The organism is Paraburkholderia sp. BR10954 (genome assembly GCF_040965775.1).
In the GTDB taxonomy this organism is placed as follows: Bacteria; Pseudomonadota; Gammaproteobacteria; order Burkholderiales; family Burkholderiaceae; genus Paraburkholderia; species Paraburkholderia youngii.
In genome coordinates this window covers 57,672-162,433 of record NZ_JBFRCK010000017.1, presented here as the reverse complement: position 1 = coordinate 162,433, position 104,762 = coordinate 57,672, and the positions used below count along the sequence as shown (strand labels likewise).

Below are 104,762 nucleotides of genomic sequence, written 5' to 3'. Positions count from 1 at the left end.
TGCATGCGTGCGCATGCCCCGCGCGGATCGCGCGGCAAACCGGTAATTCAGCGGGAAATTGCACGCGCAAGTCTCCTGAACGTAGCTTCGGTCGTCATGACGGGGCGCTTTTCAACAGCCTGCTAGAGCATGAATGAGCGTGGTCATCAGTTTGGTGCCCGTTGCGCCGAGAGGATGCCCCAGTGAGATCGCCCCGCCGTTGACGTTCAGGCGAGCCGGATCGGCATCGAGTTCCTTTAGCCAGGCGAGCGGTATCGGCGCAAAGGCCTCGTTGACTTCATACAGATCGATATCGGCGATACTCAATCCAGCTTTATCGAGAGCGCGCCGCGTAGCCGGAATTGGCGCTTCCAGCATGATCACCGGATCGTCCCCGAGGACGGAGATATGATGGACGCGCGCCAGCGGTTTCACTCCCAGCAGCTTCAGGCCGCGCTCGCTCACGACCATTACACCCGAGGCTCCGTCGCACACCTGGCTTGCCGACGCCGCTGTAATTCGCCCCCCATCCTGCAGCGCTTTCACGCTGCCAATGCCTTCGAGCGAAGCGTCGAACCGCACGCCTTCGTCGAGCGTATGCATCTCTTCGCCGGCCGCAACTTCCACTCCCGATACCATCACCGGTACAGGAACGATCTCTTCGGAAAAGCGGCCTGCACGTGTTGCTTCTATCGCCCGCTGATGACTCTGCAGAGCAAACAGGTCAAGCTGATCGCGCGACAGGTCATACTTCCTGGCAATCATTTCAGCCCCTTCAAACTGGCTGAATTCTCGATGATCGTACCGCTCACGCACACGCGGGCTGATATAGCTGCCCATGTCGTTTTTTATCGCTACCAGATTCGCCGCGCCAATCGGCACGCGTGACATGACCTCAACGCCGGCCGCAATCACAACATCCATCGTGCCGGACATCACAGCCTGAGCGGCAAAGTGCAAGGCCTGCTGGGATGAACCGCACTGCCGGTCGACCGTCGTTCCAGGCACCGAAATCGGCAACTTCGATGCGAGGATCGCGGTACGCGCGATATTCGTCGACTGTTCGCCGATCTGGCTCACGCAGCCCATGATTACATCGTCGACCAACACCGGATCAGTTCCAGAGCGTTCGATCAACGCGTCAATGACCTGAGCGGCGAGATCCGCGGGGTGCCAACCCGATAGACGACCGTTGCGGCGACCACCCGCGGTACGCACCGCACCAACTATGTAAGCCTCAGCCATGCTGGCCCCTTGAATATGTAGGTAATTCAGAGTATAGGAATGCTGACCGGTCGGTAATCGTCCGATACGACGATCTTAAAACCGTATAGATCACGCCCGCGCTCAGGCCGGGGCCTGCTTCACCGGAGTTAAAGGGTCGATCATTCCAGACTCGATAATCTTCGCCATTGCGTATTCAATAAATGCGCTCACCGCACGCGGCAATTGCCGTCTTTCAAGAAAAACAAAGTAGAGTCCGACTCGACGAATCCCATAGTCGGGCAGAATCCGCATCAATCGGCCGGCCTGCAAATCTTCGCGCACGGCCGATATCGGCAGCAATGCGATGCCAAGACCGCCGAGTGCGGCGCGGATTTGCGACTGAACGCTGTTGACGTGAAACCGGCCTCTCACGCCGATCTCGCGCACGCCTCCCGGTCCATCGAGACGCCAGGTCGTGTAACCCGCCATATTGGTTGGCGCGGCAATGCAGTCGTGCTCCGATAGATCGGCGAGCGACTCGGGTTTTCCATGTGCCTCGATATAGTCCGGGCTCGCCACCAGCCCGACGTCAACCCAGCCGATCTGGCGGGCATGCAGATTTGGTTCGATCTGCTTGCCGATTCGGAACGCCACGTCGATCCCTTCGCCCAGCAGGTCGGCCCGCGCATCGCTCAAGATGAATTCCAGCCGGACTCTTGGATTGGCGAGCAGGAATTCATTCACCAGCTCGACTGACAGCATCTGAAAGAAGTCCGCCGGCGCAGCGACACGGACTTTTCCACTAGGAGTCGCGTTGCCCTCGGCAACCTCCAGGGCCGACTGCGTCACCGCTTCGAGCTGCTCGGAACACTGCGAGAAGAGCCGTTGGCCGGCGTCGGTTAGCACGAGCCGGCGTGTCGACCGCTGCATCAGACGCGCGCCAAGCTCCCCCTCCAGCGCTTGCACGCGCCGGCTCGCGGTATTTGCCGGCAAGCCAAGGCGCCGCCCCGCTTCGGCGAAGCTGCCTGCCTTCACTACATTGATGAAGAGCGCAACGTCGTTCAGGTCCACCATCGGTTGTCTCCATTCTTTGTGGAAGTGAGACGTGGCCCCTTTTCGTTTGGATGGATGCGTCGCGATTTCGAGCAGGCACGAGCCTGCGATGGTTATGCTGATACGGCGGGCTACGTTGGGGGCACGACCCGCCTTGAATGATAATTCACACGTGGTGAATAGGTCCAACTCACTGGTGTGCTCCGAGATTGGCGCTGCCGGCATCGTCAAAGTAGCGGTCATTGCGCTTGGCCATTGTCCGCAATCCCGAACTCGGCTCATAGAGCGGCCCGAGGGGCGCCAGCCGCTCGCATGCAGCGACGATCTGCCTCGCGCCCAGAATATCGGCGTATCGCAATGGTCCGCCCAGATGACGCGGAAATCCGACCGCGAGTACAAGGCTCATATCGATGTCGCCGGCGGACTCGGCGATTCCCTCCTCGAGACAGCGCGCGGCTTCGATGACCATTGGCAACATCATGCGCATCACGATGTCTTCCGGCGAAAGCTCACATGCTCCGTGCGGTTGTACCGAGGCAAGCAAGCGAGGCGTGTCGTCGGCAATCTGCTTCTGGAGGCGCCCTTTCTCGTCCCGCACGTACCGGTAAAACCCTGATCCGCTCTTTTGCCCGAAGCGCCCCGCCGCAGCCATCAGCGCAACCGCATGCTGCCCGTCGAAATCCATTCGCGGTCTATACCCGGCGCTCAGAACTTCGATGACGTGCGAAGCCGTATCCATGCCGACGACATCCTGCAAATAGGCCGGTCCCATGGGCCAGCCGAATGCCTCCATCGCCTCGTCGATCGCGATGAAGCTCACGCCATCGCGCACCAGCATCAGGAACGCCACGATATAGGCGGTCAAAATCCGATTGACAAGGAAGCCCGGACAATCGGCCACGACGACGGGCGTCTTGCCCATCGATCGTGCAAAGTTGACAACGGTGGCAATGGTTTGCGCGGACGTTTTCGGCCCCTTGATGACTTCGACCAGCGTCATCAGCGGCACCGGATTGAAGAAATGCATTCCGGCGAAGTTCTCCGGGCGAGCCAATGCCGTGGACAGTTCCGCGATTGACAGCGACGAGGTGTTCGAAGCCAGCACAGCAGTGTCAGGGACCCGCTGTTCTACGTCGGCAAGCACGCTGCGCTTCGTGCCAATATGCTCCACCACCGCTTCAATCACGAGATCCACGCTCCCGAAACCTTCGAAGCCGAGCGTTGGCGCAATGCTTTGCTCCACCCGCTGCGCTTCGTCGGCCGACATCTTGCCGTTTCCCACCTGCTTGCCCAGCAGCTTCACCGCTTCGCGAATGCCCAGATCCAGCGATGTCTGCGCAATGTCCTTCATGATGACCGGCGTACCATGCAACGCGCTCTGGTATGCGATACCACCGCCCATAATGCCTGCTCCGAGCACCGCGGCCCGATGCACCGGACGCGCGATGTCCAACGTTTCTTCTTCCCGCGACATGCGATATCCCCTGATCAGTTAATCCGGCGCGCCAAGCTGGATTGCCGCGCTCATGCGAACGCCGGCATTCAGTCTTCCAACCGCGCCAATACCTGCTGCAACCTGGTGCGGCATTCCGCGACCATCCGCTCGATGAGGGCTTCGCATGTGGGAATGTCATGGATGAGCCCGATGACCTGGCCAGCCGTGATGATGCCGCCGTCAACATCGCCTCGCGCGAGCGCTACCTTGCCTCGCGCACCCGCCACCAGCGGGTGAATGTCCTTGAACTCACAACCGCCCGGCCGGCGTTCTATAGCCACGACTTCATCGGAAATCGCGTTCTTGAACACGCGTGCGGTATTTTTCAGCGTGCGGAAAATCAGTTGCGTGTCCCGTTCCGTTGCACGGACGAGCGCATCCTTGATGCGAGGATGAATGGGCGCCTCGACCGTCGCGCAAAAGCGCGTGCCCATGTTGACGCCCTGCGCACCCAAAGCCAGTGCTGCCGCCATGCCCCGTCCATCTCCAATGCCGCCCGATGCGACGACGGGAATCTCTAGCGCCTGCACGGCGCGCGGAATCAGAATCAGACCCGGGACGTCGTCTTCGCCCGGATGACCCGCACATTCGAAGCCGTCAATGCTCACGATGTCGACGCCGTTGCGTTGCGCCGATAGTGCGTGCCTCACGGTCGTACACTTATGGACAATAGTGCCGCCTGCCGCCTTGATCTTTTCGATGAATTCCCGCGGGCTGTTACCCGCGGTTTCGATGATCCGCACTCCTGACTGCAACGCGGCGTCCAGATACGCCTCATAGGGCGGCGGGCTCGCTGCCGGAAGAATCGTCAGATTCACCGCGAAGGGCTGCGAGGTCATCGCGCGACAACGTTCGATTTCAGCGGCAAGGGCGTCAGGTGTAGGCTGCGTAAGCGCCGTAAGCGTGCCAAGGCCACCGGCGTTGGAAACCGCCGCGGCCATTTCCGCCGTGCCAACCCACATCATGCCGCCCTGAATGATGGGATAACGAATACCCAGAATTTCGGCAACACGTGTCTTCATGTCCTGGCTTTCCTTTCGTCCAGTCCCAAGCCGCGGCCAATGATCTCCTTCATGATTTCACTGGTGCCCGCAAAAATTCGCGAGACGCGCGCGTCCGAAAACATTCGCGCGATGCGATACTCTTCCATGTAGCCCGCGCCGCCGTGCAATTGCACGCATGCGTCCATTACCTCGTTCTCGAGTTCCGTAGCGAGCAGCTTCGCCTCCGACGCCACAACGGCGGTTAGCTGCCCGGCATTCGCTTCCATCACACAGTGATCGACCATCGCCTGGACGGCATCGATCTGTGCGCGCATGGCGGCCATCTCGAACCGGACATGCTGGAAAGACCCGACCGGTCTGCCGAACGCCATCCGCTCCTTGATGAATTCGAGCGTGATATCGAACGCCACCTGCGCATGGGCAATCGATCCCATGGCAACCTGCAGACGCTCCTCGGCAAGCAGTTCCGACAAGTAGAAAAAGCCCTTGGCCGGATCGCCCAGCACGTGACTCCTTGGCACCTTCACGTCGTCAAAGAACAGCTCCGACGTGTCTTGCGCATGCAGACCGATCTTGCGCAGCTTGTTGCCCCGCTTGAAGCCAGGCATGCCTGCCTCGACGATGAAGAGTCCGATTCCGTGACGGCTTTCCGGTGCGGTCCGCGCAGCCACGATAATCACGTCGGCGAGGCTGCCGTTCGAGATGTAAGTCTTCGTTCCATTGAGCAGCCAATGGTCGCCCATGTCCTGCGCGCGTGCCGTCATTCCCGCGAGGTCGCTTCCCGCCCCGGGTTCCGTCATTGCAATCGCGAGAATTTTTTCGCCACGAATGGCGGGGGGCAGAAAACGGGCCTTCTGCTCTTCGGTTCCGAATGCGCCGAGATAAGGTGCGACGACACGCGAATGGAGGTTCATGTAAAAGCTTAGGTCTCCATGACGAACGTTTTCCTCAAGCAGAATCTGTTCGAAGCGCAGATCGGTCAACCCAAGTCCACCGTAAGCTTCCGGCGCCCACATGAGCAGATAGCCCTGTTCGCCGGTCTTCAGATACGCTTCGCGGTCCACAAAGCCCTGATGGCGCCAACGTTCGGAGTGCGGACCGATTTCCGCCTGAAAAAAACGGCTGACCGTGTCCCGAAACGCGAGGTGATCTGCGTCGAAGTGCGTGCGTCGCATGTTCAATTGCCCCCGTTCTCAACCATCACGCCGGACGCGCGAAAAAGGACTCGTGGTTGCTTGCACGTGTGCGCAGCCACTCCGACGGACGGAAGCGCTCACCGAATTGCGACGCGAGCCTGTCGCACCCGGCCACAAACTCGCCGAGACCTATCGTTTCGATCAGCGAAAGCGTGCCGCCCGTCCAGCTCGGAAAACCAAGTCCCAGCACTGCGCCAATATCCGCATCGGCCGCGGCTGTCAGAACGCCGTCCTCGACGCAGCGGGCGGCTTCAAGCGCCTGAATATAAAGCAAGCGCTGCCTGACTTCATCGACGGAAGGCTGTCGCTCCATGGGTGGGTAGAGTTCACTCAGACCGCTCCACAAATGCTTTTTCCCATCCGGCGGATAACTGTAGAACCCCATTCCCGCCTTGCGGCCTGAACGGCCGAGCGAGATGAGTTTCTCGACGACCGGGGCGGCATGCGCTCGCAAACAGCGCTCCGGCAGACCGTCCGCGATCGCCTGGTCAATGACGCTTTTCTGCAGATCGAGTGAGACCTCGTCAGTCACCGCAAGTGGCCCGATGGCCATGCCGGCCTGTTTCGCGGCGTTTTCTATCAGGGCGGGCGCCACACCTTGCGCAAGCATCGCCATTCCCTCATCGACATACGCGCAGAAGATCCGGCTGGTGTAGAAACCCGGGCTGTCGTTGACGATAATCGGTGTCTTGCGCAACTGCCTCACAAATCCGAGCGCACGCGCAAGTGTCGACTCCGACGTGTCGCGCCCCACGATGACCTCGACGAGTTGCATGCGCTCGACAGGCGAGAAGAAATGAATGCCGATGAATTGATCCCGGCGCACGCTTTGTTGGGCAAGCCCCGTGATTGGCAAAGTCGAGGTGTTGCTGGCGATTACGGCTGTTGTCGGCAAAACCGCCTCCGCTTTCCTGATCACGTCCGCCTTGATGTCGCGATTCTCGAATACGGCTTCGACAACCAGGTCACACTCTGCGAGCGAGGAGAACGCATCCGTCGGCAGGATGTGCGCGAGCACGTCAGCCGCAGCCTGCTCACTACGGCGCGCCTTCGCGACCTCCTTCGCGAGCGCGGCGGCGCAACGTGCCTTGCCTTGCTCGGCGGCTGCCAGATTCATGTCCAGCAGCACTACTTCGATGTCTGCTGCAGCGGCCGCGTAGGCGATACCGCTACCCATCATGCCCGCGCCCAGCACACCGAGTTTCGCGACCTTGGTGTCTGGAAGACCGGGTCGTGCGACGCCTTTGTCGGCCGCCAGTTTGTTGACGAAAAGCGTGCGCATCAGATTGCGCGCGACCGGCCCGGCAAGGAGGGTGCCGAAGTAGCTCGCTTCCACCCGCAGCGCCGCGTCCAGCGGCAGCTGCGTTCCTTCATACACGCAGGACAGAATGGCCGCGGGCGCCGGGTAATTGTCCCGCGTTGCTTCACGCATCGCAGCCGCACCCAATCCGAAGATTTTCGTTGCGTGCGGGGCCAGTCCGCCCGCCCCGCCCGGCACGCGAAATCGCTTCACGTCCCACAGTTGACATGCCTCGGGATGTTGCAATACCCAATCGCGTGCGGTCGAATACACGAGATCCCGGGCAACCACACTGTCGACCAACCCCAGTTCCAGCGCTTCACGGGGCTTGACATGCCGCCCTTCGAGCAGCAAAGGCATGGCGCGCTCGATCCCGATCAACCGTGGCAAACGCTGGGTTCCGCCGGCTCCGGGCAGGAGTCCTACCGTCACCTCGGGCAGACCCACCACTGCCTTGGGATCGTCAACGAGGACGCGGTAATGACACGCGAGGCACAGTTCATAGCCGCCGCCGAGCGCAAGTCCGTTGATCGCTGCCGCGACCGGTTTGCCGCACGTTTCGAGGCGCCGGAACAGCAGCGACGCGTGTAGCGTCAGGTCGCGCGCAGCCTGTGCGGAAATACCACGATCAAATGCAGTCGCGAAGTCCTTCAGATCCGCGCCTGCGATGAACCCATTTGGGTTGTCCGAGGTCACGACCGCGCCGCGAATGTCGTCGCGTGCGTAGATCCATTCCACGACCTGCGCGAGATCCGTCAATAATTCCGGCACGAAAACGTTTATCGGGCGATCCGGTACGTTAATGCCAACCCGCGCGATGCCGTCCGCGTCGATCCTGAAGTCGATGGTATTCATGATGGTCGCTCAGATGCGTTCGATGATCGTGGCCGTCGCCTGCCCCGCCGCTGCGCACAGCGTAACGAGGCCGGTGTTGAGGTCGCGCCGTTCGAGTTCGTCGAGCAGCGTACCGAGCAGCATGGCGCCCGTTGCACCAAGCGGATGACCGAGTGCGATCGCGCCGCCATTGACGTTGACCCGGTCGGGCGAGATGTCGAACGCTTGCATATAGAACATCGGCACCACCGCAAACGCTTCGTTGATTTCGAACAGATCGATGTCGTCTATCTGCATGCCTAAGCGTGACAGCAGTTTCTCCGTCACGGGAACCGGCCCGCCGAGGCTCAGCAGCGGCTCCGAGGCGAGCGCCGCATGACCGCGAATTCGTGCACGCGGCTTGAGTCCGTTGCGCTCGCCGAACGCCTTGTTGCCGAGCAGGACAACGCTGGCTCCGTCGACGATTCCGCTCGAATTGCCGCTCGTATGGATGTGGTCGATCTTCTCGAGATGCGGATAACGCTGCAGCGCGATCGCGTCATAACCGGCTTCGCCCAACGTGGCGAACGACGGTTCGAGCTTCGCGAGGTCGAGCGCGGTAGTGCCCGGCCGAATGGCTTCGTCGCGTGCGAGAACAGGCTCTCCGAGCAAATCGCGCACGACGATGAGCGACTTGTCGAAACAACCGGCGGTGCGCGCCTGATCTGCGCGCCGCTGACTCTGCGCCGCATAGCTGTCGAGGTCGCCGCGCGAAAATCCATTACGCGACGCCATCAGGTCTGCCGCCACGCCATTGGGCATATATGGAAACCGCAATGCGAGGCGCGGATCCACGTAACAGGCGCCGCCGTCCGATCCGATCGGAACGCGCGACATCGACTCCACGCCGCCGCCAATCGCGGCGTCGGCCTGTGCGCTGCGAATCAGGCTGGCGGCCTGGTTGACCGCATCGAGCGCGGAAGTGCAGAAACGGTTGATCTGATAGCCTGGGATGTGCTCTCCGTAACCGGCGTTAAGCAATGCAAAACGAGTCAGATCTGCACCTTGTTCACCGACCGGCATGACGACCCCGAGACCCACGTCCTCGATCTGACGTGTGTCGAGGCGATTTCGATCTTTCAAGGCGGTCAAGGCCTGACTCGCCAGTTCAACCGGCGTGATCGGATGCAAGGCGCCACCAGGACGCCCGCGACCGCGCGGTGTGCGAACATGGTCGTAAATCAAGGCTTCGGTCATATATTGGTTCTCGTTAGTGCGATTAATTTCGCGTCGTATCGATCGATGCGCGTCGTCAACTGCCGTTGAATGTGGGGGCCCGCTTATCGATGAATGCCCGAACACCTTCCGAGAAATCATCGCTTCGCACCAGCGCTGATTGCGTGTCCGCCTCCCATGCCAGCATCGTGTCAAGCTGCAGCGGAAAACGGGCGAGCGAGGCTTTCGTCGTAGCGATCGTTCCCGGCGAAGCAGCGGCAAGCCGCCCGGCCAGTTCCAGCGCGGTGTCCAGCACGGCCGATTGCGCGCACAGCCTGTCCACTATTCCGAGCTCTCTGGCTTTGGCTCCGGCAACGGGCTCGCCGAGCATCAGGATCTCCCGTGCGGCACCGATACCGACGCGCTGCGGCAGCGTCCACATCAGGCCAAAGTCCGGTGTGAGCCCGACGCGCCCGAACGCGGCACAAAAGCTCGAATTCCCATCCGCGACCACGAGATCGCAGGCAAGAGCGAGCGAGAAGCCGGCGCCGTAGGCATTCCCCTCGACCGCGGCGACGACCGGCCAGGGTCCACCGGTCAGGCCACGGACGATCCGATGCCCGTGGGTCATTCCCCGCCGCATATCCAGGGTCGACACATCGAGGCCGCCCAGGTCGCCGCCGGCGCAAAAGTGGCGCCCGCCATATAGCACGATTGCGCGGACGCTCCTGTCGTCGCGCAGACGCTCCAACTCGGCGGCGAGGGCGGTGTATAGCGGGACCGTCAGCGCATTGCGCTTTTGCGGCACGTTCAGCGTAAGCTGCACGACGTTCCCGTGACGGGTCATGGATAGCGCTTCGCTCACGGTCTGTCCTGAACTAGATCGCAGCGTAGACGGCTTCAGTGAGCCGCCGGCGACGCGGATTGTTATCCATCTGGTCGCTCATCAGGTTCATCACGTAGGCGACCGTGACATCGGCAACAGGATCGGCAAATGCGAAGGAACCGCCCCAGCCGCCATGACCGAACGCCTCCGGGTTGGGGCCCCAGCACTTCGCCTCGTCGTTACGCATGAAGCCGGCTGCCCAGGGGCGGCGGATGCCGCGCACCATGTCGACGCCGTCATAGCGGATCTTCGTTGCATCCGCCAGCGTGGCAGCGCTCGCGAGCCGGCGGCCGTCCTTCCCCGGACGCAGCAGCAGGTCGTACATCGCGGCGAGCGCGCTTGCGTTCGAAAACACGTTCATGGCAAGAAAATCGGCGTCCTGAAAGCCGGGCTCGCCGCTCACGTCGCTCGTCACGGGCGGATTGTTCATCGCGCGCTGCGCGGGATTTCCCATCGGGACCGTATTGACCGACTCCAGCTTGTCTTCATTCAGCATGGGCGCCACGCGCGCGCGGTCCTTCTGCTCCACCCCGACTGAAATATCCAGGCCAAGCGAGGAGTCCCTCAGTTCTTCGGCAACGAACTGCTTGATGGAGCGGCCTTCGATCCGCTTGAACAGCGCCGTAGCCAGAATTCCGACCGCGTTGCTGTAGCCTGCCGCCGTGCCCATCGGCCACAGCGGCGCCTGAGCGGCAAGGCGCTGCGCGGCGGCTTCTCCAGCGAACAGATCCTCCTGCGTCGCCGGCGTATCGAAGCCGGTAATGCCGGTCTGGTGAGACAGCAGCATGCCGATCGTCACGTCGCCCTTTCCCTGCGCCGCAAACTCAGGCCAGTACTTGCTCACCTTGTCTTCGTAGGAGATGATGCCCCGATCGACCAGCATCGCGAAGCAGACGCCGCCAATCGCTTTCGAGACCGACCAGACGCACGCAATCGATTCGCGCTCCCAGGCAACCGTCGCTGCCTTGTCCTTCCAGCCGCCCCACAGATCGGCCACGACCTCGCCGCCGACCATCACGGCGTAGCTGCCGCCGATCTCGCCATATTCGAGGAAATTCCCGAGAAAGGTCTCGCGCAGGTGTTCGTATTTCGGCGCGCAGTATCCGTGCAGCACGATATCGCTGGATTTCACGGTTTGTGTGGACATTGTGTCGTTCTCCTTCTCAGCGCGCACAATTGGCGCGACTCGTTGAAATTGATGGGCTGGCGCACCAGTGCGTGACTCAGGCTGGACTGCGAATCGTCCAAGTCGAATTCGAGGAAGTCAGAACCGCCTGTCTTCCCGCGTTGATGCATTGTTTATCAGGCCGCTCGCACAGTCTTCGTCCGAAACGACGAATTGAGAGAGGTGACCGGCGTCCTTCGTCATTACGGCTCACACGTTGACCAACGCTTCATTCGTCGCTTCCGACGACGCACATTCGCGGTTTCATTGCGAAGATCCCCTTTCATCCGCCAGCCGCCGCGAGCAGCTGCCGGCATGTTTCGCAAAGCACACCGCGACGCTCTGCACCACAGCAGCGTTGTTCTTCTCTCGGACTCACGCACGATGACCAACATGCCCAAACTTCGGCTTCAATCAAAGGTCGCTCTGATTACAGGCGGCACCAAAGGTATTGGCAAAGCCATTGTTCTTGCTTTCCTGCGGGAAGGAGCCAAGGTTGTCTTTACCGGCTCGACTGCCGAAGACGGCCCGCCTCTGGAGCGCGAACTCCGCAGGCAGGGATACGAGGCCACTTTCATGCAATGCGACAGCAGGAATGAACAGGCAATCGCGAGCGTGGTTGAAGGTGTCGTCAAGACATACGACCGCCTCGATGTCGCAGTGAACAATGTCGGCAACATCGCGCCTTCGGATTCTCCGGCTGGCACGCTGCACGAGACCTCGCGCGAGGCGTTCATGGAGACCGTCGATCGCAATCTCGTTACCACGTTCCTCAGCATGAAGCACGAGCTTCCGGTCATGCTTCGGCAGGGCGGCGGAGTCATCTGCAACACGTCCTCGATGTCGGGCGTTCGTGTCTCCGGCGCCACGTCGGCGGCCTACCATGCCGCCAAAGCCGGCGTCATTCATCTCACCCGCAAGGCCGCGATCCAGTATGCCCCCAGCAACATTCGCATCAACGTGATCTCGCCGGGCGCCACCTTCACCGAACAGGCGAAGAAAAAATTCACCCGAGAAGAATTCGATCAGTTAGCCAAATCGGTTCACCCCCTTGGGAGGGCATTCACACCTGAAGAATGCGCTGAAGTGTTCCTGTTTCTCTGCACGGATGAGTCGGCGCCGATCACCGGCCATATGATCCCGGTGGACGGTGGATGGACAGCGACCTGAAGACCTGAAGGTGCCCGGACGTACCCGCTGCCGCGTCCGTCGGACGCGGCACCGTGGGGCGTGCTAGTCCACGCGGTATTTCTGTACGACGTTCTCCAGCAGAGTGAGGCCGTGACCGGGACGCTCACTGAGGTGCAGCGCGCCGTCAGCCAGAGTCGGCAACCCGTCAAACAGAATCGTCGACCAATCCATCCATTCAGCCATCAACCCGTTAGGCACAGCGGCAATGCAATGCGCGAAGATCTCCGGCAGCAAATGACTGGCCACCGGAACACCGAACGACTCCGCCAATGCCGCCGCTTTGCGGAATTGGGTAATCCCGCCCATCCTGCACATATCCACCATCAGGTAGTCCACTGCCCGGGCCTTCAGCAGCGGCAGCAAAGACACCGGGTTGTAGTGATACTCGCCGGAACAGATCGGTACGTCGAGAGCCTGGGCGACGGCAGCCTGCCCCTCGATGTCGTGCATCGCGGTCGGGTCTTCGAGCCAGAAGAGTTCGAACTCCTCCAGCGCGCGACCCGCTCTGATCGCACGAGAAGGGGTCCAGTTCTGATTGACGTCGTACATGAGGTCGACGTCGTATCCGATGGCCTCGCGGATCGCCCGCACCCGTTCGACGACTTTCTCGACTCGCGCGTCGCGCTCTGCGTGTGGCCTGATCTTGAGCGCCCTATGCCCTTGCGCGACAAGATCGGCCGCCTGGCGCTGCAGGACGTCCGGCCTGCTGCCCATGGCGGCGCTGCTCTGGTAGGTTCTCACCGAGTCCGAGAATCCCCCCAGCAAGCGCCACAAGGGCTGGCCGGCATCCTTGCCCAGAATGTCCCACAATGCGATATCGAGCGCGGTTGCGGCGATGTTCAGCAGACCGCCCGGGCCGACGAAGTTCGCGGGGTAGACCATCCGCGAAAAGAGATGCTCGATGCGCCTCGGATCCTCTCCCACGATCAGCTCGCCAAGTTCGCGCACCATCGCGCTCAGCGAGCGCTGAAACTCCGTGGTCAGCGTGAACGTATGACCGACGCCGTCTATTCCAGCGTCGGTCATGATTCGGGCGATCACGACCGGCATCTGGCCTTGCAAACGGCCGAAGATCTGCGGAACCACCGTGGTAATGACCTCTACGCGGGTGACCTTCACTGCGAATCTCCTGATTCTTCTGGTTCGACTTGTCAAAGGCGCCGCCAATACAGGGGGCAAATGCGAATTCGTCAGGCAGTTTGCAGACCCAGGATTCGCGTCATTGCCATTTCCAGGGCCTCACGTGGTTCGGCGGACAACGTCGCGCTACGCCAGCCGACGTGCAGGTCGGGCCGAACGAGAATGCAGCCGTCCTCCTCGACCTCCGACAGCGAGCGCCAGCGGCCATACAAATCTTCATAGTCGAGGGACGGCCCGATCGAGACAACTGCGATCTCGACTCCGGTACGCTCCGACACGGCCCGGGCTGCGTCGCGCCACGGCTCTCCGCCGTGCCCCGTCAACAGCGTAAACCTCTGCTTGCCCGCGACGTCCAGAGTCGAGACGCGCGCCCCCGGCTTGCGAGTGCCGAGCCACGCATGGGGCAGTGATGATCCTGGTCGCGTACTCGGTTGATAGTAGAGTTCCGCATCCCGCTCATAACCGGGATCGGGCGAGCCGTCAGCGATCACTGCGTCAGACACATAACGGCGATTCAACTCGACACCGTGAGCATGTTGCTCATACTTCATCATGTCGAGCGCGCGATTGAGCGCGGCACGCCCCTCGCGCGTACTGAAGGCCGCGCCGTGCCCGTGCGTCCTGTTGACGATGCCGCCCCCGAGCAGGTCATAGACTTCGGCGTTGAGCCACATGCTCTTGTTGGCGCGCGTGACGATCTGGCGACCGACGGGTTGCCGCTCCGCGTTGAAGCTATCGAGCAGTCGCGCGTGAGCTTTGCCTTGAAGCACGAACGCCAGTTTCCAGGCCAGATTGAAAGCATCCTGGATGCAGGTGTTGGACCCCAGCCCATTGGCCGGCGGATGACGGTGAACCGCATCGCCCATGCACAGGACGCGCCCCACGGAATAGTATTCGGCCACGACGTCGTTGATCGTCCACATGGACGACGAAACGATCTTCATCGGCAGATCAGGATCACCAACGAGCTCTCGAATGCGTTTCTCGAAGTCTTCGGTCGTAGGTGTCGGCGCGTCGACGGCGCTCGGAACGATGAAGATCGCGATCCATTGATCCCACGGCCGCACCATGCGGAATACGCCAACGGGCCCCCACGAGGACGAATCCGGCTGGATGACCTGATAGAAGATTCCTCGCCGATGGTTCACATAATCGCTCAGGTCGACATCCACCAGAACGTTGAACACATTACCGAGGCCGTGTTGGCCCACAAGGGGGATGCCAAGCTGCTCGACAACCCGACTGCGGCCGCCGTCCGCACCGATCATGTATTTGGCGCGGACCTGCACATCCTTCCCCGCCACGAGGTCGCGAATGGTTGCGGTGACGCCTGCCTCGTCCTGCTCGAACGAGATCAGTTCCGTGTCGAATCGAATCTGCGAGCCGAGTCGTGCAGCCTCCGCCAGCAGAATCGGCTCCATATGGGTTTGCGGCAGATCGCACATCGAACAGGGACTCGCCGTCTCGTAGTCGCTTTTGCGGCTCGGGTCGTTACCCCAAGCGTAGGTGCGCCCCAGCTCTTCGCCGCCCAGACCGGTCAACCAGAAATGGTGCTCCATGTAGCTAGCCGGACTGGAAAGCGCCATGCATTGCTGCTCCAGCCCAACGTCACGCAGCGCCTCCATCGTGCGCTGATTGGTGATATGGGCTCGCGGTGTCCTCGCGGTGCTTCGGCTGCGCGAAATTGCCATATTCGAAACGCCGTGCTTCGAGAGAAACAGCGACGACGCCGCTCCGGCCGGCCCCGCTCCCACTACCAGGACGTCGGTTTCAATCATCTCCTATCCTCCGTTTTCAGTTCACCGATCTAAATGCGCCGATTGCACGCTTCGAGGAATACGGCAGGCCATGGCCCGCCGCCCTCTGCGTAAATGAACGCACGTTTGCCGGTCTTAATTGACTCTTCGCTCGCGACCCGCCCAGTAGGGCTCCTGAAGTTGGCGTCTGAGAACTTTGCCCGCGGCGTTGCGCGGCAGAGCGTCCACAAAATCGACGCTCTTTGGCACTTTGAATGCGGCGATCCGGGACCGCGCGAATGACAGGATGTCTGAAACGTCCGCTGAGGCACCTTGTTTCAACACGACCACTGCCTTCACCGCCTCGCCCCACTTCTCATCGGGCACCCCGATCACCGCCACCTCTGCCACACCCGGATGACCGTAAATCGCGTTTTCGACTTCGGCGGGATAGATGTTTTCCGCGCCCGAGATGATCATGTCCTTCACGCGATCGTGAATGTAGAGGTAGCCGTCTTCGTCCAGATAGCCGGCGTCGCCGGTCCGAAGCCATCCTTCCGAATCCACGGTAGCTGCCGTCGCTTCAGGACGGTCCCAGTAGCCGGCCATGTTGCCGCTCGAGCGCGTCATGACTTCGCCGACCGCGTGCGGCGGCAGCGTAGCGCCCTGCGCGTCGACAATCTTGAGCTCGACACCCGGCATCGGCAGGCCGGCTGAACGCATCCTGGCATTGCCGTTCGGGTCGTGATCCTCCGGCGGCAGATAAACGATGGTGCCCGAGGTTTCCGTCATTCCGTACTGCTGACAGAAGCCGCAGCCGAACACTTCCATGCACTCCCGCAGGAGGTCGACGGGAATGGGCGAAGCGCCGTAGAGAATGTGCTTCAGCCGTCCAAAGTCGACTTCCCGGCAGCGCGGATGGCGCACGACAATCTGCAGTGCAGAAGGGACCATGAACACCTTCGAGACCCGATCACGTTCGATAAAATCGAGCACCGCGAGCGGATCAAACTCTCGCGCAATGACGTCTTTGGCACCGTAGAGAAGCCCCATGATGCCCCAGATGCTGCCGCCGACATGTGCCACCGGCATCGCTACCAGACTGACGTCGTCCGGCGTCCAGCGCCGCCAGTCCATTCGCGACGCGTCCGCATCGCGCTGCTTGGTCAGCAGGTTCGCGTGCGTCAACATCACACCCTTGGGCAGTCCGGTGGTGCCCGCGGTGTAGGCCTGCAACGCAACGTCGTCAGGATGACTTTCGATAGCAGGAGCTTCGGCGCTCGCGGCCTCGCGCCAGACGTCGAACGGCGTCGCGTCATTGACCGTTGCGTCATCTATCGCGATCACCATCGGTCGATCAGGCAGCCGGGCGAGCGTTTCCTCGGCCTGGAGCGACGCGTCTGGCCCAACGAACACCAGCCTCGCGCCGCAATCTTCAAGAATGCCTGCCACTTCGGCAGGCGCAAGACGCCAGCCGATCGGCACGGTCACGGCCCCTGCCTTTGTCGCCCCAAACAGGATCTCGAAGAAACGATCGCAGTTCTTGCCAAGATAAGCCACCCGCTCCCCCGGAGAAATTCCGGCCTCGACAAGCGCATTGGCTACGCGATTCGAATTCAGTTCGAACTGTGCAAACGATGTTTCGCGCCCCTCGAAAGAGAGGGCGATTGCGTCGGGTCGAGCAAGTGCGTGGCAGCGCGAAATTTCGGCAAACGTAGTTATTCGACTGATGTCAACGGGATGTTGCTCTGAAGTCATGTCTATATCCATGGATCCGGGAAGCACTAATCACTATGCATTACCATTGATCGTTCAATCGGCCGGGCCACACGAAGCCTTCCTTGTGCTTGCCTGTACGGTCGGGATCGAGGTACACATGCATGCGTTCGATCAACCCATCTCGCCCGAAAACGAAGATGCTGCAGAATCGGCCGCCCCGTGTGCGCCCGCCATGCCATTCAACGTCTTCCAGGTCTGCTCCCTCGGTCGTGCCTTCCACTGCGACGTAGTTGCCTTGCTCGATAAAGAGCAGGTCGTCGATATGATGTGCGGCGCGCTTCACCATGGCATTCATCACGCCAACTGCCAACTCCATGAACGCAGCCGCGCCGTCGCCGACGCCGTATTTCGGAAAATAAAACTGGAAGTCCTGCGCAAACAGTTCGGCGGGAAATTCACCCGCGTCGCCGCGGCGGAAGTATTCCTGGACGGTTTGGATCTGCTGGCTCATTTGCGTCAATTTCGTGCTCATCGTCGCGCCTCTTCACGCATACGAATTGGCGATCAACTGGTGGCCCCAGATGTCGCCAACAACGTTGTATTCCGACTGGTGATTGGGCCGGGTTACGCCATATCCATACTCGCAGAACCAGCCCGACGGGGTTTGCATGTAAAAGGAGAAAGCGTTGTCGTTCGCGTGGCGGCCAGGTTCGAAGAGAATCGGTACGTTGTGCCTGCGTGCCTGATCGTAGGCAAGGCCGACATCGTCGATATTGTCGACTTCAACCATCATGTGGTGGATACGCTTGGGTAGCGGCCCTGCGCCAAACGCCACGGTGTGATCGCGTTCATTGCAGTGCATGAAGATGGGTTCGCGTCGCCCTGCGCCAAAATCGAAGCGGACTTCGATATTGCCGCGCATGCCGAATACCTTGCTGTAGAAGCGGTAGGAGTCCTCCACGCCGGCATCCCGGACAATCATGTGTCCAAGACCATTGGACCCCGTTACGAACTTGCCGTGCATGCCCCTGCCCGGCCGAAATGGTTTGTGCCGATCGACCAGCGGCCCATGAAAGATTTCGAGCGGCAGCCCTGCGGGGTCTTTGAGCCGCAAGAACTCCAACACACAGCGCTTTTCCGCATCAGCGGGAGAGGCTACCTCGAAGGGTATGCCGCATTCCTTGAGGTGCTGCTGCATCTCAAGGAATTCTTCGGGACCGGCAACGCGAAAACCGGCGAAAAGAACGTCGTCATCCGCATCCGGCTGAATGAGGATGCGATGATGCCAATAATCCATGCGCAGACTCAGTTCACCGCCATCCTCGACCCACTCCATCCCCAGGATTTCATTGGCGTAAAAGCGCCATGCGTCGACATCGCGAATGCCGATGCCGAGGTAGCCTAGCTCTGTAACCCTTGAATTGATCATTGTGTTCTCTCGCTTCATCAACCAGAATCATGGTCTCTGTTGTGCCAGATAATGTCGGTAAGTAACGCTAACTGCATCGTCGAAAGCGACGAAATCGGACTTCAATTCGGGGGAGCTTGAACGCAACACGCGAAGGCTATGCAGGCGTGACTAGTTGCACCGCATCACGGGATTCGACAGCACACATTCGCTTCCAAGCTGTATGGTTACGTCCTGAGTGGTCTCGGCCAGATCGTGACCCACATCGCCATGCTTTCCATCAAGACTGAACGCTACGACGTCAGCGGGCTCCAGCGACCCAACCAGTTCGGCCACTGACGAAAGCATGACCGGCAGCTGTCCCATGAATCCCGCGAGCGGCCAGTCGAGGATTTTTTTGTTGCCGATCCAGCAGGAAATCACGGCGTTTGAAATCAGATGCTCGTCGTCGCGTGTCACGACCATTGGCCCGATCGGGCTGAACGTCTCGAACGTGCCCGCGAGGCCGGAAAGATCGGCATCGTTGAAGAACTTCGGCGGGGAAGAAAACGACCGGCAGCCATTTTGTACGCGACTCACCCCTGATGCGAACAGATCGTTCATTACCGAGTAGCCGAATATGGGAATCTTGTGCCGCCTTCCGCCCTCGCCGGCCGCTCCGACAATCACCGCCAGCGCCGGACGTGGGTAGACTGCACCGTAGCCAAGCCTTACGCGCACCGGGTGACGGTGTCCGGCCAACGACGCACGCATTTTGGGCGCGATGGTCGCCCTTCCGTGATCGCCTGGCTCGCCGTCGAATCTCACTGAGATTATCTTGCCTGGGTCGCTGATTGGCGGCAGACAATGCAAGGACTCGGCATTCACTCTAGGTGCGGCCTCCAGCGCGGCGTTAAAGCGTGCAAGGGCGTGTGGCCAGGCATGGATAACCTGATTGATGGTTGTGGAACATCCATCTCCGCTACGCCCTACTATCGCGACCTCCCCCTCGGCAACCGCAACAGCGATCCGGGACGCTCCCTCATAGTGCACACTGCCGATTTTCATTGGACCCTCCGTCATGATCTGAGAAAACCAAGGTTGCGCCGGAATCGAACGACGTTCATAAGGATACGAATTGTTAGTTCTTCGACTGATCCTTCAATCACAACACGCTACTCTGCCGCTCGGGCATCCATGCTGTACTTGCCCGCGCCGTTGGCAGCCAGCATAAGAAACGCGCCCATGATCGACAGGTTCTTGAGGAACATCGTCATCTGGATCTGGTCGGCGAAGTTCTTGTGGAACAGGAGCGCGGTCAACAACGTGAACCCGGCGAGAAGAACCGAGACGATGCGGGTCTTCCACCCGGCAATGATCGCAATAGAGCCGAGAATTTCGGTGGCGATCACCAGCGGCAGCAGCGCACCGGGAACGCCGACGGCCGCCATGTAGCCGGCCGTAGCAGCGTATGCTGTGAGCTTGCCGATTCCTGACAGCAGGAAAAGAGCGCTGAGGAGGACGCGGCCGAGCAGTTCCGCTGCATTGGAAAGCGCGGTGGAGTTGCGCTGGGATGATGCAGCGATGCTCGATTTGCCGAGCTGGGCTTGAGGCGTAGTGGACATGAGGAGATCCTTTCAGTGAGAACGTAAAGTGAAAACCGATCGCGCGGCCAAAGCGCTTCCGATTGGACTACTTGCGAATAGCCTTGATATAAATCTAGTGGCAGACAGTCGCCGGCACTAGCCGGTGCACCTGGATTTCATTCATCCACTAATGAACGCAATCCAGCGTGAACCGCGCTACCGATTGGGGAATCGTCGCTATCGACGAGGCCCGTCGTTTGTCCACTCGTTACGATGGGTGGCGCGACGGTGGCACGCATCCAGGGGGATGCCTGCTTCTCCCGCGAGGCAGCAAGCACTACCAATCAATGGAGCGACGATGAATAACGCAATACCTGCCTTGCGCTGGCAGCTCAACCGCCGTCCCAAGGGAGCGGTTAACCCCGAGGATCTGGAGCTGATCGAATTCAAACCTGACCCGCTCAAGGCCGAACACATCAGAATCCGCAATATCCACTTGTCGCTCGATCCCACTCAGCGAATCTGGATGAGCGACCGGGAGCAATATCTCGCCCCCATTCAGGTCGGCAGTGTGATGCGCGGCACGACGGTGGGCGAAGTCACGGAGTCCCGCTCCGAGCGATTCAAGCCCGGCGATCTGGTGATCGCCGGCATGGGCGGTTGGGAAACCCAGACCGACATCGAGGCCAAGTCCGCCAGTCGTATCCGGCGGCTGGCCGGCGTGCCGCTGACCGCCTCCTTGAGCGTGCTGGGCAATACCGGCTTGACGGCGTGGTTCGGCATGACCCGGATCGGGCAAGTCAAGGCCGGAGACACCGTCGTGGTCTCGGCCGCAGCCGGCGCGGTCGGCTCCATCGCCGGCCAGATCGCGAAACTGCGCGGGGCACGGGTGGTCGGCATCGCCGGCGGCCAGGCGAAATGCGAGTGGCTCACCGGACAACTGGGTTTCGACGCGGCGATAGACTACAAGAGCGAAGACGTCGGCGAAGAGCTCGACCGCCACTATCCCGACGGCATCGACCTCAACTTTGAGAACGTCGGGGGCGCCATCATGGAAGCCGTGTTCAACCGTCTGAACACATTTGGCCGGATGGCCCTGTGCGGGATGATCTCCGGCTACGAAAAGGATGGACCGGTCGCGGGGCCAGAAGATTTCTCGCGCATCCTGATGCGGCGGTTACGCATTGAAGGATTCGTCGTGCTCGACCATCTACCGCACGCAAAAGAGGCGCTGGACGAACTCGCGCCGTGGGTCGTGAACGGCCAACTCCGATGGAAGGACCACGTAGAGCCTGGTCTCGAAAACGCGCTGCACGCAATGCAGTTGCTTTTCAGCGGCCGCAACGACGGCAAGATGATCCTCGGCATCTCGCCCGAGCCGGCATTTTCCAGTGGGGCCGCAGCATGACCAAAATCATTTTTTGCCTGAAACGCCTGCCGACGATGACCCGAGCCGAGTTCCAGGAGTACTGGCGCAACGTGCATGCCCCACCGGTGGCGCAGCGAGCCCGCCTCCTCGGCATCCGGCGCTACGTCCAATCGCACACAATGGACGACGCCACTTTCGCCGGGTTCTCACAGAGCCGCGGTGGCCACCCGCCTTTCGACGGTATCGTTGAACTATGGTTTACCGAGTCGGAAGAAGGCACACCCGACGAGCGTCGCCGGGCGATGCAGGAATTGCTGGACGATGAGGCGCGCTTTATAGACTTGCCAGCCTCGCCGATCTTTTTCACGCATGAGAACGAGGTCATTCGTGATTTCGTTCAGGCACACGATGCTTCCCGCGACACCGCTGGCAATACAGAGTGACCAGCGGTTGTGCGGGCGGGACAACCTCGCAGCAGCTTCTACATCGCCAGATAGCCGCCATCAACGGCCATTGCCGATCCGTTGACGAAGGAGGCTGCATCCGACAGCAACCAGCGGGCTGCTTCGCCAATCTCGTTCGGTTCTCCGAATCGTCCGACCGAGTGCCGCTCCCTGATCTTTTCGAACAACGTGGCGAAATAAGGCTCTGCGGAAAGCTTCGTAACAACCGGCGTCTTAACGACCCCTGGGAGTACGGCATTGACGCGTATCCCTTTGCCGCCATAGTCAGCTGCCGCCGCACGGGTAAGACCGACAACGCCATGCTTGGCGGCGACATACTCGGCGGCATTCGGCGTTGCAATCTGACCGACTGACGACGCAGTATTGACGATTGCACCGCCACCGCTCGCCTTCATTGCAATCACTTCGTACTTGATACACCAGAATACGCCGGTCAAGTCGATCCGAAGCGCCCTCTCCCACTCCTCAGTCGAGAGCTCGTGCAGCGGCTTCCCAACCTGGACGATGCCCGCGTTATTGAACGCGCCGTCGAGACGACCGTACCTGTCGACCGCAGACCGCACCAGGGCTTGAACGTCCGCTTCCACGGCCATGTCTGCCAGCACTTGCGTAGCGACACCTCCACGGGACCGAATGATATCCGCTGTCGCGTTTGCTCCTTCAGCCGAGATGTCACTCAACACCACGTTCGCACCGGCGTCCGCAAATACGATGGCTGACGCCTGGCCGATGCCGCTGCCGGCGCCAGTGACGATAATCGTCTTTCCTTCGAGGTTCCGCGCAGCAGTTGCGGAATCCGCACGGTTCGCGACTTGTTGCATCACAGTCCCTCCTGCGAGCCGCCGAACTCGTTCGCCTGATAACTCACGAGGTGCCGGTAATCCTCGCGGATGGTAGGAAATACATCCATGTTCTGCACGATCTCGTCGCCCAGCACTTCAACATGGTGCTTCGTATGCGGCGGAACGCGTACCATCGAACCCGGCGTCATTTCGAACACCTGATCGCCGACGAAGTAGTTCATGTGTCCTTTTACGCAGATCACGATCTGCTCAAAGTCATGCTCGTGTGACGGAACCTTCAACCCCGGAGAAATGAAGTTCATCACGAACATCATATTCTCGCCGCGAAATCCGACGCGCTCTCCGCCCTTGGCCACCACATCACGCGGTAACGTGTTCCAGTTGTACATGCTCGGTTTCGATTCCATTTTCAGACTCACCTTTCTTGATCAGGGGTTACATGCGATCGCTGGATGGCGACACGACTCCGGCGGTCGTCGGCATACCGTAGACCGCACCGGCAGTGCGTGCGGCAAGATCGAGCGCAAACGCCCGATTAGTGATTTCAAGCTGGCTGGGATGGAGCACCGTCTTTCCGTCGAAGCCGAGAGCAACGCCCTGAGAGCATTGAATGGCGAGACCTTCCGGATCCGAAATATCAGTGAACACGCCGTCGAGAATCGCAAGTCCGAAGGCGCGTGCCGCCATCACGCTCATAGACAGAGCGGTTAGCAGCCCCGGGCGTTCAACCGTATGGGCGCAGCGCATTTCCTTGGCGAGGTCGCTGGTGCCAATGACCCAGACGTCCACGCCCGAATCTACGCTCGCCGCGCCGATGTCATTCAACTGAAGCACGGCTTCGCAGGTCTCGATCATCGCCCAGATCGGCACTGCGTCGCCCAACGCCACGCGGGCAGCCGCCAGTTCGCTTGAACTGGAAATCTTGGAAACGAGCACGGCGTCAGGCCGCGCTTGCGCCGCCTCTGCCATATCGTCTAGGCCCCACGGCGTATCCAGGCCATTGACCCGGATCACCACTTCCCGATGCTCAAAACGCCCATCGCGAACGGCCTCCACGGCGGCGCTGCGCGCTTGAAGCTTCACCTCGGGCCTGATCGTGTCCTCGAGGTCGAGGATTACGGCATCGCATGGCAGGGAACGCGCTTTTTCGACGGCGCGCACGTTGTTGGCCGGCAGATAGAGTGCACTGCGACGCGGCCGGATCGACGGCGTTATGGTCATTTGACTAAACCTCTGTTTGAGCGCGGATCAACGGCTCCGCTGGAACACCCCTAAACCTCGTTCTCGAACACAGCTTCGATCGCGCCCAGCTCATCGATTTCGCAGCGCACGCGATCACCGGCCTTGAGGAACACGGGTGGCTTCATCGCCGCGCCGACGCCTCCGGGCGTGCCCGTGAAGACAATGTCGCCGGGTTCAATAGTCATCACCTGAGACAGACAGTTCACCTGATCGAACACATCAAAGATGAGTTCGCGAGTATTCGATTGCTGCCGGATTTCGCCATTCACAAGCGACCGGATCCCAAGGTGGTGCGGGTCGCCCACCTCATTGGCCGTTGTGATCCAAGGGCCGAATGGCCCGTGCGTGTCGAAGGATTTGCTTAGCACCCACTGCGACGTCAGCTTCTGCCAATCGCGAGCGGTCACATCGTTGCCGACGCAGTAGCCGAAGATATGGCCGGCCGCATCCTCCCTGGAGATATTGCGGCCCCGCTTGCCTATGACGACGACCAGTTCCGCCTCGTAATCGACGGACGTGGACGCCTTTGGAATCTGGACAGGCTCGTAAGGCGGATGGACCGTGTTGGCCTGTTTGCAGAACCACACCTGATGTTTCGGCACTTCAAGACCGGCTTCGGCGACGTGATCGGCGTAGTTCAGGCCCATCGCCATGATCTTGTTCGGTCGTTCGATGGGCGGAAGCAGACGGACCTCGTCAAGCGGGATGACCTCCGTAGCTTGCCGTGCTACTCGGCGCACGTCTTCCGCGGCAACATCCCAACTCGCGATCAGGTCGATCATCGTCGCCGCGAGCCGAGGGAGCGCGCGCTGAATACGCACAATGCGCCCGCCATCGACCACGCCAATCTCTGGCGGTCCGCCGTTGACACTTAGTGTTGCAAGTTTCATATGCAAAACCCCTTGTTATGCCTGCTGTTCATGAAAATTCGGGGCCGACTGGATGAGGATTGCACCTTCATAAGGTCTCCCCAGCAGTTGGCGACGAAGTGTGTGCATTACCCGCTTCGATTTTGCGCTCACCGACCCGTCGCAACAGGAAGTGCGACAGCGATGGAATGAGAACGAGAGCACCAACCATGTTCCAGACGAACATGAACGTCAAAAGAATGCCCATGTCCGCCTGAAACTTGATCGGCGACCAGATCCATGTGATCACTCCGGCTGACATCGTCAGGCCGACCAGCGCTACTACCCGTCCGGTGAAATGCAACGAGCGCAGGTACGCTTCACGTAACGGCACCCCGTCGCGTTGAAATGCCAATTGCACGCTCAACAGGTACAGCGCATAGTCGACGCCGGCTCCCACGCCAAGCGCGATGACGGGCAATGTGGCCACTTTTGCGCCGATCCCCAGGCACACCATCAATGCCTCGCACAGTACCGAGGTGATGAGAAGCGGCACCAAGGCCACGACGACTGCGCGCCAACTACGGAAGGTAATGAAGCACAGGATCACGACCGCTGCGTAGAGCAGCACCAGCATACGGTGATGGGCTTGCTTGACGACAATGTTCGTGGCCGCCTCGATACCAGCCGAGCCGGCCGCCAGCTCGAACGTGCGACCCGGCGCATTGTGCTCACTGCCGAATGCTTCCGCGGCATGCACCACACGGGTCAGCGTATCCGCCTTGTGATCGCCGAGGTAGGCGATCAACGGCATTACTGAGCAGCGCTGATCAACGAGTTCTGGCCGATCGCTCATCACGTCCGCAAGCGCCGTGTTGATGACCGATGCGTCACGCGGTATTGCAAACCACTTGGGGTTGCCTTCAAACTGCCCGGCCGTGCCGAGGCGCACCATGTCGGCCGCCGAGGCGGTGGCCTTGACGCCGTCGACCTGCCTCATGCTGGCGCCGAACCGATCGAGCTCCACCAAGGTCGAGTAGTCGTTGCATTTCCCGGGAGGCGTGACGAGCATCACGACAAACTGATCGCCGGATAGCCCGTAATGCGCTTTGACGTAGGCATCGTCGAGGTTGTAACGCGAGTGGGCGCGGAGCTCCGGAGCACCCGGGTCGAGATCGCCGGTCTTGAGTTGCTGGCTAATGCCGAGTGCCAGGAGTCCCAGTACGAGAGATACGGCTATTGCACCCTGCGCCCAGTGCCGCGAAGTGAAGTGCAGCAGCCACGCCCACACACGGGTCGCCCAATCGCGCCGGGCGGCCGATCTGGCCTCCATTCTGCGTGCGGCGGCTTTTTCGCTCACGCCCACATACGACAGCAGCACCGGAATCAGAATCAGCTTGGTGAAGATCAACACGGTCACCCCGATGCTGGTTGTCAGCGCCAGATCGCGAATCACCGGGATATCGATCACCATCAGCACGGCGAAGCCGACGACGTTGGTCAAAAGCGCGGTGACCCCCGCGAGAAAGAGACGCCGAAACGTATAGCGCGCCGCGATATACCGGTGCGTGCCCAGCGCCACGTCCTGCATGATCCCGTTCATCTTCTGCGCGCCGTGCGACAGGCCGATCGCGAAAATAAGAAACGGTACGAGGATGGAATACGGATCGAGTACGTACCCGAGCAACTGCATGAGCCCTAGCAGCCATATCACGGCCAACGTCGACACGGCTATCAGCAAAAGCGTGCTGCGCAGATCCCGGGTAAAGGCGAAGACAAACAGCCCGGCGATGACGGCGGAAATGCCGAAGAACATCATCACCTGGCTCAAGCCATCGATCAGATCTCCGACCAGTTCGGCAAAACCCACAATGTGTATTTTGACCGTGGGACTTTCCAGCGCCAGGACTTTGTGTTTCAACTCATGCGAAAACGCTGCGTAATCAAGCGGCAGACGCGTTTCCGGATTGAAATCGAGCAGCGGCACAACGATCATGGTCGAGCGCCGGTCGTCGGCGACATAACTGCCGACAATGCCCGCACGCGCGATGTTGATCTTGAGTTGACTCAGGCTCGCTGGCGAGCCGTCGAAATCATCCGGCATCACAGGCCCCCCGCGGTAGCCCTCCTCGGTCACTTCGGTCCAGCGCAGGCTGCTCGTCCATAAACCGCGCATGGCGGAGCGGTCCACGCCGGGAATCAGGTAAACCGTGTCGTTGATCTTCTGCAGCGACGCCAGGTAGTTCCTATTGAAAATGTCGCCGTTGCGATTCTGCACAACAATACGGACAACGTTGCCGAGGCTGCGCAACGCGTCCTTATGCTCCAGGTAGTGCTGAATATACGGATGTCCGCTCGGCAGCATCTTCTCGAAGCTCGCGTTCACCCGTAGAAACAGTGCGTGCCATCCGAGGAACAGCGTGACGATCAACGACACCAGCAGCACCGCGACGCGATTGTTGAAGATGAAGCGTTCGAGCCAGGTCCCGCTGTGACGATCGAACTCGTTGATGTCGCGCACGACGGGGCTGGCCATACGACTGTTGATATCGACCTTCACGATGATTGACTCACTGGAGGTTGACGGTTTGCATGCCGCCGAGGCCCGTCAGCGCGACCCGGTCGTGTCCGGCGGCCGCGACATCGGTGATGAGGCCCAGCCGCGCGGAAGGGAGGACCTGGAACGTATCGCCCTCGTCGCGGCTTACGATCAAATGACCATCCTGAGACACGAACAGCAGTCGGCCGTCGTCGAGAACGCATGCGGCGGTGAGGCTGCCGTGCACGCCGGTGGAAAGGCGTTGCCAACTCGCACCATCATCGCGCGAGCGATAAGCAGAGCCGCCGATGCCATACGCGATAACGTAGCCGCGAGAACCTATGACGCCGAGGAAGCTGCCGTTGTAGCCGGTCGAGATAGCGGTGAAGCGCTGCCTTGGCCGGTCGAGCCTGAACAATGTGCCCTGCTCGGACGCCAGGTAGACATCGCTGCCCACCTCGCTGATGGCGTTGTAGTGAAGCATCTTGTCGTTGTCGACCTTTTCGATCCACGACATCCAGCTCTTTCCGCCATCACTCGTCCCGAGGATGGTTCCGAACGAGCCTACGGCCCAGCCGTCCCGCTCATTTTCGAACAGGATGCCCAGCATCGGTACGGCAGGGCCGCTCTGGTAATTGAGCGCGGTTTCCTTCAGCAGTCGCACGGCATTCGTATTGCCGCTTGCCGCCAACTCGCCGAAATGAGCCTTGAGCAGACCGGCTGCCATACGACCGTCGAGCTGCTTGGTCCAATGTTCTCCGCCATCTAGAGTGGCGAGGACCACTCCGTCGTGCCCCGATGCCCACCCCTGCCTGGCAGTGACAAAACGCACGGCGACCAGATCCGAGCTGACAGGACTCCCAACCTGGCGCCAGGTCTCGCCGTTGTCATCGGAAAGCACGATCAGGCCTCGCATGCCCACGGCCACCAGTCTGGAACCTGCGCGAGCGATCGCGCCCAGATGGGTCGTAGTCACGAACCGCGTAGCTTGCGCCGGCGCATCCAGAGGATCCTGAAACTTACCGCCGGCGATTAGCGGAGCCCCAAGGGAAGCGCCGGCGATCAATCCGAGCGACATCAGCAAACACGCGCGTTTGCTGCGGAGTTGGCGTCCGGCTCCACAGCGCCAACCCGCGTGATTGGGCTCGCCGAACACTATTGCACCCCTCTGCTGGACATGCCGTCCGCGGTGAAGTAGTTGGCCGGCAGCGGAGCCGACTTGTGAAACCCTCCACCAACGCCGATTTCCAATGCCCAGGTCTGCTTGACGAAGTCGTAGATCAACTCGTTGATGTTCGCTGGAGCGGGTACGTCATACGCTTGCACGAGCGGGAACCATTGTGCGCGTACCAGCTTGCCCGCCTGGTCGTATGCTTCATAGCCGACAATGCTCCAGCTGTCTTCATCGAGGTAAAACACCTTCTTGCTTTCGACGTGACGAGCGCCCGGCTTGAGCGTGGCCTCAACGACCCAGACACGATGCAATTCATAACGCAGGACATCTGGATTGACGTGAGTCTTGCGGAACAACTCGTCGGGAGGCGTATTCAGGTATTTGTAGACGTTATAGGGAATAAACGTCTCTTTCTTGCCGACCAGCTTGAAGTCGAACCGATCCATCTTGCCGTCGAAACCATTGGTTTCGTCCCACAAGAATATGCCGCTGTTCGACGTCACGACCGTATCGTACTTAAACTCCGGGGCGAGCCGGACCCGGCGCTGGCCAGGCGTATAGAACCACGCCGTGGGGTCTCTCTGGTCCATGCGCTTCCACTGGATACGCATGTCCATTTCCCCCGCCTGAGACGGCGGCCCCAGGTGGATGTTATTGAGTGCGGACATCTGGTCAGATTTGGTTCTGCTGTTGTCCCAGTAGTCGACGCGGTACTGCAAAGTGGCATTTGTGCTGAGCGACCGGTTTCCCGAAGAATCGGTTAGCCATGTCTTGTATTCGCCGCTGTAGTACACAGGCATATATCGGGCGAAGAAGTTGTAGATCACTTCCTGCCCTGTGGACGGAATGGGGAATGGAAACTGCGCGTGCGCATCTTCCAGACCCGGCCCGTCTCCGACGAGTTTGGGCGACATCACGTTCTTGATCGTGTTGTCGTAAACCCAGTCGGGAAAGCAGGCCGTCCGATGCGTCGGATAAACATCGATCCGGTAGGTCTGCGGATTGCGCTTGAACAGCTCTTTCTGGCCATCGTCCAGCTTGTCGGCATACTTGTCGAGATTCGACGCCGAGATGGAAAACAGCGGCTTCTCGTTAGCGAAGGGGTCGACGTAAGGCGCGCCGCCCTCTTGATTCGTGGGTTTATATCCGGCGGGAGCCTTGCACAGCCCACCGGTCCACTCGGGAATCGTACCGTCCTTGTTGCCGGCCCGTTCGGCACCCACCGGCGTAAGTTCTTTCCCGAGGCGTGCCGCGTCCGCCGCGGAAGGAGCTGCGATCGCCTGCACGCCAATGCCTGCCAGGACGCCTGCGGCCGCCAGAGTCAACAGATGTTTCATATATCTCCTCCAATTCACTGCACTGATGTAGCGCGCCGACTTCACCGTCTTGAACGCCGGTACGTGCCCGCTTTCTTTTATCGTCGTCAGGGCACGATTCAGGATCAACCAGATCCTCAATTCATTGCCGCTTCGAAATCATTGTCTGTTCGGCAATCGCTGCGCACATCGTCGAAATCGACGAAATTAATCAGGTACGGTCAGCTACAGGAAAATTGGAGAAAGATGATCTGGTTATTGCAACCGCCCCTGTTCGCGCAAGCGCACGCCGATTTCCCGAATACGCGCTTCGCCTTCCTGCAAAGCGGCCGCGCTGGTATGGACCGAGTAATGCCCGAGGACCAGATCGTAAGGATGCTTAACCGCTGAACCCATGACAAACTCGGTGTCGGTCTCTGCATGGAATTCCATCGCGGCCTCGGACTCCTCGAACACCCCAAGATCGCCTGCGCGCAATTCACCCGGCACGAGAACTCTTCCCACGCTGACCGCCGCCCAGCCCACCGTGTGCCCCGCGGGTGGTTCGTAGCGCCATCGTTCCCCGGCTTTCAGGCTGACCGACAGATAGTTGATCGAGGTGGGAGCAGGCAGCACACTCTTTGCCCGCCCATAGCGGCCCAACACGACCCTCGCCGGGCCATCGCGCTCGATGTCGTTCGGTTCCAGATAAATGCTTTCCGCTTTCCCAAGTTCCGCGTCAGGAGGCAATGCAATCCAGAGCTGAAACCCGCGAAGACGGTCAGCATTGCCGAAATCACCGCCATGCCACGCGCCGCCACCAGCCTGCAGCCACTCCACGCCACCCTGCGGAATCGTTCCGCTGCGACCCACCGTATCCTCGAAGCCGACGTTTCCCTCGAGGATGCAGGTGATAGTCGCGATACCCGAATGCGGATGTAAATGCACGCCATGCGGAGTCGTGCCGGTGAGATCGATTAGATCGAGAAATACGAACGGCCGTAGCGCCTGGCCCAGGTCAGACGGGCTCATCAATCGAGTGATAGGCCCTTGCCTGTGACCGCGAGTGCGAGTGACGATGCGGCGCGTGGATACGACCGGGTCGTTCAGCGTGGAGAGGGACATTGACTGCTCCTTCGAATCAAAGATGGACGAATACAGACGGAATCGATGTTATGCAGTCGCGTTTCAAGCGACTAGATTCCGTATCTGGATTTCACTCGTCCAGGATCGAAAGCAATCGATGCGACGAACACGCCACGGCGACCGGGCGGTCGTCGTGGCGCGGGCTCCATATCGAGACTAGAAGGTGGTTTGCAGCGTGAGGGAGATCCACGGTTTGTCGTTCCACATGAATGGCCCATTCCCACCGGCATAATACGAAGGCCCGCCCGGCGCAAAGCGGGTCATCCCGCTCGTATGGCTGTGGTAGCCGTTGTACTGCAGCGTGATGTTGTACTTGTTCTGCACGAGTGCGTGCAGCCCGATCGTGTAAGTGAGCGCACCCTGATTGGCTATGGCCGTGGACAAGGACGGCGTATTGCCATAGATCCCGTACATGACAAACATCGGCATGTCGATGTCGACACCGGAAAACACCTGGAACCATTGCGGGTCGAACTGCAGTGCGGCAACGATTGAAGTATCCGTCGAACAGCCATCCCATTTGCTGCCCGTTGGGCACGCGATCCGATTGCTCGTACCGTTATAGAGCGCCGCATTCTTGATTGAGCCGACCCTTTGTGTCATGGCCACTTCCGCCGTGAACGTACCGGCCTCGTAGAGTGGTGTTTTGCTCAACGGCATCAATGCATTGGCGATCAGGTTGATCGTATCGCCGCGCGCACCGGAATTGCCTGAGGGATCGCTCGGTTGCTGACTCGCGATCGAACTCAGCGCCGTGTTATGCCGGTACGAGAGTTCAAATCCTGTGCTCAGAATGCCCAGACCGAGTTCTGCGCTGACGCCAAAAAGCTGTGCGCCCTGGTTGTACGCCAAATGGTAATTCGACGCCCCTGTGTTCGGATCGTTACCAAAGCGTACCCATGGTTGTGCCTCATCGAGGCGACGATAGTAAAAGCCGAAGGTCGCGCCCGCGAGCGCCGCCGGAGTCCATGTTGCCCGAATACCGAAGTTGTTATTGACATTCTTTGGCTTGAAATCGTCGCCGCGCGGAACGGCGCCCCCTAGAAACTGATTTGGCCCATAGAACAGGAAATCCGAGAGTCCGAGATAGGTGCCGCCTTCGGGCAGCAGGTTATGCTCGAACTCGAAAAAGTACTGCGCCGCGATGGACCACTCCGGTGTGATGTCAGTCTGCACATAGAACTGTGCTCTGGGAAGGGCCAGTTCCTTCAGTGTGGAACCGGGCGCCGCCGAACCCTTGATGCCGTCTACGGGATTCTGGGCGTAGCTGATGCTCTGATCACCGAAGAAAATGGCCGTTCCCCAGATCTGGGTCAACCGCCCGAGCTTGACCGATGCAGTATGTCCAGCCCAATCAAAACTTCCGTAAGCAAACGCATCGAGCAACTGGGCGCCGTTTACGTAGTAACTCCGCGTGTATGAAGAAAATCGGTTTCCGGCATACGAGCCTAGTGCCGAATAGGGCAAGCCCGGCGCTGCATATCCGGGATTGAATTTCACCGAGTCGTTGTAAGCGAAATCCTTGAAAAGCGACGCACTTACACGAAAACCGTATTTCTCCCGATAGGAGAGCGAAAACTCCGTGAGATTGGATACGCGGTTGGTCACGATACTGCCGGCGTGAGCGAATTTGTAATTCGATTCATCGAAAACGGGATTATTTCCAATGCCCGAATCGATACCGCCCACGCGCATGCCGCCGATATATTGAATCGTGTTGTCCCACCGTCCGGAGAAGTCCGGCCCCAGATTGAACTGAAATGCGTGTGCCGGCATGGAAGCGGCGAGCGCCAGGCCTCCGCATACCATCACACCGATGCCGCTACGTAGTCGAGCGGCAAACTCTCTGCTTTTCCGTCTCACATCGATCTCCTCATGTCTGTTTTAAATTTGAAACTCCTTCGCGCACTCTTCCGGCAGCCCCGTCTTTCATACCGCCACGACCGCGGGACTCACGGAACCAGGCGGAAGGACACGCCGGAAAAGACTTCCGGACGGACGCAACTTCCACCGTAGTAAGCACACGAGCGCTCAGCGGCTTCCTGGCTGGACGATCCTTGTTCAGCCCACCAAAATATCAGACCTGCAAAGACCAGGACGCCCAGTACCGCGGCTGCACGCTTATGCCGTTTCATTGCCATCCCCTATTCGACTCCCCAGTTCGTGCGTTTTTATTTATTCATCACATAGCATTCCTGAGTTATTACTAAAATATTTTTCGTGTGATGACGTAAAACCATGACTTCATTCTCTAACGCTGGCTCGCGGGAAAATCGTCATACTTTAGACGCCATGGGGAGAAAATGAGTCATAGCGCATGAGTCTTCATTATGAAAGGCGGCATTCCTTCGTCATCGTCGGAACGGACGAATTCCTGACGGGGGCCCGTTAACTCATTCGATGGACAGGTCCCGATCTGCGCCTACTCCACCGCCTTCACCATCTCCTCGATCACTTTCTTCGCGTCGCCGAACACCATCATGGTCTTGTCCATGTAGAACAGGTCGTTGTCGAGGCCCGCATAGCCGGCCGCCATCGAGCGCTTGTTCACGATGATCGTGCGCGCCTTGTAGGCCTCGATGATCGGCATGCCCGCGATCGGCGACTTCGGATCGTTCTTCGCCGCCGGATTCACCACGTCGTTCGCGCCCAGCACCAGCACCACGTCGACCTGTCCAAACTCGCCGTTGATATCGTCCATCTCGTAGACCATGTCGTACGGCACTTCAGCTTCGGCGAGCAGCACGTTCATGTGACCCGGCATGCGGCCGGCCACCGGGTGAATCGCATACTTCACCTCGATGCCCTTCTCGACCAGCTTGTCGGTCAGCTCCTTCAGCGCATGCTGCGCGCGCGCCACGGCCAGCCCGTAGCCCGGCACGATCACCACCGTTTCGGCGTTGCCGAGCATGAACGACGCGTCGTCAGCCGAACCCGATTTCACCGGGCGCTGCTCGGTCCCTCCGGCCACCGCCGCGCCCGCGTCATTGCCGAAGCCGCCCAGCAGCACGTTGAAGAACGACCGGTTCATCGCCTTGCACATGATGTACGACAGGATCGCGCCCGATGAGCCGACCAGCGAGCCCGCGATGATGAGCATCGGATTGTTCAGCGAGAAGCCGATGCCCGCCGCCGCCCAGCCCGAGTACGAGTTCAGCATCGACACCACCACCGGCATGTCCGCGCCGCCGATCGGAATGATGATCAGCACGCCGAGCACGAACGCGATGATCGTCATGATGATGAACGGCAGCCACGACTGCGTGAGGAAGAACAGCACGCCGAAGCCGAGCATCGCGAGCGCGAGCATCAGGTTCACCAGATGCTGGCCGGGATACACCACGGGCGCGCCCTGGAACAGGCGGAACTTGTACTTGCCCGAGAGCTTGCCGAAGGCGATCACCGAGCCGCTGAACGTGATCGCACCGACGAAGGTGCCGATGAATAGTTCGATGCGGTTGCCGTATGGCAGGAAGCCCTCGATCGGCACCTCGGGATCGACGAGGCCGAACGCGGCCGGCTCCGACACGACCCCGTACGCAATGCACACGGCCGCGAGACCGATCAGCGAGTGCATCGCCGCGACCAGCTCGGGCATCTTGGTCATCTCGACGCGCGCCGCGACGAACGCGCCGACCGCGCCGCCCACCACGAGCCCGATCAGCAGCAGGCCGAGTCCGAGGCCGAGACTGGAGCCGAGCACGGCGGCCTGCTTCACGATCAGCGCGATGGTCGTGAGAATCGCGAGCGCCATGCCGACCATGCCGAAGGTGTTGCCCACCCGCGCGGTCTTCGGATTCGAGAGCCCCTTGAGCGCCTGGATGAAGCAGACCGACGCGACGAGATATAGCAGTGTGACGACGTTCAGGCTCATTTACGCACCCTCCCTGCCGCCAGCCAGCTTCTTCGGTTCCTTCTTCTTGAACATCTCGAGCATGCGCCTCGTGACGAGAAACCCGCCGAACACGTTGACCGCGGCGAGCGCGACCGCGATCGTGCCGTAAAATTTGCCCGCGCCGCCCGTCAGGCCCGCCGCGAGCATCGCCCCGACGATCACGATCGCCGAAATCGCGTTGGTCACCGCCATCAGCGGCGTATGCAGCGCGGGTGTGACGTTCCAGACCACGTGATAGCCGACGTAGACCGCCAGCATGAAGATGATCAGATTGATCACCGTGTGATTGATGACTTCCATCGCCGCTCCCTCTTGTCGACCCGGCCCTGTGCTCTGACACGTCCCCGGGTCTCACGCAACATCGTTACCGTCGATCCGGGCTCGCGCGCTCGCGCCGGCGCGGGTCCTATGTGCTGCCCTGCTATGCCTTACGCGTCACCTGGCCGTCGCGGGTCAGCAGCGTGGCCGCGACGATGTCGTCCGCTAGATCAATGTTCAGTACACCTTCCTTTGTGATGATCAGCTTCAGGAAGTCGAGCAGGTTGCGCGCGTACAGCGATGACGCGTCGGCTGGCACCATTGCGGGCAGATTCGTATAGCCGACGAGCTGCACGCCATGGCGCACCACCACCTGGTCTGCCTCAGTCAGCGGACAGTTGCCGCCGCGCCGACCTTCATATTCGGCTCCACGGCCGGCCGCGAGATCGACCAGAACCGAGCCCAGCTTCATCGCCTGCACGGTTTCCACCGAAATCAGCGTCGGCGCGGCGCGGCCCGGAATCAGCGCGGTCGAGATCACCACGTCGGCCTGTTTGGCTCGCTCGTGCACGAGCGCTGCCTGGCGCGCGAGCCATGACAGCGGCATCGGCCGCGCGTAGCCGCCAACACCTTCGGCCGCCTCACGCTCTTCCTGCGTCTCGTAGGGCACGTCGAGAAATTTCGCGCCGAGCGATTCGATCTGCTCTTTCACGGCCGGCCGCACGTCCGACGCCTCGATCACTGCGCCGAGGCGCTTCGCGGTCGCGATCGCCTGCAGACCCGCGACGCCCGCGCCGAGAATCAGCACGCGAGCGGCTTTCACGGTGCCGGCGGCGGTCATCAGCATCGGCATGAAGCGCGGATAGAGCGTCGCGGCGAGCAGCACCGCCTTGTAGCCGGCGATGTTGGCCTGCGAGCTCAGCACGTCGAGGCTCTGCGCGCGCGTGGTGCGCGGCGCGGCTTCGAGCGCGAACGCGGTGACGCCGGTGGCAGCGAGCTTGGCGGCATTGTCAGCGTTGAACGGATCGAGCATGCCGATGAGCGTCGCGCCGCGCTTGAGCAGCGGCAGTTCAGTATCGGTGGGGGGCTGGACCTTGAGGACGAGATCGGCGCCTAATGCAGTCTCGGCATCGACGATTTCCGCGCCCGCAACCGCGTAGGCCTCGTCGGGAAAGCTCGCGCCGACCACAGTGAATACGTCGTCTGTATAGCTGGCCATCGTCCCCGCACCGCGCTGAACTGTGACCCTGCTCCCTTGGGACACGTACTTCCTGACTGTCTCGGGCGTCGCGGCGACGCGGGTTTCAAACGTGCGCGTCTCGGCTGGCACTCCGATGTGCATGTCTTGTCTCTTTGTATTGGATAAAGGAACCATCCCCGAGGGTGGAGACGGGTAAGCTCCATTCTTGGTGCGTGATATGTGACACCGCGCGGTTACCCGATTTCCTCGGTGAATTGCGGTACCACACTGAAAAGATCTCCCACTAGACCATAGTCGGCCACGCTGAAGATCGGCGCTTCTTCGTCCTTGTTGATCGCCACGATCACCTTCGAGTCCTTCATGCCCGCGAGGTGTTGAATCGCGCCCGAGATGCCCACCGCAATGTAGAGCTGCGGCGCGACGATCTTGCCTGTCTGACCGACCTGGTAATCGTTCGGCACATAGCCCGCGTCCACGGCCGCGCGCGAAGCGCCAAGCGCTGCGTTCAGCTTGTCCGCGAGCGGCTCCAGAACCTTCGTGTAGTTCTCGCCGCTGCCCAGGCCCCGGCCACCCGAGACGATGATCTTCGCGCTCGTGAGCTCCGGACGGTCGAGCTTCGTGACCTCACGGCCAACGAACTGCGAGAGGCCGCTGTCGGCTGCCGCTTCGAGCTTTTCCACCGCTGCGCTGCCGCCTTCGGCTGCAACTGCGTCGAACGCCGTGGTACGGACTGTGATCACCTTGACCGGATCAGCCGACTGCACCGTTGCAATCGCGTTGCCCGCGTAGATCGGGCGCTCGAACGTGTCCGTCGAGTCCACTGCCGTGATGTCGCTGATCTGCGCGACATCGAGCTTCGCGGCGATGCGCGGCGTGACGTTCTTGCCCGCTGCCGTTGCCGGCGCGAGGATGTGCGTGTAGTTCTTCGCAATGCCCAGAACCGTCGCTTCGACGTTCTCGGCAAGACCCACTTCGAGTTGCGGCGCGTCGGACAGCAGCACCTTCGCCACGCCGGCGATCTTCGCTGCTGCATCGGCAGCCGCTTGAGCATTGTGGCCGGCGATCAGCACGTGCACGTCGCCGCCGATCTTCTGCGCGGCAGCCACGGTGTTCAGCGTCGCAGCCTTGATGGTTGCGTTGTCGTGTTCAGCAATAACCAGACTCGTCATTTTCGTCTCGCTCCCTTACAGCACCTTGGCTTCGGTCTTCAGCTTCTCGACCAGCGTCTTCACGTCGGCGACCTTCACGCCTGCGCTGCGCTTGGGCGGCTCGGCAACCTTCAGGGTCTTCAGACGCGGCGTGACGTCCACACCGAGGTCTTCCGGCTTGACCGTTTCCAGCGGCTTCTTCTTGGCCTTCATGATGTTCGGCAGCGTGACGTAGCGCGGCTCGTTCAGGCGCAGGTCCGTCGTCACGACGGCGGGCAGCTTTAGCGACAGCGTTTCCGCGCCGCCATCGACTTCACGCGCGACCGTGGCCTTGCCATCGGCAACCGTAATATTCGAACCGAACGTCGCTTGCGGCAGGTTCGCTAGCGCGGCGAGCATCTGGCCGGTCTGGTTCGAATCGTCGTCGATAGCCTGCTTGCCGAGGATCACCAGTTGCGGCTGCTCCTTGTCGACCAGCACCTTGAGCAGCTTCGCCACGGCGAGCGGCTGAACGTCTTCATTCGACTCGATGAGGATCGCGCGGTCCGCGCCGATCGCGAGCGCCGTGCGCAGCGTTTCCTGCGCTTGCGTGACACCTGCGGACACGGCGATGACTTCCGTCGCCACACCGGCTTCCTTCAGACGAACCGCCTCTTCCACGGCGATTTCGTCGAACGGGTTCATCGACATTTTCACGTTGGCAATGTCGACGCCCGTGCCATCCGACTTCACGCGGACCTTCACGTTGTAATCGACTACCCGTTTCACTGCGACCAAAACCTTCATCCATTTCTCCGTAATTCATCTATGCCTTCGCGCAAACGCCGCAATCGTCTACTTACGCGTCGACAATGCTCGGCAAAAATGAGTGGCAAATCACCTCCGCCACAGATGTATCGTCATTCGGCTAACGTATCGATACGCAAGGTACCCGTGACCGTCTCGCCAGCACATTGCACAGTCTGGACACGAAAACGCTTGCAATCGGCCGAAGCCTTTCGGGGGCATCGAACTCGATCGCCACCATTTCTTGCCCACGCTAATCGAGCGCGTCCAACGTACTCACGGTCGCAATTCGATCGGAAGCACGCTCATTAGAATCAGATTGGTTCGATGTTCGTTAGCATGGCAAAGCATCCGGGAAGTGCTGCGCCTCGCGGCACCAATTGCGCGCTACCGGCGCCTGCACCGTAACGTCGATCGTCAAAGATCACACTCGGCATCCCGTCGTCGAGGTTCTCCCGCGCTCCCTTTACCCGACTGCGTAGGACCCCATCCCACGCAGAGTGTCATCGGCTCGCGTTTGAGCCTGTCACCATGCTCCGGTACAGCGCACCGAAGATTCGACTCGATCGCGGCGCATTGAATCGATGCGATGGGCTATGTGCAAAATGAATGTTAGATAGCTTCTACCCGATAGTAATCGTCGGTTGCGACGATTCGATGCCAATATTCCGTCGCGCGACTATGATTCCGTATGAGATATGGCCTGCGTTTCGTCGCTACATTGCGTTCGTGCTGTCTAGCACGAGGGCACTGCCCCGGTGAATGGCGGTAAGCGACGAGAACGGCGGCTCATCGACGCCTAAGGATTCCATCAATCCTTCCGCATGCGAACAACCAACGCGAGCAAGCGGGCGCGCATTTCATCGGCCGGCAAGTGCGTGGGCCAGCCGTGACCAGGAAGCAACCAGTCGAAGCGATACGCGGCTAGCTTGCCAAGCGATTCGGTGAGCTCAGACCATGAATACCAGCACGCGTCCCTAAACGCGACGAGGTCCCCCGCGCGCGGGCTCCACGCAAGCGAATCACCCGAGAACAATACGCTGTCGTCGAGCAGGTACACGACGCTGCCGCGCGTGTGCCCGGGCACAGGGATCGCGCTTACGCCGACCGCAATGTCCGTTGCCGATCCATTGTCGAGCAGGTCCGTTGCATAAGGCGCGGCCGACATGTCTTCCCGGTGAACCCAGACGCGCGCGCCGAAATGACGGGCGTATTTATCTGCGTCCGCGACGTCGTCACGATGCGATAGAAGGATGTGCGTGATGCCACCGTTCTCATCAAACCATTTCACGAGTTCCGCCGCGTAGCGCGGTGAGTCGATCATCAGATTGCCGTCCGGACGCCTCGCAAAGTAAGAGTGCGCGCCAAACGACGACCGCGAGTTAAATCCACAGCGCCACACAGCCGACGTGATCGGCTGTGGAAAGATCGCGGCACCCGGACGAGGCTGCTTCGTTTCACTCCGTACCGACGCCGTGGGACAAACGAGCACCGCACGCCATGCGTCGACGTGCTCTTCGGGCGTAACGGGCTGCCGCAAGAAGACACTCTTGTCGTTTCGTTCGACAATCAGCCCCGGCGCGACGTGACGCGATGCACCGCAGTTGATGCACGCTGTGTCGATGTACCACTCGCCTGGGACGGAATCGGCGTTGCGTGTCGGCTTCATTCGATGCTCCTGTCGTCCGGTCGGCAAATCAGGATCCACATACGTTTTCGCCCTGGCGCCCGCGTACGAGAGAAAGGGCGGCTCCATCACCGGTTGTGAGCAAGTTTGCTCCCACAAGCCTTTCCTTGCACACCGCCATCGCCAGGCTCCGCCCTCGATTCTGCATAAGCCATCGGATAGGCCACACCCGCGCGGTCTGATCCGCGGACGCGGTCACCACCCGCTCGCCGTCCGGGCTGAAGGCGGCGGAGCTCACGGCTCCTAGGTGCCCGGTGAGTTGCGCGATCACCAGGCCGGTCGCCGCGTCCCATACTCGCGCGGTCTGATCCGCGGACGCGGTCACTACCCGCTGGCCGTCCGGGCTGAAGGCGGCGGAGTCCACTGCCCCCTGATGCCCGCTGAACTGGCCGATCTGTTTGCCCGTCGCCGCGTCCCAAACCCGCGCTGTCCCATCCGCGGACGCGGTCACCACGCGCCGTCCGTCCGGGCTGAACGCGGCGGAAAAGACGGTGCCGCGATGGCCACTGAGCACCAGGATCTGTTTGCCCGTGGCCGCGTTCCACACCCGCGCGGTCCCATCCCAGGACGCAGTCACCACCCGCTGGCCGTCCGGACTATAGGCGACGGAATCAACCGGCTCCTGATGCCCGCTGAGCACCAGAATCTGTTTGCCCGTGGCCGCGTCCCACACCCGCGCGGTCCCATCCGCGGACGCCGTCGCCACCCGCTGGCCGTCCGGGCTGAAGGCGGCGGAAAAAACTGCCCCGTGATGCCCGCTGAGCTGCGCGATCTGTTTGCCCGCGGCCGCGTCCCACAGCCACGCGGTCTGATCCGCGGACGCGGTCACTATCCGCTGGCCGTCAGGGCTGAACGCAGCGGAGTCAACCCACCCCTGATGCCCGCTGAGCAGCGCAATCTGCTTGCCGGTGGCGACGTCCCACACCCGCGCGGTCCTATCACGGGACGCCGTCACCACCCACTGACCGTCCGGGCTGAAGGCGGCGAAAACAACTGGCTCCTGATGTCTGCTGAGCAGCAAGATCCCCTTCCCCGCGTCCCACGCGCGCGCTGTCCTGTCACGCGATGCAGTCAACACCCGCTGACCGTCCAGGCTGAAGACGGCGACGTTCACCGGCCCCTGATGTCCGATGAGCTGCACGATCGTCTGTCCGGTCGCCGCATCCCACACCCGCGCAGTCTTGTCATCGGAGGCGGTCACCACACGCAGGCCGTCCGGGCTGAAGGCGGCGGAGCTGACCGGTCCCTGATGTCCGGTGAGCTGCGTGATCACGTGGCCGGTCGCCGCATCCCACACCCGCGCGGTTTTGTCATCGGACGCGGTTACCACGCGCCGGCCGTCCGGGCTGAAGGCCGCGGAGAAAACCGGTCCCTGATGCCCGGCGAGCTGCGCGATCACGTGGCCGGTCGCCGCATCCCACACCCGCGCGGTTTTGTCATCGGACGCGGTCACCACGCGCCGGCCATCCGCGCTGAAGGCTGCGGAACTCACCAGTTCCCGATGCCCGCTGAGCTGCGCGATCACCTGGCCGGTCGCCGCATCCCACACCCGCGCAGTCCTGTCCGCGGACGCGGTCACCACCCGCTGGCCGTCAGGGCTGAACGCCGCGGAGAAAACCGGCCCCTGATGCCCGCTGAGCTGCACGATCTGTTTGCCGGGAGCAGCGTCCCACACCCGTGCGGTCCTGTCCGCGGACGCGGTCACCACGCGCCGGCCGTCCGGGCCGAAGGCGGCGGAATAAACCAGATCCCGATGCCCGCTGAGCTGCACGATCTGTCTGCCCGTAGCAGCGTCCCACACTCGCGCGGTCATGTCCGCCGAGGCGGTCACCACGCGCCGGCCGTCCGGGCCGAAGGCGGCGGAATAAATCAGCCCCTGATGTCCGCTGAGCTGCACGATCTGTTTGCCGGTAGCCGCGTCCCACACCCGCGCGGTCCCGTCCCAGGACGCGGTCACCACCCGCTTACCGTCGGGGCTGAATACGGCGGAATCGACCGCACCCTGATGCCCGCCGAGCAACGCAATTTGCATAGATGCCTGCGCGCCGCGCATGAGCTCCAGCTCTGCGTCAACCGATCCCGGCGAGAGCCAACTCTTGCGCATTGCCAGTATCGCGAAGCGCATTGCGCGATCGTAGATTCCCGCGTCGTTCGCCAACGTCGCCGCCGACGACAGCACAACAGAAGTCTGGCGTGCGACCGTCCGGGTCTGATGAATGATCCACCCCCCTGTCGCAATCAGAATGAACGCGACTACGCCCATCAGTACCTGGATGAGTCGCTGCGTGGCCGCTGTCCGTGTCTGAGCGATTCGCTGCAACTGCGACTCGCGCTCCGCGCGCCCGCGGCAAGCCCGCAAATAGGAAAGGTCATCCCTGCCCAGCATTCGTTCGAAGTCCGAACGCTGCAGGATTGCTTCCGCGCTCGTCAGCCGCTCGCCGGCGTGGGCCAGCCAGCCCGTCCCCTGCCCGTGCTTTTGCCACTCCTGCGCCGCTCGCTGCACGGTTGCGACTGTCTTGAGCGCATCCGCGTCCGCGTCGAGCCAGGCGGCAAGGACAGGCCACTGCCGTAACAACGCCTCGTGCGCGATTTCAACGATGTTGGTTTCCTCATTGCCAGCTTCGGCCTTGCGCCGGTCTTGCAATAGCAGTCGATACCGGATGAGACGCTTCAGGACGGCATGGGCGGATTCGGGAAGCTCATCCCAGCGTGCCCCGCGGCGCTTGCGCTGTTGCGTCAGCGGTTCGACGTGCGCGAGCCATGGGATCAAGCCCTCGCGCAGCAGGCGCTCGCGCTCGGCCTTATTTGCTGGAACGGCGGGCTCCCGTCCGGGATCGGCAAATGCAAATTCGACCGCGGCCTCAATGGAACCGCGCATACCCCCGATCGCCTGATAGTCGGCTACGCTGAAGTTTCCGGTGGCGCCATAGTCGGTAAATAGCCGCTCGAGCGTAAAGGCCAGCAAGGGCAATGCGTCTGCCTCTTCAGTATCCCGAAGAAGCTGCTCGGTCAGCGCTGGCTCGATCGTCAGCTTACGCCCGGCGGCGGTAGCCCGCGCGGCAGGACCCTCGATCACCGCCTTGAATTCCGCGCGCTCCAATGGAGGGAGACCGAAGACACGCGGTGGCACGCCGCGCAGCGTTGGCGCGCTCTGCAATTGCTCGTAAGCGTCTGTGCGGATCGCCACGACCGCAAGCGCACGCTGCCGGTTGCCGATCGTCTGCATCCCCTCGTGTTCCGCCGTGGCGAGCGTCCTCGCAAGCAGGGACAGGAAGTGCGAAGACTCCTGTTCGCCTTCCGCGCTGAATAATTCCTCGCCCTGGTCGACGCAGACCAGAACGGTCGGCGCAACGGCATCTGACGCGAGCCGCGAGCAGTGCAGCGTTTGAAGCTGGCCAAGCAATTGCTCAAATCCTTCAGGAGTCTGAACTGCCTGGCGGATCTCGGCGCGCGTCCTGACTACCGCGAGTTCCTGAAAGGCCAGCTCGATACTGACGACGAGTCCGGTGGCGCCAGTAACAACAGCCCGCTCCGGACGGATCACTGGAAGCGGCAAAAAGTTTCGGTCATCGCGCTTCAGGCGCGGCCACAGGCCGGCCCGCACAAAGGACGACTTGCCCGCTCCGGATGCGCCGAGGATGACCAACATCCGCTCGATCCCCTGCTCGCGGACGCTGCGTAGCGTATCGAGCCCGCGCAAGACCGCCGTGTCCCGGCCAAAGAACACGGCCGCATCCGCGGCCTCCAGCGCTCTCAGTCCCGGATAAGGGGGGCGCTCGGCATCGTTAGCCGGCGGCCACGGAAAGCCCGACGGAGCGGAGCCGGCCCGTCGCAGCCCAAGCTCGAGCCGGGCAAGCCCCGCTTTGGCGAACGAGACTTCAGTTGCCGAAACGAGCGGGTCATGCGAGACCCGGAAGCTCTGGCGTTGAGTCCCGGCGGTGAGGTCACAGACCTGCCATTGCGCCGTCAATTCTTTCGGCAAGGCGTCGATCGGCGTCGCCTCGACGAGCACACCGAAGATTGTCTTGCCCAGGAATCTGGCAAAGGTTAACTGAGCCAGGCACGAGCGAGAGTCGCACCATGCGGGCGAAATCAGAAACAGCACGGCCTCGCAGCGGTCGGCCGCAGACTTGAGCGCTTCCTGCCAGCGTTCCCCAGCAGCCACCCCCTCGACCGGCTCGAGGTCCAGGAAGTAATCATCCCAGCCGTTATCGGCAAGCCAGTGTCCGATCGCGAGCGCGAGAGCGTTATTCGGGCTGGCGTGGCTAATGAAGATTCTGGGCATCGCGCTGCGAACTTCAGTCCCGCAGTTGACTGCACTCGCAAAGGACACCATCCACCTCATGTGTTTGAGTCTGGCATCCCGCGCGCAGAATTGAATGTCTCAATGCTTTATAGCTCGCGCCTGGCGGACACGATGAGAGCGTCCAGCTTGTCCGCGGTCCTGCATTCGTCAAGCGGCGTGTAGACGGTGAGCTTGCGATCGGAGCCGTCCAGCAGCGCGAAACTGGTGTATTCGAAGACCATCAGGCCTTTTCGCGGATGCCTGATGCGCTTGATATTCGATAGCGGATTGAGCACCTCGTGCCTGCGCCACCACGCATTGAATTCGTCGCTCCTGTGTCGCAGCGTCGATATCAGCCGTTCAAAATCAGGATCGCCCACATAGCGGGCACTGTCGTTACGGAACATCGCAAGGGACGCACGCGCCACTTCCTCCCAGTCAACGAGCAAACGGCGGTGCCGCGCATTCGCGAAAACCATGAACATCAGATTGCGCTCATCCACCGAAAGCTGCCCGTAGTCACCGAATACCAAGGTGGCGGCCCGATTCCAGCCCAGGATATCCCAGCGACGGCCAGTGACGTAGGCGGGCTGGCCTGACAGGCTGGCAAGCATCCGTTGCACCGGCTCCTCGAGTTTTTCCGGATTCGTCGAGCGGAGTTCCGGCGACGGACGATCGCTCAATACGAACAGATGCCGCCGCTCAACGGCGTCCAGTCGCAACGCATCCGCGATTGCGATCAGCACCTCTTCGGACGCGCGGACGTCGCGCCCCTGTTCGAGCCAGGTGTACCACGTGATACCGACGTCCGCGAGCATCGCGACTTCCTCGCGGCGCAGCCCCGGCGTGCGTCGTCGAAAACCGTCCGGCAATCCGACCGCGGCCGGACTCAGATGCTCGCGCCGCGACCTCAGGAATGCTCCTAGCTCACCACGGCGCCGTTCGGCGGCGAGGGTTCTGACGTTCATCGTCATCGTGGTAGCTCCCTATACCAGTATCGATCCAGCACTGTTTGTCGCGCGGCAAAGCGCACAGGATGAAGACGAAACCAACTTCCAGTCTATTCAATCATGAACATGACGAACAAGCTTGTGCTGGTTACCGGCTCCACCGACGGACTCGGACGCTGCGTCGCGAAGCGACTGGCAGCCGAGGGCGCGCATGTGCTCATTCACGGGCGAAACATGGAACGGGGCGAATCCGTCGTTCGCGAAATAGCGGGTGCGGGAGGCAAAGCGACTTTTTATCCGGCTGATCTGTCTACGTTCGCGGAAGTTCAATCGCTGGCAAGCGCGATCGGATGCGCGCACGACCGACTCGACCTGCTTATCAACAACGCCGGCATCGGGACCGGTCCGCGTGGCTCGATCAGGCAAGTCACGGCGGATGGAATCGAATTGCGGTTCGCGGTGAACTACCTCGCGGGCTTCGCCCTGACGAGGCTTCTGCTGCCTCTTTTGCTGACGGGCTCGAGATCGCGGATTGTCAATGTTGCTTCCGTGGGACAACGCCCGATCGATTTCGACGACCTGATGTTGAGCCACGGCTATAGCGGTACCGCGGCCTATTGCCAGAGCAAGCTCGCGCAAATCATGTTCACGTTCGATCTGGCCGACGAACTGGCGCAGACCGGCGTGACGGCGAATTGTCTGCATCCGGCCACATACATGGATACGACCATGGTGAGGAATGGGGGAATCACGCCTCTGAGCACGGTCGAGGAAGGTGCTGACGCGGTTCTTCATCTTGCGGCCAGCACCGCAATGGAAGGCCGTACCGGCCTCTATTTCGACGGCATGAGGCTCGCCAGAGCTCATCCCGACGCCTACAACCCTGCGCTTCGCAAGCGACTGCGTCAGCTCAGCTTTCAGTTGACGGACCCGTCGCTGGCACATTGACACATCGAACTTCGATGTCGGTCCGCCCGGGTTCCGGATACCCGGCATTTTTCAAAGAGCGGAAACTTCAACCATGTCACATCATGTCTTCATTGTCGGCGGTTCTTCCGGAATTGGCTTCGCCACAGCGAGCCGGCTACTGGACCGGAGATACGCGGTTACGATTGCCGGGCGAGATTCGGCGAAACTGGCCAAAGCGAAGGCCGCGTTGCGCGGCGCTGCAAATACGGTGAGATTCGATGCATCCGATGCATCGACCATCGCCGGCACGTTTGCCGAGATTGGCGCAATCGATCACCTGGTTCTCGCGCTCGGCAGTGGCAAGGGTGGCGGCCCGTTTTCAGCCGTCAGTCTCGATGCGGTGCGTATGGGATTCGATGAGAAAGTGTTTCCTCATTTCGCGTGTGCCCAGGCGGCCCTTGCGTCGATTGCGAAAACCGGAAGTATCACTTTTCTCTCTGCCGTGTCGGCACACTCGGCCATGCCCGGAACAGCGGGCCTCGGCGCAGCGAACGCGGCGATTGCTGCGATCGTGCCGATCCTCGCGGCAGAGCTACGCCCATTGCGGATTAACGCAGTTTCGCCTGGCGTCATTGATACGCCGTGGTGGGACTTTCTCTCGGAGCAAGACAAGGAGTCCGCTTTTGCCGGTTATGCGGCGAGAACGCCGGTAGGACGAATTGGCCAGCCTGACGACATTGCCATGGCGATTGAGTTTCTGATTTCGAACTCCTTCATGTCTGGGCAAACCATCATATGCGACGGCGGAATTGGTCTGGATTCGACTGGCCAGACCGTCCCGCTGACCGAGCCTCGCTGACGATCTGCATCAGGTGTCACCGGTGGGAACGATTCCCGCCGCCTCGACCATCAGGATCACCGTTTTCTCAGGCGCTCGAGGGCGATGCAGCAGGCCTTTATGCACGACAAACGCTTGTCCCGGGCCCAGATCGACGACCTGGTCCTCGAGGTCAATCAGGAAGCGTCCGCTAACCACATAAAAGAATTCGTCCTGCGCGTCATGTTTGTGCCAATGATATTCGCCCTGCACGACACCCAGCCGAACTACCGACTGGTCCACCTGACACAGCGTCTGGTTGTACCAGGGATGGCCGTTTGCCGCCACGAGGGCGGGCACGTCGATGACTTCGCCGAAGGGGTAGAGGACGTTAAGGTGGGTCGAGTACGGAAAGGAATCGGTGCTCACATCAGTCTCCGTGAACGTTAGTTCGTGTCGAAGATGCGAGCCACTGTAGGCGTTGCCAGTTCTGTTGGTCTTGTACCGGACCGTCAATCTTTGGTACGGGAGCGACCTTCGAGCAACTGCGCGCGGTACGCGCCTGGTGTCAGCCCCATCCTGCGCCGAAACACGCGTGTAAAGTGGCTTTGGTCGGCGAAACCGGCGGCCTGAGCAATCGCTTTGAGCGAATGGCGTCCACCGGTCAATTGAGCGCATGCAAAATCGAGTCGAAGCTGGCGCACGTAATCTCCGACAGTACAGCCATAGTGCTTGCGGAATTCCCGCGCGAGGTGGTCGGCGCAAACATGACTGTCCGAAGCGATTTCGTCCAACGTCAACGTCTCACGAAAACGATCGTGCAGCAATGCTTCCACGCGAGCGAGCCATCGACGTGAACCGCCAACCGTCGCCGCGCGCGGGACGGCCCGCTCGCATGCCGCAAGAAGTTCGAGTACCAGCCCTTCGACTGCTAGCGATGTAGCCGAATCCTGCTCACTGCACTCGCGGACGAGACGGCGCATGAACGACAACGGAGCTCCACTGGCGAAGTCATCCGGGCGATCGAGGACTTGGGTCCGACCGCCCATCCGCTCCAGCCACGAAGACGAAAATTCGACATGGAGCGCCTTGCCGCCGGCCCCGTACCAGCAATTTGCGTGCGGTACGGCTGCGGGGAAAAGCGTCAGTGACATGGGCCCATCTTCGCCACCGCGTGACGGCCAGGATCGTGTACCGCGGCCGTCCAGCACGAAACAGAAAAACGGATTCACATGTTCGTGCTGCGGAATGATGAGATCCGTTGCGAATTGGGTCTCCACGACCGAGATGCCATCATCCCTGTATTGCAGGGTGGTAGCGCCGAAGTAGTCGCCCGGCTCAAGTACCCGTAGCATGGGATTGCTCCCAAAGAAACGTTGCATTCGATATTACACACTTGTTGGCCCCTGCGAGTCAGCTCCTGCCACGATGTCAACGGCATCGAACCTGCGGGCAACGAGCACAAAGTCCTGGGGCTGGTCAATCCAGCCAGCCGCGCAGCCGCGCGTGATCGAGAAAACGGTAGACGTCGGGCGCAAGTTCGGACGTGCCGAAAAGCCGTTCGAGTTCGCCGATGATGTCGTCGAGCTCGTGTTCTCCGTCGCAACGCGCGAGGATCGCGCCGGCGCTAGCGTTGAGCTTCACCATCCCTTCGGCATAGAGCAGCACGTAGGCGTCCTGCGCCGCTTCCCACTGCAGGCGGAAGACGCTTCGCAGGCGGGGGCGCAGCGGCACGCCGCTATCCGAGTCACGCGTGTTCATTGCGTTCCCAGTGTGTTCATGGTCGTTCGTTGCGCCGCCCGCGGCGCCCTACGTGCAGCCCGGGCGGCACGCCGCAGCCCGCTCAGCGATTGGCGATATACATCGTGATTTCAAAGCCGAAACGCACTTCGGCATACGACGGGGTAATCCATTGCATGGCATGTCTCCTTGTTTGCGATTGGATGAAAAACCGCACTCGATGCGCGGCCGCTCCCTTCAAAGCAAAGGATATGCCGATGTCGTAGTGCGAGGCGCGGGCATTCGGGAGATGGGCGGTGTTGATTTTTGGAGCACCACTGCTGCGGGATGCAACAGCGGTGCGACAGCACGTGAGCGAAACAGAAGCGCCGATGAAAATGGCGCGATGGGCTCAAAAGTCGTCCACGGTACGTCCCGGTTCGACCGCGGGCATCTTCCGGTAGATCATGTTGCGCGACACGCCGAGCTCGCGCGCCGCCGCCGAAACGTTGCCGCCATGCCGCGCGAGCGCCGCGGCAATCGCAGATACGGTCACGTCCTGCAGGCGCGCGCACTCCGTCACGGACGCATTGCCCGCGCCTCGCGTATCCGCCGCGCCGCTCGACGCAACGCCATAGCGCAGGTCATCGAAGAAGTCATCGGGCAAATGCTCGCGCCGGATCTCGCCGTCCGCGTCGACCATGGCCGCCGCGGTGCGCAGCAGATTGCCGAGCTGCCTGAAGTTGCCCGGCCACGGACAGCGCTCGAACATCGCCATCACGTCGGGCGCGACGTGAAGCGGCTGCCCGCTCGCGCTCGCGAGCGATTCGCGCAGCAACATCTTCTGGATCACGACCGCGAGATCGGTCCGCTCGCGCAGACGCGGCAGACGCACCACGAGGCCATTGAGCCGGTAGTAGAGATCCTCGCGGAAGCGGTTTTGCGCGATCATCACGCGCAGGTCACGGTGCGTCGCGCAGATGATCGCGACGTCCACCGCTATGCTCCGCGTCGAGCCGAGCGGATTGACGACGCGTTCCTGCAGCACGCGCAGCAGCCGCACTTGCAGCGAATACGGCATGTCGCCGATCTCATCGAGAAACAGCGTGCCGCCGTTCGCTTGCAGCAGCTTGCCGATTGCGCCTTTGCGCCGCGCTCCGGTGAATGCGCCTTCCTCGTAGCCGAACAGTTCGGATTCGATCAGCGTCTCGGGAATCGAAGCACAGTTGACCGCGACGAACGGCCCGGCGTGACGCGGCGAATCGTTGTGGATCGCCTGCGCGAGCAGTTCCTTGCCCGTGCCGGTCTCGCCATTGATCAGGATCGGAATGTCCTTGCCGATCACTCTTTTGACCTTCGCAATGACCGCGGCGATCTGCGGGTCGCCCGTGTCGAGATAGCTCAGACGTGAAAGCCCGGCAACGGTCTGCGGCGGCTCCTCGCGCGCCGCCGCCCGCGCGCCCTCGTGCACGGCGACCGGGCGGCTGCCTTCGGCCAGCGACGCCCGCCTGAACTGCACGCGCGCGCAAACCACCGCGCCGCTGCTCAGATTGAGCATCAGGTGCGGGTCGAGGCTCGCGCGCGCACGATCGATCAGTTGCGCGCTGGTGGTCTGGAACAACGACGACAGCGTATGCGCCCGCAGCCCGGCGAGCGGCATGCCGAGCTGAAACTGCGCACTGCGGTTGGCCGACAGAAAACGTCCGTCGCTCGTGAACGCGACGATGCCTTCCATCAGCGTGCCGAGAAACTCCGGACGACTATGGAAGGACACTTGCAGCGTTTCGTGAAAGGTGGTCGTGAACAGATGATTCTCGATCATCTGCACCGACATTTTGGCGAGCGCCATCGTGTGCTGATGATAGCTGCGGTAGTCGCCCGTCACGTCGAGCACGCCGATCGCGTCACCATACGGATCGAGAATCGGCACGCTCGAGCAGGTCAGGAAGCGGTTTGCCGCGAGGTAATGCTGGTCGCCGTGCACGACCATCGCGCAGCGCTCGGCCAACGCCGTACCGATCGCATTGGTGCCCTGGCGGTCCTCGGCCCAGTTCGCACCGGGCCGCAGCGCGACTTTCTCCGCGCGCGCGAGAAAATCGTCGTCACCGATCGAATGCAGGATCAGCCCTTCCGCATTGGTCAGCACGATCATGCTTTGCGTGTTGGCGATCTGCTCGCGCAGCGTCTCCATCACCGGCATCGCGTGCGCGCACAGCACCCGGTTCTGCTCGCGTTTGAGCACGAGTCCCGCGTTCGAAAGAACCTCGTACTCCGGCCGCGCCGATGCGCACAGGCCAAACGTTTCGGACCGTTCGTGCGCTTTCTGAATCGCCGGCGCGGGAAAGTCATTGGACCGGACGGCCGTCTGAGCCACGGCCGGATGAACGTCATCGCGCATTGTCTCCCTCCAGAGCCTGGTACCTTGCCAGACTTTTCTCCGTTCTCTTAAGCAAGCTCCGGGCCATTCATTTCATCGACGGTGGCGAAGCGAAGAGGCTGTATTACCGCAAATCGATGCGCGTTGAGATATGCGGAGTCACCCCGAGTGGCGCTCGACCCGCGCTGCTGGCGTCGCCCTCGCCCCGAGCGATGTGCGCGAGCGCCGCAATTGTGCTGTTTCTCAACACTCCATCGCGCGGCGTTGTACCGGGATGCAACAGATGGAACGCCACGCAAGCGATATATGCCGCAGCACGTTCAGGCGCGCCGCCCTTTCGGACTCGCTCACAAAAATGGCATGCGACTTGCGGTAACGGCATCGCATCCGGATCGACGACACGGAACGAGGGGCGACGCCTCTCCCGGCACTGCATCGACAAACACTCAGGAGACGACCATGAAGAACCGTTCGCCCGCCGCTGGCCGGCTGGCTGTCCTTGGAGCGAGCATCGCGATCGCGATGGCACTGAACGTGACTCCGGTAGGCGCCGCCCCGGACTATCCCGCCGTGACCTACGAGCGCCTCGCTCAAGCGCAAAGCGACCCGGGCTGGCTCACCTATTACCGCAGCTATAGCGGCCAGTCGCATTCCCCTCTGAAGCAGATCGATGCATCGAACGTCGCCGGTCTCAAGCAGGCCTGGAGCTATCGTTTCCCCGCGGAACTCAAGCAGGGATTCGAAGCAACTCCGATCGTCAACGGCGGGTTCCTTTTCGTCAGTACACCCAAGGACAACGTCTATGCGTTCGATGTCAAAACCGGCACGCAACTGTGGAAATACGAGCCGAAGCTCGGCGCGGAATCGTTCAAGACCGCCTGTTGCGATGTCGTGAATCGCGGCGTCGCGCTGTATGGCAAGAACGTCTACGTGGCGATGCTGAGCGGCGAGGTGGCCGCGATCGACGCGCAGCGCGGCAACCTCGTGTGGAAGAAGCAGATGTTCGAGCCGGGTCTCGGCTACGCGTTCTCGCTTGCACCGCTCGCGCTCGATGGCGCGATCGTCGTCGGCACGTCGGGCGGCGAGTATGGGATTCGCGGTTATATCGCCGCGCTCAATCCCGACGACGGCTCGATCATCTGGAAGCGCTACACGATCCCGAGTGCCGGTGAGAAAGGTAGCGACACATGGCCCGACGGCATGCAGGAACATGGCGGCGGCGCGGCGTGGCTGACCGGCACTTACGACGCGGCCTCGCAGACGCTGTACTGGGGCGTCGGCAATCCGGGGCCGTGGCTCGCCGCGCTGCGTCCGGGCGACAACCTGTACTCCGATTCACTGCTCGCGCTCAACCCGAAAAACGGCGAGCTGAAGTGGCACTACCAGTACACGAACAACGACACGTGGGACTACGACGGCGTCAACACGCCGGTGCTTGCCAACATCAGCTACAAGGGCAAGCCGTATGACGCGATCATCCATGCCGACCGCAACGGCTTCTTCCACGCGATCGACCGCAAGACCGGCAAGCTGATCTACGCGGAGCCGTTCGTCAAGGCACTGTCGGTGACCGGCTACAGCGCCGACGGCAAACCGGTTCAGGACGCCAGCCGGTTTCCGAAGGCCGGCACGACGATCAACACCTGCCCAAGCTTTCTCGGCGGCAAGAACTGGTGGTCGACCTCCTACGATCCGGAGCGGCACATCGCGGTGGTGCCATCGCTGCATGCGTGCATGAGCCTGTCCGGCAAGTCGGTCAGCTACATGGAGGGCCTGCCCTACCTCGGCGAAGGCTTCGAGATTCAGCCCGAACCGGGCAGCCAGGGCTATGGCGAGCTTCAGGCCATCGACGTCAATACCGGCAAGAAGCTGTGGGGTCACTGGACCAAAATGCCGTGGAACGGCGGCGTCGCCACGACCGCGAGCGGGCTCGCCTTCAGCGGCTCGCTCGACGGCCATCTGTACGCGTTCGACGTGACGACGGGCAAGGTGCTGTGGGAGAGCCCGCAACTCGCGAGCGGCATCGTCGCGCAACCTTCCGTGTTCGAAGTCGACGGCAAGGAATACGTGGCCGTGCTCGCGGGCTACGGCGGCGCGAACCCGATCTGGGGCGGCCCGATGGCCGACGTCGCGAAGGACGTTCCGCGCGGCGGCACGTTGTATGTGTTCGCGCTCGATCGCGGCTGAGCATAGCAGCCACCGCACGCGCATCGTTCTGCACCTCCGACTCTCGCAGCTGCGTCTCTCCGCGCCCGCACGCAGTTCAGGCGGGCGCGGTGTTCCCGCCATCACAGGAACGCACCATCATGAACATTCGACTCACTCAGATTGCCCTCGCCAGCGCGCTCGTCGCCGGCGCCGCGCAGGTTGCCGTCCATGCGGCGGCGCAGACGCCATCCAGCGTCCGCGTATGCACGATGCCCGGCAGCCCTTCGGCCGAGCTGGACAAGTCCGTTGCTCGCGCGGTGTTGAGCACCGCGGGCATCGCCGCGACGTTCGCGTCGCGCGGCATCGACGACAACGGCGGCGACGACGGCATCTCCGCTCGCGAGCTGTCGAAATCGCTCCAGCGCGACTGCGATGTGATCGCGGGCTTTCCGCGTTCGAGCGTGGCCGACGGCTCCGACTCCCAGCTACTCTTTTCCCAGGGCTATCTGCATTCCGGCTATGTCAGCGTCACGCTGCGCGACACCCATGCGGCCAACACTAACGTCGCGGCACCGGACGGCAAGATCACGATTGCTGCCACCTGGTCGAGCCCGTCGCAACTGATCGCGGTCGAGCAGAAGAACGCGCGCTTCGATCTGGAAACCACCTCCAGGCTGACCGTCGACGCCGTCGCGAAAGGACGCGCCCAGCGCGCGATCGTCTGGTACCCGGCCGTGGTGGCATATCGGCGTGCGCATCCGCAGCAGCACTTCGACGTCGCCCTCGCCGAATCGCCCTATGCCGACTGGAATCTCGTGTTCGCGTCGGGACCCGGCACGCAGCAGTTGCAAAAGCGCATCGACGGCGCGCTCGCGCGCTTGCGCAGCGATGGCCGGCTCGCGGCGCTGACGCGCAACTGGGCGTTACCAGCCACCATCGCGACCGTTTCGGCGACCACTCGCGCGAGCCTCGTGCGCAGTCCCGCACGCTATCTCGACGGCCCGACGCAGCCGTCGCCGCGTGCGAATGTATGGCGTGTGAGCGGCATGCCGGCCGCCGGCGGCTTCATCAAGGTTGCGGCGACGACCGAGGCACCATCGTTCGATCACGATCAGGTCGCCCACGGTGAACATCTATATGCCGATTCGTGCGCGAAATGCCACGGCGAAAAGCTCGAAGGCAACACGGCGCCCTCGTTGATCGGACCGGCTTTCGCGCCAGCGGCGAACTCGCATCTGACGATCGGCGGCATCTATCAGTACATGTCGACCAACATGCCCGCGGACCATCCCGGCAAGATGAGCGACGAGGAGTACGCCGATCTGATGGCCTTCCTGCTCTATACGAATGGCTACGACACCGGCAACGCGAAGCTGACCGCGCAGGCCGCGCAATCCTCTACCACGCCGCTGAACGCCGGACTGCGCCACTGACACGTTGCATCGGACTGCATTGCAACGCCATGCCGCTTCGATCGAATGAGATGCGGCATGGCCGACCCATTTCTTTTCTCAGGACATCATCATGGTCTCTCACAATCGCAGACACTTCATTCTCCAGGCCGCGGGCCTGTGTGCCGCACTCGCCAGCGCCGACCTCGCGCTCGCCGCGCCGCCGCCCGTCGATGAAAACGACGCCACGGCCGGCTCGCTCGGCTATCGTGCGAAAGCGAGCAGCGTCGACGCCGCGAAGTTCCCCAAGTACCACGCGGGCCAGACCTGCGCGAACTGTCGTTTCTATACCGGCGCAGCGGGTGAGGCCGCCGGACCGTGCCCGATGTTCCCCGGCAAATCCGTTGCCGCTGAAGGCTGGTGCAACGTCTATGCGCCACGAGCTTGAGCGCTGGTCCGTGGGTGCGACGCGAAACGGCGCACGCGCGACGGATCTGCCGACGCTTCGCTCGCTGATTCGATGCGATTGCTGAACGACGTTGGAGCTCTGCTAAGCTACTGTCCGCCGCATGTATTCTTGGTCTCCCGAACCAACAGCGAGAACATTTGAACCGGAGCAGATCGATGTCAACTCCCTGGACGGGGCGCTGCCTGTGCGGCGCGGTGCAATACAAAGCTCACGGTGATTCACTCGCGCAACTCATCTGCCATTGCCGCGATTGTCAGCGCGCTTCCGGTTCCGCGGGTTTGCCGGTCGTCGTGGTGAGAGCCGCCAGCTTTTCGTTCGAAGGTGAAATCAGGCCTTATACGAAGATCGGCGGCAGCGGAATGCCGACGACGCGCAACTTCTGCCCTCATTGCGGCAGCCTGCTATTCGGTACGCCGCATCACGCGCCGGAGATCGTGACGCTCTACGCCGGCACGCTCGATGATCCTTCCAGATTCAACCCCGAGTTCGCTCAGTTCACATCGGAACGCCATCGACTGGACGCCCACCTGCCGGACATGCCCGACCATTCGCGAAGAGCCCCCTGACCGGCGCAATTGCAGGGAAACCGGCCTCATCAAGGCCTGCCTTCACGCGGTCGCAGCATTGGCATTGATAACGCCCATGCATCAATGCTTCCAAAAATCGCACTTCTACTCCTGGTCTTCTTGCGCAACTATGTGTCACCAGACGCCCGGGAAAACGGTTCAAAAGAACAGCGCATTAGAAGAAGAACCTACAAGCGCGTGACGCCGTTCCTATCAGCGCATCCGGCTGCGAGCTCGAGTTACGTTCGCGGCGCTGCGCACCAACGCATCTTTTGCACGACACACGTCGCCGTTGATTCCCGCTGCCATAAGAACGCGCTCGATGATGCGGGTTTCGCTCGCACCTGCTGCGAACGAAGCGCAGCACTGGTCGCATGCAAAGCCGCCGCGATTGATAACGGCAGAACATCAATCGTTCCGAAAGTTGCACTTATCGTTTGGCCGCCTCCAGGCCAATATTTCCAAAATCACAATCGGCCGGACCACCGCGTCTTTTCAAGATCTCAGGAGACACCTCGATGCACCCCTCGTCTAACCTTTCCACCGGACGTTCGAAGGCCGCCACGGTTTTCCGTGTAACGGCCGGGAATTTCCTGGAGCAGTTCGACTTCTTCCTGTTCGGCTTCTACGCCACGCAGATCGCCAACGTTTTCTTTCCCGCCCACAGCGAGTTCGCCTCGTTGATGATGACGTTCGCCGTCTTCGGCGCCGGCTTCCTGATGCGCCCGCTGGGCGCGATCGTGCTGGGCGCCTACATCGACGACGTCGGCCGCCGCAAGGGCCTCATCGTCACGCTTTCCATCATGGCGAGCGGCACGATCCTGATCGCGTTCGTACCGGGCTACGCGACGATCGGACTTCTGGCGCCCGCGCTCGTGCTGCTCGGACGGCTGCTGCAGGGCTTCTCGGCGGGCGCGGAGCTGGGCGGCGTGTCGGTGTATCTTGCCGAGATGGCCACGCCCGGCCGCAAAGGGTTTTTCACGAGCTGGCAGTCCGCGAGCCAACAGGTGGCGATCGTCGTCGCCGCGGGCCTCGGCTTCGGGCTCAATCAGTGGCTGAGCGCATCGGCCATCGCAGCGTGGGGTTGGCGCGTGCCGTTCTTCGTGGGCTGCATGATCGTGCCGTTCATCTTCATGCTGCGTCGCAATCTGGAAGAAACGCAGGAGTTCAAGGCGCGCCAGCATCGTCCGACCATGAAGGAAGTATTCGGCACGCTGGTCCAGAACTGGGCCGTCGTCGTCGCAGGCATGATGCTGGTGGCGATGACCACCACGAGCTTTTACCTCATCACGGTCTACGCGCCGACCTTCGGCAAGACGGTCCTGCACCTGAGCACCGCCGACAGCCTGCTCGTGACGCTGTGTGTCGGGGTATCGAACTTCGTGTGGCTGCCGATCGGCGGGGCGCTCTCCGACAAGCTCGGCCGCCGGCCGCTCCTCGTCGCCATGACGGTGCTCGCCATCGCGACCGCCTACCCGGCACTGTCGCTGCTCGCTCACGCGCCGAGCTTCGTCAACATGCTGCTCGTCCTCCTTTGGCTCTCGTTCATGTACGGCATCTATAACGGCGCGATGGTCGTCGCGCTCACGGAAGTGATGCCGGTGCAGGTGCGCGTTGCCGGGTTCTCGCTCGCCTACAGCCTCGCGACGGCCGTGTTCGGAGGCTTCACGCCCGCGATCTCGACGGCGCTCATTCATATGACTGGCGACAAGGCCGCGCCCGGATACTGGATGAGCCTCGCCGCAGCGTGCGCGCTTTTGGCGACGTTCGCGCTCTATCGCCGCCGCGCAGTCACGCTGACGCCGGCGCACTGATGCGCTTGCCCCGCATCCATCGCAACCGCACACGACCATCACCATGAAAAATCTGCTTCTGAAACTTTGCGCCGCGGCGCTCGTCGCAAGCTCGGCCGCTGCGGCGAACGTGCAGGCCGCCGACCTGCACGTCATGAGCTCCGGCGGCTTCACCGCCGCGTACAAGGTGCTCGGCCCGAGGTTCGCGTCCCAGACTGGCAACACGCTCGACACCTCGCTCGGGCCCTCGATGGGCAAATCGCCCGAAGCGATCCCCAACAGGCTCGAGCGCGGCGAGCCCGCGGACGCCGTCATCATGGTCGGCTACGCACTCGACGAGCTGATCAAGCAAGGCAAGGTCATCCCCGGATCGCGGGTAGAGCTGGCCGATTCGCGCATCGGCATGGTCGTGCGCGAAGGGGCGGTGAAGCCCGACATCGGCTCCCCCGAGGGCCTCAGGCAGACCCTGTTGCGGGCGAAGTCGATCGCCTACTCGGACAGCGCGAGCGGCGTCTATATCGAGCGAGAGCTGTTCAGGAAGCTGGGCATCGAGGATCAGGTCAGGTCGAAGGCGAAGATGATCCCGCGGATTCCGGTGGCGTCGGTGGTGGCAAACGGGGACTACGAAATCGGCTTCCAGCAGGTGAGCGAATTGCTGCCCGTCCAGGGCGCCACGTTCGTCGGCAAGATTCCCGAGTCTCTGCAGTCCGTCACGCGTTTCGCCGCCGGCATTCCCGTCGGTGCGCGGCATCCGAAGGAAGCGAAAGCGCTTCTCGACTATCTTGCTTCACCCGATGTGCAAGCGGAAGTGAAATCGACCGGGCTCGATTCCGTCCCGGCGCATTGAGGCAGAAACACGGGAAGGCTTGTCTCAGCCAGCATTCACGTCACCGCAAGGCGTCTGTCGCGGGATCATTCGCGACGTCCGGGCGGGCTGGCTCGGGCGCCCTGAGCATCTGTGCGAGACGTGCTCGATCGCACGCGCCTTCCCACATCGAAACGAAGATCACTGCGCACGCGTTGCTGATGACGCTCGTCAGCGCCCGCGCCTCGGACATGAAGCGGTCGATGCCCACCAGCAGCGCCGCCCCGGCAACCGGCAAGTCCGGAATCACCGTAAGCGTAGCGACGAGCGCGACCAGCCCGCTGCCGGACACGCCGGCCGCGCCCTTGGAAGTGAGCAGCATGACGGCGAGCATCGTCGCGGTCTGACACGCCGATAGCGGCACATCGCACGCCTGAGCGATGAACATCGAGGCGAGCGTCAGATAGATCGCGGTGCCGTCCAGATTGAACGAATAGCCCGCGGGCAGCACGAGCCCGACGACGCCCTTGTCGCAACCGAGCGCCTCCAGCTTCCCGATCAAACGCGGCAGCACCGGCTCCGTCGACGATGTCGCGAGAACGATGAGCAATTCCTCGCGCATGTAGCGCAGAAGTCGCCAAAGCGCGAAACCGTGCAGCCGCGCAAGCGGCTCGAGCACCAGCGCAACGAACATCACGCATGCGACGTAGAACGACACCATCAGCATGCCGAGCGAGCCGACCGAGCGGATGCCGAAGCGGCCCACCGTGAACGCCATCGCGCCGAACGCTCCGAGCGGAGCGAGCCGCATGATCGTCGCGAGGACGCGAAACAGGATCTGGGCGACGCCGTCGATGAGCGCCAGCACGGGCCGGCCGGCCTGCGGATATGAATTCAGAGAGAAGCCGAACAGCAGCGAGAGCAGCAGCACCGGCAGCACCTCGCCCTTCTCGAAGGCCCCGAGCATCGTCTCCGGGATCACGCTCAACCCGAACGCCACGAGTCCGCCCGCCTGCGCGTGCTTCGCATATTGCGCGAGGATGCTCGAATCGAGATGATGTACGTCGATGTGCATGCCCGCGCCGGGTCGCAGCACGAACGCGATGCCGAGTCCGAACACGAGCGCGACGGCCGTCAGGCAATAAAAAAGCGCCAGCGCCCGGATGATCGTGCGTCCGATGGCCTTCCCGCTGGCGAGCGACGTAATGCCCGAGACGATCGTGCAGAAGACGATCGGCGCGACCATCATCCGCACGAGCCCGAGAAACGCGTCGCTGAGCGGCTTGAGCAGCGCGCCCGTTGCCGGCCAGAAATGGCCGAGGATCATGCCGAGCACCATGGCCAGCAGGACTTGCACATAGAGCGGACGAAGCGGTCTTGCCAACCTCACGATGCGGACTTCCTTCCTGTCTTGACTGTCGCCGTTACGTTATTGCCCACGGCATCACCGCTTGCGGCTCCGGCGCGCTTCATCTCGATGATCGTCCGATGAAACTCCTGGGCGGCCGGTGTGAGCGGCCGTCCGCGCCGTCTTACGATTCCCACGCGTCGTCTCACCACCGGTTCGACGAGCGGCACGCTCGTGAGGATCGGGTGGTCATGTCCGGGCATGGCCATCGACGGCACGGCGGCGACGCCGAGCCCCGCTTCGATTAACCCGAGCATGGTCGTCACGTGTCGCGTCTCGCAGACGCTCGGCGCACGTGGCGCGACGCTCGAGAGCGCCTGGTCGAGCAACAGACGGTTGCCGGAAGTCTTGTCGACCGAGACGTAATCGTGCTCGTAAAGCTCGGTCCAGGTCACGCGCTTCTTGCGTGCGAGGGGATGATCGCGGCGGCAAGCAGCAACGAACCGCTCTTGCAGCAGGACTTTGAACTCGATCTCGGACTCTTGACTGCCCATGAAGCTCACGCCGAAATCAGCCTCGCCGCTGATGACGGCGCCAAGCACCTCGTTGGCGCTCGCATCCAGAAGCTTGACCCGGATGCGTGGAAAGCGGCGATGGTAGCTCGCGATGACGCCCGGCAGAAAGTAGTACGCCACCGATGGCACGCACGCGATAGTCACATGACCCAGGCGGCTCGATGAAACATCGCGAATGCCGAGCAGTGCGACGTCAAGGTCATCCAGCAGTTGTTCTGCGCTCGGGGCGAACACGCGGCCGACAGTTGTGAGTGTGACGCTACGCGTGGTTCGCTCGAAGAGACGCACGCCGAGCGCTTCCTCGAGCTTGTCGATCCGACGACTTAAGGCCGGTTGGGAAATGCTCACCGCCTCGGCGGCCTTGCGGAAGCTGCCCAGCTCCACCACCGCGCGAAACGCCTGCAAGTCGTTCAAGTCGAAGTTGACGCCCACGACCGGTCTCCGCATCTTGGAAACCGATTATTTTGCATTATTCAGGAGACGCGGCGATCAAAGATGCCGCGTTTGCTCGGGCGGATTACCCCACTCATTGTGCAACCCATCCCGATAGATCACGGGCGCACTCAACGCCGCATCGAGATCGAGTTCATCGATGCACATGATATTGACGTTGATATACGGATACCCCGTGCCGTTCGGCATATCGATCCGATCGAATACATGGACCCCGCAGCGCCGGCAGAACGGATGATGCGCGACCGCATTTTTCCCCTGATATTCGCTGAGCGCGGCTTCGTCCGAAAGCAGACGAAAGTCCTCGCGGCGAACCTGCACGTGCCAGAATCGCAGCCTGCTGCAATAACTGCAATTGCATTTCGACGTGCCCTTGTCGAAATCGATGCGAGCCTCGAACTTCACGGATTGGCAATGGCAGCTTCCGAGGTACGTGCGCAGCATGGGGTTCTCCGAGGTCGAGGGCCGCTGCAATTATGGACGGCACGACTTCGCGCTGCCAACACACGAGCCGTCGCAACCCTCGCAGTAATGGCGGTCGCGCACCGCGCGATCCACGCGCCAGACGTTGGCCTCGGCCGGCCGCGCCGTTCCCACCGAGCGGCCGTTTTCCCGCGCATAAAAGCTCGGCTCGCCCGCCTTGCCGCGGCGAATCGCTTCATCGATGCCCGGCTCGCCGAACACCGCCTTCAATTCGGCCACGAACGCCGCGATCTCGGGCATCGGATGCCCGGCCGGCTTGCGCACTCGCATGTCAATTCATCCGCTCCCGAAAAAAGTGCCTCTTCGCCATATCTTAAAAACGATGTAGGATACTGTATATCCATACAGGTATTTTCGCAAATGACAACCGCCCTGCCAGCACCGGAAGCCATTCACCCGTCCTTGTGGCGGGCGTCCCAGCTTGGCGCTGGCCGCGGCCGCAGCGTCGATACCGGCTATCCGGCCCTGTCGGCGGAATTGCCCGGCGGCGGCTGGCCGCTCGGCGCGCTGGTCGATCTGCTGGTGCAGCAGGCCGGCGTCGGCGAACTGCGGCTGTTGCAGCCGGCGCTCAGCGCCGTCGGCGAGCGTCCGGTCGCCTTCGTGCAGCCGCCGCACACGCCGGACGGCCTCGGGCTCAACTACATCGGCCTGTCGCTGCAGCAGGTGCTGCGCATCAATGCGCCGAAAACCGCCGACGCGCTGTGGTCCGCCGAGCAGATCCTGCGCGCCGGCAGTTGCGGCGCGCTGATCTTCTGGGCGCAATACGCGCAGGCGTCGTCGCTGCGCCGCCTGCATCTGGCCGCGCAGTCGTCGGAGACGCTGTTCATCATGGTGCGGCCGCTCGCCACCGCGCAGGACGCGTCGCCCGCGCTGCTGCGGCTCGCGCTCAGGCCATCGGCCGAGGGTCTCACCATCGACATCGTGAAACGACGAGGGCCCGCTCGCGCAGAGCCCCTGTCGATTCCCCTTCAACCCACCCCCGTTCTGCTTTCCCGACATGCGCGTCTTTCTCGCCGTTCATCTGCCAAAGTTGCCGCTCGAGGTCTTCAGACCGAAGTGGTCGCCTGAGCCCGCGCATGGCTGCGCGGTGCTGGAGAAAGACAAGGTGGTCATGGCCGATCCCGCCGCGCGCTCGGCGGGCGTGCGTGCGGGCATGAAGCGCGGCGGCGTGCTGACGCTGTCGCCGGAAACCGAGATGTACGAGCGCGACAGCGGCCGCGAGGCGGCGGCCCATCGCGAGGTGGGGATCGCGCTGATGCGCTTCTCGCCCGAAGTCGCGCTGCTCGATGAGGCGACGGTGGTCGTCGAGATCGGCGCGAGTCTGCGGCTCTTCGGCGGCCTGCTCGCGCTGTGCCGCGACGCCAAGGCCATCCTCGATGCGCTCGGCTTCACCGCGCGCATCAGCGCCGCGCCGACCGGCCAGGGCGCGTGGCTGCTCGCGAAGTTCGGCAACCGGCGCGTGCTGAAGCTCGCGTCGCTCGAACAGCGCCTCTCAGCGCTGCCGATGCTCGCCGTGCCCGAAGTCCGCCCGTTCGCCGACTGGTTCACGGGCCTTGGTTGCGAGCGCATCGCCGATCTGCGCCGCCTGCCCCGCGCCGGCTTGCAGCGCCGCTGCGGCGAACATCTGCTCGACTCGCTCGACCGCGCGTTCGGGACCGCGCCCGAACTGTTCGACTGGCTCGAACTGCCGCCCACGTTCTCGGCGCGCATCGAGATGCCGGACCGGCTCGAACACGCGGACGGCGCGGCATTCGGCGCGCAGCGGCTCGTCGTGCAACTGTGCGGATGGCTGTGCGCGAAGCAGCTCGCGGTCAGCGGCATTCGCCTGTCGCTCGAACACGAGCGCGGCCGCAATGCGATTGAGCCGACCACGATCGACATCGCGCTCGGCGAGCCGACCTGGCGCGAAGAACATCTGATGCGGCTGCTGAAGGAACGGCTGCATCGCATCGAGCTCGCCGCGCCCGTGATTGCGTTGCGGCTCGACGCATCGAACGTCGAGTCGGCCGCGCCCGCGTCCGCGACGCTCTTTCCCGAACCGGGCGGCTCGAAGGAAGATCACGAGCGGCTGCTCGAACTGCTGGTCGCGCGGCTCGGCGAAGAGAACGTGCTGAAACCCGCGCCGAGCGCCGATCATCGCCCGGAGATCGCGAACCGCTGGCTGCCGGTGTCGCAGCCGGTCAAACCCGAACCGCTGCCGCAGAATCTGCCGCGCCCGACGTGGATGCTCGACACGCCGGTGCGTCTGTTGATGCGCCAGCACCGTCCGTTCTATGGCTCGCCGTTGCGCATGGTGTCGCCGGGCGAGCGTATCGAGAGCGGCTGGTTCGACGGCGAGCTCGTCACGCGCGATTACTTCGTCGCGCAGGCGGACGACCAGAGCTGCTACTGGATCTACCGCGAACGCGTGAGCAGCCGCGACGCGGAAGAAGAGCAACGCTGGTTCCTTCATGGCCTGTTCGGCTGACAGGCGCGGCTGATATGCGCGGATGAACGGCCATGGACACCACCTTCACGATGCTGCCGGCGTATGCCGAGCTGTTCTGCTTTTCCAACTTCACGTTTCTGCGCGGTGCGTCGCACGCTGAGGAACTGGCCGAGCGTGCCGCGCAACTCGGCTACTCCGCGCTCGCGATCACCGACGAATGCTCGCTCGCGGGAGTCGTGCGCGCGCATGTCGCGGCGAAGGAAGCGAAGCTGCCGTTCATCGTCGGTTCGTATTTCCGGCTCGTCAATGCCGATGGTTCGCCGGCCTTCGGCCTGATCCTGCTCGCCCGCAACCGCAACGGCTACGGCAATCTGTCCGAGCTGATCACGCTCGCGCGCATGCGCGCGCCCAAGGGCGAATACCGGCTCACGCCGCAGGATCTGTCGCGGCCGGAGAAGGAATATCGCCACCTGCTCGGCATGCCCGACTGCCTCGCGATTCTGGTGCCGGATTTCCCGGCCAGCGAAGACGCGCTCGACGCGCAGGTCGAATGGCTCGACGAAACCTTCACCGGCCGCGCATGGGTCGGTCTCGTGCTGCATCAACGCGCGATGGACGACATGCATCGCGGCGCGGTCGAATTCGTCGCGAAGAGCCGCGACGTGCCCGTCGTCGCACTCGGCGAAGTCGTGATGCACGTGCGCTCGCGCAAGCCGCTGCAAGACACGATGACCGCGATTCGGGTCGGCAAGCCGGTCCATGAGTGCGGCTATGAGCTCGCGCCGAACGCCGAGCAGCATCTGCGCTCGCGGTTGCGGCTCGCCAACCTGTACCCGGAAGACGCGCTGGCCGCGACGGTCGACATCATGAGCCGCTGCACGTTTTCGCTCGATGAGCTGCGCTACGAGTATCCCGACGAGCTGGTGCCGGCCGGCCATACGCCGGCCTCGTATCTTCGTCAGGAGACCTATATCGGCGCGCAGCGGCGTTTTCCGGCCGGAATTCCGCATCACGTGCAGCAGCAGATCGAGCACGAACTCGAACTGATCGCGGACCTGCAGTACGAGCCGTATTTCCTGACCGTCTATGACATCGTCCGCTTCGCGCGCAGCCAGCACATTCTGTGTCAGGGGCGCGGCTCGGCCGCGAACTCGGCGGTCTGCTACTGCCTCGGCGTGACCGAAGTGGACCCGGCGCGCGGCAACATGCTGTTCGAGCGCTTCATCAGCAGGGAGCGCGGCGAGCCGCCCGATATCGACGTCGACTTCGAGCACCAGCGGCGCGAAGAAGTGATCCAGTACATCTATCGCAAGTACGGCCGCGACCGGGCCGCGATCGCGGCGGCGGTGTCGACCTATCGTCCGCGTGGCGCGCTGCGGGAAACCGGCAAGGCGCTCGGCGTCGATCCGCAGATCGTCGATGCGGTCGCGAAGTCGCATCACTGGTTCGATGGCCGCCAGGATCTGCTCGCGCGCTTCGCGGAATCCGGGCTCGATCCGGACAAGCCGCTGATTCAGGCCTGGGCGAAGCTCGCCGCGCAGCTGCTGAACTTTCCGCGCCATCTGTCGCAGCATTCGGGCGGCTTCGTGATCAGCCGCGGCAAGCTCACGCGGCTCGTGCCGGTGGAAAACGCGGCGATGGCCGACCGCTCGGTGATCGAGTGGGACAAGGACGATCTCGAATCATTGGGCTTGCTGAAGGTGGACGTGCTCGCGCTCGGCATGCTGTCCGCGATCCGGCGCACACTCGACCTCGTGTCGGAACAGCGCGGCGAACGTTTCGAAATGCAGGACATTCCGTCTGAAGATCCCGCGACCTACGCGATGATTTCAGCCGCCGATACGGTCGGCGTGTTCCAGATCGAATCGCGCGCGCAGATGAGCATGCTGCCGCGCATGCGGCCACAGACGTTCTACGACCTCGTGATCGAAGTCGCGATCGTGCGGCCGGGTCCGATTCAGGGCGGCGCCGTGCATCCGTACCTGCAGCGCCGCCAGGGCTTCGAGCCCGTCACCTATCCGAGCGACGCGTTGAAGACCGCGCTGGGCCGCACGCTCGGCGTGCCGATCTTCCAGGAGCAGGTGATGCAGGTGGCGATTCTCGCAGCCGGCTTCACGGCCGGCGAAGCCGACCAGCTGCGGCGCGCGATGGCCGCGTGGAAACGCAAGGGCGGGCTCGAAAAATACTATGACCGCATCGTGCTCGGCATGCAGGAGCGCGGCTACGATGAGGCCTTCGCCGAGGCGATCTTCGAGCAGATCAAGGGCTTCGGTGAATATGGCTTCCCCGAAAGTCACGCGGCCAGTTTCGCGCTGCTCGTCTATGCGAGCAGCTGGCTCAAATGTCACGAACCCGAGGCCTTTCTCGCCGCGATGCTGAACAGCCAGCCGATGGGCTTCTATTCGCCGTCGCAACTGGTGCAGGATGCGCAGCGGCACGGCGTCACGGTGTTGCCGGTCGATGTGACGGTGAGCGGCTGGGACTCCTCGCTCGAACCGCGTGCGGGGGCGATGCGCCCCGCCGTGCGGCTCGGTCTTTCGCTGCTGCGCGGCATGAAGGACGGCGCCGCGGAACGGATCGAGAACGCGCGCGCGGTGCGTCCGTTCGCGAGCGTCAACGATCTCGCGCGCCGCGCGCAGCTCGACCGCAAAGACCTGCATGCGCTCGCGGATGCGAATGCGTTGGCGGCGCTCGCGGGAAACCGCCGCGAAGCGCTGTGGCAGTCGGTCGTCGCGGTGCCGGACAAGGATATGCTCGCGGCCGCGGCGACTCAGGACGAAACGCCCGAACTGGGCGCGCCGAGCGAAGCGCACGACATCGTCGCCGACTACCGCTCGCTCGGCCTGACGCTGAACCGCCATCCGCTGGAGTTGCTCAGGCCGCAGTTGCTCGCGAACCGGCTGATGCCGGCCGCGACGCTGCGGACCTATCGCGACGGCCGCCTCGCGCGCGCCTGTGGACTGGTGACGGTGCGTCAGCGACCCGGCACGGCCAAGGGCGTCGTATTCGTCACGCTCGAAGACGAGACGGGCAACGTCAACGTGATCATCTGGCCGGGCCTGCTCGAAAAACAGCGCAAGGAAGCGTTGGGCGCCACGCTGCTCGCCGTGTACGGCACGTGGCAGTGTCAGGGAGAAGTACGGCACCTCGTCGCGCAGCGGCTCGTCGATATGTCTAATCTGCTGGGCAAGTTGCAAACGACGAGCAGAAACTTCTGCTGACGCGAGCGCGCGAATGCGTATCATCGGAACAGCAAACGGGGGCATCCATGTGCTATTCGGCTCAGATCGTGGCGGACTACCGGCGCTACGTTCGCATGTTCGGCGCGCAGATGAGCATCGAGGAATTCGCGCGGCTTTTCTTCGAACGCGAAGACAATCAGGCGAAGATTCCCAAAGCGATGGAAGACGCGTTCTCGGAACCGCAGTCCGACGCGCAACGGGAAGTCTGGGCGCTGATCGAACGCTTCCGGTCGCAGCAGACCGTGAAGCTCGAACAGGAACTGTTCAAACAGCGCACCCGCTTCGCCGATGCCGAGCGCTCCTTGCAGACCAAAGTCACCAAGGCGGCGACCGAGAGCCAACGGATCGCCAAAGACAAGATCGACCGCACGCTCGAACGGCTCGACGACCTCCGCCGGGTCGATCCCAAAGCAGCCGACTCGCGCATCTTTCCAGGCTACTACGCGCCGGTAATGATGATGGAAAACGGCCAGCGCGTGGTCAAGCCGATGCGCTATCAGTGCCGCCTCGCCGGCAAGCCCGCATCGCACGACATCCGCTATCCGGGCACGTACAACGCTCGCCGGGACAGTCTCGAAGGTTTCTGGAAAACGCTATTCGGCTACTCGCATGGACTCGTGCTGGCCAGTTCGTTCTATGAGAACGTATCTCGCGCGCGGATGGAAGGCCGTGAACTCGCGCCCGGCGACAAGGATGAAAATGTCCGGCTGGAGTTCATCCCCAACCCGCCCCACGACATGCTGGTTGCGTGCTTATGGTCCCGCTGGAGCGGCAAAGGCGAGCCCGATCTATTGTCCTTCGCCGCCATCACCGATGATCCGCCGCCCGAGGTTGCCGCCGCCGGCCATGATCGCTGCATCATTCCGATCAAGCCCGAGCATATCGACGCGTGGTTGAATCCCGATCCGCACGATCTGGCAGCGCTGTACGCGATTCTCGACGATCGGGACCGGCCGTTCTACGAACATCGGATCGCGGCCTGAATACAACATGCGGTTTTCCAGGCCGCGCAATACGGTGCCGGATCATCCTTGCAATCTTCGCGCAGTAACATATTCTGCGTTATGAATCTTCGTCGGCTGGCAAAAAATACCCGGTCGCAGAGGGTCGCGAACAGGTGCGATCCGGACCCCGTCAATCATCGAAGCGCCTGCGCAACGCGCCCACCACCTGCACCATGCGCATACGCACGCCACGGACCGCGCCGAGGTCGCCGACTGGGTCTGGCCCTTCTGAACCTCACGCGCAGCACGCACCGGGGGAAAGCTCCATGGATGACGCTCCCACCACTACCACGCCGCAAAGCACGGATGCGGCGCGCACCGGCCTGAGCGCCGCCGCGCTGCAGCGCGGCGTGCTCGACAATCTGCTGTGCCTGCTCGGCCGCTATCCGGCCATCGCTTCGCCGCACGACTGGTACATGGCGCTCGCCTACAGTGTGCGCGACCGCATGCTGGCGCGCTGGGCAGCCTCCGTCCAGACCTACGCCGTCAACGATGCGCGCGTAGCTTGCTACCTTTCCGCCGAATTCCTGATCGGCCCGCAACTCGGCAACAACCTCGCCAACCTCGACATCGAGGCCAACGCGCGTGAAGCGCTGGCCTCGCTAGGCGTCGATCTCGATATGCTGCTCGAGATCGAGGAGGAACCGGGGCTCGGTAATGGCGGGCTGGGCCGGCTCGCGGCCTGCTATCTGGATTCGCTCGCGACGCTGGAAATCCCGGCCATCGGCTATGGCATCCGCTACGAATTCGGCATCTTCGACCAGCTGATTCGCGACGGCTGGCAGGTCGAAACCACCGACAAGTGGCTGCAAAGAGGCAATCCATGGGAGATCGTGCGCGCCGAGGTGGCGTACTACGTCGGCTTCGGCGGCAGCACGCACAACGAAACCGATGCACGCGGGCATCTGTGTGTGCGCTGGACCCCCACGCGGCAGGTCAAAGGCGTAGCGTGCGACATCCCAATGCTGGGCTATCGCGTCAACACCTGCAACACCTTGCGGCTGTGGAAAAGCGAAGCGGTCGAGTCGTTCGACCTGCAGGACTTCAACGCCGGCGACTATTACGAGGCCGTCAACGAAAAGGTCATCTCCGAGACGCTGTCGAAAGTGCTGTATCCGAACGACGAGCCCGAGATCGGCAAGCGCCTGCGTCTCGCGCAGCAATACTTCTTCGTGTCGTGCTCGCTGCAGGACATGCTGCGCCTGCTCGAAATCAAGGGCGAACCGCTCGGACACTTCGCGGATCTGTTCAACGTGCAGCTGAACGACACGCACCCGTCGATCGCGGTCGCCGAGCTGATGCGTCTACTGGTGGACGACAAGGAGCTGCCGTGGGACGAGGCCTGGGACATCACGCGGCGCGCGCTCGCATACACCAATCACACGCTGCTGCCCGAAGCGCTCGAAACCTGGGGGCTGCCGCTGATGCGCAACCTGCTGCCGCGCCTGCTCGAAATCATCTACGAGATCAACCGGCGTTTCCTCGACGAGGTCCGGCAACGCTTTCCGGGCGATGAAGCGCGCCTCGCACGCATGTCGCTGATCGACGAGCGCGCGGACAAGCTCGTGCGCATGGCGCATCTCGCGACCGTCGGCGCCCACGCGATCAACGGCGTGGCCGAACTGCATTCCGGGCTGCTCAAGCAGACCGTGCTGCGGGACTTCGCCGAATTGTGGCCCGAGCGCTTTCACAACGTCACGAACGGCGTCACGCCGCGCCGTTTCATGCTGCTTTGCAATCCGGGGCTCGCGCGGCTGCTCGACGAGACCGTCGGCGCTGGCTGGGTCACGGATCTCGCGCGATTGCGCAAGCTCGAAGCCTATGCCGACGACGCCGCGTTCCAGCAGCGTTGGCGTAGCGTGAAGCAGTCGAACAAGGAGGTGCTCGCCGAGCATATTCGCCGCGTCACCGGCATCGGCGTCGATACTGCCGCGCTGTTCGACGTGCAGGTCAAGCGCATCCACGAATACAAGCGGCAGCATCTGAACGCGTTGCTGATCGTCACACTGTACCGGCGCCTGCTGCGCGATCCGCAACTCGCGCTGACGCCGCGCTGTTTCGTCTTCGGCGGCAAGGCCGCGCCCGGCTATGTGATGGCCAAGCTGATCATCCGTTTGATCAACGGCATTGCCGAAGTCGTGAATAACGACCCGGTGGTGAACGGCCGGCTGAAGGTCGTGTTCTATCCGGACTTCAATGTGAAGAATGCCCACTTCATGTACCCCGCCGCCGATGTCTCCGAGCAGATTTCGACGGCCGGCAAGGAGGCGTCTGGCACCGGCAACATGAAGTTCATGATGAACGGCGCGCTGACGATCGGCACGCTCGACGGCGCCAACGTCGAAATCCGCGAAGAAGTCGGCGACGAAAACTTCTTCCTGTTCGGCCTGACCGCCGACGAAGTGGCAGGAGTGAAACGCGCGGGTTATCACCCCGCGGACTACGTGAAGGACAACGCGGAACTGGGCGAAGTGCTGCAACTGATCGCCGACGGTCATTTTTCGCGCGGCGACCGTGAAATGTTCCGCCCGCTCATCGACAATCTGCTGCACGCGGACCCGTTTCTCGTGCTCGCCGATTACGCCGCTTACGTGGCGCGTCAGGACGACGTCAGCGCCGCGTGGCAGGACACGCGGCGCTGGACCCGCATGTCGATCCTGAACACCGCGCGCTCGGGCAAGTTCTCCTCCGACCGGGCCATCGGCGAATACTGCAAGAAGATCTGGAGGATCTGTCCGATAAGGATCACCCTTGACCAATGACCCTGAAACGGCATTGCTGCGTGCTCACGCGGTTCGCCCCGGCTCGCGGTTTCCGACGGGCGTCAGCGCCGTGCCCGGGGGCATCAATTTCTGCATCTTCTGCCGCCACGCGACGCGCGTCGAGCTATTGCTGTACGAGGCCGCGGACAGTCCCGAGCCGTTTCAGATCATCCCTCTCTGTACCGATGAGAATCGAACCTTCTTCTTCTGGCATGTGATGGTGGAAGGACTGCCGTTCGGCACGCACTACACGTGGCGAGTGGATGGTCCGCGCGATACGCAGACCGGCGGCTTCGCGTTCGATCCCGAACGCGAACTCCTCGATCCGTATGCCCGCGCGGTCAGCGACGTTCTGTGGACACGGCGTGGGGCCGGCAACCCGAACCCCGCCGCGCACGCCACGCACCGCGCGATCGTGACGGAACCGCTGCACGCGCCCCCCAACCGTATCTCGCGCGGCCTCGACAACGCGATCATCTACGAGTTGCACGTGGGCGGCTTCACGCGTCATCCGTCGAGCGGCGTCCAGCATCCCGGCACCTTCGCCGGCCTGATCGAGAAGATTCCGTATCTCACGCAACTCGGCGTGACCCACGTCGAGCTGCTGCCGGTGATGGCCTTCGACGAGCAGGACGTTCCGCCCGGGACGGCAGCCCTCGGCCTGATCAACTACTGGGGCTACAGCACGCATAGCTTCTACAGCCCGCATCCTCGCTACTGCCTGGACCCCGCGTGCGCGCCGCAGGAGTTTCGCGCGCTCACCGACGCGATGCACGCCGCGGGCATCGCGGTGCTGCTCGACGTCGTGTTCAACCATACGGCGGAAGCCGGCGAGACGGGGCCCGTCATCAACTTCAAGGGCCTCGTCAACGATATTTTCTACCACCTCGACGAGACCGACCGGCGTCGCTATCGGGACTACACCGGCTGCGGCAACACGGTCAATTGCAACCATCCGCTGGTGACGGCGTTCATCGTTCATTGCCTCGAATACTGGGTGGAGGAGCTGGGCGTCGACGGGTTCCGCTTCGATCTGGCGAGTGTCTTCGCGCGCGACCAGCACGGCGAGCTGATGGCCGATCCACCGCTGCCCTGGGCGATGGAGTCTTCGCGTGTGCTTGCGCACGTGCCGTTGATCGCGGAAGCGTGGGACGCCGCCGGCATGTACCAGGTCGGCGCCTTTCCCGGCATGGCGTGGGCCGAGTGGAACGGCCGCTATCGGGACGTGATTCGCCGTTTCGTGCGCGGCGACCCGGGCCTGATCGGGGAGGTCGCCACCTGCATCGCGGGCAGTTCGGACCTGTATGCGGACGGCGGCAGGCTGCCCGACAACAGCATCAACTTCGTCACGTGCCACGACGGTTTCACGCTGATCGATCTGGTGAGCTACGAGACGAAACTCAACGAGGTCAATGGCGACGGGAATCGCGACGGCAGCTCCAATAACCTGTCGTGGAACTGCGGGTCCGAGGGCGAGACCTCCGACCCGACGATTCTCGGGCTGCGGCTGCGCCAGGCGCGCAACCTGATGGCCATTCTGTTCCTGAGCCAGGGCGTGCCGATGATGCTCGCCGGCGACGAGGTGCTGCGCAGCCAGCGCGGCAACAACAACGCCTATTGTCAGGACAACGCGCTCAGCTGGTTCGACTGGACACCCACTGAAACCGGCTCGGCCATGTCGCGCTTCGTGCGTGAATTGATTGCGCTGCACATGCGCCACGCAAGTTTGCGCCGGCAAAATTTCCTGACCGGCCGGCCACCGCCCGGGCAAACGCGGCCGGATGTGGCATGGCATGGCGAGCGCCTGAACGAGCCCGGCTGGCACGATGCCGGCGCGCGGCTTCTCGCCGTCACGCTGGGCGGCGAAAAGCCGGGCGAGCCGGCACTGCACATGGTGTTCAACATGAGCGATTGCGCGCGCACGGTCGAGTTGCCCGCGCCAGACGCGCGGCACTGGCGGCGTATCGTCGATACCGCGCGCGACAGTCCGCATGACATCGTGCAAGTTGCGCAGCAGGGCGTCATCGAAAGCGAGCAATGTCGGGTGGAAGCGCGCAGTGTCGTGGTCCTGGAAGAAGCGAGCTGAAGTTACCCAAATCACCCGGTCTGTCGTCCTCTAATGTCGATCGCGAAGGGCATCATGAGAATCAGCGTATATGGGCCGTCCGTCGTCCTCGCGATGGTTGCGCTCGTGGTGCATGGCAGCGCATTCGCGAGGTCCGAAGCGTGCCATCCGGCCTCGGAGAAGCAGATTTCCGCACTGTTCGATCGCTGGAACGACTCGCTGAAAACCGGCGACCCGCAGAAGGTCGTGGCGAACTACGCACCGAACTCGATCCTGCTGCCGACCGTCTCGAACAAGCCGCGTTTGACCGCCGACGAAAAGCTCGACTATTTCAAACACTTCCTCGAAAACAAACCGGTCGGCACGATCGACTTCCGCGACATCATGATCGAATGCAATACGGCGATCGACTCGGGGCTCTATACGTTCAAGTTCGCGGACGGCTCGGTCGTCAAGGCGCGCTATACGTTCACCTACGCGTGGAATGGACACAAGTGGCTGATTACCAGCCATCATTCGTCGAAAATGCCGGAAGGCAATTAGGCGATCTGGTTGAGAAGAAGTCAGGCTGGGACTTGAACCTCATTCACGAATGGCCTGAATACGTCCCGCCTTGACTGCCGCTTTCAAAACCGTCCAGTCCGCCTCATTCTGCTCCGCATAAGCGAGCGCGAATTGCACGACGGCTTCGTCGAATGCCTCCGACTTGCCGACATATCCGCTGAGCAATGCGGGGTCGCCTGCTTTCGCCATCGAATGCGCCAGCGCGTGAGCGCAGGACACCGCATATTCGCCCAGATCTTCGACGTCGAACGTGGTGAAGTCGAACGCCCCCTTCATGTCGCGCAATTGCCGCACATAGAAGTCGTTGCCGGTGTGATGCATCTTCGACCAGCCGAGGAAAATGTCGCTGGCCGACTGCAGCAGACGCTGCCCGTTCACCACGCGCTGGCCGTGATTGGCATAGCGGCTCGGCGGCAGATACTCCTCCAGCACGGAAGCCCGCGCCTCCTTGAGTTGCAGGAACAGCGGGCACTCTCCGTCGGCCATGAAGAGCGTCTCGTAGCAACGTGTTCCCACCGAGCCGATGCCCACCACGCGAATGGCGATATCCACCAGCTCATAGCGATCGAACAGTGCGCGCCTGTCATCGGGAAGCGTCAGTCGATAGTCGGCGAAAAAGCGCCGTACCAGCGTTTGGTACTGTTTCTGGTCGTGCTTGCTCTCGAGCGGGACGTGGTACACGAGCGGGGGCGAGTCCTTGATGCGCAGCTTGCCGTTGACCATCTCGGTTGCGCGAGTCAGCACGGAACGTGACGACTGCTGCCTCGCCTTTTCGATGACGGCCAGTTCTTTCCGTCTTTCCTCCACCGAGTCGGCAATCGCCAGCATGCTCGCTGCCTTGAACTGGCAATACCAGACGTCGAGCGTGTCCATGCTGCTCAATCCGGCGAGCCGTTGCCGGAAGGTCTCGCAGAGCCGGCGTACCACGGCGCGCTGGTCGCGAATCGTGAAGCCTCGTTCGCGCGCGGCAATCACGAACGAAGCGGCGAGCCTGCGCACGTCCCAGTCGAACGGACCCGGCAGGGTTTCGTCGAAGTCGTTTGGCCCGAAAAGAATGCGCCGTTCCGGACTCGCGAACAGCCCGAAATTGGCCAGATGCGCATCGCCGCCCAATTGCACGCTCACGTTGGAATGAGGCAGCTTCGACAGGTCGTGCGCCATCAGCGGCGCGGCACCCCGATAGAACGCGAACGGACTCGCGACCATCCGACCGTAGCGGATCGGTATCAGCTCCGGCACGCGGCCCACGTTGGACGCATCGAGCAGAGCGATGGGATCGCGATCGACGATCTTGCAGATTCCCAGCTCCGCGCGCGGCGCCTTCTTGCGCGCCGCCTTGCCCTGCTCCATGCGCGCGGCCAGCGAGCCACGCCCGGCGAACAGCATGGACGGATCTTCCTGTGCCGCCAGCGTCTTCGGATCGGCGCGATCCGTGGCGGGTTGGATGGACTTCTCAGCAGCGGAATCAGACACGCGTCACTCCTTGTTCGAATCGGGATCAAGCGGCCTTGTCATGTCACTTCCCTTCCCGTCGCTTCACTTTGCCTTGCTTTATCCCGGCTTGTCGGCGTCCGGGGCTGCCGCCCACGCGGGTGGCGACAGATCACGCAGTGCGTCGATCGCCGCATCGACCGTCTCGAAGATCTCGCGATGCGCGCCGCTCATCCGCAGTGCCTTATACCGCTCGAGTTCGTGCCGCACGCCAGCCGGCACCGCGACCACCGCGATACCCAGGCCGCGCTGGTCGAGTTCCGCACCCAGCTGGAGCAAGGTCTTGCCGGCCGTGTAGTCGATATTGCTGATCTCGGTTGCGTCGATCACGACCCAGCGCAACGGAACGTTCGCTTCGTTGACGATTTTCAGCACTTCCTCGGTGAAGCGCCCCGTGTTCGCATAGAACAGATCCGCCTCGAACCGGTAGATGACGATGCCGGGTGCCGCGAGCACATTCGGCTCGACGTGATGGGGAATCCAGTGGCCGGTGGGGCCGCGCGTCAACACGCGCGTGCGCAGCCGATAGCTATGCCGCGCATGCGCGATCAGCGATAGCACCACGGCGGCGAGAATGCCGTGCATCACATCGACGAACACGACCACGCCCGCCGCGAGCAACGCAACGACGAATTCGTCCTTCTGCATGCGAAACAGTTCGGCCATCCCCTTCACGTCGATCAGCTTCACACCGATCATGAAGACGATTGCCGACAGCACGGCGGCAGGCATCAGGCTGAGCGGCCTCGTGAGGAACAACAGCACCAGCAGCACGATCACGGCGGTGCTCAGATGGGCGACCTGGGTGCGTCCTCCCGCATCGTCGATGATCTCGGTCTTGGTCGGACTGCCGTTCACGACGAAGGTGCCGGTAAACGCCGCGGCCGCGTTCGCCGCCGCGAGTCCGATGATGTCGGCGTTATCGTCGCCCTTCTCGTTGTTGCGGGCCGCGTAGGCACGCGCCGTCGCCGCGCTCTGCGCGATGATGACGATGAAGCACGAGGCCGCCGTCGCCAGTACCTGGTTGATCTCGGTCATGTGCAGCGGCGGCACGAACAGCGACGGCAGTCCGCCGGGCACTTCGCCCGTCACCGCGATGCCGTGTGCGGCGAAATTGAACACCCCGCTCGCCACGATGGAGCCGACCACGGCGATCAGCGCGCCTGGCGCGTGCGGCGCGAGACGCTTGCAGCCGATGATCACCGCGAGTACGGCAAGCGAAAGGAGCGTGGTCGGATAGTTCGCTTCGGCCACACGTTGAACCACGCTCACCAGTTGCATGACGGGGCCATGCCCCTGTTTCGCGAGCCCCAGCAGCCCAGCGAGTTCCCCCGCCGCGACCTGCACGCCTACCCCGGTCAGAAAGCCGATCAACGCGCTTCGTGAAAGAAAGTCGGCCAGAAAGCCGAGCCGAAAGATTCGCGCGATCACCAACATCACGGCGACCGTCAGGGCCACCGTGCTCGTCAGGCCGATGTATTCCTTGCTGCCCAATGCAGCCACGGTCGTCAAGGTACCGGCGAGGATCGCGGCCGTCGCGGAGTCCGCCGCGACTACCAGTTGACGCGAAGCACCCAGAACCGCGAACGCCACCAGCGGCAACAGGATCGTATAAAGACCCGTGACGGTGGGCGTGCCGGATATCTTCGTGTACCCCATCACCTCGGGTATGCCGAGGGCCGCGAGCGTGAGCCCGGCGATGATGTCGCGCGGCAGTTGAGAGGAATTGAAGGGCAGAAGCCCTTGCAGAAACGGCGAGTGATGCAGATGAGCGCGCGTGGAAGCCGCTGGTTTCATGTGTCCACCTCCACTCAGGTCGTGAGCTTGCCGACCAGCGCGTTCGCGATGATCTCGTTCGCGATCACCACGTTGGATGCCCCCGCGCTCTCGAACAACATCTTTCTCAAGGGGTTTTCGCCGGGCACTGCGATCGCGAGCGACGCATTCAGCGTATGCGCCGCCAGCGTGATCGCCAGATTGTTGTTGCTGTCGGGGGTCGTCACGACCAGCGCTTTGGCACGGTCCAGCCGCGCGTGCTTAAGCACGTCGTCGAATTCGCCGGGCGGACCTTGCACGACCTGAAAGTCGTGATCCGCCGCCCGTTCGGCCTGCTCCTGATCGCCCACGAGCACGAGCACCGTATGTCCGGCGTCGCGCAGCCGCCCGGCGACCAGTTCACCGAGCGAATGAAATCCCACTACCACGACATGATCGGCAAGTTGGTCGAGCTTGCGCTCCATGATCCTGTTCTCCCGATAAGCCATCACGTCGTCGCCGGATAGCATGCCAGTGAGCCTCGAAACCGCGAATCCGCCGATCAGCATGGTCGCGATCATGGCTACCAGCATGAAGATCTTTTGAGGCCGATTGAATTCGCCAAAGGCGCCGAGTGTCGTGACGAGGTTGAGCCCATCCCACACCGATGTAAGTACTTTGTTTGGGAACGAGGTATTGGACTGATCCAGAATGAACAGCCCGGTGGCGGCACTGCAGAGCAGCAGAACGAGAAGGCCGACCGTGTGGCGTGCGCGGCGGCGCCATTCGCGAATACGGATGGCTCCAAGACGAGGCTCATTGACACGGAAGATCCACATGGTCACCTCGGATAGTCGAAACGATCGAGACAACAGCGAACCCAACCCAAGCAGACAAGCTCCCCCTTTTTGCGCCGGTAGTCAATAGTCGAGAGCCCCATGAAAGAGGCTCTGTAAGCGCCTCGAGCGCCTTCTACGACGATGCTCCCCCTGCTTCGGAGACGGGTTCGAACGCCACCCGCTGCTCCTGCGAGTCGTAGCGGCAAACCACCCGCATCCCTTCACCGATTTCGCCATTGATGAGCGCCTTCGCCAACGGATTCTCGACGCGCTGCTGAATCTGCCGGCGCAGTTCGCGCGCGCCGAACTCGGGCCGGTAGCCCTCGGTCGCGAGATGGTCGATGAGCGAGTCGTCGAAGCTCAACTCGATGTCCTGACTGCTGGCAATGCGCCGCACCTGCTCCAGCAGAATCCGCACGATATGGCGCGTCTCGTCGCGGCCCAGCGACTTGAACACGATGATGTCGTCGATCCGGTTGAGGAACTCCGGCCTGAAATGCTGCCGCAGCACGTTCATCACGCCGCTTTCCACGCTGACGGAGCCCGCCTGGCTGAAAAATCCCGGCCCCGTGCGGTTCTGTCCGGTGATCACGTCGGACGCGAGATTGCTCGTCGCGATGATCAGCGTATTGCTGAAATCGACGACGCGCCCTTTGCCGTCCGTCAGGCGTCCATCGTCGAAAACCTGTAGCAGCACGTTGTACACGTCGGGATGCGCCTTTTCGATTTCGTCGAGCAGGATCACGCTGTACGGTCTGCGCCGCACCCGTTCGGTCAGTTGGCCGCCCTCTTCGTAGCCAACGTATCCGGGCGGCGAACCGATCAAACGCGCGACGGTATGACGCTCCATGTATTCGCTCATGTCGAAGCGCAGCATCGCATCCTCGTCGCCGAACACGACTTCGGCAAGCGCTTTCGCCAGCTCGGTTTTGCCGACACCGGTCGGCCCCAGAAACAGAAACACGGCGGTGGGCCGGTGCCGCGCCTGCAAGCCGGCACGCGCGCGCCGCACGGCATCGCTGACGGCCACGACGGCTTCATCCTGGCCGATCACGCGCTGATGCAAGCGCTGCTCCATATTCAGAAGCCGCTCCTTTTCCTCGGCCGTCAACTGCGCGACGGGAATGCCGGTGAGTCGCGCGACGATTTCCGCGACCTGCCCGATACTCACATGCGATGTGTGGGTGCCGATGCTCTTCTTCCACGCGTCGGTCGACTCGCGCAACTGCTCTTCCTTCGCGGTGATCTCGCCGCCGAGCGCATGCGCGCGATCGAATTGCTTGCGCGATGCCGCATAGTCCTGCTCGCGGCGCAATTGGCCGATTTCCGCTTCGAGTTCGAGCACGGCGGCAGGCCGCGATGTCGACGACAGATTGACACGCGCCGCGGCCTGATCGATCAGGTCGATCGCCTTGTCGGGCAGAAACCGCCCGGAGATATAGCGATCCGACAACTCCGCCGCGCCGACGATCGCATCGTCCTGGATCGTCACCTTGTGATGCGCCTCCAGCCTGTCGCGCAGCCCGCGCAGAATGTTGATGGTCTGCACGACGGACGGCTCGGCGATCAGCACCGGCTGAAAGCGCCGCTCGAGCGCCGCATCCTTTTCGATGTACTTCTGATATTCGGCGAGCGTCGTTGCGCCGATCAGATTGAGTTCGCCGCGCGCCATCGGCGGCTTGAACACGTTGGCGATGTCGAGACCGCCTTCGCCGCCGCCCTGCCCCGCGCCGACGATCGTATGCACTTCATCGACGAACAACACCAGCGAGTCCTGGTTTTCCAGCACTTCGTCGATCACCTGCTTCACACGCTCTTCGAATTCGCCCCGATACTTCGCGCCCGCGACGATCGAATTCACGTTGAGCTCGACGAGCCGCTTATTGCGCAGCGACTCCGGCACGTCACCGTTGACCATTCGTTGTGCCAGCCCTTCGACGACCGCCGTTTTGCCGACGCCGGGCTCGCCGATCAGCACCGGGTTGTTCTTGCGCCGGCGCGCGAGCACTTCGACCATCGTTTCGATTTCGCTGGACCGTCCGATCACGGGGTCGAGCCGGCCTTCGCGCGCGAGGACCGTGAGGTCGCGGCTGTGCTTGTCGAGCTGCGGCGTGCGCGACGGCTGGCGCGGCGCCGCTGGCTTCTGCACGCCGGCCGCGCGCAGCGTCTGCTGGCGCAGCGCCGGCGCTTGAACGCCGAGCCGGCCCAGCAGTTGCCCCGCAAAGCTCTCCGGCACTTCGGCCAGACCGATCAGCAAATGTTCGGCGCCGACCGAGCTGTGACCCAGTTGGCGGGAAGCCAGGAACGCGCGATCGAGCGCTCTCTTCAGCCGCGGCGAGACGCCCATCGGCTCGCGCGGGCTCGGTGCGGCGGGTTCGCGCTTCTCTGCGTTCGCGTCGATATAGGCGCGCAAATCGCTCCCCTTCACACCGAGCGAAGCGAGGATCGCTTCGACGGCCGCATGGTCGGCCAGCACGTATAGCAGGTGCTCGGTATCGACCTCGCGACGGCCGAACTGCGCCGCGGTTTCAGCGGCGCGCTGCAGCATCTCCATTGCGACGTCGCTGAAATGCCGCTCGATGCTGAACGATTCGCCGCCTTCGACGGGCTGCTGCGCGGCATGCGGATCGGCAGCGGACGGCTCCTGGGCCGATGCCTGCGCGCGAAACAGCGCTTCGAGCGGCGAGATAGAGCGTTGATGGCGGGTCAGTTGCGCGTAGTGAAAATCACAGACGTCGAGCACCTGACGCTGGTTGTTCTGAAGTACCGCAAGCCGCACCGTCGCCGGCCGGACACCGCAGATATCGCAAAGCAAGCGTGCCATTGTGTGTCGTCTCCATTGCGTCAAGACTTCGAGGGAAGCATACCGCGCGCCAGCCCGCCTTCCCGGCGATGGCGACGTCGACATCGCACGGCCGGACTTTGCCCGCACGCGATACCTTACCTTGCTATCCGATCCTTTGCGCCCGATGCGCGGCCTCCTGCACACCACGTACAGCGGCGGCCACGATCAAGCCGGTGAAGACCACGCCGATCAGCCCGAGACATGCGGCGTCGATCCGGCCAAACGACGAAGTAGGCACGACGTCGCCGTACCCGATAGTAAGCGCCGTGATCGCACAGAAGTACACCGTTTCGCCCAGCGGCGACGGTGTGCGGTGCGCGGTTTCGACAGGCGCGCCCCAGTAGTACATGCCAATCGTCAGCAGCACGAATAGCAGAAGCAGGCCGATCAGAATCGCTCGCAGATACCACACGGTGATCGCCATTTCCTTCAGGATCTCGCCGGCCCGAGGTCGGCCCGCGCCGTCGCCTGTCGCATTTCCCATTGCACGCTCCTGTTGCGATCACCGGGTCGGCTTTGCGGCATGACGCACCACCTCACTCCACCCGGCGGTGTTGTTCGAAAAGCAGAAGCATCAAACATGCGTAGACCGTGACGGCCAGAAAGAGCCCCATTCGCACGGCAAACGCGGTGTAGACATCCTTGCCCGCCACGCTGTCCTGCACCGATTGCCCGAGCAGAATGATCATCGTCACGAGACTGTTCAGCCAGAAGCCCGGCGAGCAACGCGTCGGTTGCAGGCCGTACAGTCTGCGCCCCACGAGCAGGCCGAACAGCAGCATCCACAGAAAGAACATCCACAGATGCACGAACAGCCTCAGCGCAAACCAGAACGCGATCGCGAGCAGACCGCCGAGCAGCGTCGAGCCGATCAGATCGCGCGCGGCGCCGCGAGCCGAGGTCGTGCAGGTTTGTCTGCCGAGGCTGACGGACTTCATGATGATCGGCATGTAATTCGCCGGATCGGTCATCGCGAGCAGATAGGCCGGCATCACGACGAGCGCGGCTCGCAGCGCGATATAGGCGGCCTTGTCTTGCGCCATCGCTGCCGCGGCGGGCTGTTCTCGTGCGTCCGTCCGCTCGGGAAACAGGTTGTGCGCAAGCGTCGACACCAGCACGGCCAGCAGCAGCCCCTTCGCCAGCGCGCCGACTACTGTCAAGGCCAGCTCGAAGTCGGCCGTGCCCGCGGCGGAAATCATCGTCAGTCCCGCGACCAGAAAAGTGGCGACGAGATTGTTGCCGCCGCGCAGACCATAACGAAACGCGAAGAACAACATCAGGCCGACGATCATCACGCCGGCCAGCGCGTAATGACGCAGCAACGGAACCAGCAGCAAGCCGCTGCCGGTGGTCGATGCGACGACCAGCGACAGAATCACGCCGGCCTTCAACGACAGCGGACGATTCTGCGTGGCCAGCAAAAAAACCGTGAATACCGGCGCGACGACCGGGATCGGAAAATCGAGTCCGAAGCTAACCGCAACAGCGGTGGCCGTTCCGAGAGCAACACGTATCGCGCGATAACCGAGGCGCTGGGCCATGAGCTGCATAGGCTTCTCAATAGACGTAGGAAAGCCAGCTCATCAGCCGGATGAACGCGTGGCCCAGCGGATTGAGCGGATTGCCCTGGGTCGGAAACGCCATCACTTCGGCCTGCCCGCCCACCCGCAGATCATGCAGACGGGCGCGCTCGCTGTCGTCGAATTCGACGATCACCGGAAAACGTTGCGCGGGACGCAGCCAGTCGCGGCTATTCTGCACGGTGGGCAGGCTGCCGGCCGGCGTGGGCTGTCCCACGCTCACGCCATAGCCGACACTGCGGACCCGCCCGTCGAACACTTCACCGGGCAGCACGTCCAATGCGATCTCGACGCGCGTGCCGGGTTTCAGATGGCCCAGATTGTTCTCCGTCATGTCGGCGCTAACCCACACGTCGCGGATCGCGATCAGCGTCATCACCGGATTGCCCGCCGCCGCGAACTGACCGACTTCCGTGCGCAGATCGGTCACGACACCGCTCGAGCGGGCCCTGATCCGCGCGTTGGCGAGATCGAGTTCGGCCTTCTCCAATGCGCTGGCTGCGCTGCGCAACTGCGCGTTCTCTGCCTCGTGTCCGCCCTGTTGCTCCCGCGCGCGCTCGACTTCGGCACGCGCTCCGTCGACCTGGCTTCGCGCCTGTTCATGCGTCGCCCGCGCGACCTCGAGACGTCGCAGCGACACGGTGCCCTCGTCTTCACGATAGAGCCGCTCGAGACGGTCGCTGTCCTGGCGCGCCTTGACCTCGTTCGCGACGGCGGCCCGCAACGCCGCGAGAGCCGACTCGATGCCGGCCGTGCCGGCACCGACCTGACGGCGCGTGGACTCCAGATCGGCGCGCGCGCGGTCAGCGGCAATGCGGTAGGGCTCGCTGTCGACTTCGAACAGCACGTCCCCCGCGTTGACATCCTGGTTGTTGTGGACGAACACCCGGGTCACGCGTCCCGACACCTCGGCGGCGACGGGCACGACATAGGCCTGAATGCGCGCCTGCTGCGTATACGGCGTGAAACGGTCGGCGAGCAGATACCAGATCAGGCTCAGTACGATCAGACAGAGCACCACTTTGACCGCCCTGCCGGAAGGGTCGGCGGCGGGCGTCGACGACTTCGGCGCGGCGGCGGTTGGAGGCTCGCGCGTATCCTGGGTATCGCTCATCGTGACGCCCCTTCGGCCTGCCCCGGCGTACCGGAAGCCGGCGCCGTTTCGTCGAGCAGGTCGCCCCAATCCGTGCGTTGCCGCATCTGCGCGCGCGTCGCCGCATCGACGAGCGGCTGATCGGTCTCCCAGCCGCCTCCGAGCGCCTTGTAAAGGGCGATCACACTGCCGAGCGCATTGCTGCGATTGACCACGTACGCGTCCTGCTGCGCAAACAGCGCGCGCTGCGCATCGAGCACCCGCTGGAAGTCCGAATACCCTTCCCGATAGATCGTGTTGGCGAGCGTCAGCGAGCGCCGCGCCGCGCCTTGCGCGTCATTCAGAATGGTGTCGCGCTGCAACGCGGCGATCAGCGCGGTCGCGGCATCGTCGGCCTCGCGCGCTGCCTCGCGCACCGTGTTCTGATAAGCAACCGTCAACTCTTGCAGCCGCGCGTCCTGGACGCGCACGTTGTTCGTGATCCTGCCGTAATCGAACACGTTCCACGTGACGCTCGGGCCCGCGGCAAAGAGCAGTGTGCTCGGTGCGCCCGCGAGCGAACTGGCGCTCCACGTCAGCGTGCCGAGCAACGATACGGACGGGTACAGATCCGCTTTGGCGACGCCGATCAGCGCCGACTGCGAAGCCATCTGATACTCGGCCGCGCGAACGTCGGGGCGGCGCAACAGCAGATCGGCCGGCACGCCCTGCAGCACCGCATGATCGACTAGCGGCACCACGCCTTCCTTGCCCGCCTGCACGTCGAGTTCCGGCAGCGGCCCAGGCGCTCGCCCGATCAGCACCGACAGCGCATGACGCGCCAGCACGATCTGGCTTTCGAGATCGGGGATGCTGCTCAGGGTCCCCAGGTACTGCGTCTTCGCCTGCTGGAAGTCGAGTTCATCGGATTCGCCGGCCTTGAAGAGCTTTTGCGCGATGTCATAGCTGCGTTTCTGCAATTGGGCGTTCTCGCGCGCGATACGTAGCCGCGCCTGTGCGACCCGCAGCGTGAAATAGGTATCCGCGACCTGAGCGTGCAACAGAACCAGCGCATCGTCGCGGTTCGCTTGCGCGGCGAAGAACGCGGCGTCGGCCGATTCGATCGCGCGGCTGAAACGCCCCCAGAAATCCAGCTCCCAGCCGATGGCGAAACCCGCGCCGTACTGCACGAACGCACCCGAGCGCGGATTGGAGCCCCCGGAGCGCTTGCGCGCCGACGCGAGTACCTCGGCACTTGCCTGCTGCACTTGCGGATAGCGTCCCGCGAGCGCGATGCCAAGCTGCGCGCGCGCCTCGAGAACGCGCAGTCCGGCGATCTTCAGGTCGCCGTTGTTCGCGTCGGCTTCTGCGATCAGACGTTCGAGATTCTGGTCGCCGAAAATCAGCCACCATTGGCGCGCGTCGGGCTGTGCTCTTTGCTGCGTGACCTGCGTGATCGACGCACTGCTCCAGTGCTCGCTCCACGCTTCATGCTGCGGCTTGAAGTCCGGACCCACCCGCATGCATCCGCTCAGGCCGAGCGCCCCAAAGAGCGCTGCGATCCCGTACGGACGCGTGAACGGTGACACGGAGCCATCCTCGCGCTTCAGGTCTGCTTTTGTTCGTGGATCTGCGCGGTTTGCGTGGGTTGCGGCTGGTCACGGACCCAGCGCCAGAACAGCTGATAGCCGACGGCCAGCATCACGGGCCCGACGAATAGCCCGATCACGCCGCCCGTCACCATGCCGCCGAGCGCTCCGATCAGCACGACGGGCATCGGCACCGCAACGCCGCGGCCCAGCATCAAGGGTTTGAGCACGTTGTCGGCGAGGCCTGCGACGAACACATACACCGCGAAGATGATGTTTGCGGTGCTTACGCCGTCCGTGACGATCACGAAGGCGATCACCGGAATGGTGATCAGCGTGGCCGGCAGTTGCATGATGCCGAGCAGCAGCACGGCCAGCGCGAGCAGCCCCGCGCCGGGTATCCCCTTCACGACGAAACCGATGCCGATCAGCAGCATCTGGATAAACGCGATGCCCACCACACCTTGGGCCACCGCGCGAATCGTCGCCGTGCAAAGATCGGCGATCTGAACCCCGTTCTCGGGACCCGAAATGCGCGAGGCGATCTGCACCGCGCTCTGATAGCCCTTCTCACCGTGGGCCATCAGGATTCCCGCGATGATCAGCGCGACAAAAAATATCACCAGTCCGGCGCCGAGGCCCGTCACCGTTGCCAGCACGGCAAGGCCGGCCTCCTTCAACTGCGGGGCGAACCTTTGCGCAAGGCCGGTCAGATCCGTCGATGCCTGTTGCCAGAAGTCGTAGACACGCTGTCCGATCAGCGGCCAACTCGCCACCGACTCCGCCGGAGGCGGAATCTGGAAGCTACCGCTCTTCGCAATGGCTATCGATTTCTCGATCGAATCGGCGACCGCTAGACCCAACGCATACGTGGGCACCAGAATCACGGCAAACGCGACGAGGATGATCAGCGTGGCGATCAGACCATCCTTGCCGCCGAGCGCATGGCGCAGACGGACCTGCAGCGGATACAGCGTGATCGCCAGAATCACCGACCAGGCCATCAGGTTAAGAAACGGCGCGAAGATCCGAAAGCAGAACACGGCCAGGATCGCAATAAGTCCGGCGCGGATCAGCACATCGAGCATCTCTCTCGCAGGCGTGCGTTGGGAAAGCGGTGTGAGCAGCATAGGTTCCTCTCCGGCCAGGTCGCGGCGCGGTGGCGCGGCGGCACCGTGATTTGCCAGCAATCGCGAAAACTCGAACCCACTGGAACGTTTTTGACGCCAATACCAAGGCCTGCCTGCAATTCCGGCATCTTCAGGAAGAGAATCGCGCCGGCCTTGTCGTCGACAGAACGCGGCGTTTCACTACTATTGAACCCGCACCTCGAATATTCAATTGGACTTTGGTCTCATAGCCTCGAACCGTCCGGCGTTCCGCTCGCCGACGACGATCATGGAGAGCACCGTGAGATGGATGCTTAGCGTCGCCGTTCTGCTGGCCCTGGTTGCTGGCGCCCCAGCCCGCGCCGCCGGGGTCGGCTTTCAGAAGGTCGACATACCGAACGGCGCCGAGCCGCCGCTCACTGCCGGAATCTGGTATCCGACCGACGCGCCGGCCACACCGCACGCGTTGGGCGGCGCTACCCAGACCGTCGCCGCCGACGCTCCGATCGCGGGCGATCACCTGCCGCTGGTGGTGTTGTCGCACGGCGGCGGCGGCTGGTACGGCGCTCATTACGACACGGCTCTCGCGCTGGCTCGCGCGGGCTTCGTCGCGGCGGCGGTCAGTCACGCCGGCGATACCTTCGATGATCAGAGCCACGTGCTGGAACTCTGGCGCCGGCCCGCGCAGCTTAATCGGCTGGTGGACTACATGCTCGACGACTGGCCGGAGCGCGAGCGGCTCGATGCGGAGCGCATCGGCGCATTCGGCTTTTCCAACGGCGGCTTCACCGTGCTCGTGGCCGCGGGCGGCATCCCGGATCTGTCGAAAATCGCCCCGTTTTGCGAAGTCCACCCGGATCATGACCTGTGCGACGCTTTGCGGTATGCGAGCGTCGACGTCCATTTCGGCGCGCATGTTCCCGCCGGTGTCTGGGTCCACGATGCGCGCATCAAAGCCGTTGTTATCGCCGCGCCTTCGTTCGGCTTCGCGTTTGGCCGCGCGGGCTTGGGCCGCGTGCGCGCTGCGGTCCAACTGTGGAGCGCCGCCGACGATCGTCATCAGCCGCATCCGTGGTACGACGAGCCGGTGCGGGACGACCTGCCCCGCGCTGCCGATTATCGTCTGGTGGCTAACGCAGGCCACTATGACTTCCTGCCGCCCTGCGATACGCGTCTTGCGCGGCTGCGCCCGCAGATCTGCGACAGCGCGCCGGGCTTCGACCGGGCGGCGTTCCATCAACGATTCAATGCCGAAGTGGTACGGTCTTTCGAGGCGATGCTGCGATAGGAAAAGAGTTAGCCGAATTCGTCGTGTTGGGGCAGTTGATCAGTGATCGAATACCACGGCGCCTTGGAACCCACGAAAATGTGGGCAGTGGGAGAGATGGAAGGCGAGTCCGTGAGGGTTCCGAGCGTGACGTGAACGTATTCACCGTTACGAACCACTGAGAACATCAGGCTTCCACATTTTTTGCAGCGCACATCGTGCGACGCCTGCTCATCACCGAAGATCAACAGGCTGTCTTCGCCCTCCGTGATGCGCAGCTTGTCGCGCTCGATCCCCGCGAAGGGTTTGAACGCCGAGCCGGTTGCGCGCCGACAGTTCGAACAGTGGCAGTTCAACGCATAGACGAATTCGTCTCTTACCGAGTAATGGACGGCGCCGCAAAGGCATCGGCCGGCAAGCAATGGTTTCATGGCTGCCTTTAGACAGAAGGTACATCGCTAATTGGAAAGTCGCGCAGCCATGATTATTCGCGAGTCGAAGCGCGATGTCGAACCGGCAAACCGCTAGCGCCGGAAAATGACCTGCGCCGTGCCGGCCTCGATCGGAGAAGAGGTGTGCTGGTGGACGATCTTCCATCCGTCGGCCTGCTGCCTCAGTGTCATGGTCAGGCGATTGTCCATCGCACGCAGTTCCACGCCGCCGGCGTCGACGGCTTTGTATGTCGCGAACGCGTGAACGACGGCAAGGTCAGCGGCAACCATCGTTTGCGCGTCGCTGAAATCCACGATCACCCGTTGCGCACCCAGCGAACCGAACCAGCCCTCAGTCATCGCGCGCCACGATGCGATGCCGTTGTACGACCATGTACCCCACATGTCGAACACCACCGCATCGCGGTCGTAGAGCGCGACGAACGAGTCCGCGTCTTTGGCCCATACCGCAGCCTTGTAGCCTTCCAGGACTTGCAGGATCGGATTGTCGAGTTTGTTCACAGTGTGTGCTCCTGAGTGGGACTACGAGGGGTTCCTGACCGATTGTCTTGCCAGGTAACGACGATCGACGCACCACCGGATCGACATCCAGGCGGAAAAAATCTTCAACGCGATATGCCGTTGCATTGATCAGATCACGCGCACGTCACTGGGCGGTCTGCTGACGTTGATACTCGTTGTGCTTCATCTGCAGATAGTCGGCGCGGCTGACCTCGTGCAATTGCCGCGGATACTGCTCGGTCGCATCGAACCAGTCGGTCAGACGTTTGTCGAGACGGGCGTTGGGCGGGCTGGCAAGCGCGCCAAGATAGGCATCGATGGCGAGGAAATAGCGCATCGTATTGCGTTCGACCAGGCCGCGCACGCCGCCGATGTATTGCGGCTCGCTCGCCGACGAATCGGGCGTCAGGGAAAAGCCGACTTTGTCGCTGCCGATCGTCGCCAGATAGGTTTTCATCGCAATCCGTCCCGCGGTGCCGTATCCGTATGCGTAGGTCAGGTGAATAAAGGTGCGGTTATCGCCGACCGGGATCGCTTCCAGCACGATACGGTAGTCTTTCGTGCTCAGCGGACCCGTGGCCGCGGAGAGCTCGACGCGAAAATAATCAGGCGTGCTCGCTACCGGGCGAAAGTTGAATTGCACGCGGTACGACGACGAAAGAGCTTCCTCGGTCTTCTTGCCGATGTTCACGGTGAGGACCGTACCGCTGTCGCTAGTGGACGCGTGACAGTATTTGGTGTTCTGATGCAGGATCAGCACGTCGCACCAGTTGGCCGGGCCTTGAGTCGGGTCGCTGAGCGCGCCGCTCACTATCGCGAAAGGATGGTTGAGCACGCCGTAGATATCACCCTTGAGCGCCGACGGCAACTCCTGCGATTCGAGGAACAGCGGTCGATGAAACTGGTTGTGCGCGAGTTGCTGCGTCAGACTTTGATATTTCTCGCGCAGGCGAGCCGCGCTGTCGTCCGCTTGCGCGACGACGCTGTGGCACAAGAAGCAGAACACCGTGGCGATCAGGACGATCCACCGCGATCGCATCCGCCGATTCTCTGCCAGGGATGTGGCAAGCCTGCTCATGGTCCTTCTCCTACTTCGAATCAGGTTGTGGCGCAACGGGTGCGGACACGATCCTGCGAACACTCATCGCTGGCCCGGCTCCCACTCCGGACTATAACCTCCAAGCGCCGGGTGATACATCTCATCGCCCGAGTGCTGAGTGAATTCGACGTTGAGCCGGTCTTCGCGCAAGCCCAGAATCTCGATGCAGAGCGAGCAAAGTGCTTTGGCCAACTCAATGCGTAACTCCGGCGGCCGCCCTCTTCTGATATCGAGCATCATCAACGCGACAGGCACTGGCTCCCCGCTCTCCTCCTCAATGCGCCACACGCTGCCCGGACCGAGTTCTCGTATGGCTACGCTGATTCGCCTGACATCGACCGACATCATTCGGGCATACGTCTCACTCATTTTCGCTGCGAGCAGTCTTTTACTCTCGACAGAGTAGTGATCGTTTACATCAAGCTGCAGATAAGGCATCGCGTCGATCTCCGAGGAAAGTTTTTCGCACGCGCCAACTATATGCCGCACCATCAAATCGATCAAAACCATCGCCATTGCTATCCCGTTCCCGACGTGCCGCGTGGCCGACGTGGACTCTGTTTTGGCTATTCACTTTGCATGACGGTCTTCACTATTTACGCGAGTTCGCTGTCATGAACTCGCGCCCGCATTCAACAACAATGAGTCGTTTATTTCATTGGCTCTCCTACTGTTTGCGCACCTTCTCGCCCGCAGCGTGCCTGCTGTCAAATCGATCGTCAGGAGAATCGTCATGCGTAAGATGCTTACCCTCGCTGTCGCAGCGTTTTGCATTGCGTCCTTTTCACACGAAAGTCGCGCGTCTGGCGACGATGACGTCCCACAAGCCCGATGCACGCTACCTCAAGGTACGGTCGCCTTGGTGGAAAAACAGTTGCGTACGGTCGTGAACCTGCCCGATGGCAACGGCGGGATCTTCACACCCAACCGGATGTGGGCGGCCATCGTCGATCGCCAGGGACATCTCTGTTCGGTGATCGTGACCGGGGACGCCTGGCCTGGCAGTCGGGCCATCGCCATCGCGAAGGCCTATACCGCGAACGGCTTTAGCAACGATGCACTCGCGCTATCCACGGCAAACCTCTACGCGGCCACGCAACCCGGCGGCTCGCTTTACGGACTGAATAATTCGAATCCTTTTGACGCGCGCTTCCTCGAACAGGGCAGCGGCATCGGACACACGCTTGGCGGCGTGATTACCTTCGGCGGCGGCGTCGCACTTTATGCCGGAGGGAAAGTCATCGGAGGATTAGGCGTGAGCGGCGATAGCGCCTGCGCCGATCATGCGATCGCATATCGCATGCGCAAGCTCGCGGGGCTCGGCAGTGTGCCCGCCGGTCAAGGCCCGAACAACACGGATAACATCGTCTACTCGACGAGCGGATCTCCGATGGGCTTCGAGCATCCGCATTGCTTCCCGAGCGACCTGAGCGCCGCCAAAATCGAGCAGATACCTTCGCATTGACGGCAATCGTCGCCCCATGGAATCGGGCTTCCGGACAACGGACCGGAAGCCCGCACGCCGATGGGGTGAGAATCGTCAACGCGTCTGCCCGTCGATTTGCTTGCGCAGACGGTTTTCCTCTTCCTGAAGCTCGGGCGTAAAGGCTTCGCCAAAGTCCGCCGGCTCAAAGAACGGGCGAATCTCGATCTCCGAATCACTCATCATCGGATTCGGGCAGCGCTTGACCCATTCGATCGCTTCGTCCATCGATTCAACCTGCCACAACCAGTACCCGGCAATCAATTCCTTGGTTTCCGCAAACGGGCCGTCGATGACGGTGCGGTCCTTCCCTGAGAACCGCACGCGAGCGCCGGCCGAGCTCGGCTTCAGCCCGTCGCCGCCCTGCATGATGCCGGCCTTGACCAGTTGCTCGTTGTACTGCCCCATCGCCGTGAGGAGTTCCGTACTCGGCATTTGCCCCGCTTCCGATTCGGGGGTTGCCTTGATGATGACCATGACGCGCATTTGGGTTTTCCCTTTGAAGACGAAAATATCTGAAGGCAACGGCGCCTCCAGTGACTACGACGAATCATCACGGGAGAAATCGACATGCACAAGACACGCCTGCTCCGATTTACAGAACGCTTCCCGATCAGGGTAAAGGCGTCTGGCTGCCTTGAGCATTGACATCGATACCCTGAACCCGCATCACGGGCTCCGCATCGCCAGGCACGAGCTGGGGTTGCGATGAAAACCGCACCTGCAAAACCGCGGCGAACGCGCGCTCGAAGGCGTTGGCATCGTCGGCCGGCATGATCGCCTCGAGCGCCTTTGCGAAGCCGGATGCGCCTTCGATGTCCGCACGGCTGAAAGCACTGCTGCCGCGCGAAAAGACGCGTTGCACGTCTTCTTTCAACTGCTGAAGGGCCGCGACGACCTTTTCATACGCATGAGCAGGCGCTTCCGTGTGGTCCGGAGGTTCGGCTGTGCACAGCGCCGGCATGAAGGCGAGCACGTTCCTGTCGATATCGACGCGCGCAGCAAGGGTCTTGATGTGTGACGCCTGCACTGATGGACCGGCGTCGCGCCGGCGACACCACGCTTGCGCGCGCGCCGCACCCAGCATCGCCGCTGCGAAACACCGGAAATCATCGAAGCGCAGATGCCTCGCGGCACAGTCGAGCACGGCGTCGGGCGTCAATTCCAGCTCGTGCGCCACCGCCAGGCTGGTCTTCATCACGATCAGGACAAGCTCACCCCACTCGTCCTGACGCCCCCCTCTCGTCGAGTTCGCGTACATCGTAGGTCCCTCTATGCACGCCCCGGACACGTCGCTAAACCCTCGCCACCGGCGACATGACCGCGCGTCACAGCTCAGGCTAGCCATCGCGGCGACACGAAACGCAGTTCGGCTCACGGCACCGCGAGCACTTTGCGCACCGGCTTTTCGCCGGTATCGGCGGCCCATTGTGAGCGGATCTTCGTCACGACCAGGTCCGGCAGCGCTACGTAGTCCAGTGCGTTGACCGTCGGTCCGCCGTGGCTCAACGCCCATTCGAAAAACTCCAACGTGGCTTTGTCGTGGCCCAGCTGGTTCGGCGTCGCGGGTAGCAACACATAGGTCGCGCCCATGACCGGCCAGGCGTCCTTGCCCGGCTGGTTGGTCAGCAACTGCGACAGGGAGCCCGACCAGTCGGCGCTCGCCGCCGCTGCGTTGAAGGTGGCGGCGCCGGGCTGCACGACATTGCCCGCCGCATTCGTCATGGCCACGTACTTCAAGCGGTTCTGTTTCGTGAAATCCCACGCGACATAGCCTATCGCGCCGGGCAGATAGCCGACGTACGTGGCAATGCCCTCGTTGCCTTTGCCGCCGATGCCGAGCGGCCATCGCACGCTAGTGCCTTCGCCGACCCTGCGCTTCCATTCTGGACTGACCTGCGCGAGGTAGTGAGTCCAGATCAGCGTCGTGCCCGAGCCATCCTGGCGACGCACCACGGCGATCGGGTAATTCGGCATCTTGATCTTCGGGTTCAACCGCACGATTGCCGGGTCGTCCCAGAACTGAACCTTGCCGAGAAAGATATCGGCGATGACCGGCCCGGTCAGCATCACTTCGCCGGCTTTGAGTCCCGGAAGGTTCACGACGGGCACCACGCCGCCGATCGCGATTGGAAACTGCCGCAGGCCGTTGCGGGTCAGTTGATCGTCGCTCAGTGGCGCGTCCGAGCCAGCAAAGTCGACTTCCCGGGCGATTACCTGCTTGAGCCCATCGGACGAACCCGTGCCCTGATAGATCACCCTGCTTCCACCCGACTTCTGGTAGTCGGCGGCCCAGCGGGTGTAGAGAGGAGCGGCGAACGTGCTGCCGGCTCCTTTGATGTCGGCCGCGTAGGCAGCGGCCGCGCATGAACAGCAAATCAGACCAGCGCTGATGGCGCCCAGTGTTCTCACCAATGTCTCCCGTCGGTTCTTGTTCCGGGACATCGCTGATCCAGACCTGCAGTGCGTGAACTCGTTGGAGGGCGACCGTGCCGGCGATTCAATGTGCAGCTTTCATCCGGGGTGTGGCTCTCCTGCATTACGCGCCATATCGCACATTAAAGAACGGTGCCTGGCCGAATTCCAGTTGAATCATGCTATCGAACGCGCCACGGCCGGCGCCCGCCGCCGCTTTTGCAGGCATCCCGTGTCAGGAGTTGCCGCCCCATCCCTTCACGTCTTGTCCCACGGCGGCACGCCCGAGAACGCGTTGACCAGAAAATCGATTGCCGCACGAACTTTTGCGCTCACGTGGCGACGGCTCGGATACAGCGCGAGCACATCGATACCCGGCAAACGGTATTCAGGCAATACCCGCAGCAGCCGGCCTGCGCGGAGGTCCTCGCCGATCAGAAACGTCGGCTGCCAGATCACGCCGTGCCCCGCGAGCGCCGCCGCCCGCGCGGTGTCGCCGTTATTGGTGTGCATCTGGCAGTTCACCTCCACAGCATGGGTTTTGCCGTCTTTGTCGATCAGTTGCCAGACGTCCGCCGTGGCCGCGTACGTATAGCCGATACATCGATGTCCGAGCAGGTCCAGCGGCGTTTCCGGATATCCCGAACGTTTCAGGTAATCGGGCGATGCACACACGATGTTTGTCGACGTCGCCAGTTTGCGGGCCGCGTGATCGACCGTGCCGGCGCGCGAGATGCGAATGGCGAGATCGAAGCCCTCTTCGACGATATCGACGACGCGGTCTATCAGCGTGATGTCGAGCTCGACGTCGGGATATTGCTGCATGAACCGTGGCCACAGCGGCGCGAGATGCTGGATGCCGAAGCTGACCGGTGCATTGATACGCAGCCGTCCACGCGGTTCGATCGACGTTGTCGACACGAGTCCTTCCGTTTCGGCAACGTCTTCCAGAATGGCCTTGCAGCGCGAATAAAGCGTTTCACCGGCCTCGGTAAGAGACAATCTGCGTGAGGTGCGATTCAGCAGTCGCGCGCCGAGGTGCGCCTCCAGGTCATTCACATAGCGGGTCACGTTCGCGGGGGAGGTTTCGAGCGCATCGGCCGCGCGCGCGAAGCTGCCCCGGGTGACGACCGTTACGAAAACCTCAAACGCGCGCAGCCGGTCCATATGGCGCTCCGATCATTCATAAAACCTGAATGATACCGCGATGTTTTTGGTCTTTCTGTCTCAAGAACGGAATCTTATAGTGCTTCTCAACGAGCCGACGCAGTGGGCATCGGCCGCTGATCAAACCGGAGATTCAACATGCAACGCTTGACAGGAAAAGTCGCTATCGTCACCGGCGCCAGCGCGGGCATTGGTCGCGCTGCCGCAAAGTTGTTCGCCGCGGAAGGCGCGAAGGTTGTGGTGGCCGCACGCCGCGAGGCCGAACTCGACACGCTGGTCAGCGAGATCGCTCGCGACGGCGGTACGGCTGTGCCGCTGGCAGGGGACGTGCAATCCGAAGAATTCGCGAAAGCGCTGGTCGCACTCGCCGTCAGCCGTTTCGGCCGTCTCGACATCGCATACAACAATGCGGGGACGCTCGGTGAGATGGGACCGTCGACCGGCGTGTCGGAAGCAGGCTGGTCAGCGACGCTGGCCACCAACCTGACCAGCGCGTTTATCGGCGCCAAGCATCAGATTCCTGAAATGATCAAGCAAGGCGGCGGATCGATCATCTTCACGTCGACCTTCGTCGGCTACTCGTTCGCCTTCCCGGGAACGGCCGCCTATGCGGCGAGCAAAGCCGGGCTGATCGGACTGACACAAGCGCTCGCGGCCGAATACGGTGCGCAAGGCGTGCGCGTCAACGCGATTCTGCCGGGCGCGGTGGACACGGAGATGTATCGCGGCATGAACGATACCGCTGAATCGCAGACGTTCGTGACCGGGCTGCATGCGCTCAAGCGGGTCGCGAGGCCAGAAGAGATCGCCCGCTCGGCGCTGTACCTCGCTTCCGACGATTCGTCCTTCGTGACGGGTACGGCTTCGTTGGTCGACGGTGGGGCTTCGATTACGCGTACCTGAGCTGGGTTCGGGCGCGAACGTCGATCAGCGTCGGCTGATCGACGAGCCCGTTACCATAAAAAATAAACGAACACTGTATGTTTCCTCACCTAATCTTTGATCAGCTGACCGCGAAAAGCGAAGCGCGAGTCAGCTGGAGTAATTAATAAGGAGGTGGGCCATCATGAAGACGTTAGTCCACACGGTTTGCGCGGTCGCTGTCATGGCTTTGCCAATTGCATCGGCGGCACAGACCGAAAGCACGCTGACGCACGCACAAGTCCAGGCAGAGATCGCGCAACTCGAACAAGCCGGCTTCAATCCGGCCAATGCGAATACCGTCGACTTTCCTACCTATATGCCGACCATCACCGCCCCTGCCGCAGGTCAGAGCAGCGGCTATGGCCCTGCGACCAGCGGTACGCAGCAGATGGGCCATCCGGCCGGCGCGACTGGGATGAAGCCGGTGTTCTTTGGCGGATCTTGAGCTTGCTCGTCTGACCGGCTCGACGATGCAGAAAATGCCGTCCCTGCTTGGGACGGCATGGAGCGTCGTGCTTTACGCGCTTGCTTTGGAATATTTGCCGAATTTCGCACGCACCCGCACCGGGCGCCATCTTGCATGACGCCTGCTGAATTGCTGATCCTCTTTCGCTGAGCGCCTGGGCGCGAACAGCTAACACTTCATCAGCGTTTGTTAACGTCGACGGTCAGGATTTCGTATCCGGGATCGGCGTTCTCGGTCGCGACTTTATTCGCTTCCTCGTACGAGCGAAACGACGTGGCCTCCTTGATCTCCGGCGCCATGCCGATGTCGCCATCCTCCGCGGTGCAGAGGAACTTCTCGCCGGTCTTTACGACGTAGACGGTCGTCATATCTCCCTCCGTAGCTTGCAGGGCAATTTCCAGTCTAGCAGGCTGGAAGAGTTGCGCAGGCTCCGCCGGGTCACCGAGCGCCGCCAACCAGCCGCTCCGCCGAATCCGCCAGCACGTCCCGCAGCTTTTCCAGCGACAACGGCTTGCACAGATGATGATCGAAGCCCGCGGCAAGCGTTTGGCTGCGCTCCGAGTCCGACGAATAGCCGGTCAGCGCGACGAGTATCGTGCCGTCCAGCTCGGGGTTCGCGCGAATTCTGCGTGCCACCTCGAAGCCGTCCATCACGGGCATCGCCACGTCGACGATGGCAAGCTCCGGCCTCGTTCGCGTGATCAGGTCGATAGCCGCGCGACCGTTGTCGACCGCGGACACGCGATAACCCTCCAGGTCGAGCAGCACGCACAGAACGTGCAACGCGTCGACGTTGTCGTCCACAAGAACGATGCGCAGCGCCCGGAAGTCCCTGCTTTTGTCCGAGGCGTCGCCAGGCGTCGCCAGCGGCTGCGTTCGCAGGATCGGCAAACGCAGGGTGACGCGGGTGCCGCAGCCCGGTCCATCGCTATGGATGTCGATTTCGCCATCGTGCAGCTCCACCAGCCGTTTGGCGACAGCCAGACCGATCCCGAGCCCGCCTTCCGAGCGCGCGCTGCCGCTCGAGCACTGCGCGAACAGGTCGAACACATGCGGGGCGATCGACGAATCGATGCCGATGCCGTTGTCGCTGACCTCGATCACCAGCATCCGCGCGTCGGACGGATTTCCCGAGCGAACCGTCAGCTCGATCAGTCCGCCCGCCGGCGTGTACTTCGCCGCGTTCGACAACAGATTGCCGAGCACCTGACTGAGCCGCACATGGTCGGCGCGAACCGGAATCGCGCGGTCCAGACCGGTCAGTTTCAGCGTATGGCCGCGCGAGCGCACGTCGTGGTCGATCGCGGCTACCGCGTCGGAAACGATCTCGGCCAGCAACGTATCGCTGCGCCGGATCGTCAGCTTTCCGTGCTTCAGACGCGCGGCGTCGAGCAGGTCATCGACGAGGGTGCGCAGATGCTTCATCTGCCGTTGCGCGATGGTCAGCACCGCGTCGGCCCTGTCGTTATCGACCACCAGACGCTTCGCCGCGGCGATGGCGCCATCGATTGGCGCCATCGGGTTGCGCAACTCGTGCGCGAGCATCGCGATGAACTCGTTGTGGCGGCGGTCGTTGTCCGCGCCGTCGTCGCGAACGTTGACCATCGTCACGGCCGCGCCCGCGACCATCGCGAGATCCGACAGCACCCGTGCGTCTTCGCTGTCGAAGCGGCACCCTTTGTTGTGCGACATCACCCAGATCGCGCCGAGGTGGCCGTTATCGCACGGAGGCAACCGGGCGGCATTATACGGATCGCGAAGTCGCGAAAAGCGTTGTGGCTTGCCGCATATGACGATCACTGCGATCGATAGCTGAATCCGTCGGTTAGCGCGATGACATCGGGTTGTTACGATCGCTCGATTCCCCCGTTTTCACCGCTCGACAGGACGCCCACATCATGACGCAAATAACACGGCGCGCATTCACCCGCTTCGCAGTGGCATCACTACTGGCCGCCAGCGCTCCGCGCGGCTTCTCGCAAACCCCGCCCGTCGCGCTGCGCATCGGCTATCAGAAGTCTTCTACGCTCATCACGTTGCTGAAGGCACGCGGATCGCTAGAAAAAGCGCTCGCGCCGCTCAACGTGCGCATCTCCTGGAACGAGTTCGCGAGCGGACTGCCGCTGACCGAAGCGCTCAACGTCGATGCCGTCGACTTCAGCGCCGATGTCGCCGACACCGTGCCGATCTTTGCCCAGGCCGCGCATGCGCGCTTCGTCTATGTCGCGCAGGAAGCGCCATCGCCGGGCGCGCAAGCGATCATCGTGAAGAAGGACGGCACGCTGCGCACGCTGGCCGATCTGAAGGGCCGCCGCATTGCGGTGACGAAGGCGGCGGGCAGCCACTATCTGCTGCTTGCGGCGCTCGCGCGCGCGGGGCTCAAGCCCGCCGACGTCGGCGTGAACTACCTGAGTCCGGCCGACGGCCGCGCCGCATTCGAGCGCGGCAGCGTCGATGTCTGGATCACCTGGGATCCCTACGTAGCCTCGGTCGAGCGCGACGGCGACGTGCGCATACTGAGCGACGGCGCGGGCCTTGCGTCCTATCAGCGCTACTACCTCGCGTCGCGCACCTACGCCGACGCGCATCCGCAAGTCATCGAGACCGTGTTCGAGCAGTTGCAGACGGCCGGCGACTGGTTGCGCGCTAATCCGCTCGACGCGGCCAACACGCTCGCGCCGGTGTGGGGACTCGACGCGCCGACGATCGAACGCGCCAACGCCCGGCGCAGCTATCTGGTGCGAGCGCTCGCGCCGCCGAACTTCAGCGAGCAGCAGACGATCGCCGACGCGTTCTATCGCGCGGGACTGCTGCCCGCGCCGGTCGAGACGAAGCAGGCGCTGTACTGGGACTTCGCGGCGAAACAGGCGAAGCCGGTCGGCGCGTGACCGATCACTGCGCGATGGACCGCCGCACATTGCGGGCAATCCACGCCGCGGCACCGGAGCGGCCCGCGATCGACAGCGTACGGCGCGGCCCCAGCACGATGCCGCCGACCACCAAGGCGAGCAGCAACGCGACATGCGGCGCCTCGGCGAGCGACGCGAGCACCGTGCTGACCGGGAAGCGCGACGCCGCGCGCGCCGCAGGCAACGCGGCAGTCCGGTTCGCCACTACCAGGGCGGTTCGCGATGCCTCCATGCGTTCCAGAATGGTGAGCCGGGCAAGCTCGTTTGCGTGACTTGGCTGACTCATTTGAGCGACTCCCTGAGAGCGTCGAGATCGGAGTGAATCTCGGCCTTGAGCACGTGAAGCGATTGCGCCGGTTTTTGCGCCCGCAAAACCAGCAAAGACACGATGCACACGAGCAGCCACGCGGCAGCCACGCCCCACACCACCGCAAGAAAGTAAGGCGTCTGCCACGCGGTGGCGATGATCGCGATGCAAATGAAGGACAGCGTGAACAGCCCCGCGACCGCCAACGCGACGAGTGCGCTCAACTCGCGCACCAGGCGCTTTCGCGTCTCCTCGATTTCCAGCGCGAACAGTTCGCTATAGTCGGTGACGCGCTCGACGCAGAATCGCCCGACGTTGCGCCACCTCGTGACCTTCGCATGGATTGACATTCCGTCCTCCTCACGATTCATTTGCGCCGGCTGCGACAAGCAAACACTTCGCTCCTTGGCCGACAGAGCGAAGCGGCACCAGCGTTGAACGCAGCGCAAGAGCCGGGCCCGCGCTGAACGCGATCGCACGCCGCGTGCCCGCAGCCGGATGGATGCCTTCACGCGTTCGCGTTGGCGGCACAGAGCTTGCTGGAATCGGGCAGATCAATTCGCTCGCCGAGGACAGCATGACCCCGCTCCCCCCAACCGATCACACTGACCACACCGCCGGCGCCGGCATCGGCGAGACCGGCTCCGATATGGCTACCGCGGACGGACGCGCGATGCCGGCCGCGCGCGACGAGCGCGGCTTCCACCACGCGATGCATGACGCGCACCGCGGCGCGCTGATCACGGTGACCACGCATCGGAACTCGCGAGGCGCCTGGATCGCCGACGTGTCGATTTCCCGCGACGGTCGACCGATGGAGATACCGGCCAATCTGGCCAACGTGGAGCCCGTGACGCCGGAATGGCTCACCGAGGACGAAGCGTTGCGCGCCGGCATCGAACAGGGTCGCTATCTGATCGACCGGACCCTGGGTGAGCACGCCGCCACCCTGTCGGCGTCGCAGCCGCGGCGCGACGACGAGCGATAAGCACGGCCCGATTCGGAGGAAACTCACATGCTACTGAGCGATGAAGAACTGGCGCGGCTGGAAGGTGTCGAGCCGTTCCTGCGGGAAGAAGCCAGAAGCGCTCTTCCCGCCGACGCCGATTACGAAGTTCTCGCCGAACTGCACGAGCATTTGCAGCCCGGAATACGCATTCGTGTGCCGGCCGGTCCGGACATCGCGATGGAACCGCGAGTGCCGCCCTACCCGCTCGATCTGTTCGTCGGTTTGCCGCTCGACGAACTGCGCGACGTCGCCAACGATGAAGGCGCCGCACGCGAAGCGGCGCTCGCGCGGTTCGCCACGACATTCGCCCCAAGGCTGCAGCGAGCGATCGCCGCGCTGACACCGCACCGGATCGATCTCGCGGCAGGCGTGCAAAGCGAGCGAGGAACGCTCACGGTGATGCTGGAGCCGGTGCGCTGACGCGTGAGCCGCACACGCGCAGGTCGCAACCGCGTTAATCGTCGCTATCGAGCCCGCCTGGCGGCGGCCCGATCGTGATGCCCGCGCCCGACCCTGTGCGAGTCCCCGGCGGATAGGCATCGGTTGCGGTCTCGGGCGGAACGTCCGCGACGCAGCGGCTCGCATCGCCGCCGCGCAGACATTGCACGAAACGGTCCGCCTCCTGCGGCGAGCGAAATTGGTAGATCTTGCTGGCAACCTGCACCTGCGTGTCCGACAGTCGCTTCGACGGTGTTTCCATCACCACTCCTTTTTGCTCGTAGATCTATCGCCACGAGCAACGCGCGCGCCACCTCTTCATCAGAGGCCTAGCGCGCCGCGCTCAAGCGTCTTGCGTCCGCGATGCCGACCGCGGCCCGCAAGTCGTCAGGATGAACCATTAATTCCCGAACCTCGCGCAGCGTCGCGTACTGGTCGAGCACCGTCCGCCATCTCGGCGATTCGAGCAACTGATGCCACACCGGTTCGAGATCCGCGCAGTCGGCGTCGCGTCCGTCCGCCAGCGCACCTGCGAAATCGAGGCTGGCCTGGGCCGACAGCAGCTGCATCCGGCTCGCGGGACTCAGCACGCGCGGCGCCGCTTCGACGGGAGCGTCACAGCAATAGAGCACGGTGCTGCGAAGACCGGTTGCGTCGCTCGTCAGCGCGGCAAGCGACGCGCCGCTCAAATGCACCGTCCCCTGCTGCGTGCGAAACGAGTAGACAGTGTGCGGCTCCGCGTGCGCCAGCAGCGTCAGTCCGCGCACGAGCCGCGGCAGATCGGTGGTGGCCGCGTCGACCGATGCCTTCGCTTCGACGAGCAGGCATACGTCCCACGCCGCCGCGTCGGCCGGGGGCTGTGCCTGGCGCAGCAGCACCACATCCCATTCGGTTTTGGCGCGCTCATGGCTTGCGGGTATCGCGGCCGGTACGCGCATCGAGTTCACGACGCGGTAGGTGGCGACCGCTCCCTGAGCGTCATTGAGGCGCTGCGCGAGCGCGTCGAGTGCATCGGCGGCCAACGCTTCGACCGCGGCGCCGCGCTGCTTCGAACTCAAGCCTCGCTCGACCGCGGTCGAGCTTCCCGGACGCGGCCCCTGACGATCCCACAGCGTCTGGTAGTGGCGCACGCGCTCGTCGGACGTCAGCGCGTCAAGGCGCCGTAAGCGCTGCAGCGCGGCACTCTCCAGCAATTGCGCGAGGCCGCGTTGCAGCGCCGCGTCGTGCGCGATTTGCGGCGTATCGATGCAAGTTTGCACGGCTTCGGCCAGTTCGGGCCACGCTTCGGCGACCGCGAGCGCGTGCAGACGCGCCAGCGCGTCGCGTTGCGGACCGGGGAGCAGCCGCTGCTGTTTGGCCGGATGCGCGATCGCATTGACGGCCGCGTAGATCAGCCGGCGATCGACGCTCGCGTGCGCGGCCAGCGACGCGTACTCGCGCACCACCGCGCTGCGATGCCGTAGCAGCATCGCCTGAAACACCGGGTCGCCGGCTTCCTCGCGCAGCGCCTCGCGGATCATGCGTGCCAGCGCCTCGACGAAGAAGCGCCGGTTCGCCGCATCCGGCGCTTCGCCACGCGCGCTCGCCTCGCGAGCCTGCTCGATCGCGAGCGCCAGCACGGTGGCGGGACTCGCTTGCGGCGTCGGCGCGCAGACGGCTGCGAGCGCCGGCAGGCGATAGCGGCGCACGACAGCGTCGAGCATCTCGTCGAGCAACGAAGGCGATGGCGTCACGGACATAGCGATATGTCGATAAGTTGGCGAAATAACTTTACCTGAAGGTTCGGTGCGGCGCGCGGACCGGCACGGGCCGCTCGCGGCTGGCGCGCGTCGTGCTGCATCAGCGCTCGACGGAGCCACTTTATCGTCGCGGCAGCGCGAGGCGAGCGTTCGCGCGCTGCCGCAAGCGGAGGACAGCATGTCAGCACCGCAACCGGAAACCGCAGCGAGACCCGCTCGCTGGCGCCACACGATCAACGTCGCGAGCAACGCCGCCAGCCGCTTTCTGTCGGACCGATGCGCGATGCTCGGCGCCAGCATCGCGTTCTACTCGGCGTTCTCGCTAGCGCCCACGCTGCTGCTCGTGCTCGCGGTCATCGGCTGGATCTTCGGCCGCGATGCCGCGCAGGGGCGGCTTTTCGAGCAGGCACGGCAGCTGGTCGGCAACGACGCGGCGCACGCGATGCAGGACATCGTCGCCCATGCGCACTACTCGGGCGGCAGCGGCGTCGCCGCCGCGTTCTCGATCGCGCTGCTGCTGGTCGGCGCGTCGGCCACGTTTTCATCGTTGAATACCGCGCTCGACATCGTGTTTGCCGCGCACCCGCGCAAAGGCATTGCCGGGCTGGCGCTGCTGGTGCGCGCGCGGCTCGTATCGATCGGTCTGCTTATCGGGCTCAGCTTTCTGCTGGTCGTGTCGCTCGTCGTCGATGCGGCGATTCAGACCCTCGGCGGTGCGCTGTTCGGCAATTCGGCGCTGGGCATCGTTGCCTATGTGCTGCAATCGTTACTCGGTTTCGTCATTCTGGCCGTCGGGCTCGGCGCGCTGATCAAGTGGCTGCCCGACGCGGCGGTGCCGTTGCGCCCCGCGCTCGTGGGCGGCAGCGTCGCGAGCCTGCTGTTCACCGCGGGGCGGCATCTGTTCAGCTTCTATCTCGTGCATGCGGGCACGGCGGGCGTGTTCGGCGCGGCCGGCTCGCTCGCAGTGCTGATGATGTGGCTGTACTTCTGCGCGGCGGTGTTCCTGTTCGGCGCGGAAGTCACCGCGTCGTTGTGCCGGGATGCGTCCTCCCCCGCTCATCCCGGGCTTCGGCGAGCATGAAACCGTTCCGCGCACCAAACGGCATTGCCATAAACATGACGAATTCAGCACGAATATTGCTGGGCCCATTAACACGGAGAAAAACGGCCTCAACCATGCAAACGCTTAATGCTCGGCGTACGCTCGCCGGGAAGCGCTTGCCATAAGGCGCACGGGCTGCGGTTCCGGCCGCGATCAAACGCGGATTTGCGAATACTCAGGAGGACAATCAATGAGCTGGACTCGGGAACAGAGAAACGTCACGATCGCCGCCTATCTTGGCTGGACGCTCGACGCATTCGATTTCTTTCTGATGGTGTTCGTATTGAAAGATATCGCGCAGGAATTCAATACGGACATTCCGTCGGTCGCGGTCGCGATCATGCTGACCCTGATGATGCGCCCGCTCGGCGCATTGATTTTCGGCTGGCTCGCCGACAAATACGGCCGCCGTCCGACGCTGATGGTCAACATCGGGTGCTTCTCGTTGCTCGAACTGCTGTCCGGTCTGTCGCCCAACCTGATGACGCTGCTCGTGCTGCGCGCGCTGTTCGGTATCGCGATGGGCGGCGAATGGGGTGTCGGCGGCGCGCTGACCATGGAAACCGTGCCGCCGAAATCGCGCGGCATCGTCTCGGGTCTGCTGCAAGCCGGTTATCCGAGCGGTTATCTGCTCGCGTCGATCGTGTTCGGCGTGTTCTATCAATACATCGGCTGGCGCGGCATGTTCTTCGTCGGCGTGCTGCCGGCGCTGCTCGTGCTGTACATTCGCGCGCACGTGCCGGAGTCGCCCGCGTTCCAGACGCTCGAAAAGAAGGTACGTCCGGGCCTCGTCGCGACGCTCAGGCAGAACGTCGGCCTGTCGATCTACGCGATCATCCTGATGACCGCATTCAACTTCTTCTCGCACGGCTCGCAGGATCTGTATCCGACTTTCCTGCGCGTCCAGCTCAAGTTCGATCCGCACACGGTGTCGTGGATCACGATCATCCTGAACATCGGCGCGATCTGCGGGGGTCTGTTCTTCGGCTGGGCATCGGAGAAGATCGGCCGCAAGCGCGCGATCTTCATCGCCGCGCTGATCGCGCTGCCGGTGCTGCCGCTGTGGGCGTTCTCGACCACGCCGTTTCTGCTCGCGCTCGGCGCGTTCCTGATGCAGATCTCGGTGCAAGGCGCGTGGGGCGTGATTCCGGTGCACCTGAACGAAATCTCGCCCGATGAAATCCGCGCGACCTTCCCCGGTCTCGTGTACCAGCTGGGCAATCTGATCGCGTCGGTCAACGGTCCGATGCAATCGAAGATCGCCGAGATGCACGACAACAACTACGCGTTCGTGATGGCCGTCGTAATCGGCATCGTCGCGATCGTGATCTGCGCGCTGATTCCGTTCAGCCGCGAGCGCCGCGGCATCGACATGACGCAGTCCGCGCGCGAGATCGTCGGCGCGGGCTCGACGGGCGGCGCGGTCGGAGGACAGCGCATATAACCGCTTCGGGCGTCCGAATGAACGCCTGGCGCCCATCAAATCGCAACGCAATACGAGGCCGTTCCGATTCGCGCGGAACGGCCTTTTCATTTCCGACGCGGTATCACGAGCCGCGCTTCGCAAGCACGGCTTTCGTCAGATCTTCTAGAGGAGTTAGTCGAGTCCCTTCCTTGCTCGCACCGGCCCTCCTTTTTTATCCTGCAAAAAACGATTGTTTCAAATACCAATTTGAATCGCGTGTTTGCGAGCCGGCGGCGCCGGCAACTGGGAGACGCAACATGGCAGTTCGCACCACGGGCCGGCATGCCGGCGATACGAAGTCACGCATTCTCGACGCCGCGGAGACGCTGTTCATCGAATGCGGTTATGAGGCGCTGTCGCTGCGCCAGATCACTTCGCGCGCCGAAGTCAATCTCGCGGCGGTCAACTATCACTTCGGCCACAAGGAATCGCTGATTCATTCGATGCTGTCGCGCCGGCTCGATCCGCTGAACGAGGAGCGCGTGAAGCTCATCGACCGCTTCGACGCGATGCTCGGCGCGCGTCTGACCTGCGAGCACGTGCTCGGCGCGATGTTCATTCCGGCTCTGCGTCTGTCGCGCGATCCGCGTGTCGGCGGCAAAGCGTTCCTGCGCCTGCTCGGGCGTGCGTACACCGATCCGTCGTCGTTCATCCGCGACT

At 62.6% G+C, this 104,762-nt stretch carries 93 protein-coding genes (1 of these 93 only partly in view); 28 read left to right on the top strand and 65 right to left on the bottom strand.

Annotation, left to right across the window (positions count from 1 at the left end):
- Positions 1–111 precede the first annotated feature (111 nt).
- From AB4Y34_RS23265 to AB4Y34_RS23225, 9 genes are all read right to left on the bottom strand, one after another.
- The gene (locus AB4Y34_RS23265; RefSeq protein WP_368717333.1) at positions 112–1,224 is read right to left on the bottom strand and encodes an acetyl-CoA C-acetyltransferase; all 1,113 of its coding nucleotides are present in this window, start codon (positions 1,222–1,224) and stop codon (positions 112–114) included.
- A gap of 102 nt (positions 1,225–1,326) precedes the next feature.
- Positions 1,327–2,259, bottom strand: coding sequence for a LysR family transcriptional regulator (locus tag AB4Y34_RS23260; RefSeq protein WP_368717332.1), 933 nt, complete (start codon positions 2,257–2,259; stop codon positions 1,327–1,329).
- 169 nt (positions 2,260–2,428) lie between these two features.
- Positions 2,429–3,712 (bottom strand): 3-hydroxyacyl-CoA dehydrogenase NAD-binding domain-containing protein, encoded by a 1,284-nt coding sequence (locus AB4Y34_RS23255; RefSeq protein WP_368717331.1) that lies wholly within the window; start codon positions 3,710–3,712, stop codon positions 2,429–2,431.
- 68 nt (positions 3,713–3,780) lie between these two features.
- On the bottom strand, positions 3,781–4,755 hold the full coding sequence (locus AB4Y34_RS23250; protein ID WP_368717330.1) for an NAD(P)H-dependent flavin oxidoreductase: 975 nt from the start codon (positions 4,753–4,755) through the stop codon (positions 3,781–3,783).
- The gene (locus tag AB4Y34_RS23245) at positions 4,752–5,912 is read right to left on the bottom strand and encodes an acyl-CoA dehydrogenase family protein (protein ID WP_368717329.1); all 1,161 of its coding nucleotides are present in this window, start codon (positions 5,910–5,912) and stop codon (positions 4,752–4,754) included. Before AB4Y34_RS23245 ends, AB4Y34_RS23250 begins: the two co-directional genes overlap by 4 nt.
- Before the next feature lie 25 nt (positions 5,913–5,937).
- Complete coding sequence (locus tag AB4Y34_RS23240) at positions 5,938–8,088, bottom strand: 3-hydroxyacyl-CoA dehydrogenase NAD-binding domain-containing protein (protein WP_368717328.1); 2,151 nt, start codon at positions 8,086–8,088, stop codon at positions 5,938–5,940.
- Between the two features lie 9 nt (positions 8,089–8,097).
- On the bottom strand, positions 8,098–9,303 hold the full coding sequence (locus AB4Y34_RS23235) for an acetyl-CoA C-acetyltransferase (protein ID WP_368717327.1): 1,206 nt from the start codon (positions 9,301–9,303) through the stop codon (positions 8,098–8,100).
- Between the two features lie 55 nt (positions 9,304–9,358).
- The gene (locus AB4Y34_RS23230; RefSeq protein ID WP_368717326.1) at positions 9,359–10,126 is read right to left on the bottom strand and encodes an enoyl-CoA hydratase/isomerase family protein; all 768 of its coding nucleotides are present in this window, start codon (positions 10,124–10,126) and stop codon (positions 9,359–9,361) included.
- 13 nt (positions 10,127–10,139) lie between these two features.
- On the bottom strand, positions 10,140–11,294 hold the full coding sequence (locus AB4Y34_RS23225) for a serine hydrolase domain-containing protein (RefSeq protein WP_368717325.1): 1,155 nt from the start codon (positions 11,292–11,294) through the stop codon (positions 10,140–10,142).
- A 333-nt stretch (positions 11,295–11,627) separates the two neighbouring features.
- Between AB4Y34_RS23225 and AB4Y34_RS23220 the strand changes: the two genes are divergently transcribed.
- Positions 11,628–12,482: an SDR family NAD(P)-dependent oxidoreductase gene (locus AB4Y34_RS23220; protein WP_368717324.1), complete on the top strand. Its 855-nt coding sequence runs from the start codon at positions 11,628–11,630 to the stop codon at positions 12,480–12,482.
- Positions 12,483–12,545: 63 nt separating this feature from the next.
- On the opposite strand, the gene AB4Y34_RS23215 is transcribed toward AB4Y34_RS23220, so the two are convergent.
- From AB4Y34_RS23215 to AB4Y34_RS23185, 7 genes are all read right to left on the bottom strand, one after another.
- Positions 12,546–13,622, bottom strand: coding sequence for a mandelate racemase/muconate lactonizing enzyme family protein (locus AB4Y34_RS23215; RefSeq protein WP_368717323.1), 1,077 nt, complete (start codon positions 13,620–13,622; stop codon positions 12,546–12,548).
- Positions 13,623–13,693: 71 nt separating this feature from the next.
- A complete protein-coding gene (locus tag AB4Y34_RS23210) occupies positions 13,694–15,421 on the bottom strand; it encodes an FAD-dependent oxidoreductase (RefSeq protein WP_368717322.1) in 1,728 nt (575 codons plus the stop codon).
- Positions 15,422–15,535: 114 nt separating this feature from the next.
- A complete protein-coding gene (locus tag AB4Y34_RS23205) occupies positions 15,536–17,137 on the bottom strand; it encodes a fatty acid--CoA ligase (protein WP_368717321.1) in 1,602 nt (533 codons plus the stop codon).
- Positions 17,138–17,177: 40 nt separating this feature from the next.
- Positions 17,178–17,609 carry a nuclear transport factor 2 family protein gene (locus AB4Y34_RS23200; RefSeq protein ID WP_368717320.1) on the bottom strand — a complete coding sequence of 144 codons (432 nt, stop codon included), beginning with the start codon at positions 17,607–17,609 and terminating at the stop codon, positions 17,178–17,180.
- 33 nt (positions 17,610–17,642) lie between these two features.
- Entirely contained in the window at positions 17,643–18,527 is an 885-nt protein-coding gene (locus AB4Y34_RS23195) for a VOC family protein (protein WP_368717319.1), read from the bottom strand.
- Positions 18,528–18,677: 150 nt separating this feature from the next.
- Positions 18,678–19,553 (bottom strand): fumarylacetoacetate hydrolase family protein, encoded by an 876-nt coding sequence (locus tag AB4Y34_RS23190; RefSeq protein WP_368717318.1) that lies wholly within the window; start codon positions 19,551–19,553, stop codon positions 18,678–18,680.
- Between the two features lie 107 nt (positions 19,554–19,660).
- Positions 19,661–20,110 carry a DoxX family protein gene (locus AB4Y34_RS23185; protein WP_368717317.1) on the bottom strand — a complete coding sequence of 150 codons (450 nt, stop codon included), beginning with the start codon at positions 20,108–20,110 and terminating at the stop codon, positions 19,661–19,663.
- Positions 20,111–20,429: 319 nt separating this feature from the next.
- Here AB4Y34_RS23185 and AB4Y34_RS23180 point away from each other — a divergent pair, with 319 nt between their 5' ends.
- Together AB4Y34_RS23180 and AB4Y34_RS23175 are read left to right on the top strand one after the other, a co-directional pair.
- Entirely contained in the window at positions 20,430–21,479 is a 1,050-nt protein-coding gene (locus tag AB4Y34_RS23180) for an NADP-dependent oxidoreductase (RefSeq protein WP_368717316.1), read from the top strand.
- A complete protein-coding gene (locus tag AB4Y34_RS23175) occupies positions 21,476–21,883 on the top strand; it encodes an EthD domain-containing protein (RefSeq protein WP_368717315.1) in 408 nt (135 codons plus the stop codon). The genes AB4Y34_RS23180 and AB4Y34_RS23175 overlap by 4 nt, the downstream gene beginning before the upstream one ends.
- 38 nt (positions 21,884–21,921) lie before the next feature.
- Here AB4Y34_RS23175 and AB4Y34_RS23170 read toward each other — a convergent pair whose 3' ends face one another.
- The 17 genes from AB4Y34_RS23170 to AB4Y34_RS23090 form a co-directional block, all read right to left on the bottom strand.
- Positions 21,922–22,725, bottom strand: a complete 804-nt coding sequence (locus tag AB4Y34_RS23170; RefSeq protein WP_368717314.1) for an SDR family NAD(P)-dependent oxidoreductase — start codon at positions 22,723–22,725, stop codon at positions 21,922–21,924.
- Complete coding sequence (locus AB4Y34_RS23165; RefSeq protein WP_368717313.1) at positions 22,725–23,096, bottom strand: cupin domain-containing protein; 372 nt, start codon at positions 23,094–23,096, stop codon at positions 22,725–22,727. Before AB4Y34_RS23165 ends, AB4Y34_RS23170 begins: the two co-directional genes overlap by 1 nt.
- Positions 23,097–23,142: 46 nt before the next feature.
- Positions 23,143–23,928: a CoA ester lyase gene (locus AB4Y34_RS23160; protein ID WP_368717312.1), complete on the bottom strand. Its 786-nt coding sequence runs from the start codon at positions 23,926–23,928 to the stop codon at positions 23,143–23,145.
- 50 nt (positions 23,929–23,978) lie between these two features.
- Positions 23,979–24,839, bottom strand: coding sequence for a fumarylacetoacetate hydrolase family protein (locus tag AB4Y34_RS23155; protein WP_368717311.1), 861 nt, complete (start codon positions 24,837–24,839; stop codon positions 23,979–23,981).
- 67 nt (positions 24,840–24,906) lie between these two features.
- Positions 24,907–27,357: an RND family transporter gene (locus AB4Y34_RS23150; protein WP_368717310.1), complete on the bottom strand. Its 2,451-nt coding sequence runs from the start codon at positions 27,355–27,357 to the stop codon at positions 24,907–24,909.
- Between the two features lie 10 nt (positions 27,358–27,367).
- Positions 27,368–28,414 (bottom strand): WD40/YVTN/BNR-like repeat-containing protein, encoded by a 1,047-nt coding sequence (locus tag AB4Y34_RS23145; RefSeq protein WP_368717338.1) that lies wholly within the window; start codon positions 28,412–28,414, stop codon positions 27,368–27,370.
- Between the two features lie 77 nt (positions 28,415–28,491).
- A complete protein-coding gene (locus AB4Y34_RS23140) occupies positions 28,492–29,847 on the bottom strand; it encodes a DUF1329 domain-containing protein (RefSeq protein ID WP_368717309.1) in 1,356 nt (451 codons plus the stop codon).
- Positions 29,848–30,081: 234 nt separating this feature from the next.
- A complete protein-coding gene (locus AB4Y34_RS23135) occupies positions 30,082–30,930 on the bottom strand; it encodes a pirin family protein (protein ID WP_368717308.1) in 849 nt (282 codons plus the stop codon).
- A 177-nt stretch (positions 30,931–31,107) separates the two neighbouring features.
- On the bottom strand, positions 31,108–32,814 hold the full coding sequence (locus AB4Y34_RS23130; RefSeq protein WP_368717307.1) for a DUF1302 domain-containing protein: 1,707 nt from the start codon (positions 32,812–32,814) through the stop codon (positions 31,108–31,110).
- Positions 32,815–33,373: 559 nt separating this feature from the next.
- On the bottom strand, positions 33,374–34,825 hold the full coding sequence (locus AB4Y34_RS23125; protein WP_368717306.1) for an NAD(P)(+) transhydrogenase (Re/Si-specific) subunit beta: 1,452 nt from the start codon (positions 34,823–34,825) through the stop codon (positions 33,374–33,376).
- Positions 34,826–35,146, bottom strand: coding sequence for a proton-translocating transhydrogenase family protein (locus tag AB4Y34_RS23120; protein ID WP_368717305.1), 321 nt, complete (start codon positions 35,144–35,146; stop codon positions 34,826–34,828).
- A gap of 121 nt (positions 35,147–35,267) precedes the next feature.
- Complete coding sequence (locus AB4Y34_RS23115; protein ID WP_368717304.1) at positions 35,268–36,446, bottom strand: NAD(P) transhydrogenase subunit alpha; 1,179 nt, start codon at positions 36,444–36,446, stop codon at positions 35,268–35,270.
- Positions 36,447–36,538: 92 nt separating this feature from the next.
- Positions 36,539–37,474 (bottom strand): electron transfer flavoprotein subunit alpha/FixB family protein, encoded by a 936-nt coding sequence (locus AB4Y34_RS23110; RefSeq protein WP_368717303.1) that lies wholly within the window; start codon positions 37,472–37,474, stop codon positions 36,539–36,541.
- A gap of 15 nt (positions 37,475–37,489) precedes the next feature.
- On the bottom strand, positions 37,490–38,239 hold the full coding sequence (locus AB4Y34_RS23105; protein WP_368717302.1) for an electron transfer flavoprotein subunit beta/FixA family protein: 750 nt from the start codon (positions 38,237–38,239) through the stop codon (positions 37,490–37,492).
- Positions 38,240–39,050: 811 nt separating this feature from the next.
- Complete coding sequence (locus AB4Y34_RS23100; protein ID WP_368717301.1) at positions 39,051–39,908, bottom strand: MBL fold metallo-hydrolase; 858 nt, start codon at positions 39,906–39,908, stop codon at positions 39,051–39,053.
- A 28-nt stretch (positions 39,909–39,936) separates the two neighbouring features.
- Positions 39,937–44,262 (bottom strand): TIR domain-containing protein, encoded by a 4,326-nt coding sequence (locus AB4Y34_RS23095; protein ID WP_368717300.1) that lies wholly within the window; start codon positions 44,260–44,262, stop codon positions 39,937–39,939.
- A gap of 56 nt (positions 44,263–44,318) precedes the next feature.
- Positions 44,319–45,179, bottom strand: a complete 861-nt coding sequence (locus AB4Y34_RS23090) for a helix-turn-helix transcriptional regulator (protein WP_368717299.1) — start codon at positions 45,177–45,179, stop codon at positions 44,319–44,321.
- Between the two features lie 102 nt (positions 45,180–45,281).
- Between AB4Y34_RS23090 and AB4Y34_RS23085 the strand changes: the two genes are divergently transcribed.
- Complete coding sequence (locus tag AB4Y34_RS23085) at positions 45,282–46,109, top strand: SDR family NAD(P)-dependent oxidoreductase (protein WP_368717298.1); 828 nt, start codon at positions 45,282–45,284, stop codon at positions 46,107–46,109.
- 73 nt (positions 46,110–46,182) lie between these two features.
- Positions 46,183–46,929: an SDR family oxidoreductase gene (locus tag AB4Y34_RS23080; RefSeq protein ID WP_184225640.1), complete on the top strand. Its 747-nt coding sequence runs from the start codon at positions 46,183–46,185 to the stop codon at positions 46,927–46,929.
- A gap of 9 nt (positions 46,930–46,938) precedes the next feature.
- Here AB4Y34_RS23080 and AB4Y34_RS23075 read toward each other — a convergent pair whose 3' ends face one another.
- The 5 genes from AB4Y34_RS23075 to AB4Y34_RS23055 form a co-directional block, all read right to left on the bottom strand.
- Positions 46,939–47,316 (bottom strand): cupin domain-containing protein, encoded by a 378-nt coding sequence (locus tag AB4Y34_RS23075; protein ID WP_176377943.1) that lies wholly within the window; start codon positions 47,314–47,316, stop codon positions 46,939–46,941.
- Positions 47,317–47,399: 83 nt separating this feature from the next.
- A complete protein-coding gene (locus AB4Y34_RS23070) occupies positions 47,400–48,242 on the bottom strand; it encodes a helix-turn-helix transcriptional regulator (protein WP_368717297.1) in 843 nt (280 codons plus the stop codon).
- A 124-nt stretch (positions 48,243–48,366) separates the two neighbouring features.
- Positions 48,367–48,648, bottom strand: a complete 282-nt coding sequence (gene pqqD, locus AB4Y34_RS23065; RefSeq protein WP_176365808.1) for a pyrroloquinoline quinone biosynthesis peptide chaperone PqqD — start codon at positions 48,646–48,648, stop codon at positions 48,367–48,369.
- 82 nt (positions 48,649–48,730) lie between these two features.
- Complete coding sequence (gene pqqA, locus AB4Y34_RS23060) at positions 48,731–48,805, bottom strand: pyrroloquinoline quinone precursor peptide PqqA (protein ID WP_083788695.1); 75 nt, start codon at positions 48,803–48,805, stop codon at positions 48,731–48,733.
- 213 nt (positions 48,806–49,018) lie between these two features.
- Positions 49,019–51,004: a sigma-54-dependent Fis family transcriptional regulator gene (locus AB4Y34_RS23055; protein ID WP_368717296.1), complete on the bottom strand. Its 1,986-nt coding sequence runs from the start codon at positions 51,002–51,004 to the stop codon at positions 49,019–49,021.
- 438 nt (positions 51,005–51,442) lie between these two features.
- On the opposite strand from AB4Y34_RS23055, the gene AB4Y34_RS23050 reads away from it, so the two are divergent.
- The 6 genes from AB4Y34_RS23050 (at position 51,443) to AB4Y34_RS23025 (ending at position 58,197) form a co-directional block, all read left to right on the top strand.
- Complete coding sequence (locus AB4Y34_RS23050) at positions 51,443–53,170, top strand: methanol/ethanol family PQQ-dependent dehydrogenase (RefSeq protein WP_176377946.1); 1,728 nt, start codon at positions 51,443–51,445, stop codon at positions 53,168–53,170.
- Between the two features lie 119 nt (positions 53,171–53,289).
- Positions 53,290–54,564: a c-type cytochrome gene (locus AB4Y34_RS23045; protein WP_368717295.1), complete on the top strand. Its 1,275-nt coding sequence runs from the start codon at positions 53,290–53,292 to the stop codon at positions 54,562–54,564.
- A gap of 91 nt (positions 54,565–54,655) precedes the next feature.
- Positions 54,656–54,970: a high-potential iron-sulfur protein gene (locus AB4Y34_RS23040; protein WP_176108846.1), complete on the top strand. Its 315-nt coding sequence runs from the start codon at positions 54,656–54,658 to the stop codon at positions 54,968–54,970.
- A 176-nt stretch (positions 54,971–55,146) separates the two neighbouring features.
- Positions 55,147–55,557 (top strand): GFA family protein, encoded by a 411-nt coding sequence (locus AB4Y34_RS23035; protein WP_368717294.1) that lies wholly within the window; start codon positions 55,147–55,149, stop codon positions 55,555–55,557.
- 518 nt (positions 55,558–56,075) lie between these two features.
- Positions 56,076–57,371 carry an MFS transporter gene (locus AB4Y34_RS23030; protein WP_176365802.1) on the top strand — a complete coding sequence of 432 codons (1,296 nt, stop codon included), beginning with the start codon at positions 56,076–56,078 and terminating at the stop codon, positions 57,369–57,371.
- 43 nt (positions 57,372–57,414) lie between these two features.
- Positions 57,415–58,197, top strand: coding sequence for a substrate-binding domain-containing protein (locus AB4Y34_RS23025; protein ID WP_368717293.1), 783 nt, complete (start codon positions 57,415–57,417; stop codon positions 58,195–58,197).
- A 40-nt stretch (positions 58,198–58,237) separates the two neighbouring features.
- Here AB4Y34_RS23025 and dctA read toward each other — a convergent pair whose 3' ends face one another.
- Genes dctA through AB4Y34_RS23005 form a run of 4 tightly spaced genes read right to left on the bottom strand, consistent with a single transcriptional unit; the run spans position 58,238 to position 61,290 of the window.
- Positions 58,238–59,545: a C4-dicarboxylate transporter DctA gene (dctA, locus tag AB4Y34_RS23020; RefSeq protein WP_368717292.1), complete on the bottom strand. Its 1,308-nt coding sequence runs from the start codon at positions 59,543–59,545 to the stop codon at positions 58,238–58,240.
- Positions 59,542–60,510, bottom strand: a complete 969-nt coding sequence (locus tag AB4Y34_RS23015) for a LysR family transcriptional regulator (protein WP_176377952.1) — start codon at positions 60,508–60,510, stop codon at positions 59,542–59,544. The genes dctA and AB4Y34_RS23015 overlap by 4 nt, the downstream gene beginning before the upstream one ends.
- 57 nt (positions 60,511–60,567) lie before the next feature.
- The gene (locus tag AB4Y34_RS23010) at positions 60,568–60,975 is read right to left on the bottom strand and encodes a GFA family protein (protein WP_176377953.1); all 408 of its coding nucleotides are present in this window, start codon (positions 60,973–60,975) and stop codon (positions 60,568–60,570) included.
- A 30-nt stretch (positions 60,976–61,005) separates the two neighbouring features.
- The gene (locus AB4Y34_RS23005) at positions 61,006–61,290 is read right to left on the bottom strand and encodes a hypothetical protein (RefSeq protein WP_368717337.1); all 285 of its coding nucleotides are present in this window, start codon (positions 61,288–61,290) and stop codon (positions 61,006–61,008) included.
- An 84-nt stretch (positions 61,291–61,374) separates the two neighbouring features.
- Between AB4Y34_RS23005 and imuA the strand changes: the two genes are divergently transcribed.
- From imuA to AB4Y34_RS22970, 7 genes are all read left to right on the top strand, one after another.
- Complete coding sequence (imuA, locus tag AB4Y34_RS23000; protein WP_026228047.1) at positions 61,375–62,082, top strand: translesion DNA synthesis-associated protein ImuA; 708 nt, start codon at positions 61,375–61,377, stop codon at positions 62,080–62,082.
- Positions 62,012–63,481 carry a DNA polymerase Y family protein gene (locus AB4Y34_RS22995; RefSeq protein WP_368717291.1) on the top strand — a complete coding sequence of 490 codons (1,470 nt, stop codon included), beginning with the start codon at positions 62,012–62,014 and terminating at the stop codon, positions 63,479–63,481. Before imuA ends, AB4Y34_RS22995 begins: the two co-directional genes overlap by 71 nt.
- Before the next feature lie 32 nt (positions 63,482–63,513).
- Positions 63,514–66,663, top strand: coding sequence for an error-prone DNA polymerase (locus tag AB4Y34_RS22990; protein WP_368717290.1), 3,150 nt, complete (start codon positions 63,514–63,516; stop codon positions 66,661–66,663).
- 47 nt (positions 66,664–66,710) lie between these two features.
- On the top strand, positions 66,711–67,667 hold the full coding sequence (locus tag AB4Y34_RS22985; protein WP_368717289.1) for an SOS response-associated peptidase family protein: 957 nt from the start codon (positions 66,711–66,713) through the stop codon (positions 67,665–67,667).
- 287 nt (positions 67,668–67,954) lie between these two features.
- Positions 67,955–70,450: a glycogen/starch/alpha-glucan phosphorylase gene (locus tag AB4Y34_RS22980; RefSeq protein WP_368717288.1), complete on the top strand. Its 2,496-nt coding sequence runs from the start codon at positions 67,955–67,957 to the stop codon at positions 70,448–70,450.
- Positions 70,440–72,536: a glycogen debranching protein GlgX gene (gene glgX, locus AB4Y34_RS22975; protein ID WP_368717287.1), complete on the top strand. Its 2,097-nt coding sequence runs from the start codon at positions 70,440–70,442 to the stop codon at positions 72,534–72,536. The genes AB4Y34_RS22980 and glgX overlap by 11 nt, the downstream gene beginning before the upstream one ends.
- A gap of 54 nt (positions 72,537–72,590) precedes the next feature.
- Positions 72,591–73,058 (top strand): DUF4440 domain-containing protein, encoded by a 468-nt coding sequence (locus AB4Y34_RS22970; protein ID WP_176365795.1) that lies wholly within the window; start codon positions 72,591–72,593, stop codon positions 73,056–73,058.
- 39 nt (positions 73,059–73,097) lie between these two features.
- On the opposite strand, the gene AB4Y34_RS22965 is transcribed toward AB4Y34_RS22970, so the two are convergent.
- The 9 genes from AB4Y34_RS22965 to AB4Y34_RS22925 form a co-directional block, all read right to left on the bottom strand.
- Complete coding sequence (locus AB4Y34_RS22965) at positions 73,098–74,552, bottom strand: DUF2252 domain-containing protein (RefSeq protein WP_368717286.1); 1,455 nt, start codon at positions 74,550–74,552, stop codon at positions 73,098–73,100.
- A 78-nt stretch (positions 74,553–74,630) separates the two neighbouring features.
- Positions 74,631–76,367 carry a SulP family inorganic anion transporter gene (locus tag AB4Y34_RS22960; RefSeq protein WP_368717285.1) on the bottom strand — a complete coding sequence of 579 codons (1,737 nt, stop codon included), beginning with the start codon at positions 76,365–76,367 and terminating at the stop codon, positions 74,631–74,633.
- A gap of 14 nt (positions 76,368–76,381) precedes the next feature.
- Positions 76,382–77,164: a TrkA family potassium uptake protein gene (locus tag AB4Y34_RS22955; RefSeq protein ID WP_368717284.1), complete on the bottom strand. Its 783-nt coding sequence runs from the start codon at positions 77,162–77,164 to the stop codon at positions 76,382–76,384.
- A 133-nt stretch (positions 77,165–77,297) separates the two neighbouring features.
- Positions 77,298–79,988 (bottom strand): AAA family ATPase, encoded by a 2,691-nt coding sequence (locus AB4Y34_RS22950; protein WP_368717283.1) that lies wholly within the window; start codon positions 79,986–79,988, stop codon positions 77,298–77,300.
- 124 nt (positions 79,989–80,112) lie between these two features.
- Complete coding sequence (locus AB4Y34_RS22945) at positions 80,113–80,493, bottom strand: potassium channel family protein (RefSeq protein ID WP_176377962.1); 381 nt, start codon at positions 80,491–80,493, stop codon at positions 80,113–80,115.
- A 52-nt stretch (positions 80,494–80,545) separates the two neighbouring features.
- Entirely contained in the window at positions 80,546–81,559 is a 1,014-nt protein-coding gene (locus AB4Y34_RS22940) for a DUF2955 domain-containing protein (protein WP_368717282.1), read from the bottom strand.
- A 7-nt stretch (positions 81,560–81,566) separates the two neighbouring features.
- Positions 81,567–82,703, bottom strand: a complete 1,137-nt coding sequence (locus AB4Y34_RS22935) for an HlyD family secretion protein (RefSeq protein WP_368717281.1) — start codon at positions 82,701–82,703, stop codon at positions 81,567–81,569.
- On the bottom strand, positions 82,700–84,250 hold the full coding sequence (locus AB4Y34_RS22930; protein ID WP_368717280.1) for an efflux transporter outer membrane subunit: 1,551 nt from the start codon (positions 84,248–84,250) through the stop codon (positions 82,700–82,702). The genes AB4Y34_RS22935 and AB4Y34_RS22930 overlap by 4 nt, the downstream gene beginning before the upstream one ends.
- A 17-nt stretch (positions 84,251–84,267) precedes the next feature.
- Entirely contained in the window at positions 84,268–85,380 is a 1,113-nt protein-coding gene (locus AB4Y34_RS22925; RefSeq protein WP_368717279.1) for an AI-2E family transporter, read from the bottom strand.
- A 268-nt stretch (positions 85,381–85,648) separates the two neighbouring features.
- On the opposite strand from AB4Y34_RS22925, the gene AB4Y34_RS22920 reads away from it, so the two are divergent.
- A complete protein-coding gene (locus AB4Y34_RS22920; protein ID WP_368717278.1) occupies positions 85,649–86,647 on the top strand; it encodes an alpha/beta hydrolase family protein in 999 nt (332 codons plus the stop codon).
- A gap of 8 nt (positions 86,648–86,655) precedes the next feature.
- On the opposite strand, the gene AB4Y34_RS22915 is transcribed toward AB4Y34_RS22920, so the two are convergent.
- The 4 genes from AB4Y34_RS22915 to AB4Y34_RS22900 all read right to left on the bottom strand — a co-directional run bounded on the left by AB4Y34_RS22915 (position 86,656) and on the right by AB4Y34_RS22900 (position 89,116).
- On the bottom strand, positions 86,656–87,057 hold the full coding sequence (locus AB4Y34_RS22915; protein WP_176365786.1) for a GFA family protein: 402 nt from the start codon (positions 87,055–87,057) through the stop codon (positions 86,656–86,658).
- Between the two features lie 93 nt (positions 87,058–87,150).
- Positions 87,151–87,579: a nuclear transport factor 2 family protein gene (locus tag AB4Y34_RS22910; protein ID WP_368717277.1), complete on the bottom strand. Its 429-nt coding sequence runs from the start codon at positions 87,577–87,579 to the stop codon at positions 87,151–87,153.
- A 145-nt stretch (positions 87,580–87,724) separates the two neighbouring features.
- Positions 87,725–88,657, bottom strand: coding sequence for a hypothetical protein (locus AB4Y34_RS22905; protein ID WP_368717276.1), 933 nt, complete (start codon positions 88,655–88,657; stop codon positions 87,725–87,727).
- A gap of 63 nt (positions 88,658–88,720) precedes the next feature.
- On the bottom strand, positions 88,721–89,116 hold the full coding sequence (locus AB4Y34_RS22900) for a 4-oxalocrotonate tautomerase family protein (RefSeq protein ID WP_368717336.1): 396 nt from the start codon (positions 89,114–89,116) through the stop codon (positions 88,721–88,723).
- A 220-nt stretch (positions 89,117–89,336) separates the two neighbouring features.
- Between AB4Y34_RS22900 and AB4Y34_RS22895 the strand changes: the two genes are divergently transcribed.
- Positions 89,337–90,143, top strand: a complete 807-nt coding sequence (locus AB4Y34_RS22895; RefSeq protein WP_255208655.1) for a heme-binding protein — start codon at positions 89,337–89,339, stop codon at positions 90,141–90,143.
- A gap of 75 nt (positions 90,144–90,218) precedes the next feature.
- Here AB4Y34_RS22895 and AB4Y34_RS22890 read toward each other — a convergent pair whose 3' ends face one another.
- The 4 genes from AB4Y34_RS22890 to AB4Y34_RS22875 all read right to left on the bottom strand — a co-directional run bounded on the left by AB4Y34_RS22890 (position 90,219) and on the right by AB4Y34_RS22875 (position 93,743).
- Positions 90,219–90,647 carry a YciI family protein gene (locus AB4Y34_RS22890; RefSeq protein WP_368717335.1) on the bottom strand — a complete coding sequence of 143 codons (429 nt, stop codon included), beginning with the start codon at positions 90,645–90,647 and terminating at the stop codon, positions 90,219–90,221.
- A gap of 127 nt (positions 90,648–90,774) precedes the next feature.
- Complete coding sequence (locus tag AB4Y34_RS22885) at positions 90,775–91,422, bottom strand: hypothetical protein (RefSeq protein ID WP_368620495.1); 648 nt, start codon at positions 91,420–91,422, stop codon at positions 90,775–90,777.
- A gap of 113 nt (positions 91,423–91,535) precedes the next feature.
- A complete protein-coding gene (pstS, locus tag AB4Y34_RS22880; RefSeq protein ID WP_368717275.1) occupies positions 91,536–92,606 on the bottom strand; it encodes a phosphate ABC transporter substrate-binding protein PstS in 1,071 nt (356 codons plus the stop codon).
- Between the two features lie 228 nt (positions 92,607–92,834).
- Positions 92,835–93,743, bottom strand: coding sequence for a LysR family transcriptional regulator (locus AB4Y34_RS22875; RefSeq protein WP_368717274.1), 909 nt, complete (start codon positions 93,741–93,743; stop codon positions 92,835–92,837).
- 138 nt (positions 93,744–93,881) lie between these two features.
- On the opposite strand from AB4Y34_RS22875, the gene AB4Y34_RS22870 reads away from it, so the two are divergent.
- Both AB4Y34_RS22870 and AB4Y34_RS22865 read left to right on the top strand, forming a co-directional pair.
- Positions 93,882–94,646 carry an SDR family oxidoreductase gene (locus AB4Y34_RS22870; RefSeq protein ID WP_176108876.1) on the top strand — a complete coding sequence of 255 codons (765 nt, stop codon included), beginning with the start codon at positions 93,882–93,884 and terminating at the stop codon, positions 94,644–94,646.
- 163 nt (positions 94,647–94,809) lie between these two features.
- On the top strand, positions 94,810–95,112 hold the full coding sequence (locus tag AB4Y34_RS22865; RefSeq protein ID WP_176377973.1) for a DUF4148 domain-containing protein: 303 nt from the start codon (positions 94,810–94,812) through the stop codon (positions 95,110–95,112).
- A 200-nt stretch (positions 95,113–95,312) separates the two neighbouring features.
- Here the strand turns inward: AB4Y34_RS22865 and AB4Y34_RS22860 are convergent, their stop codons facing one another.
- Both AB4Y34_RS22860 and AB4Y34_RS22855 read right to left on the bottom strand, forming a co-directional pair.
- Positions 95,313–95,501, bottom strand: coding sequence for a hypothetical protein (locus tag AB4Y34_RS22860; protein WP_176108878.1), 189 nt, complete (start codon positions 95,499–95,501; stop codon positions 95,313–95,315).
- Between the two features lie 70 nt (positions 95,502–95,571).
- Positions 95,572–96,825, bottom strand: coding sequence for an ATP-binding protein (locus AB4Y34_RS22855; RefSeq protein WP_368717273.1), 1,254 nt, complete (start codon positions 96,823–96,825; stop codon positions 95,572–95,574).
- Between the two features lie 206 nt (positions 96,826–97,031).
- Between AB4Y34_RS22855 and AB4Y34_RS22850 the strand changes: the two genes are divergently transcribed.
- Positions 97,032–98,021: an aliphatic sulfonate ABC transporter substrate-binding protein gene (locus tag AB4Y34_RS22850; RefSeq protein ID WP_176377975.1), complete on the top strand. Its 990-nt coding sequence runs from the start codon at positions 97,032–97,034 to the stop codon at positions 98,019–98,021.
- Between the two features lie 4 nt (positions 98,022–98,025).
- On the opposite strand, the gene AB4Y34_RS22845 is transcribed toward AB4Y34_RS22850, so the two are convergent.
- Positions 98,026–98,328 carry a hypothetical protein gene (locus AB4Y34_RS22845; protein WP_368717272.1) on the bottom strand — a complete coding sequence of 101 codons (303 nt, stop codon included), beginning with the start codon at positions 98,326–98,328 and terminating at the stop codon, positions 98,026–98,028.
- On the bottom strand, positions 98,325–98,699 hold the full coding sequence (locus AB4Y34_RS22840) for a phage holin family protein (protein WP_176108881.1): 375 nt from the start codon (positions 98,697–98,699) through the stop codon (positions 98,325–98,327). Before AB4Y34_RS22840 ends, AB4Y34_RS22845 begins: the two co-directional genes overlap by 4 nt.
- 227 nt (positions 98,700–98,926) lie before the next feature.
- On the opposite strand from AB4Y34_RS22840, the gene AB4Y34_RS22835 reads away from it, so the two are divergent.
- Together AB4Y34_RS22835 and AB4Y34_RS22830 are read left to right on the top strand one after the other, a co-directional pair.
- The gene (locus tag AB4Y34_RS22835; RefSeq protein WP_368717271.1) at positions 98,927–99,337 is read left to right on the top strand and encodes a DUF6566 family protein; all 411 of its coding nucleotides are present in this window, start codon (positions 98,927–98,929) and stop codon (positions 99,335–99,337) included.
- 27 nt (positions 99,338–99,364) lie between these two features.
- Positions 99,365–99,778, top strand: coding sequence for a hypothetical protein (locus AB4Y34_RS22830; protein WP_176377977.1), 414 nt, complete (start codon positions 99,365–99,367; stop codon positions 99,776–99,778).
- A 34-nt stretch (positions 99,779–99,812) separates the two neighbouring features.
- On the opposite strand, the gene AB4Y34_RS22825 is transcribed toward AB4Y34_RS22830, so the two are convergent.
- Together AB4Y34_RS22825 and AB4Y34_RS22820 are read right to left on the bottom strand one after the other, a co-directional pair.
- Positions 99,813–100,058, bottom strand: coding sequence for a hypothetical protein (locus tag AB4Y34_RS22825; protein WP_368717270.1), 246 nt, complete (start codon positions 100,056–100,058; stop codon positions 99,813–99,815).
- A gap of 67 nt (positions 100,059–100,125) precedes the next feature.
- On the bottom strand, positions 100,126–101,535 hold the full coding sequence (locus AB4Y34_RS22820; protein WP_176108885.1) for a 3-deoxy-D-arabino-heptulosonate 7-phosphate synthase: 1,410 nt from the start codon (positions 101,533–101,535) through the stop codon (positions 100,126–100,128).
- A gap of 178 nt (positions 101,536–101,713) precedes the next feature.
- Between AB4Y34_RS22820 and AB4Y34_RS22815 the strand changes: the two genes are divergently transcribed.
- From AB4Y34_RS22815 to AB4Y34_RS22805, 3 genes are all read left to right on the top strand, one after another.
- Positions 101,714–102,616 (top strand): YihY/virulence factor BrkB family protein, encoded by a 903-nt coding sequence (locus AB4Y34_RS22815; protein ID WP_368717269.1) that lies wholly within the window; start codon positions 101,714–101,716, stop codon positions 102,614–102,616.
- 211 nt (positions 102,617–102,827) lie between these two features.
- The gene (locus tag AB4Y34_RS22810; RefSeq protein ID WP_368717268.1) at positions 102,828–104,081 is read left to right on the top strand and encodes an MFS transporter; all 1,254 of its coding nucleotides are present in this window, start codon (positions 102,828–102,830) and stop codon (positions 104,079–104,081) included.
- A gap of 278 nt (positions 104,082–104,359) precedes the next feature.
- Positions 104,360–104,762, top strand: partial view of a TetR/AcrR family transcriptional regulator gene (locus tag AB4Y34_RS22805; RefSeq protein WP_368717267.1) — the 5' portion only. Its footprint extends 389 nt past the window's final position; 403 of the gene's 792 nt are visible here — the first part of the coding sequence; the start codon lies at positions 104,360–104,362; its stop codon lies beyond the right edge, outside the window.

Excerpts from the sequence above, each read along its gene's own strand:
- AB4Y34_RS23090 (WP_368717299.1), bottom strand. The coding sequence starts at position 45,179 with ATGAACGTCAGAACCCTCGCCGCCGAACGGCGCCGTGGTGAGCTAGGA.
- AB4Y34_RS22995 (WP_368717291.1), top strand. The coding sequence starts at position 62,012 with ATGCGCGTCTTTCTCGCCGTTCATCTGCCAAAGTTGCCGCTCGAGGTC.
- AB4Y34_RS22915 (WP_176365786.1), bottom strand. The coding sequence starts at position 87,057 with ATGAAACCATTGCTTGCCGGCCGATGCCTTTGCGGCGCCGTCCATTAC.
- AB4Y34_RS23255 (WP_368717331.1), bottom strand. The coding sequence starts at position 3,712 with ATGTCGCGGGAAGAAGAAACGTTGGACATCGCGCGTCCGGTGCATCGG.
- AB4Y34_RS22815 (WP_368717269.1), top strand. The coding sequence starts at position 101,714 with ATGTCAGCACCGCAACCGGAAACCGCAGCGAGACCCGCTCGCTGGCGC.
- AB4Y34_RS22890 (WP_368717335.1), bottom strand. The coding sequence starts at position 90,647 with ATGCGCGTCATGGTCATCATCAAGGCAACCCCCGAATCGGAAGCGGGG.
- imuA (WP_026228047.1), top strand. The coding sequence starts at position 61,375 with ATGACAACCGCCCTGCCAGCACCGGAAGCCATTCACCCGTCCTTGTGG.
- AB4Y34_RS23165 (WP_368717313.1), bottom strand. The coding sequence starts at position 23,096 with ATGTACAACTGGAACACGTTACCGCGTGATGTGGTGGCCAAGGGCGGA.
- AB4Y34_RS23240 (WP_368717328.1), bottom strand. The coding sequence starts at position 8,088 with ATGAATACCATCGACTTCAGGATCGACGCGGACGGCATCGCGCGGGTT.
- AB4Y34_RS22950 (WP_368717283.1), bottom strand. The coding sequence starts at position 79,988 with ATGGCACGCTTGCTTTGCGATATCTGCGGTGTCCGGCCGGCGACGGTG.
- AB4Y34_RS22820 (WP_176108885.1), bottom strand. The coding sequence starts at position 101,535 with ATGTCCGTGACGCCATCGCCTTCGTTGCTCGACGAGATGCTCGACGCT.
- AB4Y34_RS23170 (WP_368717314.1), bottom strand. The coding sequence starts at position 22,725 with ATGCAACAAGTCGCGAACCGTGCGGATTCCGCAACTGCTGCGCGGAAC.
- AB4Y34_RS22960 (WP_368717285.1), bottom strand. The coding sequence starts at position 76,367 with ATGAAACCAGCGGCTTCCACGCGCGCTCATCTGCATCACTCGCCGTTT.
- AB4Y34_RS22905 (WP_368717276.1), bottom strand. The coding sequence starts at position 88,657 with ATGAGCAGGCTTGCCACATCCCTGGCAGAGAATCGGCGGATGCGATCG.
- AB4Y34_RS22970 (WP_176365795.1), top strand. The coding sequence starts at position 72,591 with ATGAGAATCAGCGTATATGGGCCGTCCGTCGTCCTCGCGATGGTTGCG.
- AB4Y34_RS23050 (WP_176377946.1), top strand. The coding sequence starts at position 51,443 with ATGAAGAACCGTTCGCCCGCCGCTGGCCGGCTGGCTGTCCTTGGAGCG.
- AB4Y34_RS23120 (WP_368717305.1), bottom strand. The coding sequence starts at position 35,146 with ATGGAAGTCATCAATCACACGGTGATCAATCTGATCATCTTCATGCTG.
- AB4Y34_RS22935 (WP_368717281.1), bottom strand. The coding sequence starts at position 82,703 with ATGAGCGATACCCAGGATACGCGCGAGCCTCCAACCGCCGCCGCGCCG.
- AB4Y34_RS23190 (WP_368717318.1), bottom strand. The coding sequence starts at position 19,553 with ATGAAAATCGGCAGTGTGCACTATGAGGGAGCGTCCCGGATCGCTGTT.
- AB4Y34_RS23210 (WP_368717322.1), bottom strand. The coding sequence starts at position 15,421 with ATGATTGAAACCGACGTCCTGGTAGTGGGAGCGGGGCCGGCCGGAGCG.
- AB4Y34_RS22850 (WP_176377975.1), top strand. The coding sequence starts at position 97,032 with ATGACGCAAATAACACGGCGCGCATTCACCCGCTTCGCAGTGGCATCA.
- AB4Y34_RS23045 (WP_368717295.1), top strand. The coding sequence starts at position 53,290 with ATGAACATTCGACTCACTCAGATTGCCCTCGCCAGCGCGCTCGTCGCC.
- AB4Y34_RS23205 (WP_368717321.1), bottom strand. The coding sequence starts at position 17,137 with ATGACTTCAGAGCAACATCCCGTTGACATCAGTCGAATAACTACGTTT.
- AB4Y34_RS23055 (WP_368717296.1), bottom strand. The coding sequence starts at position 51,004 with ATGCGCGATGACGTTCATCCGGCCGTGGCTCAGACGGCCGTCCGGTCC.
- AB4Y34_RS22875 (WP_368717274.1), bottom strand. The coding sequence starts at position 93,743 with ATGGACCGGCTGCGCGCGTTTGAGGTTTTCGTAACGGTCGTCACCCGG.
- AB4Y34_RS23010 (WP_176377953.1), bottom strand. The coding sequence starts at position 60,975 with ATGCTGCGCACGTACCTCGGAAGCTGCCATTGCCAATCCGTGAAGTTC.
- AB4Y34_RS23110 (WP_368717303.1), bottom strand. The coding sequence starts at position 37,474 with ATGACGAGTCTGGTTATTGCTGAACACGACAACGCAACCATCAAGGCT.
- AB4Y34_RS23100 (WP_368717301.1), bottom strand. The coding sequence starts at position 39,908 with ATGAAGCCGACACGCAACGCCGATTCCGTCCCAGGCGAGTGGTACATC.
- AB4Y34_RS22855 (WP_368717273.1), bottom strand. The coding sequence starts at position 96,825 with ATGTCGCACAACAAAGGGTGCCGCTTCGACAGCGAAGACGCACGGGTG.
- AB4Y34_RS22900 (WP_368717336.1), bottom strand. The coding sequence starts at position 89,116 with ATGCCTTATCTGCAGCTTGATGTAAACGATCACTACTCTGTCGAGAGT.
- AB4Y34_RS22925 (WP_368717279.1), bottom strand. The coding sequence starts at position 85,380 with ATGCTGCTCACACCGCTTTCCCAACGCACGCCTGCGAGAGAGATGCTC.
- pqqD (WP_176365808.1), bottom strand. The coding sequence starts at position 48,648 with ATGAACACGCGTGACTCGGATAGCGGCGTGCCGCTGCGCCCCCGCCTG.
- AB4Y34_RS22985 (WP_368717289.1), top strand. The coding sequence starts at position 66,711 with ATGTGCTATTCGGCTCAGATCGTGGCGGACTACCGGCGCTACGTTCGC.
- AB4Y34_RS23200 (WP_368717320.1), bottom strand. The coding sequence starts at position 17,609 with ATGAGCCAGCAGATCCAAACCGTCCAGGAATACTTCCGCCGCGGCGAC.
- AB4Y34_RS22955 (WP_368717284.1), bottom strand. The coding sequence starts at position 77,164 with ATGTGGATCTTCCGTGTCAATGAGCCTCGTCTTGGAGCCATCCGTATT.
- AB4Y34_RS23115 (WP_368717304.1), bottom strand. The coding sequence starts at position 36,446 with ATGCACATCGGAGTGCCAGCCGAGACGCGCACGTTTGAAACCCGCGTC.
- AB4Y34_RS23265 (WP_368717333.1), bottom strand. The coding sequence starts at position 1,224 with ATGGCTGAGGCTTACATAGTTGGTGCGGTGCGTACCGCGGGTGGTCGC.
- AB4Y34_RS23250 (WP_368717330.1), bottom strand. The coding sequence starts at position 4,755 with ATGAAGACACGTGTTGCCGAAATTCTGGGTATTCGTTATCCCATCATT.
- AB4Y34_RS23145 (WP_368717338.1), bottom strand. The coding sequence starts at position 28,414 with ATGTCGCTCGGATTGATCGCCGGCGCTTCCCTTGGGGCTCCGCTAATC.
- AB4Y34_RS22980 (WP_368717288.1), top strand. The coding sequence starts at position 67,955 with ATGGATGACGCTCCCACCACTACCACGCCGCAAAGCACGGATGCGGCG.
- AB4Y34_RS23220 (WP_368717324.1), top strand. The coding sequence starts at position 11,628 with ATGTTTCGCAAAGCACACCGCGACGCTCTGCACCACAGCAGCGTTGTT.
- pstS (WP_368717275.1), bottom strand. The coding sequence starts at position 92,606 with ATGTCCCGGAACAAGAACCGACGGGAGACATTGGTGAGAACACTGGGC.
- AB4Y34_RS23175 (WP_368717315.1), top strand. The coding sequence starts at position 21,476 with ATGACCAAAATCATTTTTTGCCTGAAACGCCTGCCGACGATGACCCGA.
- AB4Y34_RS23035 (WP_368717294.1), top strand. The coding sequence starts at position 55,147 with ATGTCAACTCCCTGGACGGGGCGCTGCCTGTGCGGCGCGGTGCAATAC.
- AB4Y34_RS22940 (WP_368717282.1), bottom strand. The coding sequence starts at position 81,559 with ATGCAGCTCATGGCCCAGCGCCTCGGTTATCGCGCGATACGTGTTGCT.
- AB4Y34_RS22870 (WP_176108876.1), top strand. The coding sequence starts at position 93,882 with ATGCAACGCTTGACAGGAAAAGTCGCTATCGTCACCGGCGCCAGCGCG.
- AB4Y34_RS22830 (WP_176377977.1), top strand. The coding sequence starts at position 99,365 with ATGCTACTGAGCGATGAAGAACTGGCGCGGCTGGAAGGTGTCGAGCCG.
- AB4Y34_RS22825 (WP_368717270.1), bottom strand. The coding sequence starts at position 100,058 with ATGGAAACACCGTCGAAGCGACTGTCGGACACGCAGGTGCAGGTTGCC.
- AB4Y34_RS23155 (WP_368717311.1), bottom strand. The coding sequence starts at position 24,839 with ATGAAACTTGCAACACTAAGTGTCAACGGCGGACCGCCAGAGATTGGC.
- AB4Y34_RS23225 (WP_368717325.1), bottom strand. The coding sequence starts at position 11,294 with ATGTCCACACAAACCGTGAAATCCAGCGATATCGTGCTGCACGGATAC.
- AB4Y34_RS22845 (WP_368717272.1), bottom strand. The coding sequence starts at position 98,328 with ATGAGTCAGCCAAGTCACGCAAACGAGCTTGCCCGGCTCACCATTCTG.
- AB4Y34_RS22885 (WP_368620495.1), bottom strand. The coding sequence starts at position 91,422 with ATGTACGCGAACTCGACGAGAGGGGGGCGTCAGGACGAGTGGGGTGAG.
- AB4Y34_RS22840 (WP_176108881.1), bottom strand. The coding sequence starts at position 98,699 with ATGTCAATCCATGCGAAGGTCACGAGGTGGCGCAACGTCGGGCGATTC.
- AB4Y34_RS22990 (WP_368717290.1), top strand. The coding sequence starts at position 63,514 with ATGGACACCACCTTCACGATGCTGCCGGCGTATGCCGAGCTGTTCTGC.
- AB4Y34_RS23260 (WP_368717332.1), bottom strand. The coding sequence starts at position 2,259 with ATGGTGGACCTGAACGACGTTGCGCTCTTCATCAATGTAGTGAAGGCA.
- AB4Y34_RS23040 (WP_176108846.1), top strand. The coding sequence starts at position 54,656 with ATGGTCTCTCACAATCGCAGACACTTCATTCTCCAGGCCGCGGGCCTG.
- AB4Y34_RS23085 (WP_368717298.1), top strand. The coding sequence starts at position 45,282 with ATGAACATGACGAACAAGCTTGTGCTGGTTACCGGCTCCACCGACGGA.
- AB4Y34_RS23095 (WP_368717300.1), bottom strand. The coding sequence starts at position 44,262 with ATGGTGTCCTTTGCGAGTGCAGTCAACTGCGGGACTGAAGTTCGCAGC.
- AB4Y34_RS23080 (WP_184225640.1), top strand. The coding sequence starts at position 46,183 with ATGTCACATCATGTCTTCATTGTCGGCGGTTCTTCCGGAATTGGCTTC.
- AB4Y34_RS23245 (WP_368717329.1), bottom strand. The coding sequence starts at position 5,912 with ATGCGACGCACGCACTTCGACGCAGATCACCTCGCGTTTCGGGACACG.
- AB4Y34_RS22860 (WP_176108878.1), bottom strand. The coding sequence starts at position 95,501 with ATGACGACCGTCTACGTCGTAAAGACCGGCGAGAAGTTCCTCTGCACC.
- AB4Y34_RS23025 (WP_368717293.1), top strand. The coding sequence starts at position 57,415 with ATGAAAAATCTGCTTCTGAAACTTTGCGCCGCGGCGCTCGTCGCAAGC.
- AB4Y34_RS22835 (WP_368717271.1), top strand. The coding sequence starts at position 98,927 with ATGACCCCGCTCCCCCCAACCGATCACACTGACCACACCGCCGGCGCC.
- AB4Y34_RS22865 (WP_176377973.1), top strand. The coding sequence starts at position 94,810 with ATGAAGACGTTAGTCCACACGGTTTGCGCGGTCGCTGTCATGGCTTTG.
- AB4Y34_RS22920 (WP_368717278.1), top strand. The coding sequence starts at position 85,649 with ATGGAGAGCACCGTGAGATGGATGCTTAGCGTCGCCGTTCTGCTGGCC.
- AB4Y34_RS23105 (WP_368717302.1), bottom strand. The coding sequence starts at position 38,239 with ATGAAGGTTTTGGTCGCAGTGAAACGGGTAGTCGATTACAACGTGAAG.
- AB4Y34_RS23195 (WP_368717319.1), bottom strand. The coding sequence starts at position 18,527 with ATGATCAATTCAAGGGTTACAGAGCTAGGCTACCTCGGCATCGGCATT.
- AB4Y34_RS23180 (WP_368717316.1), top strand. The coding sequence starts at position 20,430 with ATGAATAACGCAATACCTGCCTTGCGCTGGCAGCTCAACCGCCGTCCC.
- AB4Y34_RS23135 (WP_368717308.1), bottom strand. The coding sequence starts at position 30,930 with ATGTCCCTCTCCACGCTGAACGACCCGGTCGTATCCACGCGCCGCATC.
- AB4Y34_RS22810 (WP_368717268.1), top strand. The coding sequence starts at position 102,828 with ATGAGCTGGACTCGGGAACAGAGAAACGTCACGATCGCCGCCTATCTT.
- AB4Y34_RS23125 (WP_368717306.1), bottom strand. The coding sequence starts at position 34,825 with ATGAGCCTGAACGTCGTCACACTGCTATATCTCGTCGCGTCGGTCTGC.
- AB4Y34_RS23185 (WP_368717317.1), bottom strand. The coding sequence starts at position 20,110 with ATGTCCACTACGCCTCAAGCCCAGCTCGGCAAATCGAGCATCGCTGCA.
- AB4Y34_RS23070 (WP_368717297.1), bottom strand. The coding sequence starts at position 48,242 with ATGCTACGGGTACTTGAGCCGGGCGACTACTTCGGCGCTACCACCCTG.
- AB4Y34_RS23235 (WP_368717327.1), bottom strand. The coding sequence starts at position 9,303 with ATGACCGAAGCCTTGATTTACGACCATGTTCGCACACCGCGCGGTCGC.
- AB4Y34_RS22945 (WP_176377962.1), bottom strand. The coding sequence starts at position 80,493 with ATGGGAAATGCGACAGGCGACGGCGCGGGCCGACCTCGGGCCGGCGAG.
- AB4Y34_RS23160 (WP_368717312.1), bottom strand. The coding sequence starts at position 23,928 with ATGACCATAACGCCGTCGATCCGGCCGCGTCGCAGTGCACTCTATCTG.
- AB4Y34_RS23030 (WP_176365802.1), top strand. The coding sequence starts at position 56,076 with ATGCACCCCTCGTCTAACCTTTCCACCGGACGTTCGAAGGCCGCCACG.
- AB4Y34_RS23140 (WP_368717309.1), bottom strand. The coding sequence starts at position 29,847 with ATGAAACATCTGTTGACTCTGGCGGCCGCAGGCGTCCTGGCAGGCATT.